We start from the raw sequence: 115,343 nt of genomic DNA, 5'->3' as shown, positions 1-115,343 counted from the left end.
CAGAGAAGTTTTTAGATATTAAAGCTCGTGCAGCTGGTATTAAACCAGAAGCAGTTGTTATTGTTGCGACGATTCGTGCGCTTAAAATGCATGGCGGCGTAGCAAAAGATCAATTAAAAGAAGAAAATGTAGACGCATTAGCAAAAGGTATGGAAAACTTACAGAAGCATGTTGAAACAATTCAAAGCTTCGGTGTGCCTTTCGTAATTGCAATTAATAAATTTATTACAGATACAGATGCAGAAGTTGCTTACTTACAAGAATGGTGTAATGAGCGTGGCTATGCAGTATCCTTAACGGAAGTTTGGGAGAAAGGTGGCCAAGGTGGAGTTGACCTTGCTGAAAAAGTGTTAAAAGAAATTGAAAAAGGCGAAAACAACTACGCACCACTTTATGAGTTAGAATTACCATTAGAAGAAAAAATTCGTACAATTGCTCAAAAAGTGTACGGTGCAAAAGATATTGAATTTGCTCCAAAAGCGCGTAAGCAATTAGCTCAATATGAAGGAGAAGGCTGGAGTAACCTACCAGTTTGTATGGCGAAAACACAATACTCTCTTTCTGACGATGCAACAAAATTAGGTCGTCCATCTGACTTTATCGTTACAATTCGTGAGCTAAAACCATCTATTGGTGCAGGCTTTATCGTTGCGTTAACAGGAACAATGTTAACAATGCCAGGCCTTCCGAAACAACCAGCAGCACTACAAATGGATGTAAATGAAGATGGAAAAGCAGTAGGTTTATTCTAAAAGGTTGTAATTCATCTCGTTTATCTGTAAACTATATATACATCAAGTGGCGCCTTTCCATCGAAAGGCGCCTGTTTTTTGGAGGAAATTATGTTTGATCCAACTGCTTTTGATAATTTAAAAGTAATCGTAGAAGGCGCTGTTTATGATTTTGATTTACATGGAGATATTCTTGTAACAGATCGAAAAGATATGATGGACCTTGCTTCATTAAGTCGTATATATCATATCTCATTTCAATTAACAGAACCATTCGAACCGTTAGTAGAAGCAACATTTTCGCTATCTGTAGATGCAAAGAACTTGTCTGGTGAAATACTAGAAGTGCCTCAGTTTACACCAGGTTGTGAAATGAAGCTAGCATTTTCATTCCCGTTAGAACAACCAGAAGTAAAATGCGAAGAAATTGAAACATTAATGCGTTCTATATGGGGAAAAGAAAGAATGATTATGCAGAAAGTTTCATACGAATATAATAAGCAAGCGATTTCATATCATAATAAGGTAGAGGTTCTATTTCAAAAAGCGATTACAGAAGACCATGTTGATGATTTAATAGCTGTTATTTCACACATGATAGAAACGGTGCGAACAATACAACATTTTCTTCAAAAATAGAGATAAAGGAGAAAAACAAATGATAAAAGATATGCAACCATTTTTACAACAAGCTTGGGAGAAGGCTGGTTTTAAAGAGTTAACTGAAATTCAAAAACAAGCGATTCCAACTATTTTAGAAGGACAAGACGTTATAGCTGAATCTCCAACTGGAACAGGAAAAACATTAGCGTACTTATTACCCCTTTTACATAAAATTAATCCTGAAGTAAAACAGCCACAAGTTGTTGTTTTAGCACCAACACGTGAACTTGTCATGCAAATTCATGAAGAGGTTCAAAAGTTTACAGCAGGAACTGAAATTTCAGGTGCATCTTTAATTGGTGGTGCCGATATTAAGCGCCAAGTTGAAAAATTAAAGAAACACCCAAGAGTAATTGTTGGTTCACCAGGCCGTATTTTAGAATTAATTCGTATGAAAAAGCTAAAAATGCATGAAGTAAAAACAATTGTATTTGATGAGTTTGATCAAATTGTAAAACAAAAGATGATGGGTGCTGTACAAGATGTAATTAAATCTACGATGCGCGATCGTCAATTAGTATTCTTCTCGGCGACAATGACAAAAGCGGCAGAAGATGCGGCACGTGATTTAGCAGTGGAACCACAATTAGTACGTGTAACACGTGCAGAATCAAAAAGCTTAGTTGAGCATACGTATATCATTTGTGAGCGACGCGAAAAAAATGATTACGTAAGAAGAATTATGCATATGGGCGATGTAAAAGCAGTTGCGTTCTTAAACGATCCATTCCGTTTAGATGAAATTACTGAGAAATTGAAATTCCGTAAAATGAAAGCAGCGGCTCTTCATGCAGAAGCAAGTAAGCAAGAACGTGAAGCAACGATGCGTGCATTCCGCGGCGGGAAATTAGAAATTCTACTTGCTACTGATATTGCAGCACGTGGAATCGATATTGACGACTTAACACATGTAATTCACTTAGAATTACCAGACACAGTAGACCAATACATTCACCGCTCAGGACGTACTGGACGTATGGGTAAAGAAGGAACTGTTGTATCTCTTGTAACACCGCAAGAAGAGCGTAAATTACTACAATTTGCGAAAAAACTAGGTATCGTATTTACGAAGCAAGAAATGTTCAAAGGATCATTTGTAGAAACGAAACCGAAAGCACCAAAGAAAAAGAAACCAGCATTTACTGGGAAGAAAAAGCCTAGATAAATGATGGGAAAGGCGTAACTATTTGTAGTTACGTCTTTTTTGTTTGTAATCAAGTGATAATGGGAATTGTATTAGTGCTTTTTTATATGCTTCTACTGGGGGTATCGAAAAAAGGTAGTTTATTTATTTGGTTTATACGAGGAAATAATATAAAAAAAGTCGAATATTAAATTGGATTCAATGGATATAACATGATCGAAAGAAATGATTATTTTGACGAACTAGATGGGATGAGTCAGTCGATAAATTTTGCAAAGAAGTACATACCAACTCAAAAGGAATAATGATAGTACCTGTAGAAACTTACATAGAATATAAACAACATTAGGGGGAAATGCAATGATTCATAAAGTTGGACAAATTATGTTATATGTAAATAATCAAGATGAGTCAGTCAATTTTTGGACGGAAAAGGTAGGGTTTCATGTAGTTGCAGAGGAAGATAACAAACAAGGAATGAGATGGATAGAAATCGCTCCGAAAAGTGGGGCAGAAACAAGCATTATATTACATAATAAAGAAGTGATTTCTAAGATGAGCCCAGAATTAAATCTTGGTACACCGTCACTAATGTTCTTCTCAGAAAGTCTGGATCAATTATATACAGATTTAAAAAATAAAAATGTTACTGTTGGTGAAATGGTAACTATGCCTTCTGGTAAAGTATTTAACTTTGCTGATAGTGAAGGGAATTATTTTGCGGTTATGGAAAAGAACCGATAATAATATTGCTATGTGAAAATCCCCCTCAAACATATTGAGGGGGATTAAATCTTTGAAATGAATTTTTCATGTGAGAGTTGTTTAATAAAAAATGCACCTTTTTCAATAGCAGTTTCCATATAACCGACCATTTGATTAAACGTAAATACCTGTAAGTCTTCATGCAAATTTTGCTCTGGATACAACATATCTTCAAAAAGATACTTTCGAAAAGCCAAAACGTTTTCTTTAGAAACCTCTTCAATATCCACAATGTGAGCCTCTTGATTGAGAAGAGAGAAGAGCTGTTGTTCTTTATCGTAATGATGAAGCAACTTTGCATTTAACAATTTAAAATCGTTATAGTACATAGGTGCAATCGTTTCGTCATTTTCTATTCTATTTTTTAGCCAAGGTAGAAAAAAGCCGCTTAGCCAATTGTCATCGGCAATGAGATGGGTGTAATAGCCTAAAAGAAAAGGGGAATCCATATGGGCTCTATATTTTTGAAAAAAAGAATTGAAATCTATCCTTCTCGTATAGTTTTTCGTCGTGCCAGCGTAAAAATGTGAAGTTCCTTTTTCTTCTGCTGAATGAACTGCATCAGGAGCTACACCTCCAAGTATGAAAGAAGTTTTATCTTGAATACATAGTTTTTCGGCAATACCGTTAGCGATAATAGCATGCATAATTCGTGATCCCATGAATGACACCTCGGTTTCAAGTATTCATTTCAGGAGGATGACTGAACAGTTAGTATTACTTTCCCTGTACTTTTTCTACTTTCGACCCATTCATGTGCTTTCCCTGCATCTTGGAGTGGAAAAGATTTCATAGCCGTTATTTGCAAACGCCCGTCACGCAAATAACGGAATACTTCATTTGCAGTTGCTTGGAGTAGTTCAGGACGTTTTTTTCGTGTAGTTCCAAAGCTAAAACCGAGTATAGAACGGCAACTTGCATGTAAATCTTTCGTTTGGAAATTGCCAATTTCACCACTAGCATTACCGAAATGAACGAGGCGACCGTAATAAGCAAGACATTTTAAACTTCTTTCCGAAACAGTTCCAGAAATAGAATCTAAAATTACATCAACCCCTTCACCGTTTGTCAGCTCATTGACTTTCTCTACAAAATCTTCATTCTGATGACAAATTACATAATCAGCTCCAGCATATAAAGGAATTTCTTTTTTTGCTTCACTTCCGACAGTACCGATAACTGTTCCAGCCCCTAATAGTTTTGCAAGTTGAATAGCTGTAGTACCGATTCCACCAGCAGCCGCATGAATGAGTACTGATTCGCCTTGTTGAAGCCTTGCAACATTTGCGAGTAAATTATAACCTGTAAAAGATACAATCGGACAAGCAGCTGCAGTTTGAAAGTCGACTTCATCAGGTAATACGAAAGTAAGATTTTCATTTGAAACAACGTATTCTGCATAAGATCCATTTTGAGGAAAAGCAATGACACGTTGTCCAGGGTTTATATTTTTTACATGAGAGCCGACACGTTCTACTATACCAGCGACATCTATCCCTGGAATAAACGGTAGTGCTTTATTTCCTTTTTTGCCATAACGTGATTTAATGTCAGCGAAATTTACACTTGTAGCAACAACGCGAATTAAAACTTGATTTTCTGAAATAACCGGCATATCCACATCTGTATATTTCATCACTTCAGGACCATCGAACGACGTTACAATGATAGCTTTCATTATTTATCCCCCTAAATTTGACTATATAAATCATTTTAAATCGTCATTAGAAAATGGAAAATTATATAATTGTTATGCATGGTTATAAGTGAAGCTTATGAACGTATTGAATCATTATATTAATTTATATAAAAAAACTTTTGAAAAAAATCGAACGAAATATGGATTACTTGCCAATATAAAGTGTAAGACAAAGGAGGGATGGTACATGAAGGATGAAACAGTGTATACAGATTTAATCAAATTAACCTTATCAGGCAATAAAGAAGCGTATAGCGAATTGTATGATGTAACGATTCACGAAGTATATAAGACAGCACATTTTTTAATAGATGATAAAGCGGATGTAGATGATGTCGTTCAAGAAATATACATACAACTATATGAATCGCTTCGTAAGTATGATAGCGAGAAGCCATTTCGTCCTTGGCTAATTGGACTTGCGATTAAACAAATTCACTCTTGTAGAAGAAAGAGGTGGATGCGACTACGAATTATAAAAAAAGCAGAAGAGCAAAGAAAACCAGTACAAATTGATTTTTCTAACGATGTAATAAGTAAAATATCAAACCAAAAACTAATCGAACTTATTCATAAATTACCGTATAAATTGAAACAAGTTATTATCTTAAGATACTTACACGATTACTCTCAAGAAGAAGTAGCACAAATATTACATATTCCAATTGGTACTGTGAAATCTAGAATTCACGCAGCATTAAAAAAACTACGTCAAAAAGAGCAAGTAGAAGAAATCTTTTTAGGAGAGGTAGGGAATGTGAAATGAGTTTAGATTGTAGAGTTAGAGAATCTATACAAGAGGAAGCGAAGGGGATTGTTGCACCCCCGGAGTTAAAAGAAAAAGTAATCGTTCAAATAAAAATGAATCAAGGGGGGCGTAAGAGGAAGAAACGCCTTATCGCAGGAGTACTTGCAGCGGCTTTTTTAATCCCGACGACCGGTTTTGCGTATCAATCTATTATGGCAGATGGTATATACGGATCTTTTGAAAACTTAAAAAAACATGCTGGAACGATGACATTAGAGGCGTACATGCGTTTTAGTGCAAAGCTATCAGAAGCGAAAGATGAAATGGGTACAAAAGAATATGAAGTGTTTACAAAAGAACTAAAGAAATTAACCAATGCAAAGCTTGCGTACGGAGATTCGAACGGTAATATTGATTATGATGCATTATCACCAGCAAATAGAGAAGAAATGAAAAAGGTAAGTATGGGCCTTCAACCATACTTTGATAAATTAAATGGTCATAAATCAAGTAGAGAAGTATTAACGCAAGAAGAGTTTGATCGCTATATGGAAGCTTTAATGACACATGAAATAGTACGAGTGAAGACAAAATCAACCGGTGCAATAAAACTAGAAGAAGTACCTGAGGCATATAAAGAAAGATTTATGAAAGCAGAGCAGTTTATGAAGTATGTAGATGAAAAGGTGAGATAGATGAAATGGGAGAACCTGTAAAAACACAGATTCTCCTTGTTTAGTTAAGAAATATAATAATCGCATGTATTTTTTAAAAATAAGATATATCTGGATCGGCTGTATGACTTTGCTGTGGGAATAATAATCTTTCAAAGTAGGGTGATGATTGTCCTTGTAGTCGTAGTTGTTTTTCAATTTCAACTGCAAAACGGCGAGCATCTTCTGCAGTGCGCTTCCCGGTAACAATATCATACATTAAGTTTAAAGCCATAAAGTTAGCAGCTTCTAGGTCACATTTAGCAGTTGCTTCACCAGCAGTACGATCTAAATATAAACTACCATCAAATTTCGTTAATTCATCTAAAAATTGAATAGGTGCTTTAAAATCAATCGTTTGTGCTAAATAGTCAAGATGAGGTGTTGGAAAGTTATGAGGAACTGGATCGAGGTAAACCACGGTGCGCTTCCATGGTCCATTATTGTGCCAAATTATCATTCTAGTACTGGCGTCACTTGGTAAACCATATTTATTAATTAAAGCGTAAACCGTTTTTTTCTGATCTCCACTCCAATTATTTAAAATTTGATCTAAAACAGGGTGGACTCCAGTTTGTTGCCGATAATGGTCATTAAATCCATAAGTCATTACAATCCCCTCCTACATATACAGTAAGTAAAGCACTCCATTTTTATTATATGATAAGTGTTTGTATTTAAAAGTAACTAAGAGTTTTTTTGTTATTTCATGAATGTAGTAGCGAGAAACAAGGGAGCACAGAATCATCCTTCATTTTTTCTATTCACAGGATCCTTTTGTATAAAACAATCTAAAAGGGAATAACCAGCTATTAAACTAATTATCGTAACAAAAGTTGTATTGATAAGAATAATATTAGTTATATAAGGTAGGTATGCACCAACTGGTGAAAAGAGTAGAGCTGGAGAAAAGGAAATGAATAGTGTAGGCACAGTAATGGCGATAAATTTATCCGGTTGAAAGCGCCAGTTTTGTTTACTTGTTTCACGATTAATGGATTGAAGGAATCGTAATAAAATGCCGACTATAAGAGGGAAGAGTGTAAAGTAGAATAATCGTGGATAAACGTTAAAGTTTACTTGTGCGTCTGTATCTAAATAAAATTGAATTTTCACTCCGACAAATAATAATAAGACGATAAATAATGTAAAGCAGAGGTATAGCATCACTTTTTGCATTATATTCCACCATCCTTTACTCAAAATATATTCAAAAAAAGAAGAGATATACAATAACTACTGTTGTATATCTCTTCTTTTACGGTTATTTAATAGGGGCGTTTGCTTTTTCTTGCTTCGTGAAATAATCTATAATGCCCATCGCACTAATTTCTATATCTAGATGTAAAATGTTATAAACGGAATGATCTGATGGAACGTTTAACTTTGTAAGGTGAGAAGAGACCTTATCCATTAATACAGTTTGCAAAGCTTTAGTAGCCTCATCGAAATCATTATATTTTTCAAAGACCTCTTTACCAGTATGAACGAAAATAGGTAACCAATGTTCTAGTTGGTTATATACTTCTGTAACATTGGATGATGCACCGTAATGGCCGAAATAAATTGTATCTACATTCATACTTTGAATGTGATTTTTAGAAGCAATCATCGCATCTGGCTGGAATTGTGAAGGGGATGTTGATGGTAGATATAGTTCCACACCAAGGTCTGCAAGTTCTCTATAATAAATTCCAATTGTATCACCAGTAAAAATGCCATTTGTTAATGAATCGTGAATGCTAATATGGTGCTTCGCATGTCCCGGTGTATCATAAAATGTAAGGGTGCGGTCTTCTGCAATTTGTAACGTATCACCATGTTGTACAATACGAACACGTTCTTCTTCAATTGGAAGAATTGGATCGAAAAGTTTATCGAAATCTTCTTTGTACACAGCTTTTGCGCCTAAAATAAGTTTTGTTGGATCAATCATATGACGAGCACCGCGAGAATGCACATATAAAGTAGCATTTGGGCACTTTTCCATCATTAAACCAGCAGCACCGGCGTGATCTAAATGAACATGTGTAACGATAATGTTTTTAACTTCGATTAAATCAATATGTAATTGTTGTAAGCCGTCTAAAATATACGGAAGAGAAGGGGCTGCACAAGTTTCAATTAAAGTAATATCATCACCTAATAAAACGTACGTACCAGTTCGTTCATTATGTTGTAAATCAAAATCATCAATCAGATATAGGTGAGAAGATAATTGCTCTACTTTTTTCATCTTTACCACTCCTTATATACGGTATGTAACTATTATACGCTAAAAATACAAAAAGGCAGAAAACGAAAGCTCCGTCTTCTGCCTTTTTGTAATACTATTATTTCGTTTGTTGTTTATTAATAGACATAACGAACGATCCGACAATACCGCCAACTAATGGAAGCATAATCTCTCCTGCTAAATTAAAGTAAGAGCTTAAAAATAAACCATTTACATCGATTACCCAACCAATAACATACAATAGCATCATATATAGTACGAAATAAAACTCGCGATTTGAAATCGTTTCATGTTGTGCAGTTTTCATATTGAACACCATCCTTTTCTATAATAATAGAATATAAACTGTCACATTTTGTTCACAATTTAATTGTAAAACTTTCCATCATAAAAGTCTAGTAATTTGTGTCGAATTTTCGAACGGAAATAAAGCGTTTACAATCGTGGGGAGAAGATACGTAATAAGAGCTGTAAATTCACGAATGTAGTATAGTATAAACATAGAATGATAGTGAAGAGAGGGGCAAAGATAATGACAGTTTATGATTTTTCAGCTAAAACGATAACAGGTGAAGAAAAATCGTTAAAAGATTACGAGGGAAAAGTACTCCTTATTGTAAATGTAGCTAGTAAATGCGGGTTTACACCGCAATATAAAGGATTACAAGAAGTGTATGATAAATATAAAGAACAAGGGCTAGAAATACTCGGTTTCCCATGTAACCAATTCGGAGGACAAGAACCAGGTACAGAAGCAGATATTACAAGCTTTTGTGAATTAAACTACGGTGTAAACTTCCCAATGTTTGCAAAAATTGATGTAAAAGGTGATAAGGCTCATCCTCTGTATACATACATGACAGAACAAGCACCAGGTTTACTCGGTATGAAAGCAGTAAAATGGAACTTTACAAAATTTTTAATTGGAAAAGACGGAAAAGTAGTAGGGCGTTTTGCACCGCAAACGAAGCCGGTTGATTTAGAGGTTGAGATTGAGAAGGTACTTGGCGAATAACTAGGAGTTTCACTTTATTAAAAAATTCCTCAAAGAACTATTTTGTTCTTTGAGGCATTTTTTTACATTCACATTGTCAATATTAAATCGCTGAATGGAAGTCATTTGATTTAGGCGGAGAAGCAGCTTTTTTCATAAGCACTTCCCATAAGTGTACGGATTTTTCCCATTCTGTTGCGGCTTGTCCTTTTTGATATATAGCACTCTCATAATTGAAAGTAAGTTGTTGCATATCATTCGAGTTGTAAAGTGTATCGATATGGAGAGCATACTCTCGGAATGTTTGACTCTCTCCTCGTTGTATACCAATTCTTGCAAATTGTTTTAGAAGTGCATTGTAAGCTTTTGTAAAAACAGCATCATCTTTTCGATATTTATAGAGATGAATGATGAAAAATGTAATCCATTTCATTCTAGTAGCGAAGAGAGTGTAGCCGATAATACTAATTGGTATTGTAGAAAGGAATACGTACCACCAAGAAAATTTATTTTTAGCATTTGTAATTTTTTTAGTAGGAGTTTCTTCAGTATCTTCTATTAAATTTTTAAGCTTTGCTTCATTGTTTCTTTCGTGCATTTGCGCGTTTTGAGAATTAGTTTCTTCGCTATTTTGTAAAGTAGGAGCAGGAGTATTATTTATAAAATTATAGGGATTCGTAAATCCTTTTGTCGGTTCGAATGGAATCCATCCGTATCCAGGGAAATATACTTCGACCCAAGAGTGTGCGTTATCGTTCGCAATTTTATAAACATCCTCACCTTCAGCACCCACCAGCGTATTATCAAGAGTTCCTTCTGTATAACCTTTGACCCAGCGAGCGGGAATACCAGCAGAACGAAGTAACACGATCATAGATGTCGAGAAATTATTACAGTAGCCGCTTTTTGTATCGAAAAGAAATTGATCTACATAATCTTGGTTTTGGGCAGGGAATGAGACATTCGTTGTTTCATATACAAAAGAATGGTCGGTGAAATAGTTTTCAATAGCTAATACTTTATCGTATCGGGTGTCTTTATCCTTTGTTAGACTACTAGCTAAGTCTTTTACTCGCTGCGGTAATGCTTCTGGAAGTTGCGTGTACTTTGTTATGAAATAGGGATTTGTTTCCTGACCTTCATTCGTTTTTACAGCTTTTAAGTTTTCTATGGAAAACTCCGGGACCTCATATGTTACTTTATATGAATGTAAAGTAGTAGAAGAATCTCCATCCATCGTATAGATTTTTTCAGAAAATGGGTCAACGCTGTATGATATATCAGAAGAAGCCTCAACTGATATTAACCCTGCTGGATAGGTAAGGTGAGGATAACTTTTTTGCATGGTGATTGTTGCCTTAGTTGTCTCCGTTTTTGTATTTTGTTCGTACCAGCTCACGACGTCGTTATTATTTTTAAAAGTAACCTTTTTTTGCTTTTCAGAAACTTCCCAGCCTTTTCCTGTATAAAAATCTTTCGTTTCTACTCTCCAATATTGTTTGTTTTGCGTTGCTGCTGTAAAAACAATTGTAGGATCTGCTTTAAAAGGACCACCTAATCGTGAGTCATTTAAACCATAACCAATTTTAGAAACTTCTTGCTGTTTATTTGCTTCGGATGTGTTGAATTGTAAAAAATCCATTGGGTTTGGCCATTGAGGGCCAAATTTTGGAGCGAAGTATGCGATGGTTGCTGTCAATACAATAAATATTGTAAGAGGTCTAAGTAATTTTGAGATTTCTCTAGCATAATTTTGTAACTGTTCCATTTCTTTTATTCGTTCTGTGCGGATAAGAGTAAGCATAAAAAAGCCGATGACAACAGTACGAACAATAGCGTAATTTGCATTGTATACATGTAAGTTATGAAAAACGGTGATATAAATAATAGTCAATATAAGAAATAACAACCCACGTTTTTTATGAATCATCCAAAAAGAGATGAAAGCACTCAAAAACCAAAATGATAAAAAAAATAAAAGTGTTGGAAAAACTGGAGAAATATCTAGCAAATTCCCTTGAAATAACAGAGAGGAATTTTGAGAAATATCATTTAAAAATTTTGTTAACCAAGATGGATTTATAAAAGCATTTTTATAGTATAGGAAATGAATGATGAATAAAATCGTGAAGACTTTTATTGGAATCTGCCACTTTGTTTGAAAAAAAGAGAGAGTGAAGCAAATCCCTATAAATATTACAAAAATATCTAATCTACCTACGTTTGTAATACCTATAAGGGGTCTTAGCCATTCTAGTAAAAGTAGAAATGCGCATGCATGCATGAAAAATCTAGTCATATCCCATTGTTTTTTTGTCTGTAATGTTATCATTTGCTCACCTCAAAAAACACGTTTGTATACTGGTTTCCATAAACCGCATTTACAAATATTTTTCGTTTTTGTAGAGTATCTAGAATACTAAGTTCTCGATGTGATAGTTGATTTGCTGTTTCTTTTACGACAAACACCATTAATTTTCTATTTTTTATAGCAGCATAGTCAGCTGCCCTTTGAATATCGGGAGAAAGATCGCTTGTCACGAGTATAATCGTTACGGGCTCATAAACTTTTCTTAATTCCATTTCTACACTTCGGGAGAGCGGGAATACACTGTCCGCTTGTACTTTCGCTAAATGACAAAAGATTTGATGCAACTGACTATCTCCATTGTCTAAAGGGAAAAAAGTTCGTTCTTTTCCGACAGATACGAATGACGCCGGTGAATTTTGGTTCAAAACAGATCTGACAATAGAGGCAGTAAATGTGACGACTGATTCGAATAGAGGGGATGGGGTTCTGTCCATGAATATCATAATATTATGGCTGCGCTGTTGTTCAAACTCTTTCGTCATAATGTTGTTTGTTCGTGCAGTTGCTTTCCAATCAATCCATGAAAAGCGGTCACCAGGTTTATAGTCTCTCACACCGACAGAAATGGTAGAGTCTTTTACTAAATTTATATTTGCTGAAAGTGCTCCTTGTTCGAAATGATTTTCCATTTGTCGATATGTTATATCTACATACTGAGGGTAGACTAAAAATGTATCTGGAACTAAAAAAATTACTTCTTTCTCCATCATACCGAATAGATCGCCAGTTTTGACACGTACGCTTGAAAAAGTATGCTCTCCTCTAGGGATTGTGTCAATGGCATATTGAAACGAAATATTTCGTTTCAATCCTGGAAAGAGTATTACTTTATTCATCTTCGTTTGTTTACACTTTGTAAATTGTGATGGTAATTCATCTTCTATAATTAAATAAAGTAATGGAAAAGGAAATCTTCTTTTTATTGTAATGGTGCTTAAAAAAGGTTCTCCTGCTGTATATTCGTCTTGATTTGTTATTCGTTTTACTTCAGCGTTCCGCAAAGCATAGAAGGGGAGTAATAGTGAATAAAGGCCAATAGGAATCATACTGTAAAACAAAAACCAACTTACAAATCCTCCTTGAAGCATAGCGTATAAAAATGTTAAGACTAGGCATAACGGAATGAATGATAACTTAGTAAAATGATAGAGTACTCGTAGAATCCTTTTCATCAAAGGTTCATCTTCCTTTGGGTAGGCACGGTAGTTCGTGCAACGATTTTTGCAATAACTTGTTCTCCTGTTATTCCTTCAAATTTTGCTTCCATTTTTAAAATGAGTCTGTGAGCCAACACGTAAGGAGCTAAAAATTTAACATCGTCTGGAATAACATAATTTCTGCCATGGATAAATGCATAAGCTTGTGAAGCTTTCATTAAAGCAATCGAGCCACGCGGACTTGCGCCTAGTTGTATAGAACTATAAGACCGAGTTTGACTAACAAGCTTTACAATGTAATGCTTAATCGCTTTGTCCACGCTTATTTCCCGTACGCTTTGCTGTAAATAAAGTAATTCTTCTATTGTAGTAATAGCTTGTAAATGGGAGAGGGGGTTTGTTTTTTCCATCCGGTTTAAAATTTCAAATTCTTCTTCTTGTGTAGGATATCCCATTTTTAGTTTCAACAAGAAACGATCGAGCTGTGCTTCTGGTAAAGGATATGTTCCCTCATATTCGACAGGATTTTGTGTAGCCATTACAAAGAATGGCTTGGGTAACGGTCTTGTCATACCATCAATTGTAATATTGCCTTCTTCCATACTTTCAAGTAAGGCGGATTGTGTTTTGGGAGATGTACGATTAATTTCATCAGCAAGTATAAAATTCCCCATGATTGGTCCAGGCTTGAACTCAAATTGGAGCTCTTTCGGATTGTAAATAGAAACACCTGTTACATCTGATGGAAGTAAATCAGGTGTAAATTGAATACGTTTGTAATCAGCATCAATAGATTTAGAAAGAGCACGTACTAACATCGTTTTCCCAACGCCAGGAACATCTTCTAATAGTACATGACCTTCAGCTAAGAGAGCTGTTAAAGCTAATAGTGTTTCTTTTCGCTTTCCGACCATTAACTTTTCAATATTGTTAATTATTTTTTCTATAATGGGATGTAATGAATCAAGCTGGTGCATCGTAATCCTCCTAATGTGTTATTATCGTTTTCTAATCTATTTAACGGAAAATAGAATGTATCCATCTAATTGAGGGCAGTAAAGATTTCATCTTTAATTCTAAGAATATTCAGATTATTTATTCTGATTACATCTAGTATAATTGTTTCCGTAACTTAGGGCAATATGGTAAATAATGATTTGTAGTTTAATGTGAAAAGAGAAGCGGATAGGAAATGTAGTTATTTGGATTGAGAGGGTGATGAAGCGTGAATAAAAGTAGGACATGCGCATTGCTACTCATGTCCTGCTTTTATTTATGCCTTTGTAATGGCACGCGGAAATAAAATATTATTTTCTTTCATGAATTGCATCAATAAGTGGCTTATTACCGCCACAACAAAAATCTATTCTATACGATTAAAAAAAATCACTAGCTTTCGGGAACTGTGTAACAATCTCACCAACAATTGAAGTTTCAGTAAATGTATGTTCCATATGAATGCCTCTATAAAGTTTAAATGTAATATCTAAATTAAGAATAGCGATAAATGAAAAACAACGTGGTGATTGAAATCACTTATTATGTGTCTGATTTGAGAATAATAGGATTATTCTTCAACAGAGGACATTATAGAAAAGATGGCGAAGAATTTTGGGATAGGAAGTATATCTTTTATAGGAGGTTTTTATGGAATATGTTTATCATATGGTACCAGAAGAACTAAAAGGAGAATATTTAATCCCATTAAATAAATTGAAAAGTGTATATCCAAATTTATACGGTGAGTATATACAAAAATATAAAGATCATCCTCAAAGGGAGAACTTATTAACACGTAAAATACCAAAATTAGAATGTTTATGGAATGATGTTGTGCATTTTTTACCATTGCATCCTTATGAGATTTATAAAGTATCACTGGAAATAGGAATAAACCTTCACACAAATAAAATGTTTTATAAAGTTCCTATTAGCGCATTGAAGGGTCAGTGTATGGCAATATACAAGTACTCAAAGCATAATAGGGGTGGACCAAATAGAGAATTAAAAGAATGCGAAATAGAAATCATCAACTTTAATGAATATAGAGAATTAAAGCAATTAAATACCTGCACCAAAGAATATTACAGGGAGGAATATGAAAAGGGTAGAAGATTTGGGATGTTTCACTTAATTCCACATGTTCTTGTCAAAGGAAAAATAGAGGTGAAAAATCTTGAAATAATAAATTGGAGTATTGCTCCAGTTAATGATTAATATTACAAGCATTTAAAAAATAAGATGCCAATTTGAATTGATATATGGCTTACAAGAATGGAAGAGTAATAACTATACGTAATAGTAAAAAAGAAGCTTACTAGAAGCTTCTTTTTTACTACTATTTTTCACATGCGACTCCATCGCCATCACGATCAAGATGTGAGGCATAACCTGGTTGTCCTTTATATAGAGGAGCTTTCCCAGCAGCTCTAACTGCGGCACAATTTTTGTAATATGCACTACTAGTATTTCCTGAAGCAGGTTGTGTTTGAGTTTGCTGTGCTTTTTGTTCTTCTTGTTGTTTACGAGCTTGCTCATCAGCTAGACGTTTTTGCTCTTCTTGTTGTTTACGAGCCTGTTCATCAGCCTGGCGCTTTTGTTCCTCTTGTTGTTTACGAGCCTGTTCATCAGCCTGGCGCTTTTGTTCCTCTTGTTGTTTACGAGCTTGTTCATCAGCCTGGCGTTTTTGCTCTTCTTGTTGTTTACGAGCCTGTTCATCAGCCTGGCGCTTTTGCTCTTCTTGTTGTTTACGAGCCTGTTCATCAGCTAGACGTTTTTGCTCTTCTTGTTGTTTACGAGCCTGTTCATCAGCCTGGCTTTTTTCATCCTCTTGCTTACGAGCTTGTTCATCAGCTAGACGCTTCTCGTCTTCTTGTTTTTGAGTCTTTTCGTTCTCTTCTTTCTTTTCAAGTTCTTTTTTCTTCTCATTCTCTTTTTGTTCTGCATTGTTAGAAGCAATTTTTTTACTAGTTGCTGTCGTCTTTTCAGAAGAAGGAGCTGAAATATTTAATAATGCAACAAAAATGACAAATAAAATAGCTGTGATAATAAATTGTTTTTTTGCTACACCAGTCTTTTTAATTACAGATAAGATTGCTAGCACAAGGAAGAAAACAAATAAAACAAAACTTAAAATAGAAAAGAATTCAACAATTGGGTTATTAGAAGTCTCAGCACTAGTTATTATTAATACAATCGAAATCATAAAAAGAATAACGGCAGGACGACCATATTGTTTTGCTTTTCCATTTTTCTTGAAAAACGAGATGATACATAGAATGAAAAGAATAAAAGCAATAAAAAATAAAGCTGCACCAATATTACTCAAAATCGTCATTTTTATACCTCCATTTGTAAGATTTTCACTATTGATTATATAGGAATTTATTGGATAGTACACGATTTATATAAATTTAGAAAATTAGTATTTTTAATAGACTTACAAATTATTATTTAGTATATATGGAAAAATAGATATATTTCCTATTACCTTTTTAAACAAAATTCATAAAGTATAATATACCGATTGAAAGGAGGGGATTTGAATGGAATTTCAATTGTTAGTGAATTGTATATTACAAGAAGGTAATGCTTACTTTTTAGTAACGAAGGTAGACGATGTAATTACGTTGAAAGTACCGATTACTGCGGGAGTAGCAGGTTTATTCTTAGCTTTAGGTGTACCAAGATGTTCTTAATTTAAATCTCTACAGTAGAAAGAGGAGGACAAGCCTCTTTCTACTAATACATAATTATTTTATGTAAACTAAAATGTTGTTTTAGTAATAGCACATTTAGAATGGACATGCATATACTATAATGTTTTTTAAGTTATGAAAATTAAAGAGGTGCTATTATATATGAAAAGAAGAACATTTGATATTCCAGTTACATTACGAAGAGAGTGGTTTTTAATAGAATTAGCCCATTTAACGAAAAAATATGGAATTGAAATTGCAACTAGCAAAATGGAAGCTGCACCGTTTTTAAGAGATCAAGTTACGGAATCAAAAATAGGATCAGGCCTCCAATATGATAAATATGATGATGAGTATATCATTGAAAATTAAAGGGTACCAGCAAAAATAAATTCCTTTATAACAAAATATAAAATAAAGCAGATTCTAAATATGGAATCTGCTTTATTATGAAATACTTCTAGTCAACTAGCCTCTTTCTAGTGTTTTACCTACATATTTTTCTTGTGTTATTCCGAAAGATTCATGAAGAATGCGAGCATAATCTTTTGATTCTATTGGTCGTTTATTTTTGATGCCTTTAAAGGTTTCTGTATAATTTTTATTTGTTAATGATATGTGCCCATAATCAGTTAATTTACAAGTAATAGCCCCTTTATTAAAAGGAGATTCTTTATGTTCCATAATCACTTTTTGAATGTTATTCACCTTTTTCTCATCTATTGGATCTAAAGTGAAGGCATAGCCTATTTTCCATTCATGTGAAGGTTCAGATTGCAAGAAATTTGTAGATTCCCCGTTAGCTCCTTTTCTCATTTCTAAAATGTGTGTACCTTTTCGGGTAGTTTGTTTGCGAATTCGATATTCTCCCGTTTGAGAAGAGATGACTTCTCCGGTAAAAGGGACTGGATGTAAAGGGAGATGAGATGCAAAACCTGCGTCTATAACATAATCTTTATAATTATGATTTAATATGATAATGACATGACCATCATCGGGTTTCCATTTATTATCGTAAAGATCATAAACAGTACCAGCTACTTTATATACTTGAAACCCACAATCCATTAAAAAGTAATACAATAAGGAGTTTAATTCATAACAAAGACCGCCTCGTTTTTGAATAAGTAATTTTTCTACTAAGTTCTTTTTTGAGATATCTTTAATCGTACCAGTCATAATATCGAGATTTTCATAGGGAAGAATCAAGCCCATCTTTAAGAGGATTTCATTTAAATCATCAAATGTTACTTCTTTTGCAGGAATTTTTAGTCGTTTAAAAAACTCCTTTTGTAAATAGGTCATCATAAAGCATTCTCCTTTCTTTTTACAGAATTTTCTTCTGCTCACCGCTAGGTTAGTACTTCTAAAAGTTTAATTCAAGTCTGCGAAAATTATCATAATATATGTTTCTGGAAAGATTATTATCTATTTAGAAATTTCGGTTTAATATTTCGTCGTAGGAAAGTCTTACAGCATAAGCTTCTATTCGTTTGTTTTGTATTAAATTAAATAAAAGTACATATCTTCATTCCTCTTTTTTTATAACTAGGTAGTAATAAAGTGTTATTTTTCTAAAGCTTTTTCAAGATTTGTATACTTTATATAGACAATGATGATTTAGAGATATTTGGATTTAGTACGGTTAACAATTATTGAGAAACTTTTTTATAGTGTTCTCTCAAAAGGAAGAGATAGAAACAAAGAGAATAACGTGTGTTAAGGAAGAAGGGGTACTAGTAATCTCTTGAGAATAGGGACAAGATTTTGTTTAAGTAAAAAGATTATCTAGTATTAAGAAAGAAGATAAAAAAATTACAAAGAGCACCTTCTTTCAAAAAAAGTGGGGGGAGTAACATGCGATTGATGAGAAGATGTGTTGCCTTACTAATTGTATTTTTTATCATGGTTCCAATGATTAGCACAAATGTGCGAGCAGAAGTTGTAAAAGAGCTTAAAACAGGCTTTCCAGATCAAGAAGTCTTTACACCTGGAGAATGGTTTTTAGGAAAAAAGCCTGCTAATTATGATGAAAGTAAGCCTCCAATTCTCTTTGTGCAAGGAAGGAATGGAAATGCAGATAGTTGGTATGGAAAAACTGTATATCACGACATAAATGATATGTATGACTATGCTTTGAAAGCAGGCTATCAAACAGTATTTATACAATTATATGATGCTGCTGGAAAAGGATCAGCTAGTCAGTGGGACAACGGAAAATTGTTAGCACAAAAATTAGAAGAAATATATAATCATTTCGGTAAAAAAGTTAATATTGTAGCACATAGTAAAGGCGGTATCGATACACAGGCTGCATTAGTAGGATATGGTGCAAATCGATTTGTCGGAAATGTTATCACGCTTGCGACACCACATCATGGATCAAACTTAGCTGATTTATCATATAGTTGGTGGGCGGGATGGCTTGCCTCTATATTAGGTCAAAAAGATGATGGTACGTACTCATTACAAATGGGCGAAATGGCAAAATTTCGTTCAACGATTGATAATAATCCAGCAGCTAAATTAAACCGTTATTACACAGTTACGGGAACTAGTTGGGGCCCTGTATTCTCGGCGTTATCCATGGGAGGATTATATTTGTCATCATACGGTTCAAATGATGGACTAGTAAATGAGTGGAGTGCTAAGTTGCCGTATGGAACTCATTTATTTACAGATTCCAGATTTGATCATGATAATATACGAAAAGGATCTGCTGTGTTCTCACGAATTGAACCATATTTACGTACATCAAATGTAGCCGTACCAGCTTTAGTAGCATCCAGCACTAGTTCAAATGAAAATATAGAACAATTAAATACAACTTCAAATCAAAACATTTTAGGCGGAGAATTGCCACAAAATCAGTGGATAGAGCAAACTGTTACAGTTGATAAAAAGTCAGAAGGAATCGTTTCTATATTAACTGCTTCGTCTAATGTAGAAGTACAAATGATATCACCAAAAGGAAAAATGTATACAAATAAGGATAGCGTTATAACTACTGGTGAAGAAGAATCTTTCTTTGGTGGTGCAACAATTAGAACATTTAAATTTGATAAAATGGATGTAGGAGAATGGAAAGTTAAAATGATGGCGAAGCAGTCGAAAGATGCATATTTAGTTGTAAGCGATTACAAGAATGACGCACCATTTGTTCTTCAAATGCCTACCAAAGTTAAAGTAAATAAACCTGAGTATAAACTGAAAAAATCACCTGTGGCACCTGAAATGAAAGGGGATCTTTCCATAACAGTAAGAGTTGTGAATGAAGAAGGGAAACTAGTCTCTGAATTTAATGAATTGCAAAATGTTAATAACAATACATTTACTGGTGCTTTGAAGGACATAAAGCAACCAGGAGTATATAACGTTACGATGGATATAAAAGGGATGAATAAAGAAGGACAACCTTATAGTCGTACAATTGTTAAGTCGGTGTATGTGGAGAAGTAAGAAAGAATGAGAAAAAAGTACCGAACTTTTGTAGTAGAAGAGTTCGGTACTTTTTTCATGTTTATTAGATTAACAGAAAGGTATGTTTTGTGAGGAAAAAGATAGAAATCAAAAGAACATTAGTTAATAAAAAAGATGCTGAAATAGCATCTAAATGTGAAGAAGATTATTAACTTAGTTTCATAACTGTTAATTCAACTGAATTGATACCATTATCACAAGTTGCAATACTTTGACGATTAAAACCACTATTATTTTTCAGTTGAAGAGTCGAATTAGCGGTAACTGTAATGATTGTTTCGCCTGCTAGTTGAAGGCATTCGTTATTTGATGAAGTATTCATTTGAAAAGCAAAGTCACCTTGACTATTAGCAAGTGGATTGTCATTTAGAAATATGGTCATGACTGGAATATGTGGAAACACAGGATTTACAGTAGTATTAATACTTGAAATGAAAGAAACTCTATAATCACCAGCTTGACTAAATTGTATAGTAGTAGGATTTAGTAAGGAAACGCCTCCTGCTATAGGGCCAACGTGATTAAATGGAAAGGGATCTCCAAAAGGAACAGTTATAAACTCGGTTTGCCAAAAAGTTCCATATGCTGGACAACTTTTTTTATGTGAATGGTCGCCTGAACATTTTTTATATGAACTGGAAGAAGATTTGCATGAACATTTTTTATTTGAGTTTGAAGAATGATAGTATGAACCCAATGTATTACCTCCTATTATGAATAAATTTTATACTTATAGTAGTTTATGCTTGTCGTATATAAAGGGTGATAGATATAGAAAATAAAGTGCTAATACGATGAAATATAGTAATAGAATAGAAGCTGTAACCATTTTTGAAAAAGAAAAGGTTAATGATATGGTGAAAATATTAGAGGGGTTTATTGGGAAATTGAAGCGTAGGGTGAATGCTTATATTAATTATATCTGAAACAGTAAAACCAGTATCCTCAGTTACAATGATATGATCGTTAAAGTAATTTCTTTTTATTTTAATGTTTTCATATTAGGTTTTTAGTTATCCTTCTTTATTTACATAGTAAGGCAGGAAGAAGACGAAAAGTATCGAATGAATGTACATATGTAGCATTGTTTGCTTTTGGTGTGAATAGTAGTTAAAGATACGTTGAAATATTTTATACGGTAACAAAAGAGTAATTAAATAATAGAGGGAGCAACTTACATGGAAAATATATTAAAGGTATCTTCAAAATCAAGCCCCAATTCGGTCGCAGGTGCAATAGCAGGTGTACTAAGAACAAGTGGAAATGTAGAAATTCAAGCGATTGGAGCGGGTTCATTAAACCAAGCGATTAAAGCAATTGCAATCGCAAGAGGATTTGTTGCTCCAGGTGGTATTGACTTAGCCTTTGTTCCAGCATTTCAAGAGGTTACTATTAATGATCAAGAAAGAACGGCGATTAAATTGATTATAGGTCCTAGGAAGAAAAGGTCTTAAAAGAAAGTGTTGATATGAATCATTTGAAAAGGTTGATAGATAAAGTAATAAAAAGACCACTCTCATTTTGAAGTGGTCTTTTGTATTTTCGTATTTCATATTGTGGATACACCCCACATACTGAATTCGTAGTGGTATTCAGTGCGCTCAATAACGATCCCGAATTCTAAATCATCCCCAGCTAATACAAAATCTGCATATCCAGTTAGAAATCTTGATATGGTTGATAACTCTTCTAAATTCTCAAATACTTCACCAATGTTCAGTTTAACTGCTTCAAATTTACCACCCTTAGAGAAAAAGAGTCTCCCTTGATCAACTGGAAATTTAATAGTTTTAGCTGTTTCTTTTAACAGTACTATTGATAGTCTTCTGTTTTCTTCATAATTAGTGCTACCAAAGTTTTTTATGTTTGAAGTTTGTGTTAGCGTATTAAATAAGTCTTTACAAAATAAATCATTAGATTCTGGATCCATAAATGAGTCCATAGAAACTGTAACAATATTAGAAAGTTCGTCTACCAGTTCTTTTCTACTACCAGTTCTTTTTGCTTTCATTTTTAGAATTTCAATTCGGCTTTTATTCATATTACTCAAAAATTTTCACACCTTTACTCGCGTGGTGGATGAATAAAACCACTTACTTCGACAAAGTAATTATAGCATATGGGAGTAATCTTGGTGGGAATTAGAAAAGAAAATCTTGTTGAAATGACAGCTAAAATCGTTTTGGGAATAAATGGGATATATATTGTTGAAAATGGTCAGATTCAGCTAATAGAATCACCCAAAAGTGGATTTGGTGAACAATCATTTGTATATCAAAGTGGAAAAGTAATTCGGATAGAAGAGCGGAAGACGAGATTAATTTAATACTATTTTAGAAAATAAGATTTGAGAAATAAATAAAGTAAGATTTATAGGAAACATGTGAGCTAACTTTATGAACTTTTATTTTCAAAAAAGTATATTTTAATTTGCGAGGATGATAGGACTGTGAAAAGGTCTATGCGAATTGATATGAGGTAGAGGGTATAATTGTTTATTTTGATTGTAAAGCAATTGAATTAATGGGAGAGTATGAAACACAAAACCCAGATAAAGTTTATCTGGGTTTTGTCTATGTATTTGATATTATAGAGGGTGAAAATGCTATTAGAGAAAAAAGTCAATTTGTAATGTTAATAACTTATACTACCAACTGTATAATCATTACTGTAATCTATACTTGCAGAAACCTTCTTCTGTTTGTCACCAGATATATAGCCAGATACCTCAAGCCTACTACGAGAGATATCTGTAGAAAATTCTACTTTTGTCACTGTAATATCCCAATTTTTCTCCTTTTTAAAATACTCGATAGCGGATTGTGATGCTTTTTCTTTCATTTCATTTTGTTCTTTTTCACTATAAGGGTGGGTAGCCTTATAAATTTGATATATAGTGCACGAGCCTAAACCTAAAACAACCAATAATGTTATTAAAAGGATTTTTTTCATTTCTTATCACCTCTATTAATATTGTAATAAAAATAGAAACATTTAGAAAAGAAGGAATGTTATGAGGAAAGAGATTTCAGATGAAGCATATCGAGAATTAGCCGATGGAGCATATAAAAGTGATGAAGGGGTAAAAATTAGTAATAAAAGAGGAAGCGAAGAGTGGGAACCGATACATCCTAAAGGAGCCAAACTTCATGATAAGGAAACTGGTTTTGATGCGACAGTGTATCAAAATAAAGCGACTGGTGATGTTGTTGTTGCTTATATAAGAAGGTATATTTTCCGCACACAAGTTCAACAAAGGTAAGGGTAATGTCTATTGATCAAGGGGATTGAATACAGTTTAATTAAAAGGTTATTATTTGCTCACAAATAATATAAAAACATGTGAAAAAATATGAAATACCTTTTTGAAGTAGAATACAATATAACAAATAAAAAGCGTCACAAATGCTTGTATAACAGGCGTTTGTGACGCTATTATATTTTTTCAGAACATAAAATAAACAACTCTAAAACTGCTCATTCTTCTCCCAAGATTCTACAATATAATGCGCAATTGTCGGATTAAATCCTTTCCCAACTAAAAACATAATCGCAGCAACTTCTGTTAATGCGTGTTCGTGAGATGTATGTTTTGCTTCATTTAAACCGTAATCTACCCAAGGTTTTACGAAATCTAGTACAGGTTTCTTTAAAGGCAAAAATTGTGTGCCGACAACTTGCTGAATTTGTTGTTGTGTCGGTTCTGTAATTGGTCCAGGTGGTAAGATTTGTGGTTGTGTAATATCTAATGTTGGTCCAGGCGGTAAAATTTGTGGTTGAGTTGGATCGATTGTTGGTGGTTTAGGTGGTGAGACACGTGCGTCGTAGTTTGGTTGATACATTTGTTGTTGGTATTGCGGTTGTTGTGGTTGAGTTGGGTATGGGTTTTGTTGGAATTGTTGTTCTTGATTTTGTGGTGCTACATATGGATTTTGAGGGTATTCATAATTTGGACGTGTGTCGTATGCGTTTTGTTGAAATTGTTGCTCTTGAGTTTGTGGTACTGCATATGGATTTTGAGGATATTCATAATTTGGACGTGTGTCGTATGCGTTTTGCTGAAATTGTTGTTCTTGAGTTTGTGGCGCTGCATATGGATTTTGTTCATATTGTTGCTCTTGTTCTTCATATTGTTCTTCATACCGTTCTTCCTGCTGCTGAGGGTAAAATGGTTGTTGTGGGTAAGGCGGTTGATTATTATAGAACATATTTATTCCTCCTTCATGATGATGCTTACCACCTAGTGTATGGGCGGACAAGAAAATATGTGATGAAAAAATGCGGGCGTGTTACAATAAGTAACTGGGTGAAGATAAAATGACAAAACAAGAAAAGATAGAAAAAACAATTACTTTTGTAAAACATATTTTAGAAAAAGATGCGAGTGGGCATGATTGGTATCATATTGAGCGCGTACATAAACTGGCGATTTCTTTATCCGAGCAAGAAGGAGGAAATCGTTTTATAATTGAAATGGCAGCATTACTTCACGATGTGGCAGATGAGAAGTTAAATGAAAGTGAAGAAGCAGGAATGAAAAAAGTTTCTGATTGGTTAGAAGAGTTACATGTTGAAGAAGAGGAAAGTAAGCATGTTCTTCATATTATCGCCAATATGTCTTATAAAGGTGGTCATGGCGGTAAAGTGGAGTCAATTGAAGGGAAGATTGTTCAAGATGCAGATCGCTTAGACGCTCTTGGTGCAATTGGAATAGCTCGCACATTTGCGTATGGCGGGGCGAAAGGGAGGTTAATGTATGATCCAACTATTCCTCCTCGTGAAGTGATGACGAAAGATGAATATAGAAAAAATAATGACCCATCTTTAAATCATTTTTATGAAAAACTTTTAAAGCTAAAAGGCTTAATGAATACGAATGCAGCAAAACAAGAGGCTGAAGTTCGTCATCGTTATATGGAACAGTTTATTGAACAATTTATGAAAGAGTGGAATGCACAAATATGAAAATGTTAACTGTGGAAAACTTATCAAAATCATATGGAGAAAAACCGTTATTTGATGGATTATCATTTAGTATTGCAGAAGGACAACGTGCCGGAATTATCGGTGTAAACGGTACTGGTAAATCAACTTTATTAAAAATTATTGCAGGGGCAGAAATTCCTGATACAGGTGATATGACTCATTCACGTGGATATACAATTAGTTATTTATCACAGCAACCAGAGTTTGATGAACAATTAACAGTATTAGAGCAAGTCTTCCATGGTGATACACCTTTAATTCGTCTTCTTCGTGATTATGAAAAGGCGCTATTACATATCGAAAAAGATCCAAGTAATGAAAAGGTACAGGAACAATTATTTGCAGTGCAACAACGTATGGATGCGATGAGTGCATGGGAAGCAAATGCGAATGCAAAATCGTTATTAACGAAATTAGGAATTACGGATTTCACAGCAATTGTTGGAAATTTATCTGGTGGACAGAAAAAACGTATTGCGATGGCGCAGTGTTTTATTGAAACACCAGATCTATTAATTTTAGATGAGCCTACGAACCATCTTGACCATGAGACAGTTGAGTGGTTAGAGGAATATTTAGCAAGGTACACAGGTGCGGTATTACTTGTAACCCATGATCGTTATTTCTTAGATCGTGTGACGAATCGTATTTTCGAATTAGATAATGGAAAATTGTATAGTTATGAAGGAAATTACAGTACGTTTTTAGAAGCGAAAGCACTTCGTGAAGAACAAGAACTTGCGCAAGAATCAAAACGTCAAAACTTATATCGCCGTGAACTAGCGTGGATTCGCCATGGTGCAAAAGCTCGTTCGACAAAGCAAAAGGCACGTATTCAACGTTTTGAAGAGTTAAAAGGTCAAGAAGGGCCAGCTGCAAAACAGTCAGTTGATATTGCGCTTAGCGGTAGTCGCCTTGGGAAAAAAGTACTTGAGTTAAAAGATGTAACGAAAAAATTTGGCGATAAAACAGTATTAAACAACTTCAATCATATCGTGAAACCAGGCGATCGTATCGGAATTATTGGAGCGAATGGAAGCGGGAAATCTTCGCTATTAAATATGCTTGCAGGTAAAATATCTCCTGATAGTGGTGAAATTGAAGTTGGGCAAACAGTAAAAATCGCTTACTATACGCAAGAAAATGAAGAAATGAATTTAAATCAACGTATGATTGAATACATTAAAGAGATCGCGGAAGTCATTCATACGACAGACGGAAAAGTAATTGGTGCGTCTCAAATGTTAGAACGTTTCTTATTCCCACCACATTCACATGGTACACCGCTTGGCAAATTATCTGGCGGTGAAAGAAGACGTTTATACTTATTACGTATATTAATGGGAGAACCGAACGTACTATTACTGGATGAGCCTACGAATGATTTAGATACACAAACATTAACGGTGTTAGAAGATTATTTAGAAGATTTCCCAGGTGTCGTTTTAACTGTATCGCATGACCGTTACTTCTTAGATAAAGTAGTAGATGAATTATTCATCTTTACGGGAGAAGGAGAAGTGCGCGAATTTCTAGGTAGTTATACGGATTACTTAGAAATGGAAAAAACGAGAGAACTTATTGAGAAAGCGGAAGTGCAGAAAGAGAAAAAAGTAGTAGAAGAAGCACCGAAACAACAACGTAAGCGTAAACTTTCATATAACGAGCAGCGCGAATGGGAAACAATTGAAGATACAATTGCGGAACTTGAAGAAAAGCTAGAATCAATTGGAGAAGAGCTTGCGAATGTTGGTTCTGATTTTACGAAAGCGCAAGAATTGTCTGAAGCACAGCAAAAAACAGAAGAAGAGCTAGAAAAAACGATGGAAAGATGGAGTGAACTATCGGACATTGTTGAAGGATTAAAATAAAAACAAGCTGCATATATTGAAAAGTAAAGAGAAAAACTTTACACTATTGGTAGAACCTATTTTAGGAGGGAAAAAATGAGAACATCTAATCCAATGTTGAAAAAAGAGGCATTCCGTAAAGAAGGAGCAAGTGCTTCTGCGATGACTATTGGCGGAACAGTAGGCAAAACGTTTATTATGCTTATCTTGCTACTTGCAACGTCTGTCTATTCATACATACAGATGATAGAGGGTACGATGAAGATGCCAGTATTAATTGGCGCTTTAATCGTTGCGGCAATCATCGCATTTGCGTCTATGTTCTTCCCGCGTATTTCACCTTTTGGTGCACCAATCTATGCGGCGGTAGAAGGGGTTGTATTAGGTAGTATTTCAGCTGTTTATACAATGAAGTTTGGCGATTCTATCGTTTTAAATGCTGTATTACTAACAATCTCAATTCTATTTGCGATGTTAGTGTTATATGCAACACGCGTAGTAAAAGTAACGGATAAATTCCGTACAGGCGTGATGGCAGCAACACTTGGAATTATGGTTATGTATTTAGTCGTATTTCTACTAAACATGTTTGGTGTAACTGTTCCGTACATTCACCAAGGTGGTACGATCGGTATTATTATTAGTGCAGTTGTTATCGTAGTTGCTGCATTAAACTTATTACTAGATTTCGATTTAATCGAAAATGGTGTACGTAGTCAAGCTCCGAAATATATGGAGTGGTATACTGCAATGGGACTAATGCTTACATTAGTATGGTTATACTTAGAAATTCTTCGTTTCGTTTCTTACTTTACGAAAAATGACTAATAAAAAAATCCTGCGTGAAAAATGCAGGATTTTTTTATTTTCAAAGATATATTGATGATGTGGTATAATATGGATGTTGGTAACCTTAAATTGAAGGGGATGGAATATGATGAAAGAGAAGAAAGGGATTATGAAAAAACTATTTTCTAAAAGTTTTTTCATAGAACTAGATGATGCTTTAACGTATCCATCGGGAGAAGTTATTACTTCAGCTATTGAAAGTTATGCAGCTGAATGTAATGAACAACTGAAATTTGAGAGTAAAGTAAAACCGATAACTTTCTACTTAGAAGAAGTATTATATCGTGCGGAAGTAAAGATGGCCCGCGGAGGATATTACATTTCATGCAGTGAAGTATAATTTTTTGAAACCTTACATGTTTAAAGTATGTAAGGTTTCTTTTTTGTTTTTATAAGATATAAAAATATATTTTTTATTATAAAGTATATTATTTTAAGCTTTTTACCCTTCATATATTTTTCTTTACAATGAAGAAAAATATGAGAGGTGGTATAACTTATGATGAATCGAGTTGTATTAATCGGTAGATTGACAAAGGAGCCAGAATTATACTACACAAAGCAAGGCGTCGCGTATGCACGAGTATGTGTTGCGGTGAATAGAGGTTTTCGAAATAGCTTAGGTGAGCAGCAAGTAGATTTTATTAATTGCGTCGTATGGAGAAGGTCAGCTGAGAATGTAACTGAATATTGTACGAAAGGTTCACTTGTTGGAATTACTGGACGTATTCATACGAGGAATTACGAGGATAATCAAGGAAAGAGAATATATATAACGGAAGTTGTGATTGAGAGCATTACATTTTTGGAGAGAAGGAGGGAGGGCGCATCGTAAGAAGAGGGCTTAGTAATATAGCCCTCTATCACTTTTGATTGATCCCTTCCCAAACAACATCTAATTGTTGGTTGAGTGTATTTTTCACGTTTATTTCATTAGCAGGTAATAGTGAATGGGACATTAATGTATAAAAATAAGTACTCATAATAGTAAAAGTGATAATATGTATATCCCATTGACTGTTTAATTTTCCTGTCTCTTTCGCCTCTGTAATAATTGAAGACAAACCTTCTTGTAGCTGCTGTATACTTTTTACTTCATTTTCTACTAAGTAATTAGACTTTATAATCTCAAAGACGGCATGCTTCATTAAATCACCATGTCCAGTAAAACGGTCTAGTAAGTCTCCTAGAACAAGTTTAATTCTTTCTTTTGGATGTTCTACATTTGCATATGTTTTTAAACTTTCATTCCATAGTTCAATTTGAGAATCACCTAAAAATAATAATATGTTTTCTTTTTTCGGAAAGTAATTGAAGAAAGTTCCTTTTGCAATCCCGCATGCAGTAGTAATATCTTGAACCGTTACATTTTCGTACCCGCGTTCTTGGAAGAGTTGTACTGCTTTTAGGAATATAAGTTCTTTTAATTCTTTTTTTCTCGTTTCTCTCAGCATATAATCTACTCCTAACACAAACAATTATATCTGTTTAATAGATAATCTCAAATAAAATCTTACTTCATGATTAAGTTTAATGTAATTGAAAGAAGGATAGAGAATGCTGTTTCTTATTATTATTATAAATGAAAGTTATATAGTTCATGTGCTTGCCTTTCAGAAATCCATTTTGGAATACGTTTCATTACTTCATTTCTTACTATAGTTAAAGGTTTACTTTCTATTTGCGCCATTTTTCCAACTGTCCACGCAGTGTTTGAGATTTTTTCAATTCTATCTCGTCTTTTTTGTTCGTATTCTATAAATGCTTGACGATAATGGGCATTATTTTTGATGCATTCAGCCAAAATAATCGCATCTTCAATTGCTTGGCAAGCACCTTGGCCTAAATTCGGAGTAAGTGCATGGGCAGCATCCCCAATAAAAACGATGCGTTTTTCAAAAAACTGATTCATTGGCATAATGTCTACAATATCACGATGAATCATATGAACGTCCGATGCATTATGCAAAATAGATGGTATGGGATTGTGGTAAGATTTGAAATGATTATATAAATCTGCTGTTGTGTAAGCTTTGTATTTTGGATCTCTAGCTTTCGCGTTTATGAGCGCATACCAGTATACTTCGTTGTTGGGAAGAGGGACGATACCAAATCTACCGTTCGTTCCCCAAGTTTCAATAAAATCATTTGTTAAAGAAAGATTATTAGTAGGAGTTATGCCACGCCAACACGTATATCCTGCATAACGATAATTATCCCTTTGTGTTACTTGTTTTCGAACGACAGAATGAATACCATCGGCAGCAATCAGTATATTGCCAAATGCTTCACTACCATCTTGAAATACTATTTTTAAGGCGTCTTCCTTATTTCGTTCTATTTTTACACATTCTTTTCCCCATTCGACAGTATCTTCTTGTAGTTCAGAAAGTAGCAATTGATGTAAATCTTTTCTATGAATAGAGTACATTTTTGGATAACAAGATGGGATAATCAATTTATTGAAAACAGTTCCTTTTTCGGATACAAGGTTAAAACCGTCACTTTCGTTGCCGAATTTTTTGATTTTTTCAGAAATCCCGTATGGCTCAAGTGCTTGCATTGCATTCGGAGCAATGATAATACCCGCACCAGCAACAGTAGGCTCAGTGTTTTTATCATATACTTTTACTTCTATTCCTATTTTTTGTAAGGAAATTGCTGCGCAAAGTCCAGCAATACCGCCACCAATAATTATGACATTGTTCATTTGTTATCACTCCACCTTTGAATGACTTTGTTCATAAAATGACTATGGTCATTTTATGAGTTAAGGTTAATCCCTTTTTATGTAATTGTCAATTATACTTTTAACTATAGTTATGGAATGATTAGGTGAAAATAGAATGAATGAAACTTCCCAGCAATGTAGAAAAGTAAATAGTAAAATTAAGCATCCGAGTAGGAGTATAGAGTGATAACATGTTACAATACAGCTAAGAACATGCAATAAAGGAGAGTTTTTTACGTGAAGATTAAAGCAATTGAACCGACGCCAAGTCCAAATACAATGAAAGTTATTTTGAATGAAGTATTACCATCAGGAGCACGTAATAATTATACAAATGAAAATAAAGAACAAGCGCCAATGCAAGTGCAAGAAATTTTGAAAATTGAAGGCATTAAAGGTGTATATCATGTAGCCGACTTTTTAGCAGTGGAGCGAAATGCAAAGTATGACTGGAAAGTTTTATTACAGCAAGTTCGTGCTGTTTTTGGCGAAGAAGTAGTAGAAGAAAGTGAAGAACAACAACTTGCTCATTTTGGAGAAGTGAAAGTATTTGTTCAAATGTTCTTTACTATCCCAATGCAAGTAAAGTTAACAGATGGAACGACGGAAGAACGTGTTGGTTTACCTGACCGTTTTAAAGAATCAATTATGAAAGTTCAAATGTCTGCACCAAACGTTGTAAAAGAACGTAAATGGGTGGAACAAAGTACACGTTACGGTAATTTTGAAGAAATCGGGAAAGAAGTAGTAGAAGAGATTGTTGCTGCTTATCCGGAAGAACGTGTAAATGAAACGGTTAAAGAATTATTAAATCAGGCAGGTGCTGTTGAAGTAACGATTCAAAAGCGTGAGCCATATAAAGTAACAGAAGAGATGATGAAAGATGCTGACTGGAAAAACCGTTTTGCAGCTTTAGAACAAATGGATCCTACTCAAGAAGATATTCCAGTGTTGAAGATGGCGTTAGATGATGAAAAAGTTTCGATTCGCCGTTTAGCAACAGCGTATTTAGGTATGGTAAAAGGTGATGAAGTATTGCCGTTATTATATAAAGCGCTATTAGATCGTTCAGTAAGTGTTCGCCGTACAGCGGGCGATTGCTTATCAGATGTAGGTGATCCGGCGGCGATGTTCGTTATGATTAAATCTCTGAAAGATTCAAGTAAATTAGTACGCTGGCGTGCAGCGATGTTCTTATTTGAACTAGGAGACGAAAGTGCGATTCCAGCATTAAAAGCAGCGCAAGATGATCCAGAGTTTGAAGTAGCGATGCAAGCGCGCTTAGCATTAGAGCGTATTGAAGGCGGCGAAGAAGCAAAAGGTTCTGTATGGAAACAAATGACGGAGTCTCGTAAAGGGGAATAATGTATGATTGTTTTCTATGATAGTTGGTGTCCGATGTGTACGGCGGTTGCAGAACGTACGAAGAAATTAGATAAAAAGGGTAAGGTGAAATTTGTTTCATTTCGAGATGAAGATGTAGTTGAGAAGTATGAACTTTCTCAAGAATTACAAAGTAAGATGGAACAAAGATTGTATATTTTTAAAAATAATAAGTGGTATGACGGCATTCATAGCATACATGTATTAGCAAAGTCCATTCCATCTTATTGGTTTGCGGTGCCTTTTATAAAGCTATCTATCGTACTTGGATTTGGAAGTAACGTATATGATTATATCGCTAACAATAGAAAACTTGTCCCAGTGGGACATTGCCGTGAAGGGGTTTGTGAAATCCCTACAAAAAAATGAAATCATCGTTATCTTTCTTTTGCACCTATTAATAGAGCGTGATATGATGAATTTGGAATGAAAGTTGAAGGAGAGATTACAAGATGTCAAATGCTTATGAAGAATACATGCGCCAAATGGTAATCCCAATGCGTCAAGAATTAGTGCGTTCTGGGTTTGAAGAGTTAACTACAGAAGAAGCTGTAACAGAATTTATGGAAAACACAACAGGTACAACTTTAGTAGTTGTAAACTCTGTTTGTGGTTGTGCAGCTGGTTTAGCACGTCCATCAGCAGGTCAAGCGGTTGTTCGTGCTGAAAAACAACCTGATCATCTTGTAACTGTATTTGCAGGTCAAGATAAAGATGCTACTGCAAAAATGCGTGAATACTTCGGAGAAATTCCTCCATCTTCACCATCTATGGCATTGTTAAAAGGAAAAGAAGTTGTTCACTTCATTCACCGTCATGAGATTGAAGGTGCAACTATGGACGAAATTATTACGAACTTAGAACAAGCTTTCGAAAAGAATTGCTAAAGAAGGGGGAGAGTAAATCTCCCTCTTTTCTTTATATAGAGGTGAAACAATGATAGTAACAACAGCAGGAAGAACGAATAAAGAAATGATAGATTATGCGAAACAGGTAGCCGCAGAATTAAATCGTTCATTCGTTAAACGTAATGATATACCAGTACATAAACTGCATGAGCAGTATGAACAAGATGTACTTGTCGTAGGCAAAAACCGATTAGCCATTTATCCAAAAGGAACAGAGGAGTCGTTTTTCTTTCATCCAAACTCAGCAATGTTTCGTGTGAAGAGATTAATGCGCGGAGAACACGATCCGTTCGTACAAGCTGCTAAATTAGAAAGCGGAATGACAGTGTTAGATTGTACGCTCGGTATGGCATCAGATAGTATTGTGGCTAGCTATATTGTTGGTGAAAGCGGAAAAGTAACCGGACTTGAAGGCAATGAGTATATGGCTTATATTATGGAAAATGGTTTGAAAACATGGTCTTCATCCGTTTCTGAAATTGATGAAGCAATGCAACGAATTGATGTAAAGCAAACTGAGCATTACGCATTTTTAAAACAATGTGAAGATAATAGTTATGATGTCGTATATCTTGATCCGATGTTTGAAGAAACTGTTATAGAATCAGATGGAATAAAAGGATTAAAACACTTCGCTTTGTATCATGATATTACTGATGAAACAATTGCAGAAGCGAAGCGTGTGGCGAGAAAGCGTGTCGTTCTGAAAGACCATTTCCGTAGTTCTAGATTTGAAAAACATAATTTTTACGTATACAAAAGAAAAAGTGCTAAGTTTCACTTTGGTGTAATTGACCCTTGCTAATTGTTTGAAAAGATGTATAATAAGCAATAATTAATTAAATATACTGTCTGTGATGAAGAGAGTAGTCTTTTTTAGAAGGAAAGCGAGCTAGGGATGGTGTGAGCCTAGTGCGGAAGAAAAAGATGAAGCGCACTTCGGAGATGCTTCTTGAACGAATAGTAGAGTAAGCCGAGGCCCCCTGTCCTCGTTATAAACGGGAAAGTGGTTCGTAATGAACAACAAGGGTGGTACCACGGGTTCAAACTCGTCTCTTTTTTAGAGACGAGTTTTTTGTATTTTATAAATGAAGGAGGTTGTATCATGGATTATAAAAAGCAGTTTGCAGAAAGTTTATCTAATATTTTTACGAATGAATTAACGCAAAAGCAAATTTTAGATTTAATTGAAACACCGAAACAAGATGAATTCGGAGATGCTGCATTTCCATGTTTTTCACTTGCGAAGCAATATAAAAAATCACCAGCTATTATCGCAAAGGAAGTTGCAGAGAAATTAAGTGATCCGTTTTTTGCGAAAGTAGAGGCTGTTGGTCCTTACGTAAATGTCTTTTTTAATCGTGAAACGGTAAGTGATGAAGTATTAAAAACGATTTTAGCGGAGAAAGAAGAGTACGGTCAAAATCATTTTGGATGTGAAAAGACTGTAGTTATCGATTATTCGTCTCCTAATATTGCGAAACCTTTTTCAATGGGGCATTTACGTTCTACAATGATTGGAAATTCACTGAAACATATCGCTGAAAAATGTGGCTATGAAGTTGTAGGGATTAATTATATTGGGGATTGGGGAACACAGTTTGGAAAGTTAATTACCGCTTATAAAAAATGGGGAAATGAAGAAGTAGTGAAAGAGGATCCAATCCGTGAACTATTTAAGTTATATGTGCAATTCCATGAAGAGGTAAAAGATGATGAAGAATTAGAAGAAGAAGGACGCGCTTGGTTTAAGAAGTTAGAAGAAGGTGATGAAGAAGCGGTTGAGCTTTGGAATTGGTTCCGTCACGAATCTTTAAAAGAATTTTCTCGTATTTATGAACTTCTCGGTGTTGAATTTACTAATTTTCAAGGGGAAGCTTTTTATAATAATTTGATGGAAGATTTTATTGAGATTTTAGAAGAACATGATTTGCTTGAAGAGTCAGAAGGCGCGTTAGTCGTTAATTTAGAAGAAGAGGGAATGCCGCCTTGCTTAATTAGAAAATCCGACGGTGCAACGATTTACGCAACACGTGACTTAACGGCAGCGTTATACCGTCAAAACACATATGCATTTGATAAAGCGCTATATGTAGTTGGCCCAGAACAAAGTTTACACTTCAATCAATTTTTCACTGTATTAAAAAAGCTGGGCTACACTTGGGTTGACGGCATGGAACATGTACCGTTTGGGTTCATTTTAAAAGATGGTAAGAAAATGTCGACACGTAAAGGAAGAATTATTTTACTCGAAGAAGTACTTGAGGAAGCAATAGACCTTGCAAAACAAAATATTGAAGAGAAAAATCCAAACTTAAAACAAAAAGAAGAAGTAGCGAAGCAAGTCGGTGTTGGCGCAGTTATCTTCCACGATTTAAAAAATGAGCGTATGCACAATATCGAATTTTCATTAGAAAATATGCTGAAATTTGAAGGAGAAACAGGACCGTATGTACAGTACACACATGCACGTGCTTGCTCTATTTTAAGAAAAGAAAGTGTAGAATTTGAAACGTGTACGTTTGCATTAAAAGATGATTATAGCTGGAGCGTCGTAAAATTACTCAATAAATTCCCACAAGTAATTGAAATAGCTTTCAACAAAAATGAGCCATCAATCATTTCAAAATATGTCTTAGATGTAGCACAATCGTTCAATAAATATTATGGAAATGTGCGTATATTGGAAGAGAGCGAAGAGAAAGATAACAGACTTGCATTAGTGTATGCTGTGACGGTTGTATTAAAAGAGGGATTACGTTTACTTGGGGTGGATGCTCCTGAGGAGATGTAAAATAAATAGGTATACGTATCATAATAGATATGTATGCCTATTTATTTTTATAGAAAATATGTAAGTAACAGTTATATTTTATAAAGTCTAAACTTTTTTGGAATTGTTTCAGGTGTAGGAATGTCCGCATAAGATGGAGAATTGTAATGTCATATATAAAGGAGGCGTTAAACTTGAAAACGTACGATTGGAACAGTAAACTAACATACTTAAAAAACACAAGAGATTTATATTACAATGACGATTATGTAAACTTTTTAGTAAATACAGTTTGGAAGATTACTAAGCCTGTACATATCGTTGATTACGGTTGTGGATATGGTTATTTAGGGTTAGTATTAATGCCATTACTCCCAGAAGGTTCAAAGTATACAGGTATTGATAGTGGAGAAACATTATTAGCTGACGCCAGAGAGTTGTTTCGTTTACTTCCGTATGATTCAGAATTTCTTGAAGGAGATGCTACAGAAATTGAACTGAACGATAAATACGATATAGCAATCTGTCATGCTTTCTTATTACATATGACTACTCCAGAAACAATGCTACAAAAAATGATACATTTAGTTAAAAAGGGCGGAAAAATAATCTGTTTTGAACCACATTGGATATCAAATATGTCTTCATACTTTTTAAATGGAGAGAATCAATCGGAAATTATTAGGCTAGGAGCTTTGCAGAAGTTATTTGAAAGTGACATGCAGAGAAGCGGAAAAGATGGAAATATTGGTATGAAAATACCGATGTTTTTAAGTGAACTAGGCGTAAAAAATATTCAATGTAGAGTAAGTGATAAAGTGAACTTTTTAGATTCTAATATGCATCATAATGATAAACAAGGTTTGTATCACTCATTAAATGAAGAGGGGATTGCAGGAAATCCAGGTGATAAACAGCAATTTATAGGACGTTTAATAGACAGAGGATTAACATATGATGATGCGTTAGATCAATATGAAGCTGAACTCAAATTTTTTAGAGCGTTTCATCTACATTCCTCTTTAGTATATGCTCCGAATATGAAAATTACATTTGGTGAAATAGAATGTTAAAGGAGCCATAAGATGAAAAATGTCGCTTAATGTCGGTAAGTCGATATTCGACATATAATCGCTGATATAATTTGAAAATCGCCGATAAAACGAAAGAATCGCTGATATATTTAAATTATCGCCGATATAATTTCATGTACTGATTTCAACTATATAAAAATAAGATCCACATGTTACGTTATTCCATATAATCAAACAAAATACAGAGAAAAACAATCAATTTTACTATATTTTGTTATAAATTCGAATAATATTAATTAATACCATCCATTATAAGAGATTTTAGTTGAATACCTACAATATGATGTGTAAAATCTAAGCAAGTAGCAGTATAAATAAATATTAGAGGTGAATACATGCTAGATTTTAAGCAGTTAGATGCTTGTTTGAAAGACAAGAGATTTATAGAGGGATTACAGGAAATAAATAATGAAATTTCATATATAAAAGAAAAGAATACTTTTTCTTATTTGAAGAGTTGGCTTGCTAATATTCCTTCACATAAGGAGTTTGATATATTAATACGTCTTACTGATGAAGGGCTTATGCACCAATACAGTTCATTCCTCATTCGCTACGCCTATAAAAAATTCCCAAATATGAGAACGCTCTCTTTATATTGTGATGAGTTAATTGATGAGCGGAAAATACTTGAAGTAGAACAGTTGTTAAAAGACTCATTAGAAGAGGTAAATAAAGAAGAGATAGACGTTGATCTTTTAGCGAAAACATATTTTACGTTAGTACGATGTTTGTTGGAAATGAAACGAAATGAAGAAGCTCTTTTTTATATGCAAAAGGCAGAGGAGTACAGTGCACGTGCTGTATTTGATAAATGGGGCTACGTGTATATGCATACAGGTGAATGGGAGAAAGCAGAAGAACAATTTATAGCTGGTATGCAGCATAAAGATTGTGAAGAGTTATCTATCTATTTATTATCACAGTTATATGCGAATAAGGGAGAACAAAAACGTGCATTACAGCTAATTGATGATGCGATTGTAAAGTTCCCGCAAGTACCATATTTTCATTTTGAAAAGGTGAAATATTTATTAGATTTAGGGAAGTATGAAGAAATGTTAGTGGTAATTGATAACATAAATAAGCAGCTTCCTTATCATGCGTATAAAACTTACTTTGTACATTTACGTGCAGAAGCGCTTTACAAAATGAATAGAATTGTAGATTTACAACAGTTATTAAAAGAAGAAAAAAGTTTAAAAGAGTCTTTATATCATAATTTAGAAAAAAATCCAGATGGCCAAAAGGTTCACTTACCGATCGTTCCAATTGTACAAAAGGATAATTATTGTGTACCGACAAGTTTAGAAATGATGTTGCAGTTATGGGGAGAAAAACGTACACAAGATGAGATAGCAGAGTTTATTTTTGATATGACAGGCTCGAAGTTTTCAGACACCGTTTCTTATTTAGAAGAATTAGGTTATGAATATCGTTATTTTAAAGGGAATGTAGAAAATTATAAGAGACTGTTAGATCAGGGGATTCCCGTTTTATTAAGTATAGATATTGAGCATGCTTCACATGTACAAGTACTAGCTGGATATGATGATACATTGCAGGCCTTTTATGTTCAAGATCCGAACTTTATAGAGCCAGTTATTGTGGAATATAGTAAGTTACAAGAAAAATATCGTTATACAGGTTGTTTAGCGATTACATTTGTTCCGAAAGAAAAGAAGGAACAGCTATCATTTTTAAATGAAGAAGAAAATACTTATTTCAAATCAATTTTTTCTTTAACGGATCATTTAGATGAACAAGATAAAGAGGGGATTCATAAGTTAGTACAGTTTTTAAAAGAGACAAGTGATAATCCGAATACGTGGTTATATACGGTTAAGCATTTAGATGTTGAAGTAGATAAAGAATTTATTTTATATTGTATAGAAAATTTAATGGAGAAGTTTCCAAACTCGGACTTTGTTAAATTACATGGTGCGCAGTGCTTTATTCGCCTTGAAGAGTTAGAAAAAGCTGGGCACATGCTTGTAAGTGTTGAGAAGAAAAATAATCGTGCCTTATATCATTTAATAAACGGAAGGTATGCTTTTGAGCAGGAAAGTTATATAGAAGCAATTTCAAGTTTTCGTTCCTCGTTACAATTAGACGCGGATCAGCCGATTGCTTGGAGTTTTCTCGCTTTATCGTATATGTATATCGACCAGTCTGAAAAGGCGTTGCAGTTTTCTCAAGTAGCTTTAGAGCGTAGTCCTGAAAGATTCACTTTAACGAATCACGGGTTAATATTGATAGATTTAGAAAGATATGAAGAAGCGTATGAAATCTTTAACGATCTGTTAAGAGAGTATAAAAATGAAGCACATGTATGGTATGAGCGAGCGAGATGTGCACATCATTTAGGGAAATTATATTTAGCAATAAAAGGGCTTAAAATAGCAATTCATTTGGATAGTAATGCACCTTACATTTATACAAAACTTTCGGAAATATACGAATCTGATTTGAAGGATGAAGAAAGTACGAAAGAAGTTTTATTAAAGGGTATTGAGAATTGTGATGATAAGGCACCTCTATACGTAAAACTTGGGGATTACCATTTCCAAAATGATAGTCTGGAAGAAGCGGAAACATTGTATACTCGTGCTTTAGAAGAAAATCATGATGATGTATATTCTCACTTCGGACTTACGCAAGTTTATATGGCAAGAGAACAATATAAGGAAGCAAAAGAATATATTCTCAGTATCGAAAAACAAATTGAAAAGAGCCAAGATTTCCTTATGAACGCTGGAATGGTTTTATGGGATGCTGAAGTTGAACTTGGTGGAAGTGAAGAAGGATTTAAAGTAGCATTGTCTAAGTTAGAGAGTGGTATAAAGCAGAGCGAATATAATGTAGCAAGTGCGTTAGATGAATATGTGAATCGAATGAAAGGAACGGTATTTGTACAACGAGGAATAGCATTCTTAAGAACGTTACAAAAAGAAAGAAATGACGTAAGTGAATATGGCTGTTATACAGGTATTTTATATGAGTCGATTGGACAGTACGGCCAGGCGATGAAAAGATATAATAAGGCGATAGAACAAAAAGAAACGGCATTACCGTATTACCGAATTGGTGAAACACTTATGGCATTAGGACAATTAACGGAAGCAAAACAAGCGTATGAAAGATGTTTAGAGCTTGATGGGAATTTCATTGGTGTACATTTACAGCTTGCGGAAATATATGAAAAAGAAGAAAATCGTTCTAAAGAACAAAGTCATATGGTTCAGGCGATGAAAGAAGAGCCGTTGCATATTAATATGGAATATTTGGCACAGCTTTCAGTAGAAATGAATCTTCAGGAAGAATTGCTGGCTGAACTAGAACAATTAGCGGACGAAGTACCTGAAATATGGCGATTAGATGCGATTGCATATGTGTATGGAGCAATGAATGAAATAGATAAAGAACAAGTACAGATTGAAGAGGCACTACGATTAGATGGCGAGCATACAGAAGTTTTATATCATTATGCAAAAGTATTAGTGAAAAATAGAAATGCAAAGGCAATTGAAATTGCGATGAAAGTGATACAAAAAGATGTGAATAATGAACGTATATTTGATGTATATGTAAAAGCGATAGAACAACATAAGAAATGGTCTAACATACGAGATTTTCTTCATATATTAAAAGTAAAAAAGGCAGACAGAAGTATGGCGTTTATGTATGCTGCATCTGCGGTTACAGAAAGATGGATTGAACGTCAACAAAATGAACAGCCGAAGAAATCTATAATTACAAGAGCTTTTTATCGCATGAAAAACCGTGCGAAAGAAATTTCTATTATTACTACGATCATTGATTTATATGAAATTTCGTTACAGTTAAATCCGAAAAATAGTATGGCAGCGCAGCGATTTGCGCTATTTTACGAGAATGTGACGATGAATAAAGAGGCAATAGGTGTATTGCAAACATCGTTAGAAAATAAATGGGATTATGATGTAGCGAAGCAACTTGTATATCTTTTCATAGAGTACGAGGAAGAGGATATGATAAGGGATGCTTCGGAATTAACGAAGCAAATGGTTCGAGAGTTACCAGATGATTATGATACTCTTCTTCTGCAAGCACAAGTATTGTTTAAAACGGGGGAAGAAAGAAGGGCAGAAAAGATTACCTTACAATTAACGGAGCAAACACCATTTGTAAGTAGAGCATTTCTTGCTTTAGGAGAAATATATCAAAGTCAAGAGAGGTTTGAAGAGGCAATTCATGTATTAGAAAATGCCGCTATACATCATCCGAATGAAACAGCAATTCTTCTTTCTTTAGCATCTTCATATCATGGTGCTGGCCAAACGATAAAGGCAGAAAAAATAACAAATGAAGTATTAACAATGGATGCGAGTGATTTGTTAGCAAGATATGATCGTGCTTGTTATTTAGCACAGTTAAACAGGAATGAAGAGGCGAAGGAAGAGCTTGAAATTGTACTTCGTGAGGATGAGTCGGGATTTTTCGCTGAACTTATCGAGGATGATGAAAATTTAGCAGCATTGCGAGAATTTGAAAAGTAATTGTATAACAATCACGAAAAAGGGTATAAATAAAAATATATTTTGAATTAGTTGACAATTTATTATCCAATGGCATAAAATAGCTTTTAACAAAGTATACAAATCTGAAGACGAGAAAGAGTAAAATAGTGTACTGTTCCCCAGAGAGCCGGTATGTTGCTGAAAGCCGGTGTGCAGACCTTATTTGAAAATCATCTCCGAGGAGCCGAGGCTGAAAGTAAGTAAGCCCGGACGGATGTCTACCGTTACAAAGAACACGTATGATAGTACGTTGCTAAGTGCTATTAGCGAAGAGCTAATAGAATTAGGGTGGTAACGCGGTTAAACCCGTCCCTACTTCATAGGGACGGGTTTTTTGTGTGCTTTAAAACATAAAAAGGAGTGATTGTAGATGAAGAAAGTAGATGTAAAAGAGTCAGCTGTAGGGAGAGAAACACGTATTCGTAAGCAGTGGAACGAGCAAAGTATTTTCGAGCAATCAATTCAGAATCGAGAAGGCGCACAATCTTTTGTGTTTTATGAAGGACCACCGACGGCGAACGGACTACCGCATGTAGGTCATGCACTTGGACGAACAATTAAAGATGTAGTAGCAAGATATAAAACGATGGCTGGTTATAAAGTGTTAAGAAAAGCGGGATGGGATACACACGGTTTACCTGTAGAATTAGGTGTTGAGAAGCAACTCGGTATTTCTGGTAAACATGAAATCGAAGAGTATGGAATTGAGCCTTTTATTCAGAAGTGTAAAGAGAGTGTATTCACATATGAGAAGCAGTGGCGTGAATTCACTGAAAGCATCGGTTATTGGGTCGATATGGATGATCCATACGTTACGTTAGAGAATCCATATATCGAAAGTGTATGGCATATTTTAGGGACGATTCATGAAAAAGGCTTATTGTATAAGGGACATAGAGTTTCACCATATTGCCCAAGCTGTCAAACTTCACTAAGTTCACATGAGGTTGCGCAAGGGTATAAAACAGTAAAAGATTTAAGTGCAACAGTTAAGTTTAAAGTGACAGATAGTGAAAATGAGTATTTCCTAGGGTGGACAACGACACCTTGGACACTTCCAGCAAATGTTGCGCTCGCTGTACATCCAAATATGGAATACGTGAAAGCGAAACAAGAAGGTCATGTATACATTGTTGCGAAAGAACGTGTACAAGATGTATTAAAAGAAGACTATGAAGTACTATCTGTCCATAAAGGTGAAGAATTAGTAAGCACATCTTATATGCCGCCATTTCCAATGAACGAAGTTACAAATGGCTACCACGTTATCGCAGCAGATTTTGTTACGGCAGATAGTGGTACAGGACTCGTTCATATCGCTCCAGCATATGGGGAGGACGATTATAGAGTCGTTCAAAGTGCAGGATTGTCATTCTTGCATGTTGTAGATGAGAAAGGTGAGTATACAGAAGCAGTACCATTTTTGAAAGGGAAATTTGTAAAAGATTGTGACGTGGATATCGTTCGTTATTTAGCGAAGGAAGGATTACTATACCATAAAGAAAAGTATGAACATAGCTACCCGCATTGCTGGCGCTGTGATTCACCACTTCTTTATTATGCAGGAGAGAGTTGGTTAATCCGAACAACTGCAATTAAGGATACATTTTTACAAAATAACGATTCTGTTACTTGGTATCCAGACCATATGAAACATGGACGCTTTGGTAAGTTTTTAGAAAATATGGTGGACTGGAATATTAGCCGAAATAGATATTGGGGAACACCATTAAACGTATGGGAATGTGAAAGTTGCGATCATCAATTCGCACCGAAAAGCATTGCTGATTTAAGAAAGCATAGTACGAAAGAAACACCTGAAGATTTAGAATTGCACAAGCCGTATGTAGATGAAGTGCAAGTTAACTGCGAAAAATGCGGAAGTGCGATGAATCGTACACCAGAAGTAATTGATGTTTGGTTTGATAGTGGTTCCATGCCATTTGCGCAATATCATTATCCATTTGAAAATAAAGAGTTATTTGAAGAACAGTTTCCAGCAGATGTAATTGCAGAAGGCATTGATCAAACACGCGGCTGGTTTTATAGTTTATTAGCAGTATCGGCACTATATACAGGAAAAGTGCCTTATAAACGAGTGTTATCACTAGGGCATGTATTAGATGAAGAAGGACAGAAAATGTCTAAAAGTAAAGGGAATGCACTAGATCCAGTTGATTTAGTAAATCAGTTTGGTGCAGATGCTTTAAGATGGGCACTTCTCGTTGACAGTGCTCCGTGGAATGCGAAGCGTTTTTCTGAAAGAACAGTATTGGAAGCGAAATCTAAGTTTGTAGATACATTAGTCAATGTGTATAGTTTCTACGTTTTATATGCAAATTTAGATGAGTATAATCCAGATGAAACATATGACGTAAAGCGAACGAAATTGGATGAATGGGTATTATCAAGATTGCATAGTACAACGAAAAAAGTGAGAACTGCACTTGATGATTATCAATTTACGAATGCAGCTCGTGAAATCGCGGCGCTTGTAGATGAAGTAAGTAACTGGTACGTAAGACGTTCACGTAATCGTTTCTGGGAGTCTGGTATGAATGCTGAAAAAGCAGCTGCGTATGAGACACTTCATGAAGTGCTTGTGACAATTAGTAAATTAATTGCACCATTTACACCGTTTGTCGCTGAAGATATTCATTTGAATTTAACTGGAAGTAGCGTTCATTTAGAGGATTATCCAGTTGTAAATGAATCGCTACTTCAGCCGAAATTAGAAGCGGAAATGGATGCAGTTTTACAAGTTGTTGAACTTGGAAGAAGTAATCGTAATCAACATTCTTTAAAAGTAAAACAGCCGTTAGCGGAACTTGTATTACTTGAGCATAATGAAAATGATATGGATTGGGAATCTTATCGTGATATCGTTATGGATGAGTTAAATGTGAAGGCGTTCCATGTTGAACTTGATGAAACGAAATACACGTCCTATCAATTAAAGCTGAATTTTAAAACGGCTGGGCCGAAGTTCGGTAAAAATGTGAATGCAGTAAATGGCTGGCTAAAACAATTATCACAAGACGAGGTACAAAACTTTGTCTCTACAGAAAGAGCAGTTTACGAAGCAGCATCAGGAGAAGAAGTAGTTGTAACGACTGAAGATGTATTAGTAGAGAAAGTTGCAAAATCTGGATTCTCTAATACAACTAACGGACAATATACAGTAATGTTAGATACGAATGTGACGGAAGAATTGCTACAAGAAGGGGTAGCACGTGAATTCATTCGCGCCGTTCAAGAATATCGTAAGCAGTTGAATTTACCTGTTAATTTACGAGTAGATGTAATTCTTGATACAGAGGAAGAACTACAGCAAATGTTAACGAATCATAAAGAGTTGTTGGAAGAAAACTTACTCGTTAAACAATTTACATTTGGTCATTTAACGAATGAAGACGATGAACTATCTTTAGGTGAGACGAAAGTTCGTATTAAATTAAGCGCGACTAAGTAAAGAAAAGGAAGTTGGAATCATTCCAACTTCCTTTTTTGTATGATAGATATTTATCCGGCTAATTTTTTCATAATCGATTCGATAGGATCTCAAGAAAATTTCTTTCTAAAGTATTGTTTTCGCTTTACACATAAATATTGAGAAAATTTCACGCCCCCTTAATGGAAAGGTAATAGAATTGTTCATAGAGAATTACTCGTAGATTCAATTTTTATTCCCCCCATTTTATGGGGAATGATTGCCTAGTGGTAATGGGATAAGGTTGAGCTACTTTATTAGGGGGAGTGGTTCTATGTTTAATAAAAAAATGGTGGCAATGGCAATGACTGTGCCGTTAGTAATGGGGACGATTACTACAGTTTCGGCATTAGAAAAACAACAGCAAGTAAAGCTAGAAGCTTATTCACCGCAGAAAAAAGCAACGGAATATTTAAAAGAAAATGCTGCGCAGTATGGATTAAAAGCAGACCTTTCAGACTTGCAATATATTTCTACAACAGAAACGTCAGTAGCTTCATATGTTAGGTTCCAACAAGTTGTGAATGGTGCGCCTGTATTTTCAAAACAAATTACAGTTACTCTTAACGGTGAGGGAAAAGGAGTACTTGCTGTTTCTGATTATCAATCTGTTAAAGGTGTGAAGGAAGCTACGACAAAAATTAGTGAAAAAGATGCAATACAAAAATCAATGGCGTATGTTGGAGAAGCAAGTGAACAAAACTTATGGGCTCCTACAGAGAAAGAATTTGGATATATTATTGAAGAGGGAATTGCTCGTCCAGTATATAAAGTTGTAGTCCATTCTAATAATCCATTTGGTGCATGGGAAACATTTGTTGATGCAGAAAATGGAAAGTTAATTAAAAAGGTTGATATAAACCGTAAAGCAGAAGGATCAGGAAAAGTATTTTTACCTAACCCAGTCGTATCTAGCGGTAGTAAAGTAGGGTTAAAAGATAACAATGATGCAGATTCAACAGCATTAACGAACCAATTAAAGACTGTTACGTTAAAAGGTTTAGATGGGACAGGATTTTTAATTGGAGAGTATGTAACGATTTCTTCAAAAGCAAAAACGAAATCTACAAACTTACAATTTAACTATACACGTGCAAATGATAGCTTTGAAGATGTGATGTCGTATTATCATATCGATACTTTACAACGTTACATTCAAAGTCTAGGTTTTAAAAATATTAATAATCGCTCTATTAAAGTGAATGTAAATGGAACGACGGCGGACAACTCATTTTATTCTCCGACAACGAAAGCTTTAACATTTGGTACTGGCGGAGTAGATGATGCAGAAGATGCGGGTATTATCGCACATGAATATGGACATTCGATTCAAGATAATCAAGTTCCTGGTTTTGGTAGTTCGGCAGAAGGCGGAGCGATGGGAGAAGGATTTGGAGACTTCTTAGGTGCTACGTATGAAGATGCAGTATCAACTACAGGGTACGGAAAAGCATGTGTTGGAGAATGGGATGCGACTGCTTATTCTAGTTCAGATCCAACGTGCTTACGCCGATTAGATAATAATAAAGTGTATCCGAAAGATATTACGAATGAAGTACATGATGATGGAGAAATTTGGGCACAAGGCCAATATGAAATGGCACAAGCATTTGGTCGTGATGTAGCAACGAAAATTATTTTACAATCGCACTGGTCGTTAACACCAAACTCTAAATTCAGTGATGGAGCGAAAGCGATTAAGCAAGCGGATGCTCTTTTATATGGCGGACAACATGCTGCGGATATTGATCGTATTTGGGCAGCGAGAGGAATTAGTACGAATTAATGTAAAAAGTCGTGGCATGTATAAGCCACGACTTTTTAATTTGCTTAAGAACTGGTGCTAGTAAAGTAAGCTATATGAATGATAATGTGAATTTATTCGCATTTCATTTGTTTTTTTCGTCTTTAAAAACAAAATGCTCTTTAAATTTTCTAGACTCTACTTTTTGACCATTTCTCATGGAGCGGAAAGGGTGTTCTTGCCAAGTAATAATTACATCAACTTCATCCGCTTTTGTAGCAACTGGAAAATTAACATGTTCAAATCCAGTTTTTCCACTTGCTAAACGACTTTCCTTTAGAGAAAAGAGTTCATATTTCGTTTTTGTTTTTGGTTCGTTGCGGAATACTTCGACTTGTACGTTATATACTTCACTGTTTCCAACATTTTTTACTGAAAATTGATAAGTTTGGAATTCATCTTTTTTAGCTTGAAGCTTTTTTTTGTTTACTTTTTTCGGTTCAGCAATATTCACTTGCCATTGATCAGAGTTTTGAGAGATAGGTAAAGATTTTGGTGAGTATGCGTACGTTTCATTCACTACAATTAGGCATAACAAAAGAAGAAAGAAACTAATCGCTTTTTTCATATAAACACCTCACTATAAAATTTTTATTAATATGCGTAAATAAAACAGAAAATATGTAATTAAATGGAAAAAGGATGTTGTTTTATTGAAAGGTTCACGTGGAATGGCTTTAGAGGAGATTGTACAAAACTGGATGTGAAAAAATTAAATATATTTAAAAATTACTTGCAATTTATAAACCGAAGAGATAGAATACTCTGTAAATATAAAAAGTGATGATCAGGAAAAGTACATGATGCAAAGGTCTACAGAGAGCAATCGGTTGCTGAGAAGATTGTGATACCGCATGATGGAAAGACACCTGTGAGTGTTGCTTTGAACGTGATAATTAGTAAAAGCAAACGGTACCTACCGTTATCAGGACTAAGATGGTCATTATGACAATTTGGGTGGTACCGCGGAAAAATCCGTCCCTATTTATAGGGGCGGATTTTTGTATTCTTTGAAAGGAGGTGAGTGACCGTGGATGATGACGATGACAACAACAATAACGTAAATAAATATAAAATTACTGGAGGGAAATGTAATGGATCCAATAATGAAGCGTTCACTCACAAAAGAATGTACAAAGCAAAGCGGGAAAGTTGTATTACTTCAAGGATGGGTAAAAAAGATTCGTCATCTAGGTAATGTTAGTTTTTTATTAATAAGGGATCGATCAGGGGTTATGCAATGCGTATTAGAAAACAAGCTAGCTGGATTTAAAGTAGATGTAGAAAGTGTTGTTCAAGTCGTAGGCCAAATAGTAGAGACTTCGAAAACAGAATTAGGGATTGAAGTGCTTGCTCACGAAGTGAAAATATTAAATGGGGCAGAACCACTTCCATTTGAAATAAATAAAAAGAAGTTACAAGTTGGCTTAGATCAACTACTGAATGAACGGGTATTATCATTAAGACATGAGCGAATCGCGGCTATATTTAAAGTGAAATCTACGCTCGTCCAGAGTTTTAGTGAATTCCTTATAGAGAACGATTTCACACGTATATTTACTCCAAAAATTGTTTCGCAAGGGGCAGAAGGAGGAGCAAATGTTTTTAAGTTGCCATACTTCCAAAAAGAAGCGTATTTAGCTCAATCACCACAGTTTTATAAACAGATGATGGTAGCTGGCGGGCTAGAACGTGTTTTTGAAATTGCACCTGTTTACAGAGCAGAGCATCATAATTCTTCCCGTCATTTGAATGAATATATATCGTTAGACGTAGAACTTGGATTTATTCATGATTTTCATGAAGTGATGCAATTAGAAACGGATGTTTTACGATATATGCTTCAACAAGTAGCAAGAAATTGTGAAAAAGAACTACAACTATTACAAATAGAAGTACCTGTTATTACTGAAATACCGAAAATTACATTGTTACAAGCACAAGAAATCTTGAAAAGTAAGTATCGGAAAGAATCGCCAATTGGGGATTTAGATACAGAAGGTGAAAAGCTACTAGGGAAATATGTGAAGGAAACATATAAGAGTGAGTTTGTTTTCATTACACATTACCCGAAAGAAGCGAGACCGATGTATACGATGCCGAATAACGAGAATCCAACTATTACTGATTCGTTTGACTTACTATATAAAGGTTTAGAGATAACATCAGGGGCACAGAGAATTCATAATTATGAAATGTTACTAGCTTCTTTTAAAGAAAAAGGATTACATCCCGATAAATTTCATTCGTATTTAAATACATTTCGATACGGTTGTCCCCCGCACGGTGGTTTTGGAATTGGATTAGAGAGAGTTGTATATAAATTTTTAGAATTATCGAATGTGAGAGAAGCGAGTGCTTTTCCAAGAGATTGTACGCGTCTTATACCATAACATGAGTACCCTTCTATAGTATAGAAGGGTACTTTGCATTTTAATAAAAGTGGAAGAGAATAATAATATTTTTTGTGTGAAAATATGTAAATTATATTAAGAACATTTTATAATGAATTGAGAAAAAGAAAATTCATAAGTTATAATGAAATATGAATATAAAAAAAGTTCATATAATAATGTATGGAAGGGTATGAAACATGTTATATCAAACTCAAGCAACACAACAAACACCAGCTTATATAATTTATCTTCTTGATGTAAGCGCATCAATGAACCAAATGATGGATGCAGGCGGAGAAGAAAAAAGAAGAATTGATATTGTAACGGATGCTCTTTCTTTAGCGATTCGCCAAATGGTATTTCGTTCAACAAAAGGTAGTCGTCTGCTTCCAAGGTATAAGTTATCTATTTTAGCCTATAGCGATCATGTTTTTGATTTATTGGGTGGTGTGAAAACAATAGATGAGGTAGCAAGACTGCGCCCATTAGAAAAAATTCAAACGCATCGTTTAACTGATACAGCAAAAGCTTTCTCTGTAGTGGAGAAGTTATTGCAAAAGGAATTACCAAATTTACAAGATGGACCAGCCCCTGTTGTTTGTCATATGACAGATGGGGCTTCAACTGGTGAAGATCCAGAATTAATTGTACGAAGAATTATGAATATGTCTGTACCTGATGGAAACGTACTAATTGAAAATATTTTTATTTCAGATGAAATTATGCAAGAGCAAATTTCTAATATAAAGAAGTGGGAAGGGATTATGCCAAATACAGAGATTACAGATGAATATGGTGCAAAGTTGCAAAGACTTTCATCACCTATCCCTCAAAGCTATCGTGAGATGATGACGGAACATGGGTTTCATATTGCAGATGGTGCTGTGATGATGTTTCCTGGGACAAATGCTGACTTAGTATCACTTGGATTTCAAATGTCTGCCGCAACGCCGGTTCGATAGGAGGGGGGAGTATGGTGAAATATATCCTCTCGCAAAAGAAAGAAACGGTATTGCAAGAAAAGAAAATGAAACATTTTACATATCGATATAGCTATGTAAGAGCAAAGGAAACGCAGGATTTAAATGAGGGTGGACAAGACTTCCTAGCATTTCAAGATAATGGAACTAGTTTCATATTTGCGTTATGTGACGGTGTAGGGCTGTCTTTTCATGGTGAAATTGCTGCAGAATTTCTTGGTATGAAGTTAGTAAACTTGTTTGATACATGTCAAGGAAGTGGACTGGATATTGCTACATTATTAAATGAACAGTTAAATACTTGGATAGAAGAAGCTTCAGAGGAAGTGAATGCATTTCGATTGCCAGAACAAACACCGTGGTTACTTCGCGATGTCTTGGAGGAAAAGCGAAAACAAGGTAGTGAAGCTATGTTTATTGGTGGGAAAATAGAACTTATTCCAAATCAAGATAAAGTACAAATAACGATAGTTACACATGGCGATTCCTTTGTACAATTGTTTCAAGATAAAGAGAATTGTTCGAATGTAATGAAGTTTGAGAGAAATATAGAGAAAAGATGGTCTACACAGCGAGGTATTATTGGTGGGGAATTGGCGGTTTTTTCAAAGGCATTATCTAGACAAGAAGCGAATCGGATAGTTATTCACTCAGACGGACTTACGCTGCTTAAGCAGTATAACGTTGAGGAAGTGTTAAAAGAAATTGAGAGGGCACAGAACTCTCCGACAAGCGATGATATTTCATTTTTAGATGTTTCTTGGTAATAAACACGATGGAAAAAAGGTGAATAAACGTGGAAGAGATTATTGTGACATACATAAAACAGTCAAATGAAGAAATTGATATTGCAATTCCAAATGACGTAAAAGCGGTACAAATTATTGAAGCAATTTTACATCATGAAAAAATAGATGAAACATTGAGCGGTATGTATGAAATTAGAGTGACAAAAGATAAAGAAGAATGGCATTCTATTCGAAATGATGAAACGTTGCGCGATAATGATGTGTGGGATGGACAATATGTAATGCTACATAAAAAAGGAGCAATTATCCCTTCTTTTGAAATGATGCCAGCAGAAGAAGTTTATAATGAACCTGTTAAACAAGATATGTCTTCTAGTGAAGAAGATTATGTATGGAAAATCATTGAGTAATAGTTTTTGGATGGGGAAGGAGAAATGTTTTGTGCAAAAATCACCGTATTTTCAACGCTCTCCGCGTGTGAAAGTAGATATACCAACAGGGGATGTTATTATTCATGATCCGCCGAATATACCGGAGGAGCCGAAATTTTCAATTGAAACAATGTTACTGCCTGCAATGATGACAGTTTTAACATTGGTATTATATTTTGTAATGATGAAATTTATGAAGATGAATTCAAGTTATATGCCATTAATGATGGTTTCAAGTATTCCGATGTTGGGATCATATATAATTACAACGATGGGGCATTTCCGTAAAAAGAAAGAACATCGTCAAATGGTTGAACAATTACAAACAAGATATTTAGAGCAAATTCAAAAGCATAGAGTGGAATTAGATACGTTAAAGGTTGAACAAGCAAAATATTTAATTACACAAAATCCAAGCCCATTAAAAAGTGTACAAAGAATTGAAAACAGGGAAAGTAATTTGTGGGAGAGAACACCTGAAAGTCCAGACTTTTTAGATATTCGTATTGGTACAGGAGAAAGACCATTCCTTGTAGAATTGAAGGTGCCTGAACAGAAAGGTTACGAAGAAAATCCATTAGTTACAGAAGCACAAAATGTGAAAAGGGATTTCAATACGATACCGAATGGCCATATTTCAATTTCTTTGAAAAAAAATGATGTAATTGGTGTAGTCGGAAATAAAGAAGATAGACTAAACTTTATTCGAATTGTAACGACGCAAATTATGACGCATCATGCACCAAATGAAGTGAAAATAGCAGCATTTTATCATGAGAAGGAGAAAAAGCAGTGGGATTGGATGAGGTGGCTTCCTCACGTATGGGATGAACAGAGAAGTATGCGCTTTTTATCTGAAAATCAACAAGATGCACAGAAACTAGCTGAAGTACTATTTACCCCACTTAATATGCGTAGAATCTATAATTCTTCTGCGCAAGCAGATGCAAAAGTTCCCTTAATTCCGATGTATGTATTTTTCTTATCAGCGAGAGAATTTTTAGAAGATGATCCTTTAACTCCAATGTTACTTAGAGAAGGTGAAAGTGTAGGAGCTTCTACATTTATTTTTGCGGAACAAAAGGAACGCTTACCGATGGAATGTGATCTTGTAATAAGCTTAAATGGAGAAAATGGTGAGTTAGTAGAAACGTTTTCAAGCTCAACTGAAAATAGTGGAACAACGCGTGCTAGTTTTAAAGTGGATCGACTTTCATTCGAGCGATGTGAACTAGGAGCGCGAAGCATTGCTCCAATTCGAATGAAAAGTTCTACAGCAGCCAATATTCCGAAAGTATTAACATTTTTAGACTTGTTTCAAGCTAAAAATATGGAAGAGCTACAAGTGCTAGAGAGATGGAAAGAAAATCGATATCCGACTTCATTACCGGTTCCAATTGGGGTAAGAGAAGGAAGTAAACCTGTTTTTCTAAATATTCACGATAAAATAGAGAAAAAAGGGCATGGTCCACACGGTCTAATGGCTGGTACAACAGGATCAGGAAAAAGTGAAGTAATTCAGTCTATAATAGCAGCGTTAGCAGCAACCTATCACCCTCATGAGATGGCATTTATGCTTATCGATTATAAAGGTGGTGGGATGTCAAACACATTTGCGGGATTACCGCATATTATTGCATCTATTACGAACTTAGAGGACCCGAACTTAATTGAGCGTGCCAGAATTTCATTAAAGGCAGAACTAGAACGGAGACAAAAATTATTCATTCAAGCTGGAAATGTTCAGCATCTAGATGAATATTATGAAACAAGCTGGCGTGAAAAAGAACCTTTACCACATTTATTTATTGTTATTGATGAGTTTGCTCAAATGAAAAAGGAACAACCAGAATTTATGGACGAGCTAATTAGTGTCGCTGCAATAGGAAGGACATTAGGAGTTCACTTATTATTAGCAACTCAAAAACCTTCAGGGGTTGTAAATGACAAGATTTGGAGTAACTCACGTTTTCGAATTTGTTTACGTGTCCAAGATGATGCGGATAGTCGTGAAATGTTAAAGATTCCAGATGCATCTAAAATCAATGTACCAGGGCGAGGATATCTTCAAGTTGGTAGCAATGAAGTATTGGAATTATTCCAATCTGCATGGAGTGGAGCACCTTATAATCCAGATGAAGAGAAAGTTCTTGATATTGTTGACTTTACAGAAGTGAAGCTTTCCGGTGAAAGAATAAAAGTGAAAAAGCGTCCAAAACCAATGACAAATAGTCCAAAGCAATTACAAGCTTTTATTCAATATGTACAGAGCGTATCAGAAAAAGAAAATATTAAAGCATTACCAGGACCTTGGCTGGATCCATTACCGGAAAAATTATTGTTAAAAGAATTTTATGCTATGGAAAATTGGACAATTGCTGAGTGGAATAAACCGAAAGAATATTTACAAGTAACAGTAGGATTAATTGATGATGTTGCAAATCAAGCACAATTTCCTCTGAAGTTAGATTTACAAGAAGGGCATTTAAATATTTATGGTATGCCAGGTACAGGGAAAACGACGATGTTGCAAACAATTATTATGTCTTTAGCTGTATCGCACACACCAGAAGAAGTGAATTTCTATGTTATTGATTTTGGTCGAATGTTCTTAGATTTTAGAGACTTACCTCATATAGGCGGGATTATACAAGAAGGCGAAAATGAGAAAATGAAACGTCTATTTGGATTTTTAAAGAAGGAAATCACGCATAGAAAAGAGAGTTTTTCTAATATCGGTGCAAAGTCATTCTCTATGTATAACCGAATGGTGGAAAAGAAAATACCAGCTATAGTAGTAATGGTAGATGGTTATATAAGATTCAAAAATGAATTCGAGAAAGAAAATGAAGTATTAGAATTATTATTGCGTGAATCAAGTACATACGGAGTTTATTTCTATTTCTCTCTGAATCAAACAATTGATATGTTCGATCGTGTTCGTAATAATATACCGATGGCACTTACATTTGAATTGCAAGATGGAACAGAATACCATAACTTAGTAGGCAGACCTAAATTCCCATTAATTGAAGTTCCTGTTGGTCGTGGATTAATGAAAGGGCAACCGCCGGAACTATTCCAAGCAGCATTGCCGTTTATTGGTGAAAGTGAACTTGAGTACTCTCAACAATTAAAAACAATTATTCAAAAAATGAATGGAGAATGGGATGGTGAAAAAGCAAAAGCTATTCCAATGGTACCTAAAGAAATATTTGTAGAGCATATGGTTGAAAAATTAGAAACAGCCCAAATTTCAGCAGGTATAGAAACAGAGGATATTCGCTTACAAAGCTTTTCTTTAGATGAAATGAGTCATATATTTATTGGGGGAAGAATAGAAGGTGGAAAAACATCGGTATTACAAACACTTCTATTCACTACTACATACCAATACTCTCCTGAAAAGGTTGAGCTATACTTAGTAGACCTTGGTGAAAGACCTACAGGCTTATTAGCTCTTGGAGATTTACCTCATGTGAAGAAGAAAGTTACAGAGGGTATGCAATTAAAAGAAATGTTAGATGAATTGTTAGAGCTAATAAATAATAGAGAACCAATAATGCCTTCTATAGATCCAAACGTAACAGTGGAGTTTCCATATAAGAGAATAATCATTGCAATTGATGATATTGATCAAATGTTAACTGTATTATCTACTGATTATGAGGCAAAAAATAAAATGGAACTAATAGTCCAAAACTGTAAAAATAAAGGGATTCACTTTATGACAGCGGCTACAACGTCTAGTTTAAATAGCTATTCTCATGAAAAATGGTTTGCGGAAATTAGAAAGAGAAGTATTGGTTATTTATTGGGAACGACACAAAATAACGATGTGTATTTCTTTAATATGAAACTGCCACATACTGAAATGGATCAAGAATTATTAAGTGGGGATGGATATTGTATACGTAGAAAGCCAATAAAAATAAAATGTGCATATACACCATTACATTTACTTCGCACAATGACAGAGAAAATTAGTGTGAAATGGTCTGAATTAAAAGTGAAATAATATTAAAATAGGGTTAAATTACTAGAAAATAGAATATTTTTGTAATTTAACTCTTTAAAAATTGTATGAATATAGTTTATAATCTAATTGTTGTATCATTTATGATTTGAAAGGGGAAATTATTACGATGGCAGAAATTAAAATCACACCAGAAGAACTTGAAAGAATCGCAGGAAACTTTAAAAACGCAGCAGGAGAAGCACAAAGTCAAATTAATAGACTTGAAGGCGATATTAATAGTTTAGAAGGACAATGGGCTGGGGCAACACAAGCGAAGTTCCGTGGAGAATTTATCCAATCTAAACAAGCAATGCAACAATACATTCCAATTTTAGAAGGTATTTCAACAGATTTAAAACGTATCGCTGATAAATTCCGTAACACAGATAACGCATACTAAGAATAGAACAATTGCAAAAGACCAGGAGCTATTGTTCCTGGTCTTTTTTTGAAAAATTGTTATACGAGAGTAAGGGGATAAAATGGGATTCCGACCAGAAGTAGGAGAAAAAATTAGTCTTAATAAAGATGTTTATCGTTTTGAGAAACACCCAGCTGTAATTGGTATTGAAATGCCCTATGGCCAAGAGGGAAGGCAAGGAACCGTTTATCAATTACAACAGGAAAATGGTGTAGAACGAATTGCATTAAAAGTTTTTAAGGAACGCTATCGTGAGGAAAAACATCAACTAGCATTTCTGAAACCACTTTCTTCCTTAGCAGGTCTGAAAGTATGTTCACGCTATATCGTTACTAAAGAAGAACATACATCTGCTATCGAAAAATCAGAAGATCTTGCTAATAGTATTGTAATGCCTTGGATTGAAGGTCCAACTTGGGCTGATATTTTACAAGAACAACGAATGTTATCAAAAGAACAATGTTTCTTTATTGCAGAAGCATTTCTTACAACACTTAAAATGATGGAAGAAAATGAAGTTGCTCATAATGATTTATCGTCTAGCAACGTACTTGTACCTTTCTTAAGTGAAAATGCAATTGAAGGCCAACACAATATCGAACTTGTTGATGTTGAGCAAATGTATGGCCCAAAAACGAAAAGACCTTCATTATTGCCAGCAGGTTCAGCGGGTTACGCACCAAAGTATTTGACAAGTGGAGTATGGCAAAAAGAAGCCGATCGATTTGCAGGTGCTATTTTAATAGGAGAAATATTAAGTTGGTGTAGTGAAGAAGTTCGAAATAAAAAATGGACGGATGCAAGTTACTTTAAAACGGAAGAAATGCAGACAGAATGTGAAAGATATACGTTACTTCAGCAAGTATTACATAATCAATGGAACGGGGAAATTGCAAAATTATTTAAGCAGGCATGGAGTAGTAATTCTTTCGCAGAATGCCCAAGCTTTGCACAGTGGTACGATGTATTTAATAGCGCGAGGGAAAGAATAAAAATTGATGCGGAAAGGCAGTCAGCAGAAGAACACTCTCTTTTTGTATCAAAATGTTTGGAAATTGCAAGATTATTAGAAGAGAGAGGATTTAAACAAGCGGCATTATATGAATATAAAATAATTTTCAATTCACTCAATCCATCAACAGCTCTGCAAAAAGAACTCGCATATATCATTCAAACTATGGAGAGTCAAGAGCCTGAAATAAATAATAAAATGGTCCTACAACATTATTTGGAATTAGCTACTGAATTGGAACGAGAAAACAATGCAGCGTTTGCTTGTTTCGTCTATTCACGAATCGTACAATTTCCAAACATTGATCAGGCGTTAAAACAGGAAATTGAAAGCATTATTAAAGAGATAGAAGAAGAGCAAGGAACACAGTCGCAGCAAGAAGTAGCAGCTACAATTACAGTGCCAAATAGCATTCTACAAAGCCGAAAACAAACAAAAAAACAAGTGGAATATGATATAGATGATGAGATTTTAAATGCAAAAGCATCGAATCAACCACTTACAATAGCGCATGAACAAAGTGAACCATCGGCTTTTTCTACATGGTGGAAAAAGAATAAGAAGCGAATTTTGATTATTGGCTCAACTGCAGTTGTTGTAATAGGTGGTTCAACGTTATTTTATTTCTATACAACAAACGCGAAATATCAAAAGTTTATGGAACAAGCACGACAAGCTTATGATGATAAAAAATATACAAAAGCAGAAGAAGCTGTTGGACAGGCAATTGCTGTGAAGGGTAAGGATGAGGCTTATCTCCAATTAGCAACGATTTACGTTGCTGAAGGAAAAAATAAAATTGCAATCGATTATATTACAAAACTAATAAAAGATAGAGAAATAGATAAAGAAAATAATGAAGCTGCTTATCTATTAGCCTCAGCAAATTTCCGCATTGGAAAATATCAAGAAGCAGTGCAAAATTTTGAACAAGCGCTAGCGAATAATGCAAAAGGAATTGAACCATACAAAAAAGATGCAATGCGAGATTTAGCTGTAAGTCATATGAAAATGAAGGAATTTGAAAAGGCAGAAGATGTTATTGTCAAAATGAGTACGAAAACAAATGAGGATAAGGCAATTGTTTCGTATTTAAAAGGTCAACTATCAACCGCAACTGTACAGTTAGACAAAGCAGAATCTTTCTTTAAAGAAGCTATTATGCAAGATTCAAAGAATCCGATATATACAATTGAACTTTCAAATTTATATGTGCTTTGGAATAAAACAAATTTAATTGATAGTGCGAAGAAAGAAATGAATTATCAACAAGCATCTCACATTTTACAAGTAGCGATTCAAAAAGATATGAAAAATATTGAGTTGTTAAATCAACTTGGAATTGTGTATTACGAAGCGGGTCAATTTTATGAAACGCGAGATGGCGCAAAGAGTACTGCTGCATATCAGCAAGCGTTAGAAGCTTACAATAGAGTTGTCAGCAGTGGAACACGCGACATAAATACGCTTGTAAATATAGGGATTTTATACGATAAAGTGGGACAAGGGAATGAAGCAGAGAAGCTTTTCACAGAAGCATACGCACAAAACGATGAAAATCCGCATGTGAATTTTGCATTCGGGATGTTTAAAATTAAACAGAAAAAATACGAGGAAGCAAGTCGTTTCTTAAGAAAAACAGTGCAAGCAAATGAAAATGAATCTGAAGTAAAAGCCGCGCAAGAAAAGCTAACAGAAATGAAAACAAACGGTTGGATTCAATAAAGATAGGAAAAGGGGAAAAGGACATGGAGGAAAACAATAATAACTTAGGGAAAAAAGTCGCTATATCAGTAATGTCGGTAGCATTACTAGGAACATCAGGATACCTTGTGTATGACAAAGGCTTTAAGACAGCAGGAAAAGAACCAGTAAAACTAGCAAGTAATACAGAAGAGAAAAAAGATGATCGTATTACAGGGGGCGATTTACAGTCTATGTTCCCAAATTTAGTCGCTGATCCTGCAAAAAAAGATGAAAAACCCGGCGAAAAACCAACTATTAATTTAGCAGACTTAATTGGGAATAATAAATCACCAATTACGCCAGTAACATATAAACCAGATGAAGTATCGGTGGAAAAGAAAGATCCACAAATTAAATTATCGGATGCACCAACTCCACAAAAGTTAGATTTGCCATCTAATATGGGGGGACCTGTGGCAGAACCGGGAAAAGCGAATGATAATAAACCGCAACCAACTGTACAAGAAGGAGACGGACAAAAACCAGATACAGGTACAAAACCAGACGCAGGTATAAAACCAGATACGGGTACAAAACCAGACGCAGGTACAAAACCAGATACAGACACAAAATCAGACACAGGTACAAAACCAGATACAGACACAAAACCAGACACAGGTACAAAACCGGATACAGGTACAAAACCAGACACAGGTACAAAACCAGATACAGACACAAAACCAGATACAGACACAAAACCAAAGCCAGATCCAGAACCAAAACCAACACACCCAACAATTACAGTATCACCAAAAACGGGAGATATTTTAGTTGAGTGGTACGCTGGAAATGGAAAATACTACTCATCTGTTTTCTTTAATGATTTTTATACGAGTCAAAAAGAACTGGATGAAAATGCATTAAATAATTTAACGAACTACTATAGTAAAAAAGAAGACTGGACGCTCGTTAGCCAATTGAATACACCATCAAAATCAAAATCAATAGCTGAACATAAGTTAGCATTAGATAATGTAGAACAAATTCTTACAAGTGGTGAATATTCAAATGAGAGAGCGCTATTCTATTTACGTAATCAAATGAACGTACTGAATGAATCGGTTACCACTCAAGAAGAGCTACAAAGATATTTAAGTGAAAATAAGAAGAATTATATTAAATCTGTAGCAGAAAAAGTTTATCAAACAGCAACAAAAGAAAAAAGAGAGTGGCTAAATACAGGGGATGTGGCATCTTTAGAACAAGCATTAAGTAAATTTTATTTAGTTACATCAGTATTTGAAAGTGTAAATCCTGCATTAGTAGAAAAAGCGAATCAAGATGTAGGAGATATTTTCAACAAGCTATTGCAAGAAGAATTACAGAAACTTAATATCCAAACATCAGTAGTGCAGTCTACAACTGAAACGAAAAAAAATGCAAGCCAAGTAAAAGAAGATACTGAAAGTAATGAAGCAAATGCAGTTACAAAAGAAAAGGTAAGTGAAAATGAGGCAACAAGTACAACAACTGAGAAAAACCAAAAAGATGCAAAAACTGAAGGTGCCAAAAATAACGAGAAAACAAGTAATATTGATTCAAGTACTCAAAAAGCACAAGTGAAATCTGAACCATTTAGTCAAGAAATCGATCAAATAGAAACCTATTTAAATCCAGCGAATCCACAATATGAAAATGCTTTACTATTAGCAAATAAGTATATTGACGGTGCAACAGGAGAACAAAAAGAAAAATTAGAACAGCAATTTAGTGCGGCTGTAGAGGGACTTCGTGGACAAATTAAAGATTCTAATTTCAAAGTGGAAGATGCTATAAATAAAGCGAATTTATTAGCAAATACGGCAAGAGTAGAAAAATCTGTTCAAGATGAATCTCATAAATTATTAATGCCGCTAATGTTTGAAAGAAAAGCAAATGATGCTGCAAATAATGGAGAATATTATACAGCGGTATTAAATATTGCAAATGCAATTCGTACAAAGCACCCATTGGAACGTTCAAGAGAAGAAATGGTTAATTATGCGAATAAATTATGGATAGATACAGAAAATGAATGGAATAAAATAAATGGAACGACAGGATGGCAAAGTGAAGTAGGTAAAACATTATTACCATCATACACATTACTTGCACAGTTAAAAGATATTGATAAAACGATTGGCCAAATTAGTGGTATGAATATGATTGATAATGCATCAAAAAAAATGGAGGGAATTCAGCTTGTGCAATTAGCAGGTGATGAAGCAAATAAAGAAGGACAAACAAGCCTTTATAATGCTTTACATTATTATGGTCAAGCAGCTTCACGCGGTGTTGTTGACAAAACAGGATTTTCTAATGTTGCTGGTCTTGTAATTAAAGAAGCAAAACAGTTAGAAAAAACGCAATATAAATCAGCGTTAAACAATTATCAAATTTTATATAAAACACCAGGTATCGAAGAATTAGGAATTAAAGATGGAGTAAAAGCGGCAATTGAGTATTTGAGTACATTTGAAGCTGCAAAGGTAAGCGGTAATAAAGATACGATTGAAGATTTAGCTTCAGCAATTGAATTAACTTACCACTCTATGGAACTAGGATATCCAGAAGCAGATGCAAAAGAATGGATGAATACGGTAGCTCTAAAAATGTTGAATAAAGGTGCAGGATATATGTCCGCAACTGATACGAATAATGCATATAAATGTTTTGAATTTTTAAGTCGTGATAAATATGCAAATGCTATTAATGGAGAAATAACGAAACAAGCAAAAAAGAATGTAGAAACAATTAAATCTATGAACGTTAAAAAATAATTAGATTTAATATTCGCCATCTTACTTTGAGTAAGATGGCGAAATTATTTCGCATAAGGAGTGAAATTCAATGAGTTTACTAGAAATTTGTCCATTAGATGAGGCGTTAGTGGAGGCTTTACAGAATGAAGAAAAAAGAGTTCGTTTTTATGAGATATTACAGAAATCAAATTTGTACGTTGTTGCTTCGGTAGAGGGCGATACAACTGTAGATGAAGAAGGAAATTTGATTTCAACTGAAAATACACAATTGCAAATTCATTATTTTGAAATGGAAGAAGGATTAATGTTACCACTGTATTCTGATTTGAAACATTTAGAAATGGTTATTCCAGAAGAATGTCCGTATGTGTCTATGAAAGCAGTTGAATTATTAAAGACGATAGATTTAGAGGCAAATGTAATATTAAACCCAGGAACAAAATTTCAAAAATTATTTGTAAAGGAAGAAATTGAAGCGATTTGTGATAACAGTATCTTTGATATTTTTTCTAAAGGGAATAAGTAAAAATTGATGCAGTTCTATTTCTTTTTGGTATAAAATAGAGGAAGGTGGGAGAAGGTTTGGAAATTAAGGTCAAACCTGAACAACTCGAACAAATTGCCAAAAACATATCAGAGATGCAAACACACAGCCAGACCATACAACAAAATCTCAATCAATCTATGTTTAGTATTCAAATGCAATGGCAAGGAGCAACGAGTCAACATTTTTATGGGGAATATATGAGATCAATGAGACTCATGGAATCTTACATACGTAACTTACAAGTTACAGAAAAAGAATTACGGCGTATCGCTCAAAAGTTTCGTCAAGCTGATGAAGAATATCAAAAGAAACAAAATGAAAAATTGAAAGAAGCCCATCAAAAAGAAAAGAAACATGAAAAATCATGGTGGGAAAAGGGAATAGAAGGAGCAGCTGAATTCATCGGAGTAAATGATGCAATTCGTGCAGTTACCGGTAAAGACCCTATTACAGGAAAAGAATTATCAACAAAAGAAAGACTCATCGCCGCAGGTTGGACACTCCTAAACTTTGTTCCTGTTGGAAAAGTGGCAAGTCTTGCTGGAAAAGGAATAAAGTATGTCGCTTCTAGCTTTGGGAAGACGATTGTAAAAGCAGGAAAAAAACTAGGCGAAGGCGTAACAATGGTGGCTGGAAAAGCTGGAAAAGCAGCTGTCGATGGCATAAAAACAGCCAGCCACAAAGTAAAAGAGGGTGTAAACTTTGTAGCCTCGACAGCAAAAGGATTTGCCGACAAAATCGGAAGCCTATGGAACAAAGGTGCCACAACCGTAAAAACAACCTTCTTGCAGGGGAATGAAAAGATCCAGCACGCAGTAAAAACATTAATGGAGTACAAATGGATCCCAGGCGAGGGAAAAGGCTTCGCCATGGCTGGAGTAGGAAATGTCTCAGGAGGAGGACAGTATTCTCTGAAAGAGGCTTATCAGTATATGGAGAGTAAGGTTGTTAAGGGTACGGGTAATAGAGAGGCTGAAGTTCCACCTGCTTTTAGACAAACTGATTTTGCTAGTTCTTATGAAGCAAGGTATAATCAGACACCTTCACCAATTAATTCGAAGGTTGAATTTGAAGGAATCAGAGGAGAATCTTTAAGTACGCTTAAACCACCACCAGACCCTAAATTGAAACGTATATTAGATGAAGCTGGCATTAAAGGTATTCAATATAAAAACGGAGTTCCTGATTTTTCACCAGTATCAAAGGCTCAAATTGAAATTGACTATATGCTTGGAGGAAAAGGAAATTATGGTACAAAGGCTAGGACATACAATTTTGCTCAAGCAGACCAAAAGTTAGCAGATAAGCTAAATGACTCAGTTGAACTAGCTCGCCAATTTGGAATGGAACCTGGTGGGATTACCGCGAAAGACATAGACAAATATCGAACAAAAAATCAATTAACATGGCATGAAGTAAATGATGTGAAAATAATGCAACTTGTACCGACAGAGATAAATAAAAGATTTGGGCATCTTGGTGGAGTAGGTGAGATAAACGCAGGGGCGTTTGAGCCAGGAGGATTTGCTAAAAAATAAAAAGGAGAAGTAAGATGAAAATAAATGATGCGATTTTTGGTGAGCTTGAATATGATTTTGTGTGGTCTAAGGATACTAGCATTAACTTTTTGGGAAATGAAGTCGAGATAGCACTAATAGTAAAAGGTGATGAGGATGGTAAGTTTGATGAAGAACAATATGTAGCATATACTTCACTCATGCAAAATTGGGAACAATTACAACAAAGCTTTTTGCAATCAATATTAGACTATTACAAACAAGAGCGTCAGGAACTAGGTTATGATATTGAAGTAAATGAAAAATATCCATTAGTTGAAACAACTAATGAAATATTAGAAATGATAAGTTTAGATGGGATTGTTGTTCCCTATGCAGGTATTTTTGACGGTCGGGATATTGGAATTACATTTAATTGTACATGGGATACAGAAAATGGGCTAGGGATTCGTTTGCTAAATGAAAAAGTAACTGAAGTAGGTTATCAAGACGTTGCAATTTAAAATAGGCTGTTAAAAAGTACATACTTCATGATGGTTGTACCATCATAGAGTGTTATGTGCAATGATAGAATAGAAAATAAAGTACGAGCTTAGGCGAGATGACATTTTACCGGGCGATAAATATAAACACATGGAATGTATATTAAACTAACGAACTCGTACAAACTCGTAAGTTTTAATATAGTATTTGTCATGATGTACAAAAGGTGTCATACTGTTACTACAAAACTTACAAATTTACGCTACTTAAAAACATATGAACTTAAAGCACTTGATTGTCTATGATAGGCAACAAGTGCTTTTTTCGTCTTAGTATAGAAATAAGATATAATAAAAAAGTTAATATTTTGTTAGATTGAGAAAATAAAAAGTATCTACTAAAAAGCAGCTGTCGATGGCATAAAAACAGCCAGCCACAAAGTAAAAGAAGGTGTAAACTTTGTAGACTCCATAGCAAAAGGATTTGCCGACAAAATCGGAAATCTATGGAACAAAGGCGCCACAATCGTAAAAACAACTTTCTTGCAGGGGAATGAAAAGATCCAGCACGCAGTAAAAACATTACTGGAATACAAATGGATCCCAGGCGAGGGAAAAGGCTTCGCCATAGCTGGAGTAGGAAAGGTCTCAGGAGGAGGACAGTATTCTCTGAAAGAGGCTTATCAGTATATGGAGAGTAAGGTTGTTAAGGGTACGGTTGGAGCTAATAACTTTAAATTTGGAGATAATGCTAAAAATCATTTGAAAAATGTTGAGAATATAAGCACTAAGAAAGGAGTTAGTGGTGGACATAACATGGATGAATTTTACAATGATTTAAAAAATTAGGGTGTTGATGTAGAAGACTTAATTATATCTAAAAAATCACATTCTTCAATTGAAGGGATTTATGAGATAGAATACAAAATACCTAGAAAAGATATGGTTGGAAATATTGCAGAACCTGTTTCATATAAAAATATTAAGGAGCCTAAAACAATATACGATCCAGCAATGATTAGTGATGATAAGATATATCAGTGGGGAAAAGAAGCAATGCAAAAGGGAATAATAAATGGTAGGCTTGTTGAAGGTACTGCTTCAAATGGATTGAAGTTCAGAGGTTATTTAAATGATACTGGAGAGATAACTAACTTTTTCCCAATTCTAGACTGATATTATAAGATACAATGTTTATAGGAGGATAAAATGAATAGTAATTTTGAATTTATTGAAGATAAAGAGAAAAACGATGAATTAATGTCAATATATTTTAACTTTATAAACGGTAAGTACTTGGAAAGAGCTTTGAGTTTTTTTGTAAAAAAAGAGGGGTTTGGACAAGAAATAGTATTTGTTCATTTTCAGTCGGATTTAGATGAATTTGATATGTCACAGCTACCTATACCTTTAGATGATAAGCATGTTTTGGTTGAATTAGATTCTCCAGCTGTTGAGTCTGAACAACAAGTGTATTTGGACTTTGAAACTTTTTATAATTATTTGGAAGAACATGTAAAAAAAGAAGTGAAAAAAAATCCAGAAAGAAATGGATTAATGGATTTATTAGTGCAAGTTAAGCGTAGCTTAAATTTGTAATATCTTATAGCCATTTTACTAGATTCGAAGGGCAGAAAAAGAACTTTTTGAAGAACGCGTTTTTATTAAGATTTTATTATATTTCAATAAGGGAGATTGTCTGATATTGAATAAGTAAAGAGGAAGTTATAGATGAAGAAGACTTAACAAAAGAGACCTCATATTTGAGGTCTCTTTTGTTAAGTGTATTGAAAAAATCCCTAATTAAAAATTAGCGTGAGATAACAACTATAAGGGTACGGGTAAAGGCGGCAGTACTGTAAGTGAAGTTAAAACATTTGTGGACAAAGGTAAACATTTTACAAATGGAAGAAAAAATAGATTAAAGCCTAATGTTAGATATAAAACGGGAGAGTATGATTACTTTTATGAAACAGATAATCTTGGAAGAATTGAAAAATTTGAAACAGATAAGTTACAATTAACTGAGAGAGAAGAGATTATCACATAGCAAAAATACACTAGGAAAAGTAAAAGGGCAAGATCATGCAGGGCATTTGGCTGGTGATAGATTTGGAGGATCACCTAAAATTGACAATTTAGTTTCGCAATTATCTGATGTTAATATGAAGCAGTATAAGAAAATTGAAAATGAATGGGCTGCAGCTTTGAAAGAAAAACCCCCTAAAGAAGTAACAGTTGATGTTGAAATAATTTATCATGGCAATGATATGCGTCAAAAGGAATTTATAGTTAATTACTCGATTGATGGTAAGGCGGACTTCAGAGTTATTAAAAATTGATTTAAGGAGTGAAAAAGTAGTATGAAAGAATTTGAAGATAAATTTAGTGAATTGCAAGCAGATATGATATCTATATGTATGGAATATGTTGAAGATAGGGCGGATAAGGTGTACGTTTATGCTTCGCGTGAGGAAGGAATTATTTCGGGAAGTTTCTTTTATTGCATTAACAATAAGTATGTAGAACGTCATAAAGTAAATGATGCATTGGAAGATGAAGACGAAAGATATGATGTTTCTACTAAAAGACAGTCTATGGTATTACGCATTATATGTGAAGATATTGAGAAAATTGAAGAATTATGCAAAGAATATGAGCGTGACATGCCAACTGAGATGAAATTGATATATGATGTTCATAGTGGCAAGTTTAAAGCTCAATATAAGTATGATTTAGTATATACGAATGATGAAGTTAAAACAGCTAGCCATATTGCTGATGAGTGGTTTGAGGAAGTGAAAAATAATAAACTTTAAAAAATTTATAGTAATAGATATATTTAAACTGAATTAATAACTCATGAAAGTTTTAGCATCTATTTGTATAATAGCATTTGCATACAGGAGTGACAAAGTATTGCTGTAATTAATTTAAAACATGTTATGGAGTACTATGTGCAATGATAGAATAGAAAAAGAAGTACGAGCTTAGACGAGATGACATTTTATATGGCGATAAATATAAATACATGGAATGTATATGAAACTAATGAACTCGTACAAACTCGTAAGTTTTAACGTAGTAGTTTTTATGACATACAAAAGGTTTCATACTTTTACTGCAGGATTTACAAATTTATGCTACTTAAAAACATATGAACTTAAAGCGCTTGTTTGTCAATTAAAGGCAACAAGTGCTTTTTTCGTCTCAGTATAAAAATGATATATAATAAAGATAAAGTTAATATTAGCTTGAGATTATAAAAAGTGAAAAATAGGTACTAAAAAGCAGCTGTCGATGGCATAAAAACAGCCAGCCACAAAGTAAAAGAGGGTGTAAACTTTGTAGCCTCGACAGCAAAAGGATTTGCCGACAAAATCGGAAGCCTATGGAACAAAGGTGCCACAACCGTAAAAACAACCTTCTTGCAGGGGAATGAAAAGATCCAGCACGCAGTAAAAACATTAATGGAGTACAAATGGATCCCAGGCGAGGGAAAAGGCTTCGCCATGGCTGGAGTAGGAAATGTCTCAGGAGGAGGACAGTATTCTCTGAAAGAGGCTTATCAGTATATGGAGAGTAAGGTTGTTAAGGGTACGGGTAAGAGTAGTGAGATAACTGAAATAACAGGAGAAAATTTTGGGGAACACATCATTAAAGGGAAGAATGGAAGGAAAGAACTTGCACCAAACGTACGTTATATTACTGAGGAGAATTATAAGTATACAACAGATGAACTTGGTAGAATAGTAGATGTAAATGCGGAAGAGTTAATACTTCAAAAAGGAACGCGAAACCCGGGAATGCAAGTGGCAGCAGGTCGAGAATATAGATTGGTTGATGATGATGGTGGACACTTGATAGGAACTCAGTTTCGTGGTTCGGGAGATATTGATAATTTGCTTGCTCAGAATAGGCAAATTAATCGCTCTGGTGGAGAATGGTACAAGATGGAGACTGAGTGGGCAAACGCTCTGAAAGAGATTCCACCAAAAAAAGTATCTGTAAAAATTAAGCCAGTTTTTGTTGGGACTTCATTAAGACCAGATTCATATAAAGTAGTTTATGAAATTGAAGGTAAAGGAATATTTAAGAAAACCATTGAAAATAGAGCAGGAGGTTGAGTATGGAAAAGGAAATGAATAGATTATATAGAGAGATAGCTGAAACAGTTAATGAAATGATTCCAGAAGATTGGAATAAATTTTATTTTTATGCTCAAATATCAGAAAATGGGGGAGGAACTTACTTTTTTTATAATACACTTGAAAATAAGCAATATAAATATAGTGTAGAAATTCCTTTCAAATATCAAATTGATGAAAATGAATTTGAGAGAAAAGAAGATGTTTTATATAAATTGAGTAAGGAACTTAGAAAGGTTTTTAAAGATAATGAGCAGGAACTTTGGTATTCTTTTACAATTTCCCTAGAGAGTAGTGGGAAATTTAAGTTACATTATGATTATACAAATTGGTTTGATACGGAATATAGTTTTAGTGACCAAATGATTATTTGGAAAAATAAATACTTAGGCGAAGTACCAAATGATGAAAATTATAAAGCGTTAATCGATAAGTATTATAGTGAATTTCCGAATAATCCTATTTAACTAAATAAAAGACAGAAAAAATAATAGGCTGTTTGAAAATACATACTCCATGATGGTTGTACCATCATAGAGTACTGTGTGCAATGATAGAATAGAAAAAGAAGTACGAGCTTAGGCGAGATGACATTTTACTGTGCGACGAATATAAAGACATGGAATGGACATAAAACTAACGAACTCGTACAAACTCGTAAGTTTTAACATAGTAGTTGTCATGAAATACAATAGGTGTCATACTGTTATTACAAAACTTACAAATTTAATGCTACTTAAAAACATATGAACTTAAAGCGCTTGATTGTCAATTAAAGGCAACAAGTGCTTTTTTGCGTTTTAGGATAGAAATGAGTAGACACATTATAATTTTATAAGTGCGCTAAGTGTTAAATTTTTATAGATTGTAATGGCTGTGTACAGGGTATGACGATAGTAGAAGAAAAAATAAAGGGTTGTGTTATTTTTTGAAGTCATCGTAAAGTACGTTTTAACGGATGGACGTTATGCACACGTTATCCGCAAAAAACGGGTAAACGTTACGGGGACTTTAATTACTGTAACGGGAAGGGACTCAATATGGAAGAGAAAGTAGTTGGTTATGTACGAGTTTCAACAGAAGGACAAGTGCGTGAAGGATACAGCTTAACGTATCAAGTAGAAGAAATTGAACGGTACTGTAACGAAAATGAACTACAACTGCTTCGCATATACGAAGATAAAGGAATTAGCGGAGCGACAGTAGATGAAGATGGATTAACAGTTGAACGTGATGGACTACAAGAGCTATTGTCCGATATGGCATATCATCAAGTGAGCCAAGTTGTTGTACTCAATACATCTCGGTTATGGCGCTCTGATATGGCAAAAGTGTTAATACAAAGAGAGCTAAAGAAATACAAGGTAGATGTGAAAGCAATTGAACAACCAAATTACAGTATATACACACATGACCCAAATGATTTTTTAGTAAATGGCATGTTAGAGCTACTAGACCAATATCAACGTCTCGAAATTGCATTAAAGCTAAGTAGAGGCAGAAAGAAGAAAGCGGAACAAGGTGGATATGCAGGTGGTGGTGTGATGTTTGGTTACAGGGCAAAGAAAGGACAAAAAGTGTTAGAAGTAGATGCTAATAAAGCAATCGTTGTACGTAGGCTATTTGAGCTACGACACTTTTTTAGGCATTGGTCGCTGACTCAATTGGCAGAACGACTGAATGCAGAAGGCTATCGTACAGAGAAAGGGAAACGATTTACGAAAGTACAAGTGAAACGCATGTTAGACCGAGAGAGTTTTTATCGAGGGGTATATACATATGGGCAAATACAAACAAACGGTAAACATTCAGCAATTATATAACAGCCGAACTTAAAAAAATCGCTCATTTTACTATATGTACTTATGAAATTATGAAAATGGATAGGCTTGCGTACCTATGCGCATCGGAAGATGAACGCTCGAACTAAGGTTGCCGACATTTTTATATATGACTAAATCATTGAATAGAGGGATGAGTTATGCATAATAGACAAAACTATTTGTATGTAGGAGTAGATTTACCTAAGCAGCATCATACGGCTGTTATTATTAATTGTTGGCAAGAGAAACTAGGAGAAATACAATTTGATAATAAACCATCTGCATTTTCGAAGTTTTTATTAGAAGTAGAGACATATGTGAGTGATGGTTTATCAGTTGTATTTGGTTTAGAAGATGTTGGTGGTTATGGAAGAGCGTTAGCGAAATATTTAGTAGACCATGAACGAGTTGTGAAAGAAGTAAATCCAGCTTTATCATTTTTAGAACGCAAAAGTGAGGTAATGATTAAAAAGAACGATAGCTGGGATGCGGAATGTGTAGCACGCATACTGGTAAACAAATTTAATCAACTGCCAGATGCAAAGCCAAACGATTTATTTTGGTCAATACAACAATTGGTTTCAAGAAGGAATGCATTAGTAAAAGCACAAAGTGCGTTAAAGAACCAACTACATATTCAATTAAACCATCATTATCCAAGCTATAAAAAGTTTTTCTCAGAGCTAGATGGAAAAACAGCATTAGCATTTTGGCAGCAATATCCGTCACCCTCTTGTTTAGAGGGGGCGAATATAAAGCAATTAACAGCTTTTTTATTAGATGTTAGCAACAATACATGTTCAGTAAAGAAAGCAAGCGACATATTAAAACTTGTAAAAGAAGATGGACAAACAATGAAAGAGTACCAAGAAACACGAGACTTTTTAGTAAGAAGTATTGTACGGGAGATTGAGTTTAAAAAGAAGGAAATGAAATACATCGAAAGAGAATTAAAACGGTTAGTAAATCTACTAGATTATCAATTAGAGACGATGCCGGGAATAGAACTTGTGACGGCATCAGCATTAATAGCTGAGATAGGGGATATAAGACGATTTCTAAATGCCAATAAATTAGCGCGATTTGCGGGGATTGCACCTGTTTACTTTGGTTCTGGTGGGAAAGGTAAGGTACATAAAAGCAAACAAGGAAACAGGGCGCAACACGCTTTATTTTATAATTTAGCAGTACAACAAGTGCAAGTAGCGAAAGGAAGTAAGTTATCCAGAAACCCAGTGTTTCATGCATATTATCAAAAGAAACTTAAAGAGGGAAAAACAAAAGGACAAGCATTGGTATGTATTATGAGAAGGCTTGTAAACATTGTATATGGCATGATGAAATATAAAACAGCTTATGAATTGCCGGTAGTGGAAGAAAAAGAAGTAGTTTAATAAGGTTTTACATGGTTTGCTTTTTTATTGTGAGAGTTTAAGATTACAACATAGGGTACGGGAAAAGTGTATCCAACGAGACAAATAGATTCAGTAACAGAAGCACATATAATTGATAGAGTGAAAGAACTAAGAGCGAATTTAACAAGTAGGTATAAGAAATCTGGTAATTTTGCTGTTGCAGAAGTGGATGTCAGTGGGATAAGTAAATCTGAATTTTATGCTCAAAGTAGCATAAATGAACTCAAAGGAAATCTTGAGCATAAGGTGCCTGATATTTCTTTACAACCTGAAAATCCAATGTTTAAAGCTACAGAAGCAGTTGGTAAAGAGGGAGAGAGTTATTTAAGGAATACAGATACGGAGTATAAAATACTAAATGATATTGCTTCTAGGCTTGGAGAGAATACACAAGCTACTGGGAAAATTAAGTTATTTACAGAATTGGATACTTGCGACAGTTGCAGTAAAGTCATAGCAGAGTTTGCTGCTAAATATAAAAATATTGAATTAGAAGTCATACACAACAATGGTAATAGAATTATTCCTTAAACTTAATTTTTTTGGAGGGGGAAGACTAATGAAAGACTGGGAGTATAATGAATTATTTGATGCGATTCAGGAGACATATGAAGAGTTGTTAGATGAAGACAGGGGATATAGGTATGCTATAGCAAAACTAGCGGATGAATTTGATAACTTAGGTAAGATAGAAGACGTTATTGTTGATACTGCTATTGGAGAAATTGCAATCGGCCATGAAAAAGTTTTTGTTGGGCGCATTGAAGGTATAACAAAGAGATTAAGCATGTTTAATCCACAAGAAGCAGGAGATGAATTAACATTAGAAGAAATAAAAGACTTATCAAGAAGAATAAATAAAGTAATAGAAGGACTAAAAAATGTAGAGGTTGATTATAATCCTTCAGCAGAATAAAGGTTAGTGTTTTAGAAAAAGAAATAAGTGATTTAAAGTAAGTACTTCATGATGGTTGTACCATCATAGAGTATTATGTGCAATGATAGAATATGAAGTACGAGCTTAGGCGAGATGACATTTTACTGGGCGATGAATATAAAACACATGGAATGTATATGAAACTAACGAACTCGTACAAACTCGTAAGTTTTAATGTAGTAGTTTTTATGATATGTAAAAGGTGTCATACTTTTACTACAGGATTTACAAATTTATCATACTTAAAAGCATATGAACTTAAAGCACTTGATTGTCTATGATAGGCAACAAGTGCTTTTTTCGTCTTAGTATAGAAATAAGATATAATAAAAAAGTTAATATTTTGTTAGATTGAGAAAATAAAAAGTATCTATTAAAAAGCAGCTGTCGATGGCATAAAAACAGCCAGCCACAAAGTAAAAGAGGGTGTAAACTTTGTAGCCTCCACAGCAAAAGGATTTGCCGACAAAATCGGAAGTCTATGGAACAAAGGTGCCACAACCGTAAAAACAACTTTCTTGCAGGGGAATGAAAAGATCCAGCACGCAGTAAAAACATTACTGGAATACAAATGGATCCCAGGCGAGGGAAAAGGCTTCGCCATGGCTGGAGTAGGAAATGTCTCAGGAGGAGGACAGTATTCTCTGAAAGAGGCTTATCAGTATATGGAGAGTAAGGTTGTTAAGGGTACGGGTAATAATTCTTCGAGTAAGGATGTTTATGGACCTTATTATGATGAGGCAAAAAAATTACACGAAACTAACCCTGATTGGAATCCTAATCCTGATGAATCTACAATAGTAAAGGGTAAAGAACTAAAGGAAGCAAGAGCAGACTATCAAGCGTTGGTTAGAAGAGGGGAACTTGAAAAAGGTCACCATGTACAAGGTTTATCTTTTGGGGGAGAGAATGTAAGTTCAAATATAAAGAATACAGGAGAATCGACTATTCGTCGAGAGCAAATTGATGATTTGAATTTGGATTTTTATCATGAAATGGGTTATGGTAAAGAAAATGCTAAGGTACTAAAAATACATGAGAATGAAAAGGGGATTATTGTATTTGGTAATAATCCACAACATACTGAGGTTACTGTTTTTCAAAATAAAGTTCTGAAATGGCAACGAGAAAATGGAAAGAGATAATTTAATGAAAGTAGGTGCATTTATGGGAGAAACGAGAAATCTTATGAATAGTATATGGTTTGGAGAAAAAACAATTTTAACTAAATCGGAAATAAAAGAAAAAATTTTAAAATCTGTAACAGAAACGGAAGTTTTATTTAACTTAATAGAATTATTTAAAACGGGGGATTTTACTCAAAAACCACTATTAGTTCAATTAATGAATCAGACTAAAGATGAAGCGGTTCTGAATTTATGTATTAGAGTATTTTTATCTGTCGCAACACATGAAGACTTAAGGGATTCAAATAATCTCCGTTTTCTTAGTGAGGTAACTGAAGAAACAGTAGACACTTTTGCATCAGCTGCCACAACCTCACTTTCTCTTGAGGTAATTCCATATTTATTGGCTTTACTTGAAGAGTGGGAGGAATTCAGTGATACAGCTACTATTATAAGAGACTCTATTGATTCCTTTATTAATTTTGAAGATCAAATTGGTGAAGATGCAACTATAGATGAAATTGGAAATTTTTATTTTAAGTATTGTCAGGAGAAGGATACAAATAGTTATTATTCTCAACAGAATTTAGCTTTTCCTGGAGACTTAGCTAAAAAATTGATTCAGCGGGTTATGATTGCTGCTAATAATGAGGAGCAATTAAAAATGGAATTAATACCATCTTTATTATCAATTTGGACTGGTAAAAGAGTACCTGCGGATTACAACACTATTATTAGTGCAAGTAATTATAAAGATTTTATTGACTATATAAACGAACTTTCAAGTGAAAACTGGGAAAAGGGACAAAAATATTTTTACGGATATAAGCTTTAACTATAATCTATGAAAAACAAAATATATGTGAAGTGGATAGGAAAAAATAATAGTGTGTTTGAAAATACATACTTCATGATGGTTGTACCATCATAGAGTACTATGTGCAATGATAGAATATGAAGTACGAGCTTAGGCGAGATGACATTTTACTGGGTGATGAATATAAACACACGGAATGTATACGAAACTAACGAACTCGTACAAACTCGTAAGTTTTAACGTAGTAGTTGTCATGACATGTAAAAGGTGTCATACTGTTACTACAAAACTTACAAATTTATGCTACTTAAAAACATATGAACTTAAAGCACTTGATTGTCTCTGAAAGGCAACAAGTGCTTTTTTCGTCTTAGTATAGAAATAAGATATAATAAAAAAGTTAATATTATATTAAATTGAGATTATATAAAGTGAAAAATAGGCACTAAAAAGTAACTGTCGATGGCATGAAAACAGCGAGCCACAAAGTAAAAGAGGGTGTAAACTTTGTAGCCTCCACAGCAAAAGGATTTGCCGACAAAATCGGAAGTCTATGGAACAAAGGTGCCACAACCGTAAAAACAAGCTTCTTGCAGGGGAATGAAAAGATCCAGCACGCAGTAAAAACATTACTGGAATACAAATGGATCCCAGGCGAGGGAAAAGGCTTTGCCATGGCTGGAGTAGGAAATGCCTCAGGGGGAGGACAGTATTCTCTGAAAGAGGCTTATCAGTATATGGAGAGTAAGGTTGTTAAGGGTACGGGTGATGTTGGTGATATAGCCAGTGGAGCTAATATAAAGAAATTAGATGATTTTTCAGGACCTTTAGAAAATGGTCCATATATTAAAAACGGAAAACCTAGGGGTAGACCACAATTATCTGGGGAAAAGAAACTTGGATTTGAAAAAGATGTTTTCAATAAACAGATAGACCCAGATGGGATTTTACGAGATCACTAACACTAGTGAGACAATTGACTGGAAACCTGGACGACCACGAAAAGATAAAGTGGATTTTGGTCATATAGAAGGAAAGTCTTATAAGAAAATGTTCGAGAAGTATAAACATGGTGAGATTAGCCTTGAAGAATTAAAGGAATTTCAGTTTAATCCAGATAATTTCAGATTAGAAACGCCTTCTGCAAATAGGAGTCATAAATATGAGTAGTTAGGAAGATGATGGAATGAAAATATTAAATGTTTTTGATGCGGTTAGAGAAGGAACCTTTGAAGATTTCAAACAATTTTATGATGGTGATATTAATCAAATTGATAGTGATTTAGATATCAATTTATTGTGTATGGCAATGATTAATGATAAAAATTCTAGTGAAAAACTTAAGATTATAAAATTCTTGCTAGAAGAGGGTATTGATATTAATTACACTACAGCTAAAAATAAAAGGAATGCATTGCATATGTTTTATTTTTGTGTTTTACGTCCAACAATAGAATATGAATTAGAGATAACAAGGTTACTTATTGATAATGAGATTAATATCAATGCTTTAGATAAATATAATGCTATCCCCTTGAAGTATGCTATTACGATAAATAAATTGTCTACAGAAGATAATAAAGAGATGTATAAACTACTTATTAGTAGTGGTTCAAAGTATAATTTGAAAGATGAATTTGGAAAATCATGTGTGGATTATGCCAAAGAGTATTCTTGGAGAAATGATTTATTAACTATTATTGAGGATTGTGAATATGAAAGTTAATAATTCTGACTTTGGAGGTTTTATTGTTTCTAAGAATGTTGTAGCCGGAAAACCAATACGTTATACATTTAGAGAAAAATCAGAAGTTCCTCAATTAAATGGGTGGAGACACAAGCAGCTCTTCATAAGCCTGATCAAGTAGCTGATGGGAATTATTTGAAAATTGGTGGCATGGCGGAAGGTATAGTAAAAATGCACCTGGTAAACCTGTTAATCCAAACTATTTAGAAGAATTTTAATGGAAAGGAGAATAATAGATGAGTAAAATGGCAATTAAAATAAGCTCTAATGGTTTATTTAGTAAATGTGTAGTACCATTAAGAAAGTACACTGGTTTAGGAATTACAGAGATAAAAAATAAAATTGAAAACAAAGATTTTTTTGCCGAAACAGATGCAAATGATATTGATGATATGGAAAATTTAAAGGAATTAGTTGATAACTTGTTGAAGTTAGGTGCGGAAGTGAAAATGTTTGATAGCGATGAATACGGTGAGGGAATTTTCGATTACCAAGAAATTTCTTACGGCGAATTTATAAATAATATTGACCGGTTAAAAGAAAGTATGGAAGAATTACAGGATTACGATGATGCTCTGTCTGACGAAGGATAATAAAAAGGTTTCTCATCAAATTTTAATATAACCCTTGACAGTTACAAATATAACAGATATACTTCATATTAATTTCAAAAGAAAATATATTCTAAATATTAAAATGTGTTGAATAGGAGTAGTAAGGTCGTATATTTGTACAGAGAGCTATGGGTTGGTGTGACATAGTCAAATGACATCCTGAACTCGCCTAGGAGCAGTAAGGTGGAACGGAATCACATTCTTAGTAAATCTTAACGGTTAACCTTCGATATTAGGTTTGTAATCGAACGATTACTACTAAGGTGGATTCATAATGGAATCAATAAGGGTGGTACCGCGTTAAGCAAATGGCTTAGCGTCTCTTTATATAGAGACGTTGAGCCATTTTTTTATTTTATAGAAATAGAAATGGAGGGTTTATTTGAATTGGTCTATATAATTTTATTATTTATATAAATAAATTTAATTAGGAGGAAAATAAGATGAAACAGACGGAGCAATGGACTTCTAAATTAGGGTTTATAATGGCAGCAGCAGGATCGGCAATTGGACTTGGCGCAATATGGAAGTTTCCTTATATCGCTGGGAAAAGCGGGGGAGGAGCATTCTTTTTAATCTTTATATTATTCACTGTATTAATTGGGTTACCGCTACTTATAGCTGAATTTATGATTGGACGCAGTACGCAGAAACAAGCAGTTGGCGCATTTAAAAGTATTGCACCAAATACAGGATGGCACTGGATTGGACGCCTTGGTGTTGGAACGTGTTTTATATTACTTTCGTTTTATAGTGTTGTAGGTGGATGGGTGTTAATTTATTTATTCAGAGGAGTAACGGGACAACTTATTACTCCAGGACAAAATTACGGTGCATTATTTACTGAAACAATTGGAAATCCGGCTTGGGCAATTATGGGACATTTCGCTTTTATGTTCATTACGATTTGGGTCGTATCAAAAGGTGTACAAAACGGAATTGAAAAAGCAAGTAAATATATGTTGCCAGCGTTGTTCGTTTTATTTGTCGCTCTTATTATTCGTTCATTAACACTTGATAATGCAATGAAAGGTGTGAAGTTTTTCTTACAACCAGATTTTTCAAAGATTACTTCAGAAAGTATTTTGTTCGCAATGGGTCAATCATTCTTTGCGATTAGTATTGGGATTTCGATAATGGTCACATATAGTTCCTATTTGAATAAAAAAGAAAGTTTACCAAAATCAGCAATAACAATCGTTGGGTTGAATTTATTTGTTTCATTATTTGCGGGTCTTGCTATTTTTCCAGCTGTATTTTCATTAGGAATGGAACCAACAGAAGGGCCTGGATTACTATTTATCGTATTACCATCTGTATTTAGTCAAATTCCGTTCGGTGGGTTTTTCTTAACAGTATTCCTTGCACTATTTACATTTGCGACATTAACATCGGCATTTTCTTTACTAGAGACAGTTGTTTCAGCATTAGCAAATGGGGAACGAGAAAGAAGAACAAAATTATCATGGATGATCGGCTTCTGCATTTTCTTAGTAGGTATACCATCTGCGTTATCATTTGGCTTATGGAGTGATATTACGATTTTCGGAAAGAATATTTTTGATGCGGTAGACTTCTTATCTAGTAATATATTAATGCCGCTTGGAGCACTATTTATTAGTATTTTCGTTTCATTCAAAATGGAGAAGAAGGTGCTAGAAGCAGAGTTTTTTGTAGGTGGTAATTATGGAAAGAAAGTATTTACTTGTTGGGCGTTTTTACTTCGATTTGTAGCACCACTCGCAATCATCATCGTCTTTTTAAATGTAATAGGGATTATTTAACAATAAATATTATAATATTCAGTAAAAAAAGAAGGTGATGATCATAAAGGCGAATTTGATAGAAGCAGGGAAATACATGCATATTAGAGGGAAAAAGCTATACGTTGAAATGCATGGAGATCCTAAAAATAAACCAGTTCTATACTTGCATGGTGGACCAGGAGAAAGTTGTTATGATTTTTCATTTCATCAAGCGGAACGTTTAAAAAATTCTTTATATGTAATTATGATAGATCAAAGGGGTGTTTGTCGCTCAGAAGAAATTAATGAGGACGAAGCTTTTGGATTACATGATTTAATTGAAGACTGTGAGGAACTAAAAAAAGTATTGCAAATTGAGAAGTGGTCTGTAATTGGACATTCTTTCGGTGGATATGTAGCATTGTTATATGCATCGATATATCCAAGTTCAATAGAGAAAATAATATTTGAAGGACCAACTTTCGATTTCGCGTTAACAAGTAAGGCCTTGTTACAAAAGACAGGGCATTTATTGAAAAAGTATGAAAAAGAAGAAGTAGCAGAAGAGTCTCTTGCTTATTCATCTAGCAATGCTAGTTCAGAAGAGTTGTTAGATGCTTATATAAGACTAAGTGACGAACTAGAAGAAAATAGAATGGAGATTTACAATAATAAGGAAGATGTGACAAACGAGAGTTTGTATAGTGATGAAGAGTGGGAAGTATTTTCAAATCGCTCCAAAATTCATTTTGATAGATTAAAATTAGAAGGAGCATTTCATACTTCATTATTACGAAAAATAAAAGATGTACAAAGTCCAATGTTATTAATAGTAGGAAAACATGATGTGGTAACGTGTGAAAAACAAATTAAAACATTTAATAAAGATGCTCGAAACGGCAAGTATATTGCATTTGAAGAAAGTGGTCATTCACCTCATTATGAGGAAGCAGATAGGTTTGCAGAAACAGTCATACATTTTTTGAAATGAAGAAAAGGGTGCTTCTATAAATGAGAAGCATCCTTTCTAAATTTCTGGATATGTAATTGTGACGTTAGGCCACTTACTTTGCCAATTCTTTTTTATAACTCTGTTTTTGTACATATGTAATCGTTCTTTTGATTCAAGAAAATGAGCTGTTGGTCTCACTTGTAAGGAAAGAACATCTTCAATACCACATGGTGCTGTTAATATGACGTTGTTTCTTTCATCAAGTGTAACTCCTAAAGCCGTTGCTGTTTCAGGAAATTTAGAAATAGCATTAACAGAAGAAGAGTACGGTGGCATATTATTCACTACATGCATACGAGCTTGATTTTTTACAGACCAAGGGATAGAGGCATCCAAATTTATCAGTTTCTTTTCTAATAATTGTTCGTATATCTCATCTTTACGAAAAGGATCAAAATAAATGACATCAACGTCTGGTGTAGTTGTTCTTATTTCGTAGTTATGTAAAGTATCCCAAATTTTAGAACGAACAAAGCCGGCGCAAATCCACCAATCAGGTAGTTCTAGTGATTTTACTAATTGTAATACGTTTATCATCCATTCGTCGTTTTCTATTAAGCGGACTATATCTTGCTCTGTTTGTATTTTCATTTGTTATCTCACCTTCTTTTTTAGAGAGTGCATTAATTCATAAGCTTTATAATCCATGTAATCCAGTAAGCACCTGGTATGAATAATAGTTGAGCTAGTAATGTACCAAAAAGTCTAGAAATCATTAGCCAAGCATACATTTTACTCATTGCTTCAGCACCTTCTTCTGATTGAAGAGCGCGCTCTGTTAAAAGAGCAATACGTGGATCTAATAGTACTGTTAATAAAATAGTAGCAAAACCATTAATAAGACCAGAAGCTGTAGTGGCTTTTGTTGCGAAAGCTGGAATTAAAAAAGAAGCATATAATGCGGAAAGAACCCCCGCTGTATAAATAGCAGTAGCAAACATGTTAATAAGCATAATACGTTTTGGAATACCACCGATACGTAGCCTATGAATCATTTCGAACTTTGGAAAACGTACATATTTTTTTGTGTACTTTAATTTTTGAATGTTATTTGTTTTCATCATTCGAATGAAAGAACCGTCTGTTTCAAAGTTTTGAATGACGTATCCAAATAGTTTTGTCAAAGTTGGATATAGTATAATCGCAAGCAACGTACCAACAGAGGCCGATAATAGAACGAGTCGCATAATATTCTCTAAATCAATAGAAGAATCTAGTTTTGCTTCATCGACAATCCCGCCCAGTAAAAAGGCTTGTAGTAAGTTTGACGTTCTTGAAATGAGTAATACGATTCCTACGACAGATAATGCAACAGCAATCTTCTTTAAACGAACGCCTGCTAATCGAATACTATAAGAGCTTGTTTCAACTGCGTGGATTACAATCGTGAAAGTCATTATAAAAATTAATGTAATTGCCATTTGTTTCACCAGTTTCTATTAAAATAATTGTAACTTTTTTACTTTATCATATCTATTACATTTTGTAACTGAAAGTATGTGACATAGGAAAAGTAATTTTTCAGAAAAAAAGATAGTGATAGTATTATAATAGAAGGGAAAGAGGGGGAATCTGTTATAGGTTACTTATAAAGTAAAACGAGTGGGGGATTGAAACATGTACACAACATTTCTATTTGATTTAGATGGAACATTGACGGATCCGAAAGAAGGTATTGTAAATTCAGTATTGTATGCATTAAAAAAGGTTGGCATTGAAGAATTACATATAAGCGAGTTAGATTCATTTATTGGTCCACCCATACAGCAATCATTCGTAGAGAGATATAATATGAATGAAGGAGAAGTTGAACGGGCTGTTTTTTATTTCAGAGAGTATGTAAAGCAGCGAGGATTGCTGGAGAATAATGTTTAAGAGGGTATTCCAAGTCTTTTAAAACAATTAAAAGATACAGGCAATCGTTTGTTTATAGCTACCTCAAAACCTACTGTATTTGCAAAACAAGTACTAGATCATTTTCAACTAACGGATTATTTTGAAGATATCGTTGGAAGTAATTTAGATGGTACAAGAATAAAGAAAGAAGAGATCATTGCTCATATTTTACAAACAAATGAAGAACTTAATAAAGAAGGAATTGTCATGATTGGAGATAGAAAGCATGATATAATCGGTGCGAATTATAATGAGATTGCTTCAATTGGTGTTTTATATGGCTATGGTAGTGAAATGGAATTGACTGAAGTTCGTGCGACTCATATAGTAAATGATGTAAAAGAATTACATCATTTTTGTTTAGAAAATAGTTTGATAAAGAAGTAAATATAGAGACTAATAATCCCTTTATAACGTATGATGATGAAATCGTTTTTGTTTAAAGGGATTTTTTATATGTAATCGAATATGTATAATTAGACATTTTTAGCATGAAAAATTTGTATGAATAAGAGGAGTGATGTCAGAATCAAAGGATTAATAGAAATTTATCAATAAAAGTTTGAATTTTCAGTTTAAAGGAGAGGTATAATTGGAGCTAGTTATTATATTATTAGCACTTAGTTTACTTATGTTTGTAGCGTATAAAGGATTTTCTGTTATTTTATTTGCACCGATATTTGCATTATTTGCGGTATTTTTGACAGAGCCTAGTTTTGTATTACCTTTCTTTTCGAATATTTTTATGGAGAAAATGGTAGGTTTTATTAAACTATATTTTCCTGTATTTTTACTCGGGGCAATATTTGGGAAAGTAGTAGAAATGTCAGGGATTGCGGACTCAATTGCAAAGACAATTATAGAGTTAGTTGGTGAAAAACGTACAATATTAGCGATTGTATTAATGGGTGCTATTTTAACGTATAGTGGTGTTAGTGTGTATGTAGTAGTGTTTGCTGTATATCCGTTCGCAGCTAAGTTGTTTCGACAAGCGAATATTCCAAAACGTTTAATTCCTGGAACAATCGTTCTTGGAGCGGTCACGTTTACGATGGATGCGCTACCTGGATCACCACAAATTCAAAACGTAATACCTACAACGTTTTTTAAAACAGACATTTATGCTGCGCCGATACTTGGTATTGTAGGGGCAATTTTTGTACTTACGTTAGGTTTACTATATTTAGAGAGTAGACGTAAGAAGGCGAAAGCAGCTGGAGAAGGATATTTTGGTTTTAACGATGGGAATACGGAAATGGCAGCTTCTTTACAAGCAGAACAAAAAGATATGCAGCTGGTTAAAAATATTGAAATTACAAGAGCGCAGCAAGTAATTGCTTTTATACCACTTATTTTAGTAGGTGTAATGAATAAAGTTTTTACTATTATGATACCGAAGTGGTATCCGAATGGTTTTGATTTTTCTGCAATTGGTATGAAAGCATTTGGAAAAGTAGAATTAAGTGCAGTAGTTGGAATCTGGTCAGTAGAATTAGCACTTATCATAGGTATAGTAACAACGTTATTATTATATTGGAAACGAGTAGTAACAGGATTCCAAGCTGGATTGAATACAAGTATTGGTGGAGCGCTACTTGCAACAATGAATACAGGAGCTGAGTTTGGATTCGGTGGTGTTATCGCAGCATTGCCAGGTTTTGCGATTATGAGAGATGGCATTTCTGCCACGTTTACAAATCCGCTAGTGAATGGAGCAGTCACGACGAATATTTTAGCAGGCATTACAGGTTCTGCATCAGGAGGAATGGGAATCGTTTTAAGTGCAATGGGAGATAAGTTTATTGCAGCAGCTAATCAATTTGATATTCCGTTAGAAGTAATGCATCGTATCGTATCAATGGCATCAGGAGGAATGGATACATTACCACATAACGGAGCTATTATTACTATTCTTACAGTAACTGGGTTAACACATAAACAATCTTATAAAGATATATTTGCTATTACAGTTTTGAAAACGCTTGCTGTATTTTTAGTTATCGCGTTCTATACTTTAACAGGAATTTATTAAATAGATATTTTATAGACGAAAATATTAATTAGGGAAAGAAGAGGTGGAGTACTTGCAAGAAGTTGCTGAATTTCGTATGCCGAAGTCTGTATTATATGGAAGAAATTCGCTTGAGAAACTGGGGGAACAATCCAAAAAGTTTGGAAAAAGAGCTTTTATAGTAACTGATACAATTATGGAGAATTTAGGATATGTTGAGAATTGTATACAACAATTAAATACAAAAGGTATTACCGTTATTACATATAATAAAGTAAATGCTGAGCCTACAAATATACACGTGTTAGAGGCGTTAACTATTTGTAAAGAAGAAAAGTGTGATTTTATTATCGGTCTTGGTGGTGGAAGTTGTATTGATGCAGCAAAAGCAGTTGCGGTGTTATATACAAATGGCGGAGAAGTAGAAGATTATGTCCAAAAGGATATGGAAATAGACAATGATCCGCTACCGCTCATTGCAATTCCAACAACTTCGGGTACTGGGTCAGAAGTAACAAGTGTAGCAGTAATTACGAATAAACGAACAGATGTAAAAATGATGATGAAGCATCCGAGTTTTACCCCGCAAGTAGCGATTATTGATCCGATTTTAACACGTTCCGTACCACCTCATATTACAGCAGCAACAGGGATAGATGCATTATGTCATGCAGTCGAAGCATATATTTCTAAAGTTTCACAATCACTTACAGATGTACTCGCTCTTTCCGCTATTGAAAGTATTATGAAATATTTACGTATTGCATATGAAGATGGAGAGAATATGGAGGCAAGAGAAGCGATGATGATTGCTTCCTTACAAGCTGGAATTGCATTTTCAAACGCATCTGTTACATTAGTTCATGGAATGTCAAGACCAGTAGGAGCGTTATTTCATGTACCACATGGTATATCAAATGCAATACTATTACCTACAGTTTTAGATTATACAAAAGTGAGTGCAGTAAAAAGACTAGCAGAAATTGGACGCTGTTTAAATAAAGATATGTATTCCTATTGTGATGAAGAAGTAGCCGATTACACGCTCGGGGAAATAAAAAAACTTTGCTTTGATCTTCGTATTCCAAATTTAAAAGAATACGGAATTGGTGAGGCGGAATTTGAAACAGCTATTTCTAAAATGGCATCAGATGCAATTGAAAGTGGTAGCCCAGAAAATAATCCACGAGTACCATCCTATGATGAAATTAAACAGTTGTATCGAGAATGTTTTCATTATCGATATGAAGATTCTATAAAAACATTAGAAAATTAATTTCAGAATATTCTTATAAAATTTCCTTGGAAATAGTTAAAACAAGACTTTATATTTTGAACGTAAAGTCTTGTTTTATTGTGTATAATATACATAATAAAATGTTTGAATCAGGTTGTAAAAATAGTGTGAGGCAGGTGTGGTTTTATGAAAACAATAGGATTAATTGGTGGTATGAGTTGGGAATCAACTACTGAATATTATCGAATCATAAATGAAGAAATAAAAAAGAGATTAGGAGGGTTACATTCAGCAAAATGTATAATCAATAGTGTGGACTTTGAAGAGATTGAACGATTCCAGTCTAACGGAGATTGGAATGGAGCAGGAGAGGTATTAGGGAATGCAGCATATTCGTTACAGAGTGCAGGGGCAGATTTTATAATTATTTGTACAAATACAATGCATAAAGTAGTTGAGAAAATAAAGGAGAATATTCATATTCCAGTCTTACATATTGCAGATGCAACTGCGAAAGAAATGAAAAGAAAAGGTATTCAAACTGTTGGTTTACTTGGAACAAAATATACAATGGAGCAAGATTTCTATAAGTCACGTATTGAAGAGAATCATATAAAAGTAACAGTTCCATCGAAAACGGATAGGGATAAGATAAATGAAGTAATATATACGGAATTGTGTTTAGGAAAAATAGTATCACAATCTAGAGAGTATTATAAGAGAGTTATAGAAGAGTTAGTACAAGAAGGGGCACAAGGAATCATATTAGGTTGTACAGAAATAGGTTTATTAGTTAAGCAGGAAGACGTATCCATTCCGATATTCGATACAACTCATATACATGCAGTTGAGGCAGTTAATTTCACTTTACAAAATAGAGTATAATTATATTATGTAACCTAGTTCGCGTGTGTGGAAAACATTCAGAAAATATTCTATAATGTAAGTGGTTACATTTAAGGGGGAATGCGTATGTTTTCAGTTCAACCAATCGCATTTGTACATAATGAAAGAAAGGAAATAAAAGATGATGAGTGGGGAGAAGTAAAATCCTATATTACTTTAACTGAAATGTATACAGAAGAAAGTATTCAAGGGATTGAAGATTTTTCTCATATTGAAGTTGTTTTTTATTTTCATAAAGTAACTGATGAACAAATTCAATATTTTGCTAGATATCCTAGAAATAATTATGATTATCCTAAAGTAGGTATTTTTGCACAGCGTGGAAAAAATCGTCCGAATCGTATAGGAGCAACCATTGTAAAGGTAATCCAAAGAGAAGGTAAATCAATTATTGTTGAGGGGCTAGATGCTATTGATGGCACCCCTGTATTGGATATAAAGCCAATAATGAAAGAGTTTATGCCGAAAGAAGAAATTGTACAGCCTAAATGGGCAACGGATATAATGAAACAGTATTGGAAGGGGAATGGAGTAAAATGAGAATATATGAGGCAACAATTGCAGATTTAGATGGACTAGCATCAGTTTTTAATAACTATCGTATGTTTTATAGACAAGATTCCGATCTAGAAGGAGCAAAAGTATTTTTACGAAATCGAATGGAGAGAAAAGAATCTGTTATCTTCGTAGCAGTTGAAGATGGTGAATATATTGGATTTACACAATTATATCCATCATTTTCTTCTATTTCGATGAAAGAATTATGGATTTTAAATGATTTATTTGTGCAAGCTGCTAAGCGCGGGGCAGGAACAGGGAAAAAATTATTAGAAGCTGCGAAAGGATTCGCCTTAGAAAATGGTGCAAAAGGTGTAAAATTACAAACAGAGATTGATAATTTATCAGCACAGCGATTATACGCTGAAAATGGATATTTGAGAGATAATCGTTATTTCCATTATGAATTAACGTTTTAAATAATATTAGATTAAAAGAGGCGCTTTCATTTTGAAGGCGTCTCTTTTAATTTGCATTATAGTTGACTTAAAATCCAATTTGTCGCATCTTCAAAGTTTTCTGCAATATAGTTTGGTTCAATATGTGCCCACTTGTCTCTGTACGTATGTAAAGCGTCGTATCCAGCGCCTGTTCGTACTAAAATCGTTGTCGCATTCACTTTTGCTCCTGCAACGATATCAGTCCAGCGATCACCAATTACAGCACATTGTGTTAAATCAAGCCCGTGTTTTTCGGCTGCTTGTAGTAGCATGCCTGTATTTGGTTTACGACATTCGCAACCATCACCGTGTTTATGAGGACATACGTAAATATCATCAAAACCGAAGCCTTTTAATTCTTGTGAGAAATCGGCTATGGTCGCTATCCCATCCGCGATACCTGGTTGATTTGTAAAAGAGAAAATTTTTATATGATTAGCTTTTAATTTTTTCAGTGATGCTTTTGTAAAAGGAAATAATGTAAATGATCCTGGGTAATGTATTGTAGTGTCGCCGCCAATTGTACCGTCACGATCAATGAAAATTGCTTGAATGTTTGTCATAGTTATAGTCCTTTCTATTAACAAGTAGTTTAAAAATGTTTTACAAATCGATATCCATTCACTTCATATCCTAATTTTTTGTAAAAAGGATGAGCTTCTACTCTTTTTGTTCCACTAACTAGCCATGTGCCAATGCAATTATGCTTCTTTGCTAATTGCTCTGCATAATCCATTAATGCTTGCCCAATGCCTTTCCGTCGTATTGTAGAATCAACGCTAATAATTGAAATTTCTCCATACCGAGTTACATCTTCTAAATTTTCACGTATACGAAACCCAAGTAATCCAAATATAGTTTTTTCTTCCTCATAAACATATAAAAAATCAAAAGGACTCGTTTGTACGAATTGCAATCGGTTGTTCATATCTTCATACGAAATAGAGGAACCTTTTAATTCTTTCGTTAAAGAACAAAGTGCATCTATATCGTCTATCGTAGCTTCACGAATGTGAAAAGACATATTATCCACTCCAATTAAATGTAATCAAACATTAAGTATTCTGTTAAAAAATATTTATTCCTGCTATGAAAATAAATATTTTATAATGATATATAGATAGTTATATGTTATTCTTTTCCTAGTTTGTATTGGAAATGGAAAGAAGGGGAATGTATGTTAGAAGTAAATATCCGTTCTGCTGGATATGAAATAGGTGAAAAAACAATTCATGATATTGCCTTTTCGATTGAGCAAGGCGAATTAGTTGCTCTTATTGGCGCAAATGGTGCCGGGAAAAGTACAACGATTAAAACGATGCTCGGGTTACTTGTAAATGTGGATGGTGAAATATCATTTGGCGAGAAGAAAAATCCGTATGCATATGTGCCAGAACACCCGACATATTATGATTATTTGACGCTTTGGGAACATATTGAATTATTAATGGCTGCTCGCGAGAACGAAGCCGGAAGCTGGGAACGGAAAGCTGAAGAGTTATTACATATGTTTCGAATGGATAAGCATAAACATGAGTATTTATCAAAGTTTTCAAAAGGGATGAAACAAAAATCGATGCTTATATTAGCATTTTTAACTGAACCAGATTTTTATATCATTGACGAACCTTTTATTGGTTTAGATCCGGTAGCTACGAAAGAGTTTTTAAGTTATTTATATAAAGAAAAAGAACGCGGGGCAGGAATTATACTTTGTACGCACGTATTAGATACAGCTGAAAGAATTTGCGAAAGATTTTTACTCATCTCTCAAGGTACATTAGTCGCAGATGGCCATTTAGAGGCAATTCAAACGTTAGCAGAAATGCCAGGGAATTCACTGTTAGATTGTTTTGATGTAATCGTAAGGCGTGAACAGAATGATTAAAAAACAATTTTATAAAAGATTACGCCATGAACTAGGGCGGAAATGGAAGTCCATACGTTCTATAACTGATTGGACGGTTGCGCTATATATTATTATTCCGGCACTTATATTTATGGGAATTTATTATCGCTCACTATGGATGGAGGAACTATCGATAGGAGAGACGGTTTATTTTGGATTAGGCCTACTTGTATTTTATGTGATTACATATGCAAGAGGAGTTCGTTCATTTTTTGAACAAGCGGATAGTTTATTTTTAATTTCGTACCCCGTTCACATGAAAAAGTTAATCCAGTATGGCATGACATATACGTTTATTCGAATAGCGATAGCGAATGCAGTGGTAGTAGTTGCTATGTTACCAGTTTTGCTGAAAAGTATTGGAGTGACGAAGGTACAAGTCGTATTATTTTGGCTATTCTTTACTATATTTCGATTTATGTTGTCGTTATTAACGAGATTTATTCATGTACGTGTGGGGAAACAATGGTTACTATGGGTTATCAAAAATGTAATATTTTCTATAAGTCTATCCTTTTTTGGAATGAGCCTATTTTTTATTTATAAAGATCCATTTTACTCTATACTATGTATCAGTCTAACAGTTTTTCTAATTATCGTATTGATAAAAGAAAAACTGAATTATAAAAATTCCTTTTTTAAAGAAGTTGAGAAAGAAAAAGAAGAAAGTATGCGCTGGACGAGCGGGATTATGAAAGTTGGTGGTCATGCAGTTAAACCGAGTAGTTCGAATAAAAAGCCGTGGATGTTTCCTCGTTCTAAAAAGTTTTTAGGGAAGAAAACTGATTATCGTATTGTTGAATCCTTTTTGAAAGAATTTTTTCGTACAAGTAGTGCACGAATATTTTATATTCAAATTGTATGTATAAGTACTGTTAGTATTATTATGAGTCCGAAGTGGATCGCCGCTATTATTCTTGCATTTGCTTTATTTGCAATTTCCCGCTATGCGCGCGATTATTGGGCTGAATTTACGAAAAAAATGTTTCTTCATTTATATTGTGATGAAGGCAAATTACTCTTGTTAAGATGGAAGACAGATCGCTATTTATTGTTTCCAGTAATACTTTTGTATGGAATAGTTATACTTTCTCATTTTTATTTATTGCCAGCTGTAATTGCCGGGATTATTTTTATAGTATTAATTGGTTGGATAGTATTCTTACCATAGAAAAAAGAGCCGAAAAATGGCTCTTTTTTCTAATCCGTAACACATTGATAAATAAAATATACTAAAACGAGTATGCTTGCGGCGGAATACATGACATCTAAAGTCATCGGATCTCCTCCTCATTATTGTTGTATTTTTATTGTATGAAATCTTACAATTTCATATTCAAGTGAAAAATATGTGAACGTTAACAAAATTGTAAAGTGCAAAAATTACAATCATTTTGTATAATAGAGAAAACAACCGTTATATAAAATATAATGAGTGAAAGGGGAGGAAACATACATGCCAAATTGGTTTAGAAAAACCTTAGTCGCATTAATTACCGTATTTACATTTGGTTTAGTGACGCCTCCTTCCATATTGCTTGATAATGCCAAAGCTGCGGACAAGCCTACGAGCACAGCTGGGCAACAAAATTTGGAGAGTACGTCCTATACATATGAAGAAACGAATGACAGGTTAACCACCGATACTTTTATTACGTATGCAATGCAAGAAGCAGAGAAGCAGTCGATGCAAAAGTTTGGAACTAAAATTGGTCCAGTAATTGAAGATGAATTTAAAGATGTAATATTACCGAAAATTGAAGAGGCAATTGCTGAGCTTGCCAATGATGTACCAGAAGATTCACTACAATCATTAGCGATTTCCCAAAAACCAGCTGGTGGGAATAATGAAAAAATCTTTCACGTTTATGACACGAAATCAGGAAATGACTTATTGCGATTTCATGTAAGGAGAGATCATCCACCGCAAGATGGTTACTATTTTAATTTTCACTATCACCGTTTTGATGATGGGTACTCTGGACACCATGAGTTAGGGAATATTTATTGGAATACGAATGTACCACCAAAGTGGCTTTCTTAAAAAGAACAAGAGAAAATCTTGTTCTTTTTTTATGTGTATAGAAGGGTAAGACAACGGCGGTGTTGAATAAGATAGGTTTAGCAAAAAGAAGAAAAGGGAGTATGGGAATGCAAAAATATATTGTTTTTGACTTTGATGGCACATTAGTAGATTCACAAAATATATTTGTACCAATTTATAATCAAATTGCTAAAAAGCACGGATATAAAACGGTAAAGGAAGAAGAAATTGAGTATTTACGTAAATTAACGATGCCAGAGAGATGTAAACAACTCGATGTACCATTGTATAAACTACCGATATTAGCACTAGAGTTTTATAAATTGTATCAACCTGCCATAAAAGATCTTATTTTGTTCCATGGGATGAAGGAAGTATTAGATGAACTACATAAAAAAGGCTACGGAATTGCAGTCATATCATCGAACTCAGAAGAGCATATTCGGGCATTTTTACACAATAATGATATAGAAAATATACAAGAAGTGTATTGTTCTAAAAATTTGTTCGGTAAAGATAAAATGATAAAAAGATTTTTAAAATCGAAAAAAATAACTGAGCAAGATATGTTATACGTCGGTGACGAACAGCGAGACGTAGCAGCGTGTAAAAAGGCTGGGGTGAACGTAATATGGGTATCTTGGGGATATGATGTCATTGAAACAGTGAAAAAAGATGCACCAGATTATATGGTCAATACACCTATGGAAATTGTGCAAGTAGTACAAGGAGCGTATTCTTAATAGGAATACGCTTTTTGCAGGCATTCATCATATTGAATTTTGGGTAGCGTATACACCAAATGTAGAAATGTAAGGGGGAATATACATGAAAACAATTACAACATGGCAAAACAATATACAAATAGTAAAAGATGCAACGAATATTGTAGAAATTTCTAAAGGTTTTTCACCGGATAAGAAATATATAGTTACGACAATTGATGATGAAAAATATTTGTTACGGATTGGAGATATACAAGAGTATGAAAGAAGGAAAATAGAGTTTCGAATTTTAAATGAAATGGTAAAACGTAACGTACAGGCACAAAGGCCAATTGAAATAGGTATATTGGAAGAAGAAGGTGTATGCTATAGTATTTTTTCATATTTAGAAGGGGAAGATGCGAAGAAGCTATTGCCTACGTATTCACCAAAAGAACAATATGAAATTGGCATAGAGGCAGGAAAAGATTTAGCAAAAATGCATACATATGAAGCTCCTAATGATATACTGCCATGGTATGAAAGAGCAATGAAAAAACATCAAAAATATGTAGAGGCATACAAAACATGCGGAATAAAAATAAAAAATGATGATAAAATCATGAAGTTTATCGATGAAAATGAAATGTATTTACAAAACCGCCCCAATCAATTTCAACACGATGATTTTCATTTAGAAAATATAATTGTACGCGATGGGAAATATGTAGGTGTTGTTGATTTTAATGGTTATGATTGGGGCGACCCACTTCATGATTTTGTAAAAATAGCACTATTTGCAAGAGACATTAGTATTCCGTATTCAATCGGACAAATAGAAGGATACTTTAATGGTCGAATACCAGAGGAGTTCTGGAAATTATATGCAGTGTACGTTGGCATGACAGTTTTCTCTTCAGTTGTCTGGACATTACGAGCAGCACCACATATGTTAGATGATACGCTAGAGCGTCTTACTGTAGTTTTAGAGGATCATAAAGACTTTGAGCTATTAAAGCCAATTTGGTTTCAACCAGAAAAAATTGATATAAAAAATAAAAGGCAGGTGTGAATCACATCTGCCTTTTATTTTTTACCATTCTTCGTTTTGAAGTAGTTGCATCCTTTTTGCATAGAGAAAAGGGGAATAGAGGGAAGAGTTATCGTCCCTCTATTAAAATATTTATTTTGTTTTCTTAAATGCAAGTGGCTGAGTACTAAGTGTAGCTGGCACATGTAACTGAAGTGATGGAAATTCACCACTCACATTCATTTCATAAGCGAATAATAAACTCATTTTCATTTGGAATAAATCAACTTTTGCAGAAAAGATGTCGTAATGATGATGCGTTAATTGAATGTCCATCTCCATAAATTGTACAAATAACGAATCATCTCGTTTGTATACTTGTAATGTTCCGTATGCAGGATGTTCAAAAGTACCAGTATAATCCTCTAACTTGTGCGAAGGTGTAGTCCCTTTAATTTGTTCAGGGAGGGATTCAGTTGCTTCTTTCATCATTTCCTTCATTTTTTTAGTATCTTCTACAGCACGTTTATGCCAATCAATGGATTCTAATTCAAGTAGTTCGTCATAAATTTGATTAGCGAGATAAGTAGGAAGTAATGTGCCTCCAGCATTCGTTAAAACGATAAGGCCTATGTTTTCTGTTGGTATGAATGAAACAAGCGCTGAAAATCCATCGATATTACCGCCATGATGAATCACTTTTTTACCACGATAAGCGCTAATAAACCAACCAAGACCGTAACTATTTAATGGAGATTCAGGGAGTGATAAAACCGGTTGGTCTGGAATGGAATTGTGTGGTGTATACATTTGTTGTAATAATTCAGAGGAGATTAATTCATGATCTCCAAATTTTCCTTCATTTAAGTGGAGAAGTACCCAATTTGCCATATCTTTAATTGTAGAATTGATACAACCAGCAGCGCCAACGGTATCAATGTTGCGGAATGGAACTTCTTTTATTTCACCGTCATTTTCAATGTAAGGTAAAGCGTATTCATCTGTCGTTTGTGAATCGGTAACAGAGAAGTTTGTATGTCTCATATTTAAAGGTTCTAAAATATGTTCTGTAGCGTATTGCTCCCACGTTTGATTCGTTATGTTTTCTACAATATAGCTAATCGTCGCATACATTAAGTTGTTATATAGAAATGATGTGCGGAACGGTGCATCAAGTGGTAAATGTTTTATTTTTTCAACGAGATCTTTTCGAGATAAGGAAGAGCTGTACCAAAGGGCATCATGACGACTTACCCCGGTACGATGAGAAGCTAAATCTCGTCCTGTAACTTGTGAACTAGCAAGTAGTTCAGATAAAGAGAAATTTGGTATATAAGACTGGATAGGAGTATCCCAATTAAACCTTTTTTGCTGTGCTAACAAACTTAATGAAAGTGTGCCAAAAGCTTTCGTTGAGGAACCAATTGCGAACAAAGTACTCGGTGTAACTGGTTCTTTTGTCTCTAAATTTCGATAGCCAAATCCTTCTGAAATAATAACTTCACCGTCTTTTATAATAGCTACAGCAGCTCCCGGAACGTTTAAATCCTTCATCATTTTTTCAACCGTTGTTTGTAAAGAAGTCATAACAGGCGTTTCAATTTTAGACATACTTCTAACCTCCAAATATAATTTTTGTTCTACCGCACTATACTTTCGGTAATAGAAAATAAAAACCTTTATAAATATGGAAAGTTAATAATTTTGTAAGGATGAATGAAATTATTATTTATTTAGAATTTTGTTTTTATTATAATTAATTTAAATTAATATTTAGAAAAGATGGTGAAGAAGTGTGCTAATAATAAAGAAATTGCGCTGTGATAATAAAAATAATCCGATAGGTATAGATTCGAAAGTTGTTAAAATTAGTTGGCAACTCGAGTCGAGTAACCGAAATGTAAAACAACTTGCGTATCAATTGCAGGTTGCGAAGGATAAAGAGTTTCAAACTATAGTATTCGATTCGCAGAAGGTAGAGACAGATCAAAGTTTATATATACCAATCAATTCGTTTTCATATAGTAGGGAAACACGCTATTTTTACCGAGTGAAGGCATGGGATAATCATGAAGAAGAGTCAGCTTGGTCAGAAGTAGCATTTTGGGAGACTGGATTACAAGGGCAAGATAATTGGAGCGGGAACTGGATTGCTGCGAAAAAAGAGTGCACGAAGGTAATGTCTTTTAATAAAAGCTTTTCTATTAAAAAATTAGTTGAAAAAGCACGTTTATATATCACTAGTTTAGGATTATACGAGGCTTCTATAAATGGAGAGCGTATTGGAGATTGTTATTTTACCCCAGGATGGACAAGTTATGATAAGAGAGTGTTGTATCAAACGTATGATATAACGCATGTATTAAAGATTGGTCAAATGGTAGGTTAATTTCAAATACACAAACAGCCCACATATTAGTACTTCTTTTTGAACTAGTGAAAGATAATGTGAAGGAGAAAGTATTTAATCGATTAATTGAGCTTTTAAAAGCAAATAAAAATCATTTAACAACAGGTTTTATAGGAACACCGTATTTAAATTTAATATTAAGCAAGTTTCACCGTCATGACCTTGCTTGTAAGCTTCTATTTCATGAAGATTATCCATCATGGTTATACCAAGTGAAACAAGGTGCCACAACGATTTGGGAACATTGGGATGGCGTGAAAGAGGATGGAACACTTTGGAATGATAGTATGAATTCGTACAATCATTACGCATATGGCTCTATCGTTGAATGGATATACCGATATATTATTGGATTAGAAGTGGATGAAACAAAACCAGCATATAAACATTTTTATATTCAGCCTCATTTTAATTCTAATCTAGATTGGGTTTGTATTAAGCGTGAAACAGCATATGGGGAAATTAAAATTGATTGGCGTGTAGAACATGGACAAGCAGTATTAAACGTTGATGTGCCGACAAATACATCTGCTACATTACGAATAGTGGAAGATGATTGGAGGTCAAGTGATATGCCTGAAATGAAATTAGGTTCAGGCGCATATGAATTTAGATTTTGTAAGAACATACAGAAGTAGAATTTTGTTAAGTATAGAAATGTTTTTTTATAAATTTAGTTTGTTCAATCTGTTAGCATTAAATTTATGATAAAATCCATATAGACTAGAGATTTGAAAGAAGGTTTTTCTACATATGAAACATGCTGAAAATGAATACTTAAATTTATGCCGCCATGTAATGGAGCATGGTACGAAGAAAGAAGATCGTACAGGGACAGGCACTGTATCTGTATTTGGATATCAAATGCGTTTTGATCTAAGTAAAGGTTTTCCTTTATTAACAACAAAGAGAGTGCCGTTTCGACTTGTAGCAAGTGAGCTACTTTGGTTTATGAAAGGTGATACAAATATTCGTTATTTATTGCAGCATAATAACAACATTTGGAATGAATGGGCATTTAAGAGTTGGGTAGAAAGTGACGAGTATACGGGTCCTGACATGACTGATTTCGGTCTTCGCTCACAACAAGATGAGGAATTTAAAGTTCAGTACGATGAGCAAATGGAATTGTTTAAAAAGAACGTTTTAGAAGATGATGATTTCTCAAATAAATATGGTTATTTAGGAGACGTATACGGTAAGCAGTGGCGTGCTTGGAAAACGACAGCTGGTGAGACGCTTGATCAATTAAAAGATGTAATTGAAATGATTAAAAAAACGCCAGATTCACGTCGCCTAATTGTATCTGCTTGGAATCCTGAAGATGTACCAAGTATGGCATTACCACCTTGTCATACGTTATTTCAGTTTTATGTAGCAGACGGTAAACTTTCTTGTCAGCTATATCAAAGAAGTGGTGATATATTCCTTGGAATTCCATTTAACATTGCAAGTTACTCGTTACTAACACATTTAATTGCACATGAATGCGGACTTGAAGTGGGAGAATTTGTTCATACAATTGGAGATGCACACATTTATACGAATCATTTTGAGCAAGTAGAAAAGCAATTGGCGCGTGAACCACGTCCGTTCCCGAAACTTACATTAAATCCAGATGTGAAATCTGTGTTTGATTTTGAAATGGAAGATTTAACGATTGAAGGATATGATCCACACCCAGCAATTAAAGCACCGGTTGCAGTGTAATTGTAGAGGAGATGAAAAGATGATAGTTTCATTTATGGTCGCAATGGACGAGAATAGAGTAATTGGTAAAGATAATAATTTACCTTGGCGTTTACCGAGTGAATTACAATATGTAAAGAAAACAACGATGGGTCATTCGCTTATTATGGGAAGAAAAAACTATGAAGCGATTGGTAGACCACTGCCTGGAAGACGTAATATTATTGTAACTCGTAATGAAGGATATCATGTTGAAGGCTGTGAAGTAGCACATTCTGTAGAAGAAGTGTTTGAGCTATGCAAAAATGAAGAAGAGATCTTTATTTTTGGCGGAGCGCAAATTTATGATCTCTTTTTACCTTACGTAGACAAGTTATATATAACAAAAATTCATCATGCATTTGAAGGAGATACATTCTTCCCAGAAATGGATATGACAAATTGGAAAGAAATTTTTGTTGAAAAAGGTTTAACGGATGAAAAAAATCCGTATACGTACTATTATCATGTATATGAGAAGCAACAATAGTAAAAAAGATTGATGTGAAAATTCACATCAATCTTTTTATTTGTATCCATCAATATAGGTTTATAGATGAGATTCGATAGTGCTATAATGAATGGTAGCATGTAAAAATGCTAAATTTTTCAAGAGTATTAAGATAGAAAGAGGAGGAGAATCGATTGAGAAAGATATGGGGGATTCTTTTTCTTTGCTTAACATTCATGTTAGTCGGATGTGGTAAAGAAGAAAAACCACAAGAAGCATTTGATACATATGCAAAAGCATGGAATAAACAAAAATTTGCAGAAATGTATGATCAATTATCAGAAAAGGCAAAAAAAGATATTTCAAAGAAAGAATTCACTGAGAAATATGAAAAAATTTATTCTGGCATTGAAGTGAAAGACTTAAAAGTAGAAGCAGGAGAAGTAAAAGAAGATAAAAAAGATGAAGGTCCTGTTCCTTTTAAAGTAAGCATGGATACAGTGGGTGGTAAAATCAATTTTGCCCATGAAGCAAAAATGGTGAAAGAAAAGGATGGAGATAAAGAATCTTGGAAAATAGATTGGACTCCTGATTTTATATTCCCAGGTATGACGAAAGATAGTAAAGTGCGTATGCAAACGACAGAGCCGAAGCGCGGAGAAATATATGACCGTAACGGTAAATATCTTGCGGTAAATGGTAAAGCTTCTGAAATCGGATTGATTCCTGAAAAATTAGGGGATGCAGCTCCGCAAACGAAAGAAACGGTAGCGAAGTTACTAAATATGTCTGTCGAAGAAATTGATCAAAAACTAGCAGCTAAATGGGTAAAACCAAATTACCTTGTACCAATTGGAATATTGCCTGAAGGAGCAACACAAAATACGTACATAGATTTACCTGGTGTTGCAACAAAGCCAGTAAATGTTCGCTCATATCCATTAGGAGAAGAAGCCGCACATCTTACTGGCTATATTGGAAAAGTGAATGCTGAAGATTTAAAAACGTTACAAAAGAAAGGTTATCAAGCAGATGATCCAGTAGGTAAAGCTGGTTTAGAGCAAGTACTGGAAGAAAAGCTACGCGGTAAAAAAGGTGGTCGTGTCTTCGTAGAAGATGCACAAGGAAAAGAAATTAAAAATTTAGCAAAAACAGATGCTGTTGATGGAGAAAATGTAACTTTAACGATTGACAGTGCAGTTCAAAGCGAAATTTATAATGAAATGAAAAATGAGGTAGGATCAAGTGCAGCAATTAATCCAAAGACTGGAGAAACACTTGCACTTGTGAGCACACCAGCTTATAACCCAAATACCCTTACAAGAGGGGCGTCAAAAGCGCAACGTGATGCGGTAAATAATGATCCGAAAAAACCGATGACGAATCGATTTACACAATTATCAGTTCCAGGATCTGTATTTAAGCCGATTACAGCTGCAATCGGTCTTGAAACGAAAACAATTGATCCAAAAGAAGAGTTAAAAATTGAAGGATTAAAATGGACAAAAGATTCTTCTTGGGGTAATTATTATGTAACACGTGTAAAAGATGCAAATCCGATTGATTTTGATAAGGCGATGAAATACTCGGATAATATTTATTTCGCACAAGAAGCTTTGAAGATCGGGAAAGATAAATTTATGAGTGAAGCGAAAAAATTCGGATTCGATGAGAAATTACCAATTGAATATGGATTCCCAGCTTCTAAAATCGCAAATGATGGTATTAAAAATGATATTCAAATGGCAGACACAGGTTATGGACAAGGACAAGTATTAATGACGCCACTCCATCTAGCATTAACGTACGCACCAATTGTTAATGAAGGAAACATACCTTCTCCATATATAATTAAAACAGATAAGCAGCCAAAAGCTTGGAAAGAGAATGTAATTTCAAAAGGCAATCAGGATATATTAAAAACTGCTATGACGAAAGTAATTAATGATCCAGATGGTACTGGGAAAATTGCTAAAATTGATGGCATGACTCTTGCTGGAAAAACAGGTACAGCGGAATTAAAAGTATCAAAAGAGGCTGAAGGAAAAGAACTAGGCTGGTTTGCTGCATTTGATTTAAATTCACCAGATATGGTTATTACTATGATGATTGAAGATGTAAAAGGTAGAGGCGGAAGTAATATTCCGGCTGAAAAAGTAAAACATGTATTTCAAAAATAATATGTAATAAAAGGTTAGCTCTATAATTTGTAGAGCTAACCTTTTTCTATGAAGGAATTCTTAATATCTGTATACTGAATTTTAAGGAAACAAAACAAATCATTAACTTACGAAAAAAAAGTAGCTATTTTTTATTGACATCGAACGAAACTTTTTGTATTATACTTACATAAGGTAAGTTATTTACTTTCTAATTATAAATCTCAAATTAAAGATAAAATGTATAAAAGGGAGAGAATACAATGACAAAAGTACTATTTATTACAGCAAATCCAAATTCAGCAGAAGGTTCTTTCGGAATGGCAGTAGGGGAGGCTTTCATCGAAGCTTATAAAAACGAACATCCACAAGATGAAGTTGTAACAATTGATTTATTCAATACTACAGTACCAGCAATCGATGCAGATGTATTCGCTGCTTGGGGTAAATTTGCAGCAGGTGAAGGATTTGAAGCTTTAACTGAAGCTCAACAACAAAAAGTTGCAGCAATGAACACAAACTTAGAAACATTTATGCATGCAGATCGTTATGTATTTGTAACTCCAATGTGGAACTTTAGCTATCCACCAGTAGTAAAAGCATACTTAGATAACTTAGCAATTGCAGGTAAAACATTCAAGTATACTGAAAATGGTCCAGTTGGCTTATTAGAAGGTAAAAAAGCACTTCACATTCAAGCGACAGGTGGCGTTTATTCTGAAGGAGCATACGCAGCTGTAGACTTCGGCCGCAATCACTTAAAAACAGTATTAGGATTCATTGGTGTAAATGAAACTGAATATATTGCAGTTGAAGGTATGAATGCAAACCCTGAAAAAGCACAAGAAATTAAAGAAGCAGCAATTGCTAATGCTCGTGAATTAGCAAAACGTTTCTAATATAGAATGGTTAAAAAGTCCAAACACTTGTTGTTTGGACTTTTTTTCTTCTTTTTCCTTCGTTTGTCTAGTATAATGAAGGTCGGAATGATAATAGGTGGGGGTTCTGTATGATTCAAACGTTTTTTAAAATCTTTTATTTAATTTTAATCGTAATTGCGATTACACCAAGAATGTGGCGTCTTAAAAGACAAGTAAATACGATGTCGCCACAAGAAAAAGATAACGCTGTGTACAAAACGACAAATTGGTTTGGTAAGAAAATGGTACGTGTAGCTGGGGGAACAGTAGAAGTTAAAGGACTTGAAAATGTTCCGAAAGATAAGCCGGTACTAGTTGTAAGTAATCACCAGAGTAATATGGATATCCCTGTTTTACTAGGTTATTTAAATAAACCAATTGGCTTCGTTTCAAAAGCGGAGATTAAAAAGTTCCCAGTTGTACCAACTTGGATGGAACTTATGAATTGTGTATTTATGGATCGTAGTGATCGTCGCCAATCACTTCAAGCGATTAAAGATGGAATTGAACTATTGAAGAATGGACATTCTATCGTAATTTTCCCTGAAGGAACGAGAAGTAAGGGTGGCGAAATTGGAGAGTTTAAGGCTGGGAGTTTTCATCTTGCTGTAAAATCTGGTGTAGCAATCTTACCTGTAACATTAGATGGGACATATAAAATGTTTGAAGCGAATGGAAATCGTATGAAGCGAGCTCGTGCAACAGTAACAATTTCTAAGCCGATTACACCTGAAGAGTATGCGACTATGGATATTAAAGAGTTAACGAAGTATACACAGGATGTTATCGCATCACAATTACATAAGTAATAAAAAAGGTTTCAGCTTACATTAAGCTGAAACCTTTTTTATTATGCTGTAGGTAGGACGTAAAAGAGTACGCAGAAGAACATCATCGCACTACCACCTAATACGAAAAGATGCCAAATGGCATGGTTGAAAGGTAACTTTTCCCAAAGGAAGAATATAGCTCCTACAGAATATAAAATTCCACCTGCTAAAAGTAGTGAAAAACCATGTCCAGTTAGATTTTCATAAAGTGGTTTAATAGCAACGATTATGAGCCATCCCATTATGATATAACATAGCGTCGATGCCTTAATAAAGCGACGTACAAAGAAAATTTTGAAGATGATACCACCGATTGCTAGTGTCCATATAATTGCGAGTAACGTCCAACCTAATGGCCCACGAAGCGTAATAAGTAAAAAAGGAGTATATGTGCCAGCGATTAATAAATAAATGGCTGAGTGATCTAGTATAGTAAATAATTTTTCGACTTTTGGATGGTGAATGCTATGTAACAATGTCGAAAACAAGTACAGTAAGAACATGCTTACACCGTAAACCGTAAATGCAACAACAGCAGATGCGGTACCATGCTTAGAGGCATGAATAATCAATATGATTAAGGCAGGGATGCTTAAAATGGCACCGATACCATGTGTAATTGCATTTGCAATTTCTTCTTTCACAAATTGTGTCATTCGTGTCATTTTTTCAGTCATAATGCAAATCCTTTCTACTATCATAAAATAATATGTCTTTTCCCCTACCATATCATACACAAGGGCAATAGAAAATGAAATTTGTATAATTGATTATATTTTTGAATTTTTTTGACAAAAGTCAATGGATTTGTTGACGTTTTCAAACTTTTTTGACAAAATAAAATTATGTAATAGTAGGACAAGGAATCTACTAATAAAGGGGATGGAGAAATGTTTTCAAATATTGGCTTTCCAGGATTAATTTTAATTTTAGTAGCTGTACTTATTTTATTTGGGCCGAAAAAATTGCCGGAAATCGGAAAGGCTTTAGGGGAAACGTTAAAAGAATTTAAAAAATCAACGAAAGAATTGACTGATGATGCATTTCAAGAGAAGGAAAAGAAAGAAAAAATGTAATGAATTTTCTTCGAAATGGATAAATAAAGTGTGGTGAACGAGATGGAAGATCGGGAAATGAGTGTAGTAGAACATATAGTTGAGCTTCGCAAACGAGTAATATATACCGTGTTATCCTTTGTACTATTTTTAATTGTTGGGTTTACTTTTACGAAGGATATTTATTTTTGGCTTGTAAAAGACTTACCAATGAAATTAACTGTTCTCGGTCCAAGTGATGTATTGTGGATTTTTTTCTCGATTGCTACAGTATTTGCTATCGTTTGTACAATTCCTTTTGCTGCTATACAAATTTGGTTATTTGTAAAACCGGGTTTACATCCAAATGAACAAAAGATGACATTAATGTATATACCGGTATTGTCTATATTATTTATTGCAGGTTTATGCTTTGGATATTTCGTTGTAATGCCGTTTTTATTTCATTTTTTAACTACTATAGGTAATGAAATGTTTAATACGATGTTTACGACAGAAAAGTATTTTCATTTTGTTCTTAATTTAACAGTTCCATTTGCAGTAATTTTTGAATTGCCAGTAGTAGTAATGTTTTTAACGAGTATTGGACTGTTGACGGCGGAATTTCTAATAAAAATAAGAAGGTATGCTTACGTAGCATTGATTATCATTGCATCGTGTATATCACCGCCAGATTTTTTATCACATAGTTTAGTTGCGGTACCGCTTATTTGTATTTATGAAATTAGTATCGCTTTATCAAAGATTGTTAGTAAGCGAAAAAAGAAAAGAGAAGAAGAAATTCAGTCGAAAAGTGCCTCGTTATAAAGGCACTTTTTTTATTTATTTGTTATACTCTAGTTATAAACGTATACAATATAGAGAAGAAAAAAATTATAGAATCTCCAAAATTTAGACAAACTTTGCGCTTTTATAAGTTTATACTGAATATATTAAGCAATATACGGATAACGAGTCCTTGTCTTATTAGGAATTTAGGATGGGGGATGGATTAGGTGAAGATGAATAGAGTATAAATCTTTTAACCATAAGGACTACAGAGATTGTCTAAGGATACTTTTGTATTCATGGGAGTCGCCACTTTAAACAACGTGTTACAGCGTAAAGTAGAAGAAGTTCAAAAATCCAATGAAAAAGAGGATTGATATTGTGATTACGAAAAGTTTTTATTTCACTCATTCAACAGGGGAGTGTATTAAAATATTTGAAATCCCTGTCCTACAAGCGCAGCATCCATTATCGTTTCTAATACAGTCTCGTCTTCAATTATTTATTGCAAAAATTCAAAAACAAAAGCACCCAAGATTTTCGTATTCTTTCCGTGAATATTTACAAAATTGTTTGAAGTGGAATGATTATTTAAATGTATATAAAACAAATACTCTTGAAAAAAATGCATGATATAGAGTGGGGACAGGGTTAAGAGCTCTGTCTTTTTCATTTTAGATATAAAAATATAATTAATTTGATTAAATTTCGTTCCAAATTGTTGAAAGCAATGGGAATACTAGTATAATAACAAGGAGAGCGTATTGGAAAGGGAAGAATATAATATGCAAAAAATTAAAATTGTAACAGATTCAACGGCAGATTTATCACAAGAAGTAATTGAGAAGTATGACATTCATGTTCTACCATTATCAATCTCTGTAAATGGACAAACATATTTAGATCGCGTTGATCTACAACCAGATGAATTTATTGAAGAAATGATTAAATCAGAGGAACTACCAAAAACATCACAACCAGCAATGGGTACATTTGTAGAAATGTATGACAAGTTAGGTGAAGATGGAAGTGAAGTACTTTCCATTCATATGACAAGTGGAATGAGTGGTACTGTGGCAACTGCAAATAGTGCTGCATCAATGACCGACACAAAAGTAACAGTTGTTGATTCGCAATTTATTACACATGCTTTAGCATATCAAGTAGTTGAAGCTGCGAAAATGGCAAATGAAGGACGCTCACTAGAAGAAATTTTAAAACGTGTAGATGAAGTAAGGAAGAATACTCGTTTATATGTAGTAGTAGATACATTAGAAAACTTAGTGAAGGGTGGGCGTATCGGTAAAGGAAAAGCGTTTATCGGTTCGCTACTTAATATAAAGCCAATTGCTAGCCTTGAAGATGGTGTTTATAACCCTGTAACGAAAGTGCGTAGCCAAGGTCAAATTGTAAAAACGTTAGCTAAGTTATTTGAGGAAGATACAGCTGGAAAAGTTGTAAAAGCTGTGGCAATTCCGCATGCGAAAGCAATTCCTTTAGCTGAAAATGTAAAAGCGGCTGTTGAAAAAGTAAGTGGATTTGCTCAATCAGAAATTTTCTTTACAACGCCTATTATTAGTACTCATACAGGTCCGGGTGCAATCGGATTTATGTATTTAGCAGAATAATAAAAAAGCTACTTGAAATTTATTTCAAGTAGCTTTTTTATGTGAATAGAAGGTAAGAAATAAGAAGGGCTATACAGGCACTCCCGCTAATGATATAGCGAGTCTGTAAATATTCATTCATAGAAAACACCCACTAATTAAAGTTTCGCTTGATGATTTTCTATAGTATATGTTGGATATAGAAAATAAGTAGTTACGCTATACATGTAATGGTTCAACTTCTTCATTCACTTTCTTAGCATGTGTTTCGCTATTATAAGTGAAAGTTTGACCTAAAAAGAGTACATGCAGTTGTTCCCACGGTAACATACGTAAATTCCAATTATTTCGAAGCCTTGTTATTGCCTCGCGAGGTGTTTCATCGGCGAGTGCAAAAGCTCCGTAATGCATTGGTATAAAGTGTGTAGCATTTAAATCTAAATAAGCTTGCACTGCTTCTTCAGGTGAAACGTGAGATATTTTCATAAACCATTCTGGTTCATAAGCTCCAATTGGCATAAGGGCAATATCAATTGAAAAGCGTTTGCCAATTTCTTTGAAACCTTGGAAATAGCCACTGTCTCCACAAAAATAAATGGTTTCCTCCACATTGTCATTCTTAATAATCCATCCACCCCAGTGAGATGTGTTCATATCAAATAATGATCTTCTCGTCCAGTGCTGAGCAGGTACGAAGTGAAAGGAAACATCATCAATAGTCGTACTTTCCCACCATTTATACTCTTCTACATTGTTGAATTTTTTACGAGTAAATAATTTTTTTAGACCAATGGGTACTAAGTATAATACGTCATCTTTAAGTTGGCGCAGTGTTGAAAAATCTAAATGATCATAATGACCATGTGAAATGAGGACAATATCAATTTTAGGTAGTTCTTGTATAGAAAGACCAGGTTCAGTAAGTCTTGGGACTAGCTTCAATTTATTGGCCCATACTGGATCCGTTAATATATTAAGTCCATTCGTTTGGATAAGAAAAGTGGAATGTCCAATCCATGTGACAGTCGTTTTTTCAACATTACTTTGCAAAAATGCACTTTGTTTAACGGGTGATTGTTCTACTAAGAAAGAAAAATCTTTTTTGTTTTGCTTTCGTTCTTTACGCCAGCGTATAAAAGAGCGAATTGATTTTTTTGTACTAACATTATCCATATTTTCATAGCGCTTTGCCATGAACATCACCTCATTTAAAATCATTGTAATTGTATTGTACCGAAATGTTGTTAAGGAATACAGTGTATAACATGGATGAATGTTTAAATAATTGTAAAAAAACAGGAATATGCATTTACAAAAATAACAATAGAATTAGTTTTGCAGCGATTATTTAGAGAAATAATAGTAAAAAAATTATTTTGTCTAGTAATTCGCTTGAAATAAAGAAGTAACATACGTAAATTCGTACGATTTCGTGAACAAATGTAGTAAACAATTTTCTCGTAGTGTTAACTTTTGTTATGATAAGTATAGCCTATTTAAATTTAGGATAGAGAAAAGAGGTTTATAAATGAAGCGTTATCAAAAAATAATTGGTCTTATGGTTGTATTTTGTCTCTTTGTACTTGCTGGATGTAGTGGATCAGGTTCAAAGCTTCGTAAACCATTAAATTGGGATTTAGAAACTTTCCAATTTACTAATCAAGATGGAAAACCATTTGGTACAAAAGATTTAAAAGGGAAAGTTTGGGTTGCAGATTTTATGTTCACAAACTGTCAAACAGTTTGTCCGCCAATGACTGCTAATATGGCAAAATTACAGAAAATGGCGAAGGAAGAGAAATTAGATGTTCAGTTTGTATCATTTAGCGTAGATCCTGACCTTGATAAGCCGGAGAATTTGAAGGCTTTCATTCAAAAATTTACAGAGGATACTAGTAACTGGAATTTACTAACGGGTTATTCGTTAGAGGACATTACGAAGTTTTCAAAAGATAATTTCCAATCACTTGTAGATAAACCTGAGAATGGTCAAGTTATACATGGTACATCATTTTATTTAATTGATCAAAACGGAAAAGTAATGAAAAAGTATAATGGTATTAGCAATACGCCGTATGAAGACATTATACGTGATATGAAACGATTAGCAGAATAAAAAGAGGGGTGCAGATTAAAGCACCCTTCTTTTTTACATTAGTCTATGGATAAAATGTCATGTTGCTGTGGCAATTTCGGCGCCCGAATTTCTAACACGCCATTTTGATATGAAGCTTTCGCTGCTTTTTTATTAATTGAATACGGCAACTTAATTAATCTTGATGCTTCTGAAATGGAACGTTCTCGGCGATAATAGTTATGGGATGTTTGCTCTTCTTCTTCCAGTATCTCTTCTTTTACAGAGACTTTTAAGTATTCACTTTGTATTTCAATTTGAATTTGTTCTTTTTGTATACCTGGTAGTTCAGCTGTAACAACGAGTTCTTCGCCAACTTCGTATAAATCTACAGGGAATGTTAATAAACGGTTTCCTTTTTGGAAAAAATGATTTAAATCAGCAATTACATTGCGAAGTGGTGTTTGCTCGAAGAAATCATCAATTTGCTTTAAATAATTGCGAACCGGTGGGCGAGAAGAGTCTTTTTTTTCTTCACTCATGGTATTCCCTCCTAGAAATCAATTTGCAATATCATATGACAAAAGCGGAGAAAGGTGATTGCCTAATTTTCATGTTTTCATAAAAAATTGTTAAAAATGTGAAATGGAGTGATTTTTTTATAGTTTTTGGTCGCCATATTCAGTTGATTATGCTAGTATAAATAGGGTTGATATAGTAGTATAGAGACAGAATGAAAACTGAAAGAGGGTAAGAAGTATGTGTGGTTTTGTAGGATGTTTATGTGAAAACCCTAGAGAGTTTTCAGAAACAGAAAAACATCAATTTGAAAATATGAACACGATGATTTTCCACCGTGGTCCAGATGACGAAGGATATTTTCGTGATGAGCATGTACAATTTGGCTTCCGCCGTTTAAGTATCATTGACTTAGAGGCAGGACATCAGCCGCTAACTTATGAAAATGATCGATATGTAATTATTTTTAATGGTGAAATTTACAACTATGTAGAATTACGTGAAATGTTACTTGAAAAAGGTGCAACGTTTGCAACGCAATCTGATACAGAAGTTATCATTGCATTGTATGCACATATGAAAGAAAAATGTGTAGACTACCTTCGTGGTATGTTTGCATTTATGATTTGGGATCGCGAAGAAAAGAAACTTTTCGGTGCACGTGACCACTTCGGTATTAAACCTTTATACATCGCACAACAAGGTGATACTACATTCTTCGCATCTGAGAAGAAAAGTATTATGCATGTGATGGAAGATAAAGGCGTTAACCCAACGTCATTACAACATTACTTTACGTACCAATATGGTCCAGAGCCAGAAACATTAACAATTGATGTTAATAAAATCGAACCTGGTCATTATTTCGTAAAAGAAATTGGTAAAGAGATGGAAATCCATCGCTACTGGAAACCTTATTTCAATGCTTCAAGTGCAACGAAAGAGGAGCATATCCAAGCAATTCGTGATGTGTTATATGATTCAGTAAAAGTGCATATGCGCAGTGATGTACCAGTAGGTTCATTCTTATCTGGTGGTATCGATTCATCTATCATCGCTTCTATCGCAAGAGAAATGAATCCAAACCTTTTAACATTCTCTGTTGGGTTTGAGCAACGTGGTTTCAGTGAAGTTGATGTTGCGAAAGAAACTGCTGAGAAATTAGGCGTTAAAAACCATAACGTATTCATTTCAGCGAAAGAGTTTATGGATGAGTTCCCAAAAATCATTTGGCATATGGATGATCCTTTAGCAGATCCAGCAGCTGTACCGTTGTACTTCGTTGCTAAAGAAGCACGTAAACATGTAACAGTTGTTCTTTCAGGTGAAGGTGCAGACGAGCTATTTGGTGGTTATAACATTTATCGTGAGCCAAACTCACTGAAAATGTTCTCTTACATTCCTAGCCCAGGTAAGAGCGTTCTAAAAGCACTAAGTGGTGCTCTTAAAGAAGGCTTTAAAGGAAAGAGCTTCCTAGAGCGTGGATGTACGCCAATTGAAGAGCGTTACTATGGAAACGCGAAAATCTTCCGTGAAGAAGAGAAAGCTGAATTAATGAAGTATTACAATGAAAGTGTTAACTATATGGATATCACGAAACCATTGTATAATGAGATTAAAGATTATGATGATGTAAGCAAAATGCAGTACATTGACATGTTCACTTGGTTACGCGGTGACATTTTATTAAAAGCTGATAAAATGACAATGGCAAACTCATTAGAACTTCGTGTACCGTTCTTAGATAAAGAAGTATTCGATGTTGCATCTAAAATTCCAACTGAATTTAAGATTGCTAACGGAACTACGAAAGCTATTTTACGTGAAGCAGCACGAGGAATCGTTCCAGATCACGTATTAGATCGTAAAAAACTTGGATTCCCAGTACCAATTCGTCACTGGTTAAAAGACGAAATGCATGATTGGGCTATCAATATTATAAACGAGAGTAAGACAGAGCATTTAATCGACAAACAGTATGCATTAAACTTACTGGAAGCACATTGTGCAGATAAAGGCGATTATAGCCGTAAAATTTGGACTGTACTTGCGTTTATGGTATGGCATCAAATTTATGTTGAGCATAAGTACGATACGAATAAGTTCCACGAAGAAACGAAACGTGCGTATAGCTTAGTTTAATTAGAAAAACCTTAAGATCGCATATGGTCTTAAGGTTTTTTTCATAAATAGGACGTATTATTGATACAATAATAGTAAAAGGATGGACAACATATGATTATGTTTGAAAAAGTAAATGTAGAAAATGAAAACGTTGTGAAAGAAATGTTTCGCTCACATAGTTTAAGTGAGAAACAGGTACAGTATTGTGTGAAAGTCGATGATACATATATTGGTGTAATAGATTATCGTGTTCAAGGGGAGACTGCGGTTTTATCTCAGTTAATTATTCACTTTGATTATCAAAGTTACGGTTATGGAACAAATACGTATTTCACATTTGAAACAATGATGATAGAAAGAAATGTGAAAGAGATAAAGGTAGTACAAACGGAATTAACAGAACAAGCAAAATCATTTATAGAGAGCTTTGGGTTTAATGAGGAAGATGGGATATATGTAAAGAAAATATAGTAATGAGTAGTTATGCGGGATAAATATAAGGCAGGTGGATGTATGACGATGACTTCTGGTCTTGTATTAATTGGAGGGTGTTTTTTAGTAGCGGAGCTAAGCCATATGCTTATTCAAAAAAGAATGAATAAGAAGAGAAAGCCGTATGAATTACAATATGCTCCAGTGTTTTTCCTTTTGTTTTGTATGCTACTTACATTACAAAACATAACGAACTTTCCACCGCTGTTAAATATTTTTTTGAAGTTCGGTTTGCTGTATAGTACCACTGGAATAGCCCTTTTATTCCTTTTATTGTGCATACGTTATATTCACTATCAATCGTATATATTTATTTTAAATTGGTTAAAACAAAATGATAGAAACCGCCTTACATAAGGCGGTTTTTTTATTTACGTTATGTATTGACTGGGATTACAATTACTTTTTTATGCCCATTTCTTTTTTACATGTTACGCTTAAAAAATTTGAGTAGCAAATAGGCACAAAAATATTTTGAATAAAAATGAGGGTGGAATTATATATATTGAAAAAGTTTTCTGATATATTTATTGACAATGTATAAGATATACATTAATCTTTAAGTGTGAATGATAATCAATTTCAACTAGGGAGGACTTATGACACGCACTAAAAATATTCTTATACTTTGCGTTATGTTACTAATGGTCGTAATCGCAGGGTGTGGTAAAGAAGAAGAGAAAAAAGATAAAGATACATTAGTAAAAGCAAAAGATTCTTATAGTATAAAGCATGCAATGGGCGAAACGACAGTAAATGGTACGCCAAAAAGAGTTGTTGTTTTAACAAATGAGGGTGCTGAGGCACTTTTAACTGTTGGAGTAACGCCAGTTGGAACGACGAAACCACGAGCTGGTGATGAATGGTATCCTCATTTAGCGAAAGAGTTAAAAAATACGAAAGTAGTAGGAACTGAGCGTGACATTAATTTAGAAGCAGTAATGAAGCTTCAGCCGGATTTAATTATCGGAAATAAAATGCGTCATGAAAAAATATACGAGCAGTTAAAAGAAATCGCGCCAACAGTATATGCTGAAATATTACGCGGTGATTGGAAAGAAAACTTCACACTTTATACAAAAGCTGTAAATAAAGAAAAAGAAGGGCAAAATGCTCTTAATGATTATAAAAAGCGTATTGCAGCAATAAAAGGACAATTAGGTGATAAAATTAATTCTAAAGTTTCCATTATTCGCTTCGTCCCTGGTGATGTTCGTATTTATCAAAAAAATTCATTCTCAGGTGTTGTATTAAATGATATTGGATTTAAACGACCACCATTACAAGATAAAGATGAATTTGCAATTAAAGGAATTACAAAAGAGCAAATTCCAAATATGGACGGGGATTATTTATTCTATTTCACATCTGATAAAGACGCGGATAAGAATAATGAAGGAAATACATTAGCAAAAGAATGGACAGAAGATCCACTATTTAAGCAACTGCAGGCTTCTAAAGATAATAAAGTATTCCAAGTAGATGAAGTGATTTGGAATACAGCAGGTGGTATTGTAGCTGCAAATCTTATGTTAGATGATATTGAAAAATATTTTCTGAAGTAAATGAATAATCGAGTGCATCACTTTAAATAGGTGATGCACTTTTTATTTTGTTAAAATACAGAAAATTCCTTCTTTTGAGCGTGCATAAGTTGTACAATTAAAACAATCACGAAATAAAGGAGTGGGGGATAAATGAAAGCTACTCATAAAGATTGGATTTTATTTAACGGAAGAATTGTAAATACGAAGGAAGAACAGCCAATGATTCCATTAGAGGAGAGAGGCTTTCAATTTGGTGATGGGATATACGAGGTATTCAGACTATATGAAGGGAAGCCACATTTATTAGATTTACATTTAGAACGATTCTTTCATTCTATGGAGGAAATAAAACTAATTCCGCCGTTTACTAAGGAGGAGTTAGTGGAAGAGTTACATCAAATGATTGAAAAAAATAAATTTCAAGAAGATGGTAATGTATATTTGCAAATATCAAGAGGTGCTCAAGGTCGTAATCATGTATATGAGTCAAATATGCAACCAACATATTTTGCAAACATTGTTTCTTTTCCAAGGCCAATCACGGCTATGGAACGAGGAATAAAAGTTACTGTAGAAGAGGATATACGCTGGAAGTTCTGTCATATAAAATCCTTAAACCTGCTACCTAATATTATGATCAAAAATAAAATAAACGAACAAGGCTATCAAGAAGCGATATTAGTACGAGATGGAATTGTAACGGAAGGGTGTCATTCAAATTTCTTTATGGTGAAAAATAATAAATTGATTACACATCCGGCTGACAATTTTATTCTACACGGCATTACACGTCACTACGTTATTACATTAGCGAAAGAGTTACATATTGAAGTAGAAGAAAGAGAATTTTCACTTCAAGAAGTGTATGAGGCCGATGAGTGCTTCTTCACAGCGACGCCACTTGAAATATTCCCAGTCGTTCAAATTGGTGACGAGCAGTTCGGGAACGGCGAAAGAGGACTGATTACAAAGAAACTCCAAGTTGCATATGAAGAAAGTATTCGTTTGTTTAAAGTTACGAACTAATATTGAAGAAAAAAGCTGGTATTACTCCAGCTTTTTTTCATGATATAATTCAAGCATAGGACAAGATTTGAAAACGCTGTAAAAAGGGGATTTAATGTATGAATTATGAAGATTTTAAAGAAGTAATTCACGGTAGACGAAGTGTTAGAAAGTTCACGGAACAAGAAGTAGCCACTAGTGATATAAAAGAGATTATTGATTGTGCTCGTTATGCACCGAGTGATACAAACTCACAAACTTGGGAGTTCTTGGTCATTATGAACCGAGAGAAAATTAAAGAAATTGAACAAATGACATGGGATGCATTACATAAACTTGCGGCAAAAGCGGCAGAAACCGGAGAAGAGAAAGCGGGGAAATTACTTACACGTTCTTTCGGACCATATGCAACAGCTTTCTCGGAGGCACCAGTATTAATCGTATGTTTGGCAACGCCATATGCATCAAAGTTTCGTGAAAAGATATTTGATCCGATTGCTTTTGTTCCAGATTCAGTTTGGGAAGAAGAAGGAATTAAGAGCAGCTGTTTAGCGGCACAAAACTTAATGTTGGCTGCACATGCGAAGGGGCTTGGTACATGCCCAATGACAGGACCGGTATTGTTAGCTCAAGATGAACTACGACAATATTTACAAATTGAGCCTGAAAAACAAATAAATATGGTTATATCGCTCGGTTTTCCGAAAGATAAGCCGAAGAAACTTCCAAGAAAAGAAGTAGATGAGATTACAACATTTGTTTTTTAAAGCTCAAAATAAAAAGACATTGAATAAACAATGTCTTTTTATTTTGGATAGGTATGCAATTAATCTGTTAGGCTAAAATGATAGATAAGAGGGAATTACTATTTATCCCAATTTATTTCATAAAAAAAATTAATGTTCTATTAAGGAAAGTATGATACATTAATCGTGAGCAATATTCTATTTGTTCATGAAAGTGTTGAAAATAGTTTTAAAATTTAAAAGTTATTTTTGTATAATAAATTATAATGAAATGACAGGGGGGATGAATTTTGAAAAAATTCATAATCACTGGATTGTCTGTATTGTTATTAGCCGGTTGCGGCGCTCCACAAGAAAAAGAGGGTGCGCAATCAAAGCAGGAAGAAAGAGTTGTAAACGCAAGTAATGAGAATATAGTAGTATTTCCTGAAGGAGCAGTGCCAGTCGGAGAAGGAAAAGTAAAAGTTATTACACCAGACGGTACTTCTGAGAATGGTAATATACCAGCTGTATTCATTAAAAAGGATACTTTAATTCAACACGTTGAATTAGAGCTCTCTAATTTCCAAAATGATAAAGAAACATTCGTATTTGTAGATCGAGTGTTTGCAGATAAATATCAAGTAACTAGTACAACACAGACAACAGTACAATTAAAAGAAAAGACGCTTGAAACAGGTAGTCATACGATTACGGCAGTTCAGTATGAAAACAATGACCCGAAAGGAAAGGTTATTAGTTTTAATCAAGCAACATTCGAAACAAAACCAGCGTCATAAGAAGAATAAAAAGTACATTACTCAAAAAGTAGTGTACTTTTTTGTTTATACTAGAGGATGTAATAGTGAATCACTTGTTTCGTTTTCTAATATGATTAAATTAGGAAGAAATCACTTGTTACTACTATGACAGAAAAAGAGGTTGAAGAGGTGAACCGGTGTATTTGTATCATCTTGATTAATATGATGATGTCAGTAATTTGGTTTATGATATAGGAGGTTATGCAAGTTACGCTCCATTATCAAATTCATGACTTATTAATAGTGGCTATTTGTTTTACCCTTGTTTAGCAATTATATGATAAACTCGGAATAAGGTAAGTTTCAGAAGAAAAATGTAGGTATTTCATTTGAAATGTCGAATAGTACATACGATGTCGTAATAACAAATTTTCTATTGTTTACTGTGAAACAGGAGAAGGAGAGATAGTAATGAAACGAGCTCTTATAAATATTGATTATACATATGATTTTGTAGCAGAGAAAGGTGCTTTAACTTGCGGTAAGCCAGGCCAAGAAATTGAGAAAGAAATTGTACATATAACGAAGAAATATATTGAAAATGGAGATTACGTTGTCTTTGCGATCGATAAACATGAAGAAAATGATGTATATCATCCTGAATCAAAATTATTCCCGCCTCATAACATAACGGGTACAAATGGAAGAGATTTGTTTGGTGAATTACAAGATGTGTACGAAACATATAAAAATGCAGAGAATGTATATTACATGGATAAAACGCGATATAGTGCATTCGCAGGAACAGACCTAGAGATGAAGTTACGAGAAAGAGGAATAGAAGAAGTGCATCTTGTAGGGGTTTGTACTGATATTTGTGTTCTTCACACAGCCGTAGATGCTTATAACAAAGGATTTAAAATTGTAGTTTATGAAAAGGCAGTTGCATCTTTTAATGCGCAAGGGCATGAATTTGCACTTGGACATTTTAAATCTTGCTTAAACGCAGAAGTGAAGTGAAAAAAAGAGGCCTTTAAAAAAAGGTCTCTTTTTACGTTTAAATTGAGACGAGGTTTTGCTCAATTAATTTTTTTATAAATGGGCTAATATTCTCTGGTAGCTTATCAAAATCAAAAAATTGTACACTTAATGATTCGATCCCATCAGCTTTTAGCAAGCCGCCTTTAATGTCTTTGCAAAGATATGCGATTGTTATAGGATAAAACTCATCCCCGTTTGGTAATTTTACAAAAAATTCTTTTCCAGAAAATACGCTTATTAACTGTAAGGTTCCTATTTCAATCCCTGTTTCTTCGAACACTTCTCGTCTCCCAGCTTCTTCTGTTGATTCACCAAGTTCAACGAATCCACCAGGGACACCCCAAATACCATTCTGCCTTTGTTGAAGTAATATTTGTCCTTGTTTATTGAAAACAGCTACAGCAACTCCTGCTAGATTGAGTGGTCTGGATCCGACAATTTTTCTAAGTTCTTCAATATACCCCATTGTATGTAACCTCCGTAAGAAAAATAAGAGCAAATATACTATTCGTTGTTATGTTAATATTTTCCTCTTTATAAGAGGGAGAGATGTCATATAACTTATTTGTTTTATTTGGTAAAATATACATCAAAAAAGGTCAAACAAAATCTTTGACCTTTTTTGACCAAGTGTTATAATAAAGACAGAAAGAGATAATCTTTCATTCATAAATAATAAGGAGGAAAAAATATGCGTAATTTATTTCCAGAGATAACAAAACGTCAAAATGGTATTTTTGATTTTGGGCCTTCTTTATTAGAAGGGATGACAGATGCTTTCTTTAAACCGATGAATATGGATACTTTTAAAGTAGATGTTCATGAACAGTCTGATAAATATACAGTAAAAGCAGATTTACCTGGTTTTCAAAAAGAAAACATTCAAGTTGAATTTGAACAAGATGTATTAACGATTCAAGCAACTAATCATAATGAAGTAGAAGAAAAAAATGAGAATGGCATATATATTCGTAAAGAACGTTCTATAGGTTCTGTAACTCGACGCTTTAATTTTCAACAAGTTGAGGAAGAAAATGTTAAAGCAAATTATAAAGATGGCGTACTGACAATTGAATTGCCAAAATTGAAAGAAGAAAAAAACAGTAAAACAACAATTAATATCGAATAAAAGAGCTGATAA

At 34.2% G+C, this 115,343-nt stretch carries 113 protein-coding genes, 9 pseudogenes and 4 other annotated features (1 of these 126 cut by a window edge); of the genes and pseudogenes, 94 read left to right on the top strand and 28 right to left on the bottom strand.

From position 1 onward, the window contains the following. From ACTFRS_RS07920 to ACTFRS_RS07900, 5 genes and pseudogenes are all read left to right on the top strand, one after another. A protein-coding gene (locus ACTFRS_RS07920; protein ID WP_011040261.1) for a formate--tetrahydrofolate ligase crosses the window boundary here: on the top strand, positions 1-752 show its final stretch. The gene continues 937 nt to the left of window position 1, outside the view; only the last 752 of its 1,689 coding nucleotides appear in the window; the start codon falls outside the window, past its left edge; the stop codon is at positions 750-752. 90 nt (positions 753-842) lie between these two features. After that, positions 843-1,370, top strand: a complete 528-nt coding sequence (locus tag ACTFRS_RS07915) for a hypothetical protein (protein WP_000460219.1) — start codon at positions 843-845, stop codon at positions 1,368-1,370. 19 nt (positions 1,371-1,389) lie between these two features. Next, the gene (locus ACTFRS_RS07910; RefSeq protein WP_000588613.1) at positions 1,390-2,559 is read left to right on the top strand and encodes a DEAD/DEAH box helicase; all 1,170 of its coding nucleotides are present in this window, start codon (positions 1,390-1,392) and stop codon (positions 2,557-2,559) included. A gap of 170 nt (positions 2,560-2,729) precedes the next feature. Continuing rightward, positions 2,730-2,843 (top strand): annotated as a pseudogene (locus ACTFRS_RS07905) (sugar phosphate isomerase/epimerase family protein); the annotation flags it as partial. Positions 2,844-2,898: 55 nt separating this feature from the next. Further along, positions 2,899-3,282, top strand: a complete 384-nt coding sequence (locus tag ACTFRS_RS07900; protein ID WP_139867445.1) for a VOC family protein — start codon at positions 2,899-2,901, stop codon at positions 3,280-3,282. A 44-nt stretch (positions 3,283-3,326) separates the two neighbouring features. Here ACTFRS_RS07900 and ACTFRS_RS07895 read toward each other — a convergent pair whose 3' ends face one another. Together ACTFRS_RS07895 and ACTFRS_RS07890 are read right to left on the bottom strand one after the other, a co-directional pair. Further along, positions 3,327-3,965 (bottom strand): zinc dependent phospholipase C family protein, encoded by a 639-nt coding sequence (locus tag ACTFRS_RS07895; protein WP_139867443.1) that lies wholly within the window; start codon positions 3,963-3,965, stop codon positions 3,327-3,329. Positions 3,966-3,994: 29 nt separating this feature from the next. Next, positions 3,995-4,981 carry a quinone oxidoreductase family protein gene (locus tag ACTFRS_RS07890; protein ID WP_440023791.1) on the bottom strand — a complete coding sequence of 329 codons (987 nt, stop codon included), beginning with the start codon at positions 4,979-4,981 and terminating at the stop codon, positions 3,995-3,997. A gap of 208 nt (positions 4,982-5,189) precedes the next feature. Here ACTFRS_RS07890 and ACTFRS_RS07885 point away from each other — a divergent pair, with 208 nt between their 5' ends. Next, positions 5,190-5,768 carry a sigma-70 family RNA polymerase sigma factor gene (locus ACTFRS_RS07885; RefSeq protein WP_139867439.1) on the top strand — a complete coding sequence of 193 codons (579 nt, stop codon included), beginning with the start codon at positions 5,190-5,192 and terminating at the stop codon, positions 5,766-5,768. Further along, positions 5,765-6,445: a DUF3600 domain-containing protein gene (locus ACTFRS_RS07880; RefSeq protein ID WP_139867437.1), complete on the top strand. Its 681-nt coding sequence runs from the start codon at positions 5,765-5,767 to the stop codon at positions 6,443-6,445. The genes ACTFRS_RS07885 and ACTFRS_RS07880 overlap by 4 nt, the downstream gene beginning before the upstream one ends. Before the next feature lie 73 nt (positions 6,446-6,518). On the opposite strand, the gene ACTFRS_RS07875 is transcribed toward ACTFRS_RS07880, so the two are convergent. From ACTFRS_RS07875 to ACTFRS_RS07860, 4 genes are all read right to left on the bottom strand, one after another. After that, a complete protein-coding gene (locus ACTFRS_RS07875) occupies positions 6,519-7,073 on the bottom strand; it encodes a hypothetical protein (protein ID WP_139867434.1) in 555 nt (184 codons plus the stop codon). A 134-nt stretch (positions 7,074-7,207) separates the two neighbouring features. Further along, positions 7,208-7,642, bottom strand: a complete 435-nt coding sequence (locus tag ACTFRS_RS07870) for a hypothetical protein (protein ID WP_242293839.1) — start codon at positions 7,640-7,642, stop codon at positions 7,208-7,210. 85 nt (positions 7,643-7,727) lie between these two features. After that, positions 7,728-8,699 (bottom strand): MBL fold metallo-hydrolase, encoded by a 972-nt coding sequence (locus tag ACTFRS_RS07865; protein ID WP_139867430.1) that lies wholly within the window; start codon positions 8,697-8,699, stop codon positions 7,728-7,730. A 97-nt stretch (positions 8,700-8,796) separates the two neighbouring features. Next, positions 8,797-9,006, bottom strand: coding sequence for a DUF3925 family protein (locus tag ACTFRS_RS07860; protein ID WP_139867428.1), 210 nt, complete (start codon positions 9,004-9,006; stop codon positions 8,797-8,799). 225 nt (positions 9,007-9,231) lie between these two features. Here ACTFRS_RS07860 and bsaA point away from each other — a divergent pair, with 225 nt between their 5' ends. Further along, positions 9,232-9,714 carry a glutathione peroxidase gene (bsaA, locus tag ACTFRS_RS07855; RefSeq protein ID WP_000219438.1) on the top strand — a complete coding sequence of 161 codons (483 nt, stop codon included), beginning with the start codon at positions 9,232-9,234 and terminating at the stop codon, positions 9,712-9,714. An 82-nt stretch (positions 9,715-9,796) separates the two neighbouring features. Here bsaA and ACTFRS_RS07850 read toward each other — a convergent pair whose 3' ends face one another. The 4 genes and pseudogenes from ACTFRS_RS07850 to ACTFRS_RS07835 form a co-directional block, all read right to left on the bottom strand. After that, positions 9,797-12,025, bottom strand: coding sequence for a transglutaminase TgpA family protein (locus ACTFRS_RS07850; protein WP_431085001.1), 2,229 nt, complete (start codon positions 12,023-12,025; stop codon positions 9,797-9,799). Beyond that, on the bottom strand, positions 12,022-13,236 hold the full coding sequence (locus tag ACTFRS_RS07845; RefSeq protein ID WP_139868118.1) for a DUF58 domain-containing protein: 1,215 nt from the start codon (positions 13,234-13,236) through the stop codon (positions 12,022-12,024). The genes ACTFRS_RS07850 and ACTFRS_RS07845 overlap by 4 nt, the downstream gene beginning before the upstream one ends. After that, positions 13,236-14,198: an AAA family ATPase gene (locus tag ACTFRS_RS07840; RefSeq protein WP_088327353.1), complete on the bottom strand. Its 963-nt coding sequence runs from the start codon at positions 14,196-14,198 to the stop codon at positions 13,236-13,238. The genes ACTFRS_RS07845 and ACTFRS_RS07840 overlap by 1 nt, the downstream gene beginning before the upstream one ends. A 336-nt stretch (positions 14,199-14,534) precedes the next feature. Continuing rightward, positions 14,535-14,675: pseudogene (locus ACTFRS_RS07835) on the bottom strand (DUF542 domain-containing protein); the annotation flags it as partial. Between the two features lie 193 nt (positions 14,676-14,868). Here ACTFRS_RS07835 and ACTFRS_RS07830 point away from each other — a divergent pair. After that, the gene (locus ACTFRS_RS07830) at positions 14,869-15,438 is read left to right on the top strand and encodes a group-specific protein (RefSeq protein ID WP_139867424.1); all 570 of its coding nucleotides are present in this window, start codon (positions 14,869-14,871) and stop codon (positions 15,436-15,438) included. Positions 15,439-15,559: 121 nt separating this feature from the next. On the opposite strand, the gene ACTFRS_RS07825 is transcribed toward ACTFRS_RS07830, so the two are convergent. Then, the gene (locus ACTFRS_RS07825) at positions 15,560-16,558 is read right to left on the bottom strand and encodes an excalibur calcium-binding domain-containing protein (RefSeq protein ID WP_431085002.1); all 999 of its coding nucleotides are present in this window, start codon (positions 16,556-16,558) and stop codon (positions 15,560-15,562) included. 208 nt (positions 16,559-16,766) lie between these two features. On the opposite strand from ACTFRS_RS07825, the gene exsG reads away from it, so the two are divergent. Beyond that, positions 16,767-16,919, top strand: a complete 153-nt coding sequence (gene exsG, locus ACTFRS_RS07820; RefSeq protein WP_000395674.1) for an exosporium protein ExsG — start codon at positions 16,767-16,769, stop codon at positions 16,917-16,919. 162 nt (positions 16,920-17,081) lie between these two features. After that, entirely contained in the window at positions 17,082-17,291 is a 210-nt protein-coding gene (locus ACTFRS_RS07815; protein ID WP_000830253.1) for a hypothetical protein, read from the top strand. A gap of 96 nt (positions 17,292-17,387) precedes the next feature. Here the strand turns inward: ACTFRS_RS07815 and ACTFRS_RS07810 are convergent, their stop codons facing one another. Then, positions 17,388-18,227 carry an arylamine N-acetyltransferase family protein gene (locus ACTFRS_RS07810; protein WP_440023794.1) on the bottom strand — a complete coding sequence of 280 codons (840 nt, stop codon included), beginning with the start codon at positions 18,225-18,227 and terminating at the stop codon, positions 17,388-17,390. A gap of 549 nt (positions 18,228-18,776) precedes the next feature. Here ACTFRS_RS07810 and ACTFRS_RS07805 point away from each other — a divergent pair. Next, positions 18,777-20,378, top strand: coding sequence for an esterase/lipase family protein (locus ACTFRS_RS07805; protein WP_242294819.1), 1,602 nt, complete (start codon positions 18,777-18,779; stop codon positions 20,376-20,378). A gap of 169 nt (positions 20,379-20,547) precedes the next feature. Here ACTFRS_RS07805 and ACTFRS_RS07800 read toward each other — a convergent pair whose 3' ends face one another. After that, the gene (locus tag ACTFRS_RS07800) at positions 20,548-21,096 is read right to left on the bottom strand and encodes a preprotein translocase (RefSeq protein ID WP_440023796.1); all 549 of its coding nucleotides are present in this window, start codon (positions 21,094-21,096) and stop codon (positions 20,548-20,550) included. A gap of 481 nt (positions 21,097-21,577) precedes the next feature. Between ACTFRS_RS07800 and spoVS the strand changes: the two genes are divergently transcribed. Next, on the top strand, positions 21,578-21,853 hold the full coding sequence (spoVS, locus tag ACTFRS_RS07795; RefSeq protein WP_000427804.1) for a stage V sporulation protein SpoVS: 276 nt from the start codon (positions 21,578-21,580) through the stop codon (positions 21,851-21,853). 95 nt (positions 21,854-21,948) lie between these two features. Here the strand turns inward: spoVS and ACTFRS_RS07790 are convergent, their stop codons facing one another. Next, positions 21,949-22,449 carry a YxiF family protein gene (locus tag ACTFRS_RS07790; RefSeq protein ID WP_440023798.1) on the bottom strand — a complete coding sequence of 167 codons (501 nt, stop codon included), beginning with the start codon at positions 22,447-22,449 and terminating at the stop codon, positions 21,949-21,951. An 84-nt stretch (positions 22,450-22,533) separates the two neighbouring features. Here ACTFRS_RS07790 and ACTFRS_RS07785 point away from each other — a divergent pair, with 84 nt between their 5' ends. Next, positions 22,534-22,725 (top strand): DUF3954 domain-containing protein, encoded by a 192-nt coding sequence (locus ACTFRS_RS07785; protein ID WP_139867412.1) that lies wholly within the window; start codon positions 22,534-22,536, stop codon positions 22,723-22,725. 308 nt (positions 22,726-23,033) lie between these two features. On the opposite strand, the gene ACTFRS_RS07780 is transcribed toward ACTFRS_RS07785, so the two are convergent. Next, entirely contained in the window at positions 23,034-23,351 is a 318-nt protein-coding gene (locus tag ACTFRS_RS07780; RefSeq protein ID WP_000722281.1) for a hypothetical protein, read from the bottom strand. Between the two features lie 61 nt (positions 23,352-23,412). Here ACTFRS_RS07780 and ACTFRS_RS07775 point away from each other — a divergent pair, with 61 nt between their 5' ends. Further along, entirely contained in the window at positions 23,413-23,661 is a 249-nt protein-coding gene (locus tag ACTFRS_RS07775; RefSeq protein WP_240795800.1) for a hypothetical protein, read from the top strand. A 205-nt stretch (positions 23,662-23,866) separates the two neighbouring features. Here ACTFRS_RS07775 and ACTFRS_RS07770 read toward each other — a convergent pair whose 3' ends face one another. Next, a complete protein-coding gene (locus ACTFRS_RS07770) occupies positions 23,867-24,607 on the bottom strand; it encodes a hypothetical protein (RefSeq protein ID WP_139867406.1) in 741 nt (246 codons plus the stop codon). A 109-nt stretch (positions 24,608-24,716) separates the two neighbouring features. Here ACTFRS_RS07770 and ACTFRS_RS07765 point away from each other — a divergent pair, with 109 nt between their 5' ends. From ACTFRS_RS07765 to ACTFRS_RS07745, 5 genes are all read left to right on the top strand, one after another. Continuing rightward, entirely contained in the window at positions 24,717-25,364 is a 648-nt protein-coding gene (locus ACTFRS_RS07765) for an HD domain-containing protein (protein WP_000165941.1), read from the top strand. Then, complete coding sequence (locus tag ACTFRS_RS07760; RefSeq protein WP_440023800.1) at positions 25,361-27,256, top strand: ABC-F family ATP-binding cassette domain-containing protein; 1,896 nt, start codon at positions 25,361-25,363, stop codon at positions 27,254-27,256. The genes ACTFRS_RS07765 and ACTFRS_RS07760 overlap by 4 nt, the downstream gene beginning before the upstream one ends. A 75-nt stretch (positions 27,257-27,331) precedes the next feature. Continuing rightward, a complete protein-coding gene (locus tag ACTFRS_RS07755) occupies positions 27,332-28,063 on the top strand; it encodes a Bax inhibitor-1/YccA family protein (RefSeq protein ID WP_001260642.1) in 732 nt (243 codons plus the stop codon). A gap of 106 nt (positions 28,064-28,169) precedes the next feature. Next, positions 28,170-28,424 carry a DUF4318 domain-containing protein gene (locus ACTFRS_RS07750; RefSeq protein ID WP_000975124.1) on the top strand — a complete coding sequence of 85 codons (255 nt, stop codon included), beginning with the start codon at positions 28,170-28,172 and terminating at the stop codon, positions 28,422-28,424. A gap of 159 nt (positions 28,425-28,583) precedes the next feature. Then, positions 28,584-28,919 (top strand): single-stranded DNA-binding protein, encoded by a 336-nt coding sequence (locus tag ACTFRS_RS07745; protein WP_000982033.1) that lies wholly within the window; start codon positions 28,584-28,586, stop codon positions 28,917-28,919. 28 nt (positions 28,920-28,947) lie between these two features. Here the strand turns inward: ACTFRS_RS07745 and ACTFRS_RS07740 are convergent, their stop codons facing one another. Then, a complete protein-coding gene (locus ACTFRS_RS07740; RefSeq protein ID WP_440023802.1) occupies positions 28,948-29,538 on the bottom strand; it encodes a TetR/AcrR family transcriptional regulator in 591 nt (196 codons plus the stop codon). A 122-nt stretch (positions 29,539-29,660) separates the two neighbouring features. Then, a complete protein-coding gene (locus ACTFRS_RS07735; protein WP_242293908.1) occupies positions 29,661-30,794 on the bottom strand; it encodes an FAD-dependent monooxygenase in 1,134 nt (377 codons plus the stop codon). 258 nt (positions 30,795-31,052) lie between these two features. On the opposite strand from ACTFRS_RS07735, the gene ACTFRS_RS07730 reads away from it, so the two are divergent. The 9 genes from ACTFRS_RS07730 to ACTFRS_RS07690 all read left to right on the top strand — a co-directional run bounded on the left by ACTFRS_RS07730 (position 31,053) and on the right by ACTFRS_RS07690 (position 46,808). After that, entirely contained in the window at positions 31,053-32,180 is a 1,128-nt protein-coding gene (locus tag ACTFRS_RS07730) for a conserved virulence factor C family protein (RefSeq protein WP_440023804.1), read from the top strand. Between the two features lie 3 nt (positions 32,181-32,183). Further along, positions 32,184-32,567: a thiol-disulfide oxidoreductase DCC family protein gene (locus ACTFRS_RS07725; RefSeq protein WP_439194589.1), complete on the top strand. Its 384-nt coding sequence runs from the start codon at positions 32,184-32,186 to the stop codon at positions 32,565-32,567. Positions 32,568-32,650: 83 nt separating this feature from the next. Next, positions 32,651-33,085, top strand: a complete 435-nt coding sequence (locus tag ACTFRS_RS07720; RefSeq protein WP_000063712.1) for a BrxA/BrxB family bacilliredoxin — start codon at positions 32,651-32,653, stop codon at positions 33,083-33,085. 49 nt (positions 33,086-33,134) lie between these two features. Continuing rightward, entirely contained in the window at positions 33,135-33,911 is a 777-nt protein-coding gene (locus tag ACTFRS_RS07715; RefSeq protein ID WP_139867399.1) for a class I SAM-dependent methyltransferase, read from the top strand. A 40-nt stretch (positions 33,912-33,951) separates the two neighbouring features. Further along, positions 33,952-34,166: a binding site (T-box leader), on the top strand. A 45-nt stretch (positions 34,167-34,211) separates the two neighbouring features. Next, a complete protein-coding gene (gene argS / locus ACTFRS_RS07710; RefSeq protein WP_440023807.1) occupies positions 34,212-35,900 on the top strand; it encodes an arginine--tRNA ligase in 1,689 nt (562 codons plus the stop codon). Positions 35,901-36,073: 173 nt separating this feature from the next. After that, positions 36,074-36,952 carry a class I SAM-dependent methyltransferase gene (locus ACTFRS_RS07705; protein ID WP_440023808.1) on the top strand — a complete coding sequence of 293 codons (879 nt, stop codon included), beginning with the start codon at positions 36,074-36,076 and terminating at the stop codon, positions 36,950-36,952. Between the two features lie 356 nt (positions 36,953-37,308). After that, positions 37,309-41,511, top strand: a complete 4,203-nt coding sequence (locus tag ACTFRS_RS07700; protein WP_440023810.1) for a tetratricopeptide repeat protein — start codon at positions 37,309-37,311, stop codon at positions 41,509-41,511. A gap of 98 nt (positions 41,512-41,609) precedes the next feature. Then, positions 41,610-41,849: a binding site (T-box leader), on the top strand. 53 nt (positions 41,850-41,902) lie between these two features. Then, positions 41,903-45,004 (top strand): isoleucine--tRNA ligase, encoded by a 3,102-nt coding sequence (gene ileS / locus ACTFRS_RS07695; protein WP_431085008.1) that lies wholly within the window; start codon positions 41,903-41,905, stop codon positions 45,002-45,004. A gap of 292 nt (positions 45,005-45,296) precedes the next feature. Next, on the top strand, positions 45,297-46,808 hold the full coding sequence (locus ACTFRS_RS07690) for a M36 family metallopeptidase (protein ID WP_000482289.1): 1,512 nt from the start codon (positions 45,297-45,299) through the stop codon (positions 46,806-46,808). Positions 46,809-46,911: 103 nt separating this feature from the next. On the opposite strand, the gene ACTFRS_RS07685 is transcribed toward ACTFRS_RS07690, so the two are convergent. After that, positions 46,912-47,394, bottom strand: coding sequence for a hypothetical protein (locus ACTFRS_RS07685; protein WP_000709327.1), 483 nt, complete (start codon positions 47,392-47,394; stop codon positions 46,912-46,914). 206 nt (positions 47,395-47,600) lie between these two features. Continuing rightward, positions 47,601-47,812, top strand: a binding site (T-box leader). Between the two features lie 108 nt (positions 47,813-47,920). Between ACTFRS_RS07685 and aspS the strand changes: the two genes are divergently transcribed. The 33 genes and pseudogenes from aspS (at position 47,921) to ACTFRS_RS07520 (ending at position 79,230) form a co-directional block, all read left to right on the top strand. Continuing rightward, the gene (aspS, locus tag ACTFRS_RS07680) at positions 47,921-49,219 is read left to right on the top strand and encodes an aspartate--tRNA(Asn) ligase (RefSeq protein WP_139867388.1); all 1,299 of its coding nucleotides are present in this window, start codon (positions 47,921-47,923) and stop codon (positions 49,217-49,219) included. Between the two features lie 200 nt (positions 49,220-49,419). Beyond that, positions 49,420-50,184, top strand: coding sequence for a vWA domain-containing protein (locus ACTFRS_RS07675; protein ID WP_044792564.1), 765 nt, complete (start codon positions 49,420-49,422; stop codon positions 50,182-50,184). An 11-nt stretch (positions 50,185-50,195) separates the two neighbouring features. Further along, positions 50,196-50,969 carry a hypothetical protein gene (locus tag ACTFRS_RS07670; protein WP_139867385.1) on the top strand — a complete coding sequence of 258 codons (774 nt, stop codon included), beginning with the start codon at positions 50,196-50,198 and terminating at the stop codon, positions 50,967-50,969. A gap of 29 nt (positions 50,970-50,998) precedes the next feature. Beyond that, positions 50,999-51,361 (top strand): EsaB/YukD family protein, encoded by a 363-nt coding sequence (locus tag ACTFRS_RS07665; protein ID WP_000391133.1) that lies wholly within the window; start codon positions 50,999-51,001, stop codon positions 51,359-51,361. Between the two features lie 31 nt (positions 51,362-51,392). After that, complete coding sequence (gene essC, locus ACTFRS_RS07660; RefSeq protein ID WP_139867383.1) at positions 51,393-55,400, top strand: type VII secretion protein EssC; 4,008 nt, start codon at positions 51,393-51,395, stop codon at positions 55,398-55,400. Positions 55,401-55,527: 127 nt separating this feature from the next. Continuing rightward, positions 55,528-55,800 (top strand): WXG100 family type VII secretion target, encoded by a 273-nt coding sequence (locus tag ACTFRS_RS07655; RefSeq protein WP_000807831.1) that lies wholly within the window; start codon positions 55,528-55,530, stop codon positions 55,798-55,800. Positions 55,801-55,882: 82 nt separating this feature from the next. Further along, a complete protein-coding gene (locus ACTFRS_RS07650) occupies positions 55,883-58,558 on the top strand; it encodes a tetratricopeptide repeat protein (RefSeq protein WP_139867381.1) in 2,676 nt (891 codons plus the stop codon). Positions 58,559-58,581: 23 nt separating this feature from the next. Then, on the top strand, positions 58,582-61,338 hold the full coding sequence (locus tag ACTFRS_RS07645; RefSeq protein WP_440023814.1) for a hypothetical protein: 2,757 nt from the start codon (positions 58,582-58,584) through the stop codon (positions 61,336-61,338). 70 nt (positions 61,339-61,408) lie between these two features. Continuing rightward, entirely contained in the window at positions 61,409-61,846 is a 438-nt protein-coding gene (locus ACTFRS_RS07640; RefSeq protein ID WP_440023815.1) for an SseB family protein, read from the top strand. 56 nt (positions 61,847-61,902) lie between these two features. Beyond that, positions 61,903-63,405, top strand: coding sequence for a WXG100 family type VII secretion target (locus tag ACTFRS_RS07635; RefSeq protein WP_440023817.1), 1,503 nt, complete (start codon positions 61,903-61,905; stop codon positions 63,403-63,405). A 14-nt stretch (positions 63,406-63,419) separates the two neighbouring features. Further along, the gene (locus ACTFRS_RS07630; RefSeq protein WP_440023818.1) at positions 63,420-63,887 is read left to right on the top strand and encodes a DUF2004 domain-containing protein; all 468 of its coding nucleotides are present in this window, start codon (positions 63,420-63,422) and stop codon (positions 63,885-63,887) included. Between the two features lie 381 nt (positions 63,888-64,268). After that, positions 64,269-64,583 (top strand): annotated as a pseudogene (locus ACTFRS_RS07625) (WXG100 family type VII secretion target); the annotation flags it as partial. Next, positions 64,557-64,715, top strand: a complete 159-nt coding sequence (locus tag ACTFRS_RS07620; RefSeq protein ID WP_440048709.1) for a hypothetical protein — start codon at positions 64,557-64,559, stop codon at positions 64,713-64,715. The pseudogene ACTFRS_RS07625 and the gene ACTFRS_RS07620, both read left to right, overlap by 27 nt. A 21-nt stretch (positions 64,716-64,736) precedes the next feature. Further along, positions 64,737-65,042 carry a CdiA family toxin C-terminal domain-containing protein gene (locus tag ACTFRS_RS07615; protein WP_440048712.1) on the top strand — a complete coding sequence of 102 codons (306 nt, stop codon included), beginning with the start codon at positions 64,737-64,739 and terminating at the stop codon, positions 65,040-65,042. Positions 65,043-65,075: 33 nt separating this feature from the next. Then, positions 65,076-65,465: a hypothetical protein gene (locus ACTFRS_RS07610; RefSeq protein WP_440023820.1), complete on the top strand. Its 390-nt coding sequence runs from the start codon at positions 65,076-65,078 to the stop codon at positions 65,463-65,465. A gap of 280 nt (positions 65,466-65,745) precedes the next feature. Further along, on the top strand, positions 65,746-65,916 hold the full coding sequence (locus tag ACTFRS_RS07605) for a hypothetical protein (RefSeq protein ID WP_440023822.1): 171 nt from the start codon (positions 65,746-65,748) through the stop codon (positions 65,914-65,916). Further along, a complete protein-coding gene (locus ACTFRS_RS07600) occupies positions 65,891-66,208 on the top strand; it encodes a DNA/RNA non-specific endonuclease (RefSeq protein ID WP_440024598.1) in 318 nt (105 codons plus the stop codon). Before ACTFRS_RS07605 ends, ACTFRS_RS07600 begins: the two co-directional genes overlap by 26 nt. Before the next feature lie 21 nt (positions 66,209-66,229). Beyond that, the gene (locus ACTFRS_RS07595; RefSeq protein WP_088063235.1) at positions 66,230-66,685 is read left to right on the top strand and encodes an immunity protein YezG family protein; all 456 of its coding nucleotides are present in this window, start codon (positions 66,230-66,232) and stop codon (positions 66,683-66,685) included. A gap of 609 nt (positions 66,686-67,294) precedes the next feature. After that, the gene (locus tag ACTFRS_RS07590; protein WP_440023824.1) at positions 67,295-67,993 is read left to right on the top strand and encodes a DNA/RNA non-specific endonuclease; all 699 of its coding nucleotides are present in this window, start codon (positions 67,295-67,297) and stop codon (positions 67,991-67,993) included. A 2-nt stretch (positions 67,994-67,995) separates the two neighbouring features. Beyond that, positions 67,996-68,481, top strand: a complete 486-nt coding sequence (locus ACTFRS_RS07585) for an antitoxin YezG family protein (protein ID WP_440023826.1) — start codon at positions 67,996-67,998, stop codon at positions 68,479-68,481. 573 nt (positions 68,482-69,054) lie between these two features. After that, positions 69,055-69,837 (top strand): recombinase family protein, encoded by a 783-nt coding sequence (locus ACTFRS_RS07580; protein ID WP_431085011.1) that lies wholly within the window; start codon positions 69,055-69,057, stop codon positions 69,835-69,837. 158 nt (positions 69,838-69,995) lie between these two features. Beyond that, a complete protein-coding gene (locus tag ACTFRS_RS07575) occupies positions 69,996-71,231 on the top strand; it encodes an IS110 family transposase (protein WP_440023828.1) in 1,236 nt (411 codons plus the stop codon). 66 nt (positions 71,232-71,297) lie between these two features. Next, on the top strand, positions 71,298-71,783 hold the full coding sequence (locus tag ACTFRS_RS07570; protein WP_140168587.1) for a deaminase domain-containing protein: 486 nt from the start codon (positions 71,298-71,300) through the stop codon (positions 71,781-71,783). A gap of 28 nt (positions 71,784-71,811) precedes the next feature. Then, positions 71,812-72,168 carry an Imm3 family immunity protein gene (locus tag ACTFRS_RS07565; protein WP_000656074.1) on the top strand — a complete coding sequence of 119 codons (357 nt, stop codon included), beginning with the start codon at positions 71,812-71,814 and terminating at the stop codon, positions 72,166-72,168. A 398-nt stretch (positions 72,169-72,566) separates the two neighbouring features. After that, positions 72,567-73,334: pseudogene (locus tag ACTFRS_RS07560) on the top strand (hypothetical protein); the annotation flags it as partial. Between the two features lie 4 nt (positions 73,335-73,338). Beyond that, a complete protein-coding gene (imm47, locus tag ACTFRS_RS07555; protein WP_242293895.1) occupies positions 73,339-74,151 on the top strand; it encodes an Imm47 family immunity protein in 813 nt (270 codons plus the stop codon). A 431-nt stretch (positions 74,152-74,582) separates the two neighbouring features. Further along, positions 74,583-74,906: pseudogene (locus tag ACTFRS_RS07550) on the top strand (WXG100 family type VII secretion target); the annotation flags it as partial. Positions 74,907-75,072: 166 nt separating this feature from the next. Beyond that, on the top strand, positions 75,073-75,303 hold the full coding sequence (locus ACTFRS_RS07545; RefSeq protein ID WP_431085013.1) for a GH-E family nuclease: 231 nt from the start codon (positions 75,073-75,075) through the stop codon (positions 75,301-75,303). A gap of 16 nt (positions 75,304-75,319) precedes the next feature. Next, positions 75,320-75,859, top strand: coding sequence for an ankyrin repeat domain-containing protein (locus ACTFRS_RS07540; protein WP_242293893.1), 540 nt, complete (start codon positions 75,320-75,322; stop codon positions 75,857-75,859). Then, positions 75,849-75,965, top strand: a pseudogene (locus ACTFRS_RS07535) (DUF2185 domain-containing protein); the annotation flags it as partial. The gene ACTFRS_RS07540 and the pseudogene ACTFRS_RS07535, both read left to right, overlap by 11 nt. 151 nt (positions 75,966-76,116) lie before the next feature. Next, the gene (locus ACTFRS_RS07530) at positions 76,117-76,473 is read left to right on the top strand and encodes a hypothetical protein (RefSeq protein WP_242293892.1); all 357 of its coding nucleotides are present in this window, start codon (positions 76,117-76,119) and stop codon (positions 76,471-76,473) included. A gap of 99 nt (positions 76,474-76,572) precedes the next feature. Next, positions 76,573-76,821: a binding site (T-box leader), on the top strand. A 116-nt stretch (positions 76,822-76,937) separates the two neighbouring features. Continuing rightward, positions 76,938-78,278: a sodium-dependent transporter gene (locus ACTFRS_RS07525; RefSeq protein ID WP_242293891.1), complete on the top strand. Its 1,341-nt coding sequence runs from the start codon at positions 76,938-76,940 to the stop codon at positions 78,276-78,278. A gap of 37 nt (positions 78,279-78,315) precedes the next feature. Then, positions 78,316-79,230, top strand: coding sequence for an alpha/beta fold hydrolase (locus tag ACTFRS_RS07520; protein ID WP_431085041.1), 915 nt, complete (start codon positions 78,316-78,318; stop codon positions 79,228-79,230). 36 nt (positions 79,231-79,266) lie between these two features. Here ACTFRS_RS07520 and ACTFRS_RS07515 read toward each other — a convergent pair whose 3' ends face one another. Both ACTFRS_RS07515 and ACTFRS_RS07510 read right to left on the bottom strand, forming a co-directional pair. After that, positions 79,267-79,842, bottom strand: coding sequence for a nucleotidyltransferase family protein (locus ACTFRS_RS07515; protein ID WP_139867358.1), 576 nt, complete (start codon positions 79,840-79,842; stop codon positions 79,267-79,269). 32 nt (positions 79,843-79,874) lie between these two features. Continuing rightward, on the bottom strand, positions 79,875-80,672 hold the full coding sequence (locus tag ACTFRS_RS07510) for a lipid II flippase Amj family protein (RefSeq protein WP_139867356.1): 798 nt from the start codon (positions 80,670-80,672) through the stop codon (positions 79,875-79,877). Positions 80,673-80,868: 196 nt separating this feature from the next. Here ACTFRS_RS07510 and ACTFRS_RS07505 point away from each other — a divergent pair. The 6 genes and pseudogenes from ACTFRS_RS07505 (at position 80,869) to ACTFRS_RS07480 (ending at position 86,278) form a co-directional block, all read left to right on the top strand. Next, positions 80,869-81,534 (top strand): annotated as a pseudogene (locus tag ACTFRS_RS07505) (HAD family hydrolase). Between the two features lie 205 nt (positions 81,535-81,739). Continuing rightward, positions 81,740-83,179, top strand: coding sequence for a GntP family permease (locus tag ACTFRS_RS07500; protein ID WP_070805909.1), 1,440 nt, complete (start codon positions 81,740-81,742; stop codon positions 83,177-83,179). 52 nt (positions 83,180-83,231) lie between these two features. Continuing rightward, positions 83,232-84,434, top strand: a complete 1,203-nt coding sequence (gene eutG, locus ACTFRS_RS07495) for an alcohol dehydrogenase EutG (protein ID WP_139868116.1) — start codon at positions 83,232-83,234, stop codon at positions 84,432-84,434. A gap of 147 nt (positions 84,435-84,581) precedes the next feature. Next, on the top strand, positions 84,582-85,280 hold the full coding sequence (locus tag ACTFRS_RS07490; protein ID WP_139867351.1) for an aspartate/glutamate racemase family protein: 699 nt from the start codon (positions 84,582-84,584) through the stop codon (positions 85,278-85,280). A gap of 87 nt (positions 85,281-85,367) precedes the next feature. Beyond that, a complete protein-coding gene (locus ACTFRS_RS07485; RefSeq protein WP_001980273.1) occupies positions 85,368-85,841 on the top strand; it encodes an SAM-dependent methyltransferase in 474 nt (157 codons plus the stop codon). Next, on the top strand, positions 85,838-86,278 hold the full coding sequence (locus ACTFRS_RS07480) for a GNAT family N-acetyltransferase (RefSeq protein WP_001223874.1): 441 nt from the start codon (positions 85,838-85,840) through the stop codon (positions 86,276-86,278). The genes ACTFRS_RS07485 and ACTFRS_RS07480 overlap by 4 nt, the downstream gene beginning before the upstream one ends. A gap of 56 nt (positions 86,279-86,334) precedes the next feature. Here ACTFRS_RS07480 and ACTFRS_RS07475 read toward each other — a convergent pair whose 3' ends face one another. Both ACTFRS_RS07475 and ACTFRS_RS07470 read right to left on the bottom strand, forming a co-directional pair. After that, positions 86,335-86,862 (bottom strand): HAD-IIIA family hydrolase, encoded by a 528-nt coding sequence (locus ACTFRS_RS07475; protein WP_097852379.1) that lies wholly within the window; start codon positions 86,860-86,862, stop codon positions 86,335-86,337. Between the two features lie 29 nt (positions 86,863-86,891). Beyond that, positions 86,892-87,323, bottom strand: a complete 432-nt coding sequence (locus tag ACTFRS_RS07470; protein ID WP_440023833.1) for a GNAT family N-acetyltransferase — start codon at positions 87,321-87,323, stop codon at positions 86,892-86,894. A gap of 153 nt (positions 87,324-87,476) precedes the next feature. Between ACTFRS_RS07470 and ACTFRS_RS07465 the strand changes: the two genes are divergently transcribed. From ACTFRS_RS07465 to ACTFRS_RS07445, 5 genes are all read left to right on the top strand, one after another. Continuing rightward, a complete protein-coding gene (locus tag ACTFRS_RS07465; RefSeq protein ID WP_440023835.1) occupies positions 87,477-88,187 on the top strand; it encodes an ABC transporter ATP-binding protein in 711 nt (236 codons plus the stop codon). After that, positions 88,180-89,379, top strand: coding sequence for an ABC transporter permease (locus ACTFRS_RS07460; protein ID WP_440023836.1), 1,200 nt, complete (start codon positions 88,180-88,182; stop codon positions 89,377-89,379). The genes ACTFRS_RS07465 and ACTFRS_RS07460 overlap by 8 nt, the downstream gene beginning before the upstream one ends. Positions 89,380-89,664: 285 nt before the next feature. Continuing rightward, positions 89,665-90,252 carry a YpjP family protein gene (locus tag ACTFRS_RS07455; RefSeq protein WP_001134412.1) on the top strand — a complete coding sequence of 196 codons (588 nt, stop codon included), beginning with the start codon at positions 89,665-89,667 and terminating at the stop codon, positions 90,250-90,252. A 107-nt stretch (positions 90,253-90,359) separates the two neighbouring features. Then, the gene (locus tag ACTFRS_RS07450) at positions 90,360-90,995 is read left to right on the top strand and encodes an HAD family hydrolase (RefSeq protein ID WP_242293886.1); all 636 of its coding nucleotides are present in this window, start codon (positions 90,360-90,362) and stop codon (positions 90,993-90,995) included. 85 nt (positions 90,996-91,080) lie between these two features. Next, complete coding sequence (locus ACTFRS_RS07445) at positions 91,081-92,028, top strand: aminoglycoside phosphotransferase family protein (protein WP_440023839.1); 948 nt, start codon at positions 91,081-91,083, stop codon at positions 92,026-92,028. 111 nt (positions 92,029-92,139) lie between these two features. On the opposite strand, the gene ACTFRS_RS07440 is transcribed toward ACTFRS_RS07445, so the two are convergent. Then, positions 92,140-93,597, bottom strand: a complete 1,458-nt coding sequence (locus ACTFRS_RS07440) for a serine hydrolase (RefSeq protein ID WP_440023841.1) — start codon at positions 93,595-93,597, stop codon at positions 92,140-92,142. 229 nt (positions 93,598-93,826) lie between these two features. Here ACTFRS_RS07440 and ACTFRS_RS07435 point away from each other — a divergent pair. The 6 genes and pseudogenes from ACTFRS_RS07435 to ACTFRS_RS07410 all read left to right on the top strand — a co-directional run bounded on the left by ACTFRS_RS07435 (position 93,827) and on the right by ACTFRS_RS07410 (position 100,463). Next, positions 93,827-95,034, top strand: a pseudogene (locus ACTFRS_RS07435) (alpha-L-rhamnosidase-related protein). 115 nt (positions 95,035-95,149) lie between these two features. Further along, positions 95,150-96,106, top strand: coding sequence for a thymidylate synthase (locus tag ACTFRS_RS07430; protein ID WP_000679600.1), 957 nt, complete (start codon positions 95,150-95,152; stop codon positions 96,104-96,106). A gap of 19 nt (positions 96,107-96,125) precedes the next feature. Then, positions 96,126-96,614: a dihydrofolate reductase gene (locus ACTFRS_RS07425; protein ID WP_014893782.1), complete on the top strand. Its 489-nt coding sequence runs from the start codon at positions 96,126-96,128 to the stop codon at positions 96,612-96,614. Between the two features lie 155 nt (positions 96,615-96,769). Next, the gene (gene pbpC / locus ACTFRS_RS07420; protein WP_440023843.1) at positions 96,770-98,755 is read left to right on the top strand and encodes a penicillin-binding protein 3; all 1,986 of its coding nucleotides are present in this window, start codon (positions 96,770-96,772) and stop codon (positions 98,753-98,755) included. Between the two features lie 242 nt (positions 98,756-98,997). Next, positions 98,998-99,633: an FMN-dependent NADH-azoreductase gene (locus tag ACTFRS_RS07415; protein ID WP_000170016.1), complete on the top strand. Its 636-nt coding sequence runs from the start codon at positions 98,998-99,000 to the stop codon at positions 99,631-99,633. A 110-nt stretch (positions 99,634-99,743) separates the two neighbouring features. Beyond that, on the top strand, positions 99,744-100,463 hold the full coding sequence (locus ACTFRS_RS07410; protein WP_000616585.1) for a lysophospholipid acyltransferase family protein: 720 nt from the start codon (positions 99,744-99,746) through the stop codon (positions 100,461-100,463). Between the two features lie 41 nt (positions 100,464-100,504). Here the strand turns inward: ACTFRS_RS07410 and trhA are convergent, their stop codons facing one another. After that, positions 100,505-101,161: a PAQR family membrane homeostasis protein TrhA gene (gene trhA, locus ACTFRS_RS07405; protein WP_000136894.1), complete on the bottom strand. Its 657-nt coding sequence runs from the start codon at positions 101,159-101,161 to the stop codon at positions 100,505-100,507. Between the two features lie 213 nt (positions 101,162-101,374). Here trhA and ACTFRS_RS07400 point away from each other — a divergent pair, with 213 nt between their 5' ends. The 4 genes from ACTFRS_RS07400 to ACTFRS_RS07385 all read left to right on the top strand — a co-directional run bounded on the left by ACTFRS_RS07400 (position 101,375) and on the right by ACTFRS_RS07385 (position 103,935). Beyond that, a complete protein-coding gene (locus ACTFRS_RS07400; RefSeq protein WP_000492443.1) occupies positions 101,375-101,560 on the top strand; it encodes a twin-arginine translocase TatA/TatE family subunit in 186 nt (61 codons plus the stop codon). 42 nt (positions 101,561-101,602) lie between these two features. After that, positions 101,603-102,346: a twin-arginine translocase subunit TatC gene (gene tatC / locus ACTFRS_RS07395; protein WP_000390139.1), complete on the top strand. Its 744-nt coding sequence runs from the start codon at positions 101,603-101,605 to the stop codon at positions 102,344-102,346. Between the two features lie 342 nt (positions 102,347-102,688). Next, on the top strand, positions 102,689-102,940 hold the full coding sequence (locus ACTFRS_RS07390) for a DUF2535 family protein (protein ID WP_000629015.1): 252 nt from the start codon (positions 102,689-102,691) through the stop codon (positions 102,938-102,940). Between the two features lie 152 nt (positions 102,941-103,092). Beyond that, on the top strand, positions 103,093-103,935 hold the full coding sequence (locus ACTFRS_RS07385; RefSeq protein ID WP_003266758.1) for a DegV family protein: 843 nt from the start codon (positions 103,093-103,095) through the stop codon (positions 103,933-103,935). Between the two features lie 198 nt (positions 103,936-104,133). On the opposite strand, the gene ACTFRS_RS07380 is transcribed toward ACTFRS_RS07385, so the two are convergent. Next, positions 104,134-105,108, bottom strand: a complete 975-nt coding sequence (locus ACTFRS_RS07380) for an MBL fold metallo-hydrolase (RefSeq protein ID WP_440023846.1) — start codon at positions 105,106-105,108, stop codon at positions 104,134-104,136. Between the two features lie 334 nt (positions 105,109-105,442). Here ACTFRS_RS07380 and ACTFRS_RS07375 point away from each other — a divergent pair, with 334 nt between their 5' ends. After that, entirely contained in the window at positions 105,443-106,030 is a 588-nt protein-coding gene (locus tag ACTFRS_RS07375) for an SCO family protein (protein WP_000833339.1), read from the top strand. Positions 106,031-106,068: 38 nt separating this feature from the next. On the opposite strand, the gene ACTFRS_RS07370 is transcribed toward ACTFRS_RS07375, so the two are convergent. Then, positions 106,069-106,530, bottom strand: coding sequence for an Hsp20/alpha crystallin family protein (locus tag ACTFRS_RS07370; protein WP_001288087.1), 462 nt, complete (start codon positions 106,528-106,530; stop codon positions 106,069-106,071). Positions 106,531-106,747: 217 nt separating this feature from the next. Here ACTFRS_RS07370 and asnB point away from each other — a divergent pair, with 217 nt between their 5' ends. From asnB to ACTFRS_RS07325, 9 genes and pseudogenes are all read left to right on the top strand, one after another. Next, entirely contained in the window at positions 106,748-108,649 is a 1,902-nt protein-coding gene (gene asnB, locus ACTFRS_RS07365) for an asparagine synthase (glutamine-hydrolyzing) (RefSeq protein WP_440023848.1), read from the top strand. 93 nt (positions 108,650-108,742) lie between these two features. Beyond that, positions 108,743-109,102 carry a GNAT family N-acetyltransferase gene (locus ACTFRS_RS07360; protein WP_440023850.1) on the top strand — a complete coding sequence of 120 codons (360 nt, stop codon included), beginning with the start codon at positions 108,743-108,745 and terminating at the stop codon, positions 109,100-109,102. A 48-nt stretch (positions 109,103-109,150) separates the two neighbouring features. Beyond that, positions 109,151-109,480, top strand: a complete 330-nt coding sequence (locus ACTFRS_RS07355; protein WP_139868114.1) for a hypothetical protein — start codon at positions 109,151-109,153, stop codon at positions 109,478-109,480. Between the two features lie 8 nt (positions 109,481-109,488). Further along, positions 109,489-109,584 (top strand): annotated as a pseudogene (locus ACTFRS_RS07350) (phosphatase PAP2 family protein); the annotation flags it as partial. 138 nt (positions 109,585-109,722) lie between these two features. After that, positions 109,723-110,688, top strand: coding sequence for an ABC transporter substrate-binding protein (locus tag ACTFRS_RS07345; RefSeq protein ID WP_440023852.1), 966 nt, complete (start codon positions 109,723-109,725; stop codon positions 110,686-110,688). Positions 110,689-110,820: 132 nt separating this feature from the next. Continuing rightward, positions 110,821-111,696 carry a D-amino-acid transaminase gene (gene dat, locus ACTFRS_RS07340; protein WP_440023854.1) on the top strand — a complete coding sequence of 292 codons (876 nt, stop codon included), beginning with the start codon at positions 110,821-110,823 and terminating at the stop codon, positions 111,694-111,696. Positions 111,697-111,794: 98 nt separating this feature from the next. Further along, the gene (locus ACTFRS_RS07335) at positions 111,795-112,442 is read left to right on the top strand and encodes a nitroreductase family protein (RefSeq protein ID WP_139867329.1); all 648 of its coding nucleotides are present in this window, start codon (positions 111,795-111,797) and stop codon (positions 112,440-112,442) included. 269 nt (positions 112,443-112,711) lie between these two features. Next, positions 112,712-113,200, top strand: coding sequence for a hypothetical protein (locus tag ACTFRS_RS07330; RefSeq protein ID WP_000713485.1), 489 nt, complete (start codon positions 112,712-112,714; stop codon positions 113,198-113,200). 432 nt (positions 113,201-113,632) lie between these two features. Beyond that, entirely contained in the window at positions 113,633-114,181 is a 549-nt protein-coding gene (locus ACTFRS_RS07325; protein ID WP_139867327.1) for a cysteine hydrolase family protein, read from the top strand. Between the two features lie 37 nt (positions 114,182-114,218). On the opposite strand, the gene ACTFRS_RS07320 is transcribed toward ACTFRS_RS07325, so the two are convergent. After that, positions 114,219-114,668, bottom strand: a complete 450-nt coding sequence (locus ACTFRS_RS07320; RefSeq protein ID WP_000540510.1) for an NUDIX hydrolase — start codon at positions 114,666-114,668, stop codon at positions 114,219-114,221. A gap of 225 nt (positions 114,669-114,893) precedes the next feature. Between ACTFRS_RS07320 and ACTFRS_RS07315 the strand changes: the two genes are divergently transcribed. Then, positions 114,894-115,331, top strand: a complete 438-nt coding sequence (locus ACTFRS_RS07315; RefSeq protein WP_001245060.1) for an Hsp20/alpha crystallin family protein — start codon at positions 114,894-114,896, stop codon at positions 115,329-115,331. The last annotated feature ends 12 nt before the right edge of the window (positions 115,332-115,343 follow it).

This window comes from Bacillus cereus group sp. MYBK139-1 (assembly GCF_051916915.1).
Classification (GTDB): Bacteria; Bacillota; Bacilli; order Bacillales; family Bacillaceae_G; genus Bacillus_A; species Bacillus_A pacificus.
This window is presented reverse-complemented; position numbering and strand designations above follow the sequence as displayed.

What these genes read in the sequence shown, in the direction of transcription:
- ACTFRS_RS07915 (WP_000460219.1), top strand. Translation starts at nt 843, where the DNA reads ATGTTTGATCCAACTGCTTTTGATAATTTAAAAGTAATCGTAGAAGGC.
- ACTFRS_RS07910 (WP_000588613.1), top strand. Translation starts at nt 1,390, where the DNA reads ATGATAAAAGATATGCAACCATTTTTACAACAAGCTTGGGAGAAGGCT.
- ACTFRS_RS07900 (WP_139867445.1), top strand. Translation starts at nt 2,899, where the DNA reads ATGATTCATAAAGTTGGACAAATTATGTTATATGTAAATAATCAAGAT.
- ACTFRS_RS07895 (WP_139867443.1), bottom strand. Translation starts at nt 3,965, where the DNA reads ATGGGATCACGAATTATGCATGCTATTATCGCTAACGGTATTGCCGAA.
- ACTFRS_RS07890 (WP_440023791.1), bottom strand. Translation starts at nt 4,981, where the DNA reads ATGAAAGCTATCATTGTAACGTCGTTCGATGGTCCTGAAGTGATGAAA.
- ACTFRS_RS07885 (WP_139867439.1), top strand. Translation starts at nt 5,190, where the DNA reads ATGAAGGATGAAACAGTGTATACAGATTTAATCAAATTAACCTTATCA.
- ACTFRS_RS07880 (WP_139867437.1), top strand. Translation starts at nt 5,765, where the DNA reads ATGAGTTTAGATTGTAGAGTTAGAGAATCTATACAAGAGGAAGCGAAG.
- ACTFRS_RS07875 (WP_139867434.1), bottom strand. Translation starts at nt 7,073, where the DNA reads ATGACTTATGGATTTAATGACCATTATCGGCAACAAACTGGAGTCCAC.
- ACTFRS_RS07870 (WP_242293839.1), bottom strand. Translation starts at nt 7,642, where the DNA reads ATGCAAAAAGTGATGCTATACCTCTGCTTTACATTATTTATCGTCTTA.
- ACTFRS_RS07865 (WP_139867430.1), bottom strand. Translation starts at nt 8,699, where the DNA reads ATGAAAAAAGTAGAGCAATTATCTTCTCACCTATATCTGATTGATGAT.
- ACTFRS_RS07860 (WP_139867428.1), bottom strand. Translation starts at nt 9,006, where the DNA reads ATGAAAACTGCACAACATGAAACGATTTCAAATCGCGAGTTTTATTTC.
- bsaA (WP_000219438.1), top strand. Translation starts at nt 9,232, where the DNA reads ATGACAGTTTATGATTTTTCAGCTAAAACGATAACAGGTGAAGAAAAA.
- ACTFRS_RS07850 (WP_431085001.1), bottom strand. Translation starts at nt 12,025, where the DNA reads ATGATAACATTACAGACAAAAAAACAATGGGATATGACTAGATTTTTC.
- ACTFRS_RS07845 (WP_139868118.1), bottom strand. Translation starts at nt 13,236, where the DNA reads ATGAAAAGGATTCTACGAGTACTCTATCATTTTACTAAGTTATCATTC.
- ACTFRS_RS07840 (WP_088327353.1), bottom strand. Translation starts at nt 14,198, where the DNA reads ATGCACCAGCTTGATTCATTACATCCCATTATAGAAAAAATAATTAAC.
- ACTFRS_RS07830 (WP_139867424.1), top strand. Translation starts at nt 14,869, where the DNA reads ATGGAATATGTTTATCATATGGTACCAGAAGAACTAAAAGGAGAATAT.
- ACTFRS_RS07825 (WP_431085002.1), bottom strand. Translation starts at nt 16,558, where the DNA reads ATGACGATTTTGAGTAATATTGGTGCAGCTTTATTTTTTATTGCTTTT.
- exsG (WP_000395674.1), top strand. Translation starts at nt 16,767, where the DNA reads ATGGAATTTCAATTGTTAGTGAATTGTATATTACAAGAAGGTAATGCT.
- ACTFRS_RS07815 (WP_000830253.1), top strand. Translation starts at nt 17,082, where the DNA reads ATGAAAAGAAGAACATTTGATATTCCAGTTACATTACGAAGAGAGTGG.
- ACTFRS_RS07810 (WP_440023794.1), bottom strand. Translation starts at nt 18,227, where the DNA reads ATGATGACCTATTTACAAAAGGAGTTTTTTAAACGACTAAAAATTCCT.
- ACTFRS_RS07805 (WP_242294819.1), top strand. Translation starts at nt 18,777, where the DNA reads ATGCGATTGATGAGAAGATGTGTTGCCTTACTAATTGTATTTTTTATC.
- spoVS (WP_000427804.1), top strand. Translation starts at nt 21,578, where the DNA reads ATGGAAAATATATTAAAGGTATCTTCAAAATCAAGCCCCAATTCGGTC.
- ACTFRS_RS07780 (WP_000722281.1), bottom strand. Translation starts at nt 23,351, where the DNA reads ATGAAAAAAATCCTTTTAATAACATTATTGGTTGTTTTAGGTTTAGGC.
- ACTFRS_RS07775 (WP_240795800.1), top strand. Translation starts at nt 23,413, where the DNA reads ATGAGGAAAGAGATTTCAGATGAAGCATATCGAGAATTAGCCGATGGA.
- ACTFRS_RS07770 (WP_139867406.1), bottom strand. Translation starts at nt 24,607, where the DNA reads ATGTTCTATAATAATCAACCGCCTTACCCACAACAACCATTTTACCCT.
- ACTFRS_RS07765 (WP_000165941.1), top strand. Translation starts at nt 24,717, where the DNA reads ATGACAAAACAAGAAAAGATAGAAAAAACAATTACTTTTGTAAAACAT.
- ACTFRS_RS07760 (WP_440023800.1), top strand. Translation starts at nt 25,361, where the DNA reads ATGAAAATGTTAACTGTGGAAAACTTATCAAAATCATATGGAGAAAAA.
- ACTFRS_RS07755 (WP_001260642.1), top strand. Translation starts at nt 27,332, where the DNA reads ATGAGAACATCTAATCCAATGTTGAAAAAAGAGGCATTCCGTAAAGAA.
- ACTFRS_RS07750 (WP_000975124.1), top strand. Translation starts at nt 28,170, where the DNA reads ATGATGAAAGAGAAGAAAGGGATTATGAAAAAACTATTTTCTAAAAGT.
- ACTFRS_RS07745 (WP_000982033.1), top strand. Translation starts at nt 28,584, where the DNA reads ATGATGAATCGAGTTGTATTAATCGGTAGATTGACAAAGGAGCCAGAA.
- ACTFRS_RS07740 (WP_440023802.1), bottom strand. Translation starts at nt 29,538, where the DNA reads ATGCTGAGAGAAACGAGAAAAAAAGAATTAAAAGAACTTATATTCCTA.
- ACTFRS_RS07735 (WP_242293908.1), bottom strand. Translation starts at nt 30,794, where the DNA reads ATGAACAATGTCATAATTATTGGTGGCGGTATTGCTGGACTTTGCGCA.
- ACTFRS_RS07725 (WP_439194589.1), top strand. Translation starts at nt 32,184, where the DNA reads ATGATTGTTTTCTATGATAGTTGGTGTCCGATGTGTACGGCGGTTGCA.
- ACTFRS_RS07720 (WP_000063712.1), top strand. Translation starts at nt 32,651, where the DNA reads ATGTCAAATGCTTATGAAGAATACATGCGCCAAATGGTAATCCCAATG.
- ACTFRS_RS07715 (WP_139867399.1), top strand. Translation starts at nt 33,135, where the DNA reads ATGATAGTAACAACAGCAGGAAGAACGAATAAAGAAATGATAGATTAT.
- argS (WP_440023807.1), top strand. Translation starts at nt 34,212, where the DNA reads ATGGATTATAAAAAGCAGTTTGCAGAAAGTTTATCTAATATTTTTACG.
- ACTFRS_RS07700 (WP_440023810.1), top strand. Translation starts at nt 37,309, where the DNA reads ATGCTAGATTTTAAGCAGTTAGATGCTTGTTTGAAAGACAAGAGATTT.
- ileS (WP_431085008.1), top strand. Translation starts at nt 41,903, where the DNA reads ATGAAGAAAGTAGATGTAAAAGAGTCAGCTGTAGGGAGAGAAACACGT.
- ACTFRS_RS07690 (WP_000482289.1), top strand. Translation starts at nt 45,297, where the DNA reads ATGTTTAATAAAAAAATGGTGGCAATGGCAATGACTGTGCCGTTAGTA.
- ACTFRS_RS07685 (WP_000709327.1), bottom strand. Translation starts at nt 47,394, where the DNA reads ATGAAAAAAGCGATTAGTTTCTTTCTTCTTTTGTTATGCCTAATTGTA.
- aspS (WP_139867388.1), top strand. Translation starts at nt 47,921, where the DNA reads ATGGATCCAATAATGAAGCGTTCACTCACAAAAGAATGTACAAAGCAA.
- ACTFRS_RS07675 (WP_044792564.1), top strand. Translation starts at nt 49,420, where the DNA reads ATGTTATATCAAACTCAAGCAACACAACAAACACCAGCTTATATAATT.
- ACTFRS_RS07670 (WP_139867385.1), top strand. Translation starts at nt 50,196, where the DNA reads ATGGTGAAATATATCCTCTCGCAAAAGAAAGAAACGGTATTGCAAGAA.
- ACTFRS_RS07655 (WP_000807831.1), top strand. Translation starts at nt 55,528, where the DNA reads ATGGCAGAAATTAAAATCACACCAGAAGAACTTGAAAGAATCGCAGGA.
- ACTFRS_RS07650 (WP_139867381.1), top strand. Translation starts at nt 55,883, where the DNA reads ATGGGATTCCGACCAGAAGTAGGAGAAAAAATTAGTCTTAATAAAGAT.
- ACTFRS_RS07645 (WP_440023814.1), top strand. Translation starts at nt 58,582, where the DNA reads ATGGAGGAAAACAATAATAACTTAGGGAAAAAAGTCGCTATATCAGTA.
- ACTFRS_RS07640 (WP_440023815.1), top strand. Translation starts at nt 61,409, where the DNA reads ATGAGTTTACTAGAAATTTGTCCATTAGATGAGGCGTTAGTGGAGGCT.
- ACTFRS_RS07630 (WP_440023818.1), top strand. Translation starts at nt 63,420, where the DNA reads ATGAAAATAAATGATGCGATTTTTGGTGAGCTTGAATATGATTTTGTG.
- ACTFRS_RS07620 (WP_440048709.1), top strand. Translation starts at nt 64,557, where the DNA reads ATGGAGAGTAAGGTTGTTAAGGGTACGGTTGGAGCTAATAACTTTAAA.
- ACTFRS_RS07610 (WP_440023820.1), top strand. Translation starts at nt 65,076, where the DNA reads ATGAATAGTAATTTTGAATTTATTGAAGATAAAGAGAAAAACGATGAA.
- ACTFRS_RS07595 (WP_088063235.1), top strand. Translation starts at nt 66,230, where the DNA reads ATGAAAGAATTTGAAGATAAATTTAGTGAATTGCAAGCAGATATGATA.
- ACTFRS_RS07585 (WP_440023826.1), top strand. Translation starts at nt 67,996, where the DNA reads ATGGAAAAGGAAATGAATAGATTATATAGAGAGATAGCTGAAACAGTT.
- ACTFRS_RS07580 (WP_431085011.1), top strand. Translation starts at nt 69,055, where the DNA reads ATGGAAGAGAAAGTAGTTGGTTATGTACGAGTTTCAACAGAAGGACAA.
- ACTFRS_RS07575 (WP_440023828.1), top strand. Translation starts at nt 69,996, where the DNA reads ATGCATAATAGACAAAACTATTTGTATGTAGGAGTAGATTTACCTAAG.
- ACTFRS_RS07565 (WP_000656074.1), top strand. Translation starts at nt 71,812, where the DNA reads ATGAAAGACTGGGAGTATAATGAATTATTTGATGCGATTCAGGAGACA.
- imm47 (WP_242293895.1), top strand. Translation starts at nt 73,339, where the DNA reads ATGAAAGTAGGTGCATTTATGGGAGAAACGAGAAATCTTATGAATAGT.
- ACTFRS_RS07545 (WP_431085013.1), top strand. Translation starts at nt 75,073, where the DNA reads ATGGGATTTTACGAGATCACTAACACTAGTGAGACAATTGACTGGAAA.
- ACTFRS_RS07540 (WP_242293893.1), top strand. Translation starts at nt 75,320, where the DNA reads ATGAAAATATTAAATGTTTTTGATGCGGTTAGAGAAGGAACCTTTGAA.
- ACTFRS_RS07530 (WP_242293892.1), top strand. Translation starts at nt 76,117, where the DNA reads ATGAGTAAAATGGCAATTAAAATAAGCTCTAATGGTTTATTTAGTAAA.
- ACTFRS_RS07525 (WP_242293891.1), top strand. Translation starts at nt 76,938, where the DNA reads ATGAAACAGACGGAGCAATGGACTTCTAAATTAGGGTTTATAATGGCA.
- ACTFRS_RS07520 (WP_431085041.1), top strand. Translation starts at nt 78,316, where the DNA reads ATGATCATAAAGGCGAATTTGATAGAAGCAGGGAAATACATGCATATT.
- ACTFRS_RS07515 (WP_139867358.1), bottom strand. Translation starts at nt 79,842, where the DNA reads ATGAAAATACAAACAGAGCAAGATATAGTCCGCTTAATAGAAAACGAC.
- ACTFRS_RS07510 (WP_139867356.1), bottom strand. Translation starts at nt 80,672, where the DNA reads ATGGCAATTACATTAATTTTTATAATGACTTTCACGATTGTAATCCAC.
- ACTFRS_RS07490 (WP_139867351.1), top strand. Translation starts at nt 84,582, where the DNA reads ATGAAAACAATAGGATTAATTGGTGGTATGAGTTGGGAATCAACTACT.
- ACTFRS_RS07485 (WP_001980273.1), top strand. Translation starts at nt 85,368, where the DNA reads ATGTTTTCAGTTCAACCAATCGCATTTGTACATAATGAAAGAAAGGAA.
- ACTFRS_RS07480 (WP_001223874.1), top strand. Translation starts at nt 85,838, where the DNA reads ATGAGAATATATGAGGCAACAATTGCAGATTTAGATGGACTAGCATCA.
- ACTFRS_RS07475 (WP_097852379.1), bottom strand. Translation starts at nt 86,862, where the DNA reads ATGACAAACATTCAAGCAATTTTCATTGATCGTGACGGTACAATTGGC.
- ACTFRS_RS07470 (WP_440023833.1), bottom strand. Translation starts at nt 87,323, where the DNA reads ATGTCTTTTCACATTCGTGAAGCTACGATAGACGATATAGATGCACTT.
- ACTFRS_RS07465 (WP_440023835.1), top strand. Translation starts at nt 87,477, where the DNA reads ATGTTAGAAGTAAATATCCGTTCTGCTGGATATGAAATAGGTGAAAAA.
- ACTFRS_RS07460 (WP_440023836.1), top strand. Translation starts at nt 88,180, where the DNA reads ATGATTAAAAAACAATTTTATAAAAGATTACGCCATGAACTAGGGCGG.
- ACTFRS_RS07455 (WP_001134412.1), top strand. Translation starts at nt 89,665, where the DNA reads ATGCCAAATTGGTTTAGAAAAACCTTAGTCGCATTAATTACCGTATTT.
- ACTFRS_RS07450 (WP_242293886.1), top strand. Translation starts at nt 90,360, where the DNA reads ATGCAAAAATATATTGTTTTTGACTTTGATGGCACATTAGTAGATTCA.
- ACTFRS_RS07445 (WP_440023839.1), top strand. Translation starts at nt 91,081, where the DNA reads ATGAAAACAATTACAACATGGCAAAACAATATACAAATAGTAAAAGAT.
- ACTFRS_RS07440 (WP_440023841.1), bottom strand. Translation starts at nt 93,597, where the DNA reads ATGTCTAAAATTGAAACGCCTGTTATGACTTCTTTACAAACAACGGTT.
- ACTFRS_RS07430 (WP_000679600.1), top strand. Translation starts at nt 95,150, where the DNA reads ATGAAACATGCTGAAAATGAATACTTAAATTTATGCCGCCATGTAATG.
- ACTFRS_RS07425 (WP_014893782.1), top strand. Translation starts at nt 96,126, where the DNA reads ATGATAGTTTCATTTATGGTCGCAATGGACGAGAATAGAGTAATTGGT.
- ACTFRS_RS07415 (WP_000170016.1), top strand. Translation starts at nt 98,998, where the DNA reads ATGACAAAAGTACTATTTATTACAGCAAATCCAAATTCAGCAGAAGGT.
- ACTFRS_RS07410 (WP_000616585.1), top strand. Translation starts at nt 99,744, where the DNA reads ATGATTCAAACGTTTTTTAAAATCTTTTATTTAATTTTAATCGTAATT.
- trhA (WP_000136894.1), bottom strand. Translation starts at nt 101,161, where the DNA reads ATGACTGAAAAAATGACACGAATGACACAATTTGTGAAAGAAGAAATT.
- ACTFRS_RS07400 (WP_000492443.1), top strand. Translation starts at nt 101,375, where the DNA reads ATGTTTTCAAATATTGGCTTTCCAGGATTAATTTTAATTTTAGTAGCT.
- tatC (WP_000390139.1), top strand. Translation starts at nt 101,603, where the DNA reads ATGGAAGATCGGGAAATGAGTGTAGTAGAACATATAGTTGAGCTTCGC.
- ACTFRS_RS07385 (WP_003266758.1), top strand. Translation starts at nt 103,093, where the DNA reads ATGCAAAAAATTAAAATTGTAACAGATTCAACGGCAGATTTATCACAA.
- ACTFRS_RS07380 (WP_440023846.1), bottom strand. Translation starts at nt 105,108, where the DNA reads ATGGCAAAGCGCTATGAAAATATGGATAATGTTAGTACAAAAAAATCA.
- ACTFRS_RS07375 (WP_000833339.1), top strand. Translation starts at nt 105,443, where the DNA reads ATGAAGCGTTATCAAAAAATAATTGGTCTTATGGTTGTATTTTGTCTC.
- ACTFRS_RS07370 (WP_001288087.1), bottom strand. Translation starts at nt 106,530, where the DNA reads ATGAGTGAAGAAAAAAAAGACTCTTCTCGCCCACCGGTTCGCAATTAT.
- asnB (WP_440023848.1), top strand. Translation starts at nt 106,748, where the DNA reads ATGTGTGGTTTTGTAGGATGTTTATGTGAAAACCCTAGAGAGTTTTCA.
- ACTFRS_RS07360 (WP_440023850.1), top strand. Translation starts at nt 108,743, where the DNA reads ATGATTATGTTTGAAAAAGTAAATGTAGAAAATGAAAACGTTGTGAAA.
- ACTFRS_RS07355 (WP_139868114.1), top strand. Translation starts at nt 109,151, where the DNA reads ATGACTTCTGGTCTTGTATTAATTGGAGGGTGTTTTTTAGTAGCGGAG.
- ACTFRS_RS07345 (WP_440023852.1), top strand. Translation starts at nt 109,723, where the DNA reads ATGACACGCACTAAAAATATTCTTATACTTTGCGTTATGTTACTAATG.
- dat (WP_440023854.1), top strand. Translation starts at nt 110,821, where the DNA reads ATGAAAGCTACTCATAAAGATTGGATTTTATTTAACGGAAGAATTGTA.
- ACTFRS_RS07335 (WP_139867329.1), top strand. Translation starts at nt 111,795, where the DNA reads ATGAATTATGAAGATTTTAAAGAAGTAATTCACGGTAGACGAAGTGTT.
- ACTFRS_RS07325 (WP_139867327.1), top strand. Translation starts at nt 113,633, where the DNA reads ATGAAACGAGCTCTTATAAATATTGATTATACATATGATTTTGTAGCA.
- ACTFRS_RS07320 (WP_000540510.1), bottom strand. Translation starts at nt 114,668, where the DNA reads ATGGGGTATATTGAAGAACTTAGAAAAATTGTCGGATCCAGACCACTC.
- ACTFRS_RS07315 (WP_001245060.1), top strand. Translation starts at nt 114,894, where the DNA reads ATGCGTAATTTATTTCCAGAGATAACAAAACGTCAAAATGGTATTTTT.